Origin of the sequence: Clostridioides sp. ZZV14-6154 (assembly GCF_020657785.1) — a bacterium.
Taxonomy (GTDB): Bacteria; Bacillota; Clostridia; order Peptostreptococcales; family Peptostreptococcaceae; genus Clostridioides.
In genome coordinates this window covers 57,672-155,443 of sequence record NZ_JAGWCY010000007.1, presented here as the reverse complement: position 1 = coordinate 155,443, position 97,772 = coordinate 57,672, and the positions used below count along the sequence as shown (strand labels likewise).

The window sequence follows — 97,772 nt, the reverse complement described above, 5'->3', positions numbered from 1 at the left end:
CGTTAAGACTTATATATAAAAATAAATTTATATTTAAAATAATATTGTATTTAGATAAACTAATTTAATTTACTTCTCTTTATATCATCATTATTAATACATAATAAAATTATCTACTAATGAAAATATTAAATAATTAAAAACATCTTTTTTTTTAATTAATACTATACATCTCCTTTTATCTTAAAATAAATACATAATATAAAAAGGGGGGTGTCTCAAAATGAACTTTTTAGTTCATGAGGCACTCTTTTTGTATGAAATCAGATATATTTTCATCATTTCAACAATGAAAAAGAGGCTTATCTCTATTTTGAGACAGCCCCTTTTGCTTTTAATTTATACCTATGTAGTTGTTGTTAATTCCCTTAATTTTTTTGAAACAAACTTATTTTTTTCAAACTCATTATTGGCTTTTCTAAAACTATATAACTTAATTCAAGTCCTATATACTTATAGTTAATCCTACTCCAACTTCATTTACATTTAACATTTCATTCATCTTAGCCTTTACCTTAAAAGAAACACAGTGACAAGGATACAACATGTTTATTTCTTCTTTTTTCAAATATTGAATAGTACTACTTAGTCTATCATCTAATTCAAAAATATGAAAACCACCCAAGATTCCAACAATTCTATTATCACCACATACTTTTTTGGCATATTCCACTATATTACAAATTCCACTATGAGAACATCCTGTAACAATAAAAATACCTTTATCAGTCTTACATGCTATAGCCGAATCATCTAAAACATAATCATCATCCCATAAATTTTCTGATTTATATTTTCCTATTTTTGCTCTTTTTTCAAAGTTATTTATAGAGGGAATCTCTCCTAAGAATATACAATTTTCACTTATCTTAAAAGGTTTACTCTTTGGTTCATACATAAAAGTATTTCTAGCTTTCTCAATAGAAAATGGTGCTCCTATATTATCACCTCCACATTTTTTAGGTTTAAGACAATTAGGGTGTGCTATAAGCTTAACTTTAGATAAATCATATTTATTTGCTAAAAATTGAATACCCCTTGTATGGTCATTATGTCCATGAGAAAAAATAACATGAGTCAAGTCTCCTAAATCTATATCCATTTTTTCAGCATTTGATATAAATACCTCTGAATAGCCTGCATCAAATAAAATTCTATTTCCATCAATCTCAATATAATAACTAACTGCTGGTTCTCCAACAAAGTACCTATCAATATATGTATTATTATCAACGAGAACTTGTATCTGCATCTTTTCCATAATAATCACTCCTTAAATTGTTGTTTAGTTTAATAGTACGATATTACAATGTATTTTACAATTTAATCTCTTCAATTTCATATTAAAAAAGAGAATTCTATAATATAAAATTCTCTTTTTATTAAATTTATTTTCTTTTATAAACTCGTATTATTAGATAGTTTTAAATTAAAAATTTATACATGTTGTATATTCGTATAATTTGATATCTCAGAGTTAACTGTATATAAATCATCAACGCTCAAATCATGTATATCTTTATGACCAGAAATTCTAGCAAAAGTCTTAAGCTCTTCTAAACTAACATTTAAGAAATTTGCCACTCTATTTGCACTATTTTCCATATGTAATCTTTTTCTTAATTCCTCATCTTGAGTAGCTACTCCTACAGGACACTTACCAGAACCACATATACGATATTGTTGACATGCTGCTGCCATAAGAGCAGAACTAGCAATTGCAATTGCATCAGCTCCCATAGCTATGGCCTTAGCAAAGTCAGTAGATATACGAAGACCACCTGTTATAACTAAGTCTATATCTAATCCATGTGTATCTATGTATTTTCTAGCACGATAAAGAGCAAATATTGTTGGAACTGAAGTTGCATCCTTAAGTAACTTTGGACTTGCTCCAGTAGCTCCACCACGTCCATCAATAGTCATAAAGTCAGGTTTAGCATAAGCTATAAATTCCATATCTCTCTCAATGTGCCCAGCTGAAATTTTAATACCAATTGGACGTCCTTCTGAGACCTCTCTAAGCTCATCTACAAGTTTCTTTAAGTCTTCTTTTGATTGTATTTCTTCAAAACAAGATGGACTTATAACATCTTGTCCTACAGGCTTATTTCTAACTTTGGCAATTTCTTCAGTTACTTTTTCACCTGGAAGATGACCTCCCATACCAGGTTTTGTTCCCTGACCAATTTTTATCTCTATAGCATCAGAATTTTTAAGATTTTCTTCAGTTACACTATACTTATTTGGGACATATTCAAAAATATACTTATATGAAGCTTCCATTTCTTCTGGTAATATACCACCCTCACCACTACACATAGCTGTTTTATTTTTAGCTGCACCTTTTGCTAAAGCTATTTTTAATTCTTTAGACAAAGCGCCAAATGACATATGAGAAATATAAACTGGATTTTCTATTACCATAGGCTTTTTTGCTTTTTTTCCTATTATTGTTGTTGTATTTACTTCATCATGTTCATTTAGAGGTAATGGATTTAATTGAGCTCCCATAATTAAAATATCATCCCAAGAAATTACTGGTAGTTTAGTTTTCATAGGCTCTATTATAGACTTTCCTGTAACAGCCATTTCATGAATTATATCCATATGTTGCTCAACTTCATCATCTCTTCTTAAATATGTATTTAAATAATTTAAATCACCTGTTTTTTCACTATTTACATCAGATTTTTCTTGAACAGATGCTTCTATTTTATTTTCTTTATTTTCTTCACCTTCAAAATACACAGTACTTATTTTTCCAAAATAACTACGACCTTTTGTACATACAGGACATGTCCAGTCTTCACTTAACTCATCCCATGTTTTATCATTTTTAGATTCATCATAAATATATCCACAAACACTACATTTATAAATTGACATATTATTTTCTCCTTATACTCTATTAATCTCAAAACAAATAAAAAAAACAAATTAAGATTTGAAATTATATAAATTTATAGGAGGCTATTTTTATAGAAATAAATTTCTATTTTTTAGCCTCCTTTTTAATTCAGTTTATTTAAATATTACAATTCAGCTTTCCATAATCCATGTAAATTACAATAAGCATATGCAGATACTACTTTATCATCATCATTCAAAGCAAATTTAACTACAGGCTCTCCATCTACTGCTAGACATTTACGTTGACCACCTTGTTCAGTCATAAGATACACCCATGCTATATGATGTTCTTTAGTCATTGGATGAGCAACACTACTTACTTTAACAGTAACATTATTTCCGTCTACTTCAATCACAGGCACATGTTTTTCAACTGCTGCATCTATTGTATTAGGAACAAGCTCTTTCATAGGCTTTCCACAACATAAAACAGGAACACCTGCACTGTGTATCATCCCTATAAGATTACCACAAGTCTCACATATAAAAAATCTTTTTTCACTACACATAAACTCACCTCATTAATTATTTTTAGAATTTGAAAAGTTAACCTACTTGGCTACACTTTCTACAATTATTACAAATCCCTTTAAAACTTATGTTATAAGATGTTATTTTTATGTCTGTTTCTTCTGATATTGATTCTTTTAAATTGCTAAGAATTTCAGATTCTAAATCGTACACCTCTCCACATACTTCACATATAATATGATAGTGATTTTCTGTTCTACCATCAAATCTATCTGGATTTCCTGGAATACTAACTTTTTTTATAAAACCATGTTCTGTTAGCTGAGCTAAATTTCTATACACAGTCCCTAAGCTTAAACTCGGATTATCTTTTTTTAGATTTTCATACAAACAATCAGCAGTAGGATGAACTGGATTATTTAATATTTCATTTAAAATCAGTTCTCTTTGTTTAGAAAATTTCATAGTTAACATTCCTTTTTAATTATAATAATTTTTAATAGTTTTCAGCTTTTATATTGAAATAAGCCTTTGGATGGTCACATACAGGGCATTTTTCTGGTGCTTCAGTACCTACATACACATGACCACAGTTTTGACATTGCCAAACAACTTCTTCTTCTCTTTTAAAGATTTTTCCTTCATTTAGGTTTTCTAAAAGTTTTAAGTATCTTTCTTCATGTTCTTTTTCTATTCTTCCAACAGCTTCAAATAAATAAGCTATTTTGTCAAATCCTTCTTCTCTAGCTTCTTTAGCAAATGTTGCATACATGTCAGTCCACTCATAATTTTCACCTGCTGCTGCATCTTTTAAATTTTCTTCTGTTGAAGGCATTCCATCATGTAAAAGTTTAAACCATAGTTTAGCATGTTCCTTTTCGTTGTTAGCAGTTTCTTCAAATATAGCAGCTATTTGATTGTACCCTTCTTTTTTAGCTTTTGATGCATAGTATGTATATTTATTTCTTGCTTCTGATTCCCCTGCAAATCCTGCCATTAGATTCTTCTCTGTTTTAGTTCCTTTTAAGTTCATAATTAATTCCTCCCTTTTTAATAATAGTAATGATTACTATTTCTATATTTATATAATATATTAATTTCCACTTTTTGTCAACTATATATAATATTATTTTTTTTATTTAAATATTCTCATTTTCTAATATATTATTTAGCATATAATTTTTAGAATTATATGCTGTATGTAACATACTTTCTGCTAAATCAGAAAGTGGACTTCCATAAAATTCTTTATAAACTTGTTTTATATCTAGATTTTCATAGCTAGATTTTATTTTTATAGTATTATCCTTATTATACAGACCAGCTATACGCTTAAACCTAATCATATCTGTGACTTCAAAAGATGTTTTTGGCTGACCTGCCCCACTTATACATCCACCTCTACATGTCATGACCTCTATAAAATCATATTTATGTTTATTATCATTCATACTCTCTATTAGACTTTTAGCATTAGCAGTACCATGTATTACTGCTACATTTATGACTTTATCAGCTACTTTAACTTCTGCCTCCTTTATTCCATCAATTCCTCTAATAGGAGTGAAATTTAGTATATTTTGAGGAGGTTGCTCTCCTGTAATTAGATAATAGGCAGTTCTTATAGCTGCTTCCATAACTCCACCAGTATTGCCAAATATAATTCCTGCTCCACTTCCTCTACCTAGTAAATCATCATATGATGAATGCTCTAGATTTTCAAATGAAATTTCTTCTTCTTTTAACCACTTTGCTAATTCTTTAGTTGTAATCACATAGTCCATATCACGTATGGATTCATCTTTATAGTATTTTCCTGAATCATTCATTTCTGGTCTTAATATTTCATATTTTTTAGCTGTACATGGAGTTACAGCTACATTTACAATTTGTTTTGGATTAAGACCTTTCTTTTTAGCAAAATACGTTTTTATCGTTGGACCTTGCATACCTATTGGACTTTTAGCAGTAGATAAATTTGGTATCAGTTCTGGATAAAATGTTTCTACAAACTTAACCCAAGCTGGACAGCAACTTGTAAATTGAGGTAGTGATTTATCATTCTTTGTTATACGCTCTATTAATTCAGATGCTTCTTCCATAATGGTTAAATCAGCTGAAAATGTAGTATCAAATACATAATCTGCCCCTAATTTTCTTAAAGCAGAAACCATCTTTTCCTCAACATATGTACCAGGTTCCATACCAAATTCTTCACCAAGTGCAACTCTTACAGATGGGGATGTACTGAATATAACTATTTTTTCTGAATCATTAATAGAACTTTTCACTTTTTCATAATCATACACTTGTGTAATTGATTCAACTGGACATACAACTGCACATTGCCCACAATGGATACAGATGGCATTATCTCCTGTCTTATCTAAGTCATACATTTTCCCTACAGCGATTTCTTTCTCACAAACAGTTCTACACTGACCACATTTTACACATTTTGATTCATCCCTAAATATTGCAGGGTTATCCTTTTCAATAGGAATTCTAATTTCAGTAAATGAGTGTTTCATCTAATCTTTCTCCTTATAATTTTGACTTTCTCGTAATTACGCTTTAATTTTCAATATTAATAACGATTACTGTTATTATTTTAGATTATGTACCATATTTTGTCAATTTTGGTTTTTGTTTATTCTCTCTTTAAATATTTTGAAATATTTTCTAGAGCCAAATATAGTTTAATCTTAAACATTAAAATTAGTTGTCTCAAGGTTGACATACCTTTTGAATACATACCAATAAATTAGTTTTCTATTACAGATATGTCATTTCCATAATCTTGGATTAAATGTTTTGATAGTCCTGTTTTATTACACATAAAAATGTGTACCTCCTATTTTGATAATTGGATTAATACCCTGCTTATCACCATTTTTTAGAAGAATACACATTTTATTTTATAGACTCGATTTTACGGACTTGATAAAAATTTTAATTTTTCTATATCAATTATTTTGATACTTCCTCTTGAAAGTTCTACTATTTTATCATTTTCAAACCTCTTAAGCATTCGACTTATAGCTTCTCGGGCGGAGCCTAAATTGTTAGCTATAGTATCATGAGTTATATTAATGTTTATAGAATCATTTAAATAGTATTGGTCTATTAAAAAATTAGCTACTCTACTATCTAAGCTAAAAAATACAACTTGCTCAAGAACCCACATAATTTGAGACAATTTATCTTGAGTTAAAGTAAGAAAGAAGTTTTGTATGCTAAGATTGTTACTAGAAATTTCCTTGAAAAATTTACTATCAATTATAATAACTGAAGAATCTTTTTCGGCTTCTAAATTGATATCATAAGTAATATCTTGATATACACAAGAAGAAGATAACATACAAATATCACGTTCAAATAATTTAAAAAGAGTAATTTCTTTACCTGAATTTGAAGTCATAAAACTTCTAAGCTGACCATTTAAAACTACTACTATTCCAGTACAAGCTGAATTTTTAGAATGAACTAGTTCACCTTTATTATATTTTTGAATATAACTTGCTGAAATTAAATCTTTTACTTCACTTTCAGATAAATCATTGAAAAATGGTAGTTTATCTTTAAAATACGATTCTATATTTATATGACTCATATTAACACCTCCTAATTAATTATTTTTTTATTATAGAATTTGGAAGTAGTAGAGAACCACCCATAAATAAGACTCCAGTTATAAGTAATCCCGTAAATCCTAAATTGAATAATGATGGAAACTCTGGTGATAAATTAAATAATGTTAATTTACTCATATCTAAGCTTGAAATTAATCCAATTGATTTTAGAGAAGCATATGACATCGAAAATGCAAATGCTCCAGTAAGTCCACCTAAAATAGTACTAATTGCTTTTTTTAAGTTATCTCCTGATGCTGCACCAACACAAGTACCAGGACAAGTTCCAGCACTTCCAAAGCCTAACCCAAATATAATCCCTCCAAGTATAACACCAGTGTTCATAGTTTTAATACTTAAATGATCTAAGTTAAATATTCCTATTAAGTTTGCTAAATATAGGAGTACACTTGAAAAACCTATCGCAAATAATATAACTTTAGCTAAATGTAAATCTTCTAATCTTAACATAGATAATAATTTTTTTGGGCTTGTAGCTCCAACTTTATATAAAGCATATCCAAAGAATGCTCCAAGTAATATGGCAAGTAATATTTTCATATTATTTTCTCCTAACTTCTTATTAATATTTGAATTTCTTAACTAAAATAGCAGTTGGTATAGCAACCGCAAATACAACACCTGCAAATACATATCCACTAACACTTGATTGCATCATACCACTCATCATGTGCCCACTAGTACATCCATCAGCTAATCTAGCTCCATATAATAGTAAAAATCCACCTATAAAGCTAGGTAAGTATTTTTGTATAAAGTTTTTATTTGTATTTACCTTACAGATATCCTCTGAATATAGCTTATTTTCTTTTTTATTCCTAGTTGCATGACCTATAAAACTACCCAATGGTATTGCTAGTACAAATATAAAATCATAATTAATAGGATTTTTTATTGATTTAGCTAATTTACCATCTGATTTATCATAATACTCATTTGCACTTTTATATCCAGTTTCTCTTTCATTATCTTCTTGTATTATACCTTGCTCCACAGTACTATGAATTATACCTGATAGAACTGAAAATTGGGTAGATACTCCTATTGGCTTAATTAATAAAACTGATATAAAAAATGATAAACCTAATATAATTGCTCCTTTTAACCATTTTTGATTATTCATGATTACCTCCTAAAATATTGTAATACTATTTTACTTTTTCTTTGATATATAGCTCGATATTCCACCTTTTAAGTTATAAACACTATTAAATCCATTTCTAGATAATATTTTTGCAGCAGAATTACTTCTTGCACCTGATGCACAATAAACAACTATAGTAGAATTCTTATATAAATCTAAAGTGTTTAATTTAGATTTTAATTCATGTACAGGTATATTTTTAGACTTTGGAATATTGAAAGTACTGTATTCTCCTGATGTTCTAACGTCTAATATTAATGTTTTTTTGTTATTTTTTAAAAGTATGTTTAATTCCATACCATCAATATTCTCATGTTTACTGCCTTTGAAAAGTTCTGAAAAAAAACTCATATTAATTTCTCCTTTCTAGTTATAAATTTTGATTGAGGTTTATGTTTTTTATTATAGTTTAAAAAAATAAAAAGTTATGTGATTAAGTTACAGATTAAAATATGGATTTAGAATATGATAAAGATGTGTTAAAAAAATATCAGAAAATTTTACAATATATAAAAAGGAGATACTTTTATGAATAAAAAGATTATTATAGTAGGTGGAGTTGCAGGGGGAGCATCAACTGCGGCTAGATTAAGACGTTTAGATGAAAAGGCTCAAATTATAATGTTTGAAAAAGGTGAATATATATCATTTGCAAATTGTGGTCTTCCATATTATATAGGAGGAAGCATAAATGAAAGAGAAAAGCTAATAGTTCAAACTGTAGAAACAATGAGTTTAAAGTTTAATTTAGATATAAGAAACTTAAGTGAAGTTATAAAAATAGATAAAGAAAATAAAAGTGTAAGTGTAAAAAACCACAAAACAGGCGAAACGTATGAAGAAAGTTATGATGTATTAGTACTTTCTCCAGGAGCCAAGCCTATAAAACCGCCTATTTCAGGTATAAATGAATGCAAAAACTTATTTACACTTAGAAATATACCAGATACAGATAAAATAAAAGCATATGTAGATAATAATAAACCAAAACATGCAGTGGTTATAGGTGGAGGGTTTATTGGTCTTGAAATGGCAGAAAATCTTCATGATAAGGGTATAAAACTTACTTTAGTAGAAGCAAGTGAACAAGTTATGGCACCATTAGATATAGAAATGGTAAGTGTGATACATGATCATTTAATAAGTAAAGATATTGAGTTGATTTTAAAAGACGGAGTTAAATTTTTTTCTGAAAATGGAAATAAAGTAATATTATCCAGTGGAAAAGAAATAAAAACAGATATGATAATACTATCTATTGGAGTTAAGCCAGAAACAACTATAGCGAAAGAAGCAGGACTTAAGTTAAATGAAAGAGGAGCTATAATAGTTGATAATTATATGAAAACCTCTGATGAGAATATATATGCACTTGGAGATGCGGTAGAGATAACTGATTTTATAAATAAAAAACCTACAATGATTCCCCTAGCTTGGCCAGCAAATAGGCAAGGAAGATTGGTAGCTGATAATATATGTGGAAGAGATATCACTTACCAAGGAACATTAGGTTCATCAGTAGCAAAAGTATTTGATTATACAGTTGCTACTACTGGAAATAATGAAAAAACATTAAAAAGAATAGGTCTAGATTATAAAGCTATTCATATACATCCGGGATCTCATGCTGGATATTATCCAGGAGCATTTCCTATATCTCTTAAGATGACTTTCGACCCTAAGACAGGAAAGATTTTTGGAGCTCAAGGAGTTGGAATAGAAGGGGTTGAAAAACGTATAGATGTATTAGCTACAGCAATAAAAGGTGGTCTTACTGTATTTGATTTACCAGATATAGAAACTTGCTACGCTCCACCATATAACTCAGCTAAAGATCCAGTTAATATGTTAGGATATTATGCATCAAATATTATAGAGGATCTGGTTGAGATAGTACAATGGAATGAAGTTGACAATATAATAGCTGATAGTGGTGTAATAATAGATGTAAGAGAAGAGTTTGAATTAGCTACTGGAAAAATTCCAAATTCTATGCACATACCATTAGGTCAGCTAAGAGATAGACTAAATGAAATACCAAAAAATAAAAAGTTATATGCTACTTGCCAAATTGGACTTAGAGGATATGTTGCTTGTAGAATACTTGAACAACATGGGCTTAAGTGTATTAACATAGATGGTGGAGTAAAAACATATTTAGCAGTAAAAAGAGCAGAAGAAAGCATAAATAAACAGAATAAAAGTGAGAAAATAAATACAAATAGTGAGGATTTTGATATGGATATGGAAAACATAGATATAGCAAAAATAGATGCTAATGTTACACTAGATGCATGTGGACTTCAATGCCCAGGACCAATAAGAAGAGTATTTGAAGAAATCAACAAAATGCAAGAAGGTCAAATATTAGAAGTTAGAGCAAGTGATCCAGGATTTAGCAGGGATATACAATCTTGGTGTGAAAAGACAAGAAATACATTAATGAAGGCTGAGTTTGATAAGACAAAGAAAGCATTTGTAGCATATATTAGAAAAGGACTAACTGTATTAAATGTAAATCCATCTTGCAATATAAATCAAAGTGATAAAAATGGAGCAACACTAGTAGTATTTAGTGGAGATTTAGATAAGGCTATAGCGTCATTTATAATTGCAACTGGAGCTGCATCTATGGGTAAAGAGGTAACTATGTTCTTCACATTCTGGGGACTTAATATATTAAAGAGAAAAGATAAGCCGAATGTATCAAAAGATACTATGGAAAAAATGTTCGATATTATGTTACCATCTCATACAGGTAAATTACCATTATCTCAAATGAACATGGCTGGAATGGGACCTAAGATGATAAACCAAATAATGAAAAAGCACAACGTTGATGACTTAGATACTTTAATAAAAAATGCTATGGATATGGGTGTAAAAGTTGTGGCATGTACGATGAGTATGGATTTAATGGGAATAAAGTCAGAAGAGTTTATAGATGGTGTTGATTTAGGAGGAGTAGCTTCATATTTAGGTGCTACTGAAGATGCTGGATTGAATCTATTTGTATAAGTTTAAATTAAAAATATATTTGTGATATTATCACAGATATATTTTTTTATTATCATAAAATATAAACATCTTAGCAAGACAATAAAAATTATGGAGGATATACAAATGGCACAAGCACTTAATAATAGCAATTTAACAAGGATGTAGAAAAAAATGAGGTTGCTGTAGTTGACTTTTTTGCAATAGCGAATTTCTTGTATTTACATAAAAGAGAGTATCTCATTTATGATTTTCAAAAATCATTTTAAGACACTCCCTTTCTATATTTTTAAGATTAATTTAAATCTATTAAAATTTCATTTACTATAGATTTTGCATCACTTATTATATATTTTGGATCAACCTCATAAAACTCCCTATCTATAAATCTATCAATCTTTTCTATACTCTCTATAGAATCACTTGTAACAAATAACACTATAGATGCATCTTCTATATCATATATAGAAAGTTCATTTTTTATACTTCCATCACTTTGAATTTCATAAACTAAGTCAAACCCTAAAATATTTGCAGCTTCTTTAAGAGAATTTGAACTTTTTTCACTTTCACAAACTGCTACTATCTTTTTATTCATATTTCAGATACCTCACTAATTCTACTCCGGTACAATCATCACTATACACTTTGCTTGTTTAACTACACTTGCTGTTACTGAACCTATCATTCTTGTTAGACCTTTTTTAGTAGATTTTGTCATAACTATAATATCTACATTATCTTCTTTTGCTTTTCTAATTATTTCATCTCCTGGATAACCAAAAGTAAAATGAACTTTAACATCATACTCTCCCATTATCTCTGCTGCTCTGTCCAGGATTCGTCTTCCTAAGTTTTCAGAATTCTTTATCTCTTCAGCTAGGGATATGCCATCAATAAATACTAGTTCTTTTACATTCATTATTTCCACTTCGACTTCATCTTTTTTGAATATTCCTTGTATAAATTCCAAAGAATGCATACTTCTTTCTGTTCCATCAATTGGTACTAATATTTTCTTTTTATTCATGTCACATCTTCCTTTCTTACTTTAGAATAATTAAGTAAAATATATATTTTAAGCTATAAAAATATATAATAAATCTTTACTCTAGGAATAAATATTAATAATATATATAATAATTTTAATATTTATTATTGTGTTAATTTTATAATATTTGACTAATAGTGTCAATGAACAAAATTGTAATTAAAAAAATAAAGGGTATTAAACCGTAAAAGCATTTTCTCTCAACAAATCCCTTAAAATTTCCTCTGGAACAGGTTTAGAGAAATAATACCCTTGTAAATATTCACAATTCATAGACTTTAAATCTTTAGCGTATTCAATGGTTTCAACACCTTCTGCTACAGGTTTCATATTTAATTTATTTATAAGCGATATAATAGTTTCAACTGTGAGCTTATGCTTACTATCTTCATTCATAGACCAAATCAGACTCTTATCTAACTTAATTACTGAAAATGGTAAGGAAAGCATATTCGTAACTCCAGAATAACCAATTCCAAAATCGTCAAGTGCAAATTTAACCCCTAAATCAATTAATTTTTCCATGGTCTCTCTAATTGTATTAAATGAACCTGATGCCACAGTTTCTGTAATTTCAAATTTAAATTTAGTTGGTGACACATTGTATTTTTTCATAATATTAAACAAATCATCAGCCAAATTCTTCTGCATACATTGTACTACAGAAAGATTAACAGCTATGGTGTCTAGCTTTAAATCTTCAAAATCATCACTAGCTATAAATTTACATACCTTCTCAAAAACCACTAACCCAATTGAATTAATAAGACCTGTCTGCTCTGCAATTGGTATAAATTCATCTGGTGGTATAAACCCTAGTTCTTTATGTTCTAGCCTAATCAAAGCCTCAGCTAAAGCAAATCTATCTTTACTAGTAGAAAATATAGGCTGATAATATACATCAAAACCATCATTTTCTAGAGCTTCTTTCAAACAATTTTTTATTATATGTTTTTTCTTTATCTTTTCACTTATAGACGCATCTGCATAAATAACTTGTCTTGATTCAGAGCGTTTTGCTTCATGTATAGAGAAGTCAATTGCAACTATAACATCTTCTGTCGTTTCAGCATTTTCTGGAAAAGAAACAGCTGCAATACTAGTTGATAAATTAAAACTTATTTCTTCTATCAGCCATGGTTTTTTAAATCTTTCTCTTATCTCATTGATAATTGTCTCTGGAGATATTCCTAACTGACTATTAACAACAATAGAAAATATATCTCCTCCTATTCTATACACATGATTTACATCATGAATATGAATCAAATATTTACCAACTTCTTTTAATGCGATGTCTCCATTTTTAGTCCCAAAAGTTTCATTCATAAATTTGAAATCATCAAGAGCAATTGTAATAATAAATCCTGATTGTTCAGTATTTATATTTAAATCTAGTTCTTGAATAAAGGATTGTCTATTAAGTACACCAGTAAGGTCATCAATGATAAGACCTCGATTCTGCATAGAAAGATATGTCAAAAGTAAACTACATGCACATGCTGTTCCTGTAAGAAGATACTGTAAAAAAATCGCTTGTAAAATAATTGCTATAACTGAAACTATAAGAAAACCTCTAATAGCCCATATTTTAGATTCATGCATTGCTTTTTTGTATTTAAAAGATAAAAATGCCGAATATATTGCATAAAAGAAAAATGATAAAAAAGTTGCAGTATATCCATAGCCACGAACATAACCTGTTTCTTTTGACAATCCAAATAAAATGTGTGTAAAAGGATTAGTTATAGATAAAATTATGCAAATTATAAGTGGTATAGATAAAAATAAAAGCTTTTTTTTCATATATCTAATATCCTGATAAATAATAGCCATGACATAAAATAATACAAGAGCCGCTGGTATCGGCAATAAAAATAAATATATTTGATTCAATAAACCAGTCAAAAAAATTGGAAGTTTATTTATATTATTTAGACAAAGTGAGCCTAAAACATTTGAAATTATGAATAAAAATGAACAAATTAAAAGTGCACAGTATATTTTATTTTGTAAAGTAGGTATAAATTTACTTTTAAAAAAGTATACCATCAAAAAAACAACTATAATTGCAGAAAAAATTTCATATTCTATATGCCATACCATAAACTTACCTCACTATTATTGTTTAATTTTCACTATTTTATTTAATATAATATGTTTACAATCATATTATAATTCATATTGATAGCATATTGAGTAATTTTATGGAAAATTTTTATTTGTATACAATTTTTACCTTAAATCCTCATTAAAGCATTAAACTTATCTCAAGCATTGTTATGTATATAGAAATTAAGCAAATAATTCTTTTGCTTTTGTAGCAATTCTTTCTCCAAATATTACAGCTTTTTCGTCTTGTATTTCTGGCCCTTCAATTGAATGTACATGTCCTAAATGTATAAATGGTTTTCCTAAAGAACCACCTCCAGAGTACACAAGCATTCCCTTAACCATTAAATGCCCTACTATAGTAAGAATTGCAACATCAGGACCGCCACAGACATAGTCACATGTAGCAAAAACTGCTCCCAACTTGCCAGCTAGATTTATCTTTTTTGAATCCTCATCAAACCATTTTTTTACTTCCCAAGTTGTATTAGCTAAATATGTTGGTGTTCCAAATATTACTGCTTTACTTTCATTTAAATACTCTGTATCAATACTATCAAATCTCATAAGTCTAACTTCTATTCCTTCTACATTTTTAGCACCATCTTCTATTAACTTAGCTACTCTTTCTGTGTTTCCACTTCTTGTTTGATATAATATTGTAATTTTCAATTTCAATCCCTCCTTAATGTGTAATAAAAATAATTTATTATATGTCAAATTATAGCACTTATTTTACTATCCTACAAAGGACTATCCAATTATTTTTTAATTAACTATTTTATATTAAAAAATCCCCAAACTCACCTTTAACTTGTTTATTTCAATCTCAACTATATCTGATATATCTTCAAAAGACATGCCTCTATCATGAAGTTTTCCTGCAATTTTGATTTTTGCATTTTCTTCTCCTTTTTTAATCAAAGCTCTATTTTCTTTTTCTATTACATTTCTAACATATCTTTTTGCAAATGGCTCATTCCCGTCGCATAAATCTTTATATTTTTCTTTATCTCCTTTGACAAAACTAAGTGCTCTTTTATCTTGTTTAACAGCCTCTGTACAAATTTCTTCTGTTTGTTCTTTCACAAATTTTAGAGCCATTCCATATTGTCTCACTGCTTTCAAGCATATTCCAACAGTCTGTTCCTTTACAAATTCTAAAGCCATACCATTTTGTCTTACTGCTCTTAAACATATTGTTTCTGTCTGATTTTTTACAAACTTCAAATCAAGCCCATTTTGTCTTACTGCCTCCATGCATATTTCTTCAGTCTGATTTTCCACCCATTTTAAATTATAACTACATTGTTTAACTGCTTCCATACATATCTTATCTGTTTGATTTTTTACTCTTGCTAATCCAAACTCACTATTTCTAACCGCTTCTATACATATTTCTTCTGTTTGCTCTTTTACAAATGCTAAGGCTGTACCATTTTTTTCAACAGCTCTTAAACATAATTCTTCTGTCTGATTTTCTATATATTTTAATGCTGTTCCATCTTGGCTAAGTGCTAACATACATATTTCTTCTGTTGGCTCTTCCACAAATTCTAACATTCTCCAATCTTGCTTGACTGCTTCCATGCAAATTTTTTCTGTTTGATTATCAACACATTTTATCGCATTACAATTTTGTTTAACAGCCTCCAGACATATCTTTTCTGTTTGATTTTTTATGTATATTAAATTTAACCCATTTTGCTTTACTATTTCTAAATATTCGTCTTCTGTTTTATTGTCAAAGTCATTGTTATCTATTGATTCAAATATATCATTTTTATTCTCTTGCATATCTTGAACTCACTCCTTATAAATTTTATAAAATTCAATAAATTTACTCTTATTTTTATTCTATCAAATAATATAAGAATTTTTCAGTCTTGTTTTTTTTTATAAAATCATTTGTATGTTAAAAAATAAATTAATTGCTTCAATTCCAGTATACAATACCCAAAATATGTGGTATATTTTAACTATAATATATTTTTATATATTACAGTTGAGATATTTAAAGTTAAATTTATATAAAATATCTTTATTTATATATCATTTAGATTGGATATATTTTTTATTTTCTTTTTTAGTTTTTCGGGTTAGTAAGGGGTTAGTAATTTAGATTTTCATAGGAAATTATTTTTAAAATTAGTTTTTATTTATAGCTAATTTATTTATGTTGTAATTAAATAAAACTAAATATAATTTAAATAATTCCTTGAGATAAATTTAATAAAACTTAGAGTCCTTATCTAAGCTTAAAATACTAAAATTATTAGGAGGATATAAATTATGGACCAAATTAAGCGCTTACACGAATTGCAACAAAAGTCATACTTAACTAAAGAAGAGTTTGAGGAGTTAAAAAACAACACATATATTGAAAAATTTGAATTGAGAGATGAATGTGACAACTCTTATATTTATAATTTTTACACTAATGATAAATGTAATGATATAAAGTTTATAAAATCACAATTTATTGTTACTCTTATAAAAAACGGTTTCTTATGTGATTGTGGTGGTGTATTTAGACAAAAGAAAATAGTTGATGAATATGATTACGGATATAATGCTATATATAAATGTGATTCTTGTGGAAAAGAACTTGATAAAGAAGTAGAAAATTATGATTAAATAACAAAAGAACTATTCAAAACAGTTTTTATAAATGTTAGATAAAAGTCACTCTAATTTTGAACGATACCCCTCTTAGGAGACAGTTAAAATATGTAAAACTGTCTAAAACTAGGAGGGTTTTGTTATGTCCAAAATTAATTAATCTTAATTAAAGTCATCTTAATTGTTTAATTCAATTTCATACTTTTTTATTTTCTTATACAAAAGACTTTTGTGTATTCCCATAACCTCTGCTGCCTTAGAACATTTCCAATTGTACTTCCTTAACACATCAATAATTAAACTCTTCTCATAATTTTCAACCATTTCATGAATTGAGCAATTACTATCCACATTACATTGAGCCACTCTGCTGATATTATCCATTTTAGATGGAAGGTCACACATCATAATGACCATATCATCACTTACAGCATAGGCGCTTTTTATTACATTTTGTAGTTCTCTTATATTTCCTGGCCAAATATAGTTAATAAAACAATTTTTAACCTTATCACTTAAAACCTTCAATTCCTTATATTCAACATTTAATTTATTTAATATATAATTTGCTAGCAATAAAATATCATCTTGTCTATCCTTTAATTCCATCATATGAATATTTATTACATTTAACCTATAGTATAAGTCTTCTCTAAATAATCCCTCTTCAACCATTTTACTTAAATTCTTTCTTGTAGCAGAGATTACTCTTACATCTATCTTTATAGTTTTAAGACCTCCAACTGGTTCTATCTCACTTTCCTGAAGAACTCTTAAAAGTTTTGCTTGCATGGTCAAAGGCATGTCACCTATTTCATCTAAGAAGATTGTACCATTATTCGCAACTAAAAATTTACCTTTTTTGCCGCCTTTTTTTGCTCCTGTAAAAGCTCCTTCGTCATACCCAAATAGCTCTGATTCTAATAATTCTTCTGGTATTGCAGCACAGTTTATACTAACCATGGGTTTGTCTGACCTACTGCTATTATTGTGAATTGCTCTAGCAAAAACTTCTTTACCTGTGCCAGTTTCACCTGTTAAAAGAACTGAGAAGTTCGTTTTAGAAGCTTTCACACCTGTTTTCTTAAGTTCTATGAAATCTCTATTTTCACCTATGAGCTTGTCAAAACCACAGTTATCCTTAAACTGTTCTTTATAATATTGGAGCTCCATATATTCTGACATTAACTTTTTAGCTACATCAAAGGATTGCAATCTAAATTTAACTTGAGCTACTCCTGCAACTACTTCTCCATTGTCATTTTCCACATAAGACCTACTTACTATTACACTTTTTTCTTTTGTATTTCCACCTGAGTAATGATGTATAGCTCCTTCTTCACAATACTTATCTCTCATAATGTCTAGCATTTTTGTATTTGGTATAATACTTTGTATATTGTGTCCTATTATATCGTCTCTTTCTTTCCCTAAGAAGTCACAATATTTATCGTTAATATCTATGATTACTCCATCTTTATTTACAACAATAAAACCATCATCAGTCATGGATAACACTCTTGCAAATATATCCTTATACCAGTGCTCTTTCATTGTTTCATCCCTCCACTATAACCTTCAGCAAAAATAATAAGTCTTACAATACAATATTATAAGACTTACCATTCTATGTATTCAATGTTTTCTAGAAGTTACCTATTTAATGATTCTATTATTTCAGGTAGAATTTCATATAAATCTCCTACAATTCCATAGTCACATATACTGAAAATAGGGGCTTTGGAATCTTTATTTATAGCAACTATATATTTAGAATCACTCATACCTGCTAAATGCTGTATTGCTCCAGATATCCCACATGCAATGTATAACTCTGGTCTAACAGTAGTTCCTGTTTGTCCCACTTGATGAGAATGCTCTATCCACCCTGAATCTACTGCCGCTCTTGAAGCACCAATCTCTGCCCCCAATTTATCCGCCAATTCTTTTATTAGTTCAAATCCTTCTGCCTTCTTTAATCCTCTTCCTGCTGATACTATTATTCTAGCATCAGTTAGATTTATGGATTTCTTTTCTTGTGGAAGCATTTCTACTAATCTAGTTCTAATCATTTTTTCATTAAGTTCTGGAGTAATAACCTCTAAAACTCCAGCCTCTGATTCACTTCTTACAGCTTTTGCCATAACCCCTGGACGAACTGTTGACATCTGTGGTCTATTTTTTGGACAAACAATAGTAGCCATTAAATTTCCACCAAAGGCTGGTCTTGTTTGTAATAACTTATTATCCGTTGAATCTATTTCAAGTTTTGTACAGTCAGCAGTTAGACCTGTTCCAACTTTACCTGCAATTCTAGGTGCGATATCTCTTCCTATAGAAGTAGCTCCAACTAGTACAACCTCTGGCTTTTTCTCTTCAATTAAACCTGCTATTGAAATTGCATATCCATCAGTTGTGAAATCTTTAAGAAGAGGGTCGTTGATATAATATGCTTTATCAACACTATAGTGAAGTAACTCCTTTACTTCTTTCTCTACTTCATATCCAGCTATTACAACTGCAAGCTCTTTTCCTAATTGGTCAGCAAGCTTTCTTCCCTCACCAATAAGTTCTATAGTAACAGGATTGATTTTGCCTTCCCTTTGCTCTCCTATTACCCAAACGCCATTATAATCATTTAAATTTATACCTTGATTAACTTTTGCTCTCATCATCTTAACACTCCTATACTAGTTTCAAATCGAATAGTATTTCTACTAATTTCTCAGCTTTTTCCTTTTTATTTATACCTTCGATTATTTCATTATGCTTGTCTTTAACTGGTACAAAAGACTTGTAAACATTTGTAGGTGAACCCTTTAATCCAATTTGAGTTGTATCAACAGCTAAGTCTTCAAGTGTTAACACAGTAATCTTTGCATCTCCATTATTATAAGCTCCTAAGATTCCTTTGACACTTGGATATCTTGGATTATTTAACTCTTTTATAGCAGTTAGTAAAACTGGCATCTTTGCTTCTATTAAATAATCTCCTGTCTCTGTATAACGAGTTACTAGTAATTTATCATCTTGAACCTTTACTTCTTTTGCATAGGTAACCTGTGGTACCCCTAAGAATTCTGCAACCTCTGGTCCAACCTGAGCTGTATCTCCATCTATAGCTTGTCTTCCACAGAATATTACATCATACTTTCCAACCTTCTCTATAGCAGCAGCAATAATTGTAGATGTGGCCCAGGTATCTGAACCACCAAAAGCTCTATCTGAAATTAAGTATGCTTCGTCAGCGCCCATTGCCAAAGCTTCTTTTAAAGCACTTTTAGCCTGAGGAGGTCCCATGCTTATAACCTTAATCACTGCTCCCAGTTCATCTTTTATTTTTAAAGCTTCTTCTAAAGCATTTCTATCATCTGGATTGATTATACTTGGTACACCATCTCTTATTAGGGTACCTGTCTCTTTATTTATTTTAACTTCATTAGTATCTGGAACTTGCTTTAAGCAAACAACTATATTCATGCTCTTCCTCCTATCCTAGTACTGCTCTTGAAATAACAACCTTGTGTATTTCTGAAGTACCTTCATAAATTTCTGTTATCTTGGCATCTCTGTACATTCTCTCTAATGGATAATCCTTCATATATCCATATCCTCCATGGATTTGAAGAGCTAGGTTTGTAACCTCTCTTGCAGTACGTGACGCATTGTATTTTGCCATAGCAGCTTCTTTAGTATGTTTTTCTCCTCTAGCTTTTAAGTCTGCAGCATAATATACCAACAACTTTGCTGATTCCACCATAGTCGCCATATCTGCTATATACCATTGAATACCTTGCAAAGCTGAAATTGGTTTGCCAAACTGAACTCTTTCTTTAGAATATTTGATACTTTCTTCTAAAGCCCCTTCAGCAATTCCTACAGCTTGAGCTCCAACTCCAATTCTTGCTCCATCTAGGCAAGTCATAGCTATGTTAAAGCCTTTTCCTTCTTTTCCTAATAAATTAGACTTTGGAACTCTACAGTTATCAAATATTAACTCTGCAGTTTCTGAACCATGGATACCCATTTTTTCTTCAATTTTTCCTATTGAAAAACCTGGAGTCCCTTTGTCAACGATGATAGCAGACATTCCCTTTATTCCCTTTGATGGCTCTGTCAATGCAAATATTATTAATGATTCTGCTTGACCTCCACCAGAAATAAAGCACTTAGTCCCATTTAAGACATATTCATCAGTTGCTTCATCAATGATTGCAGTTGTTGCAGCTCTTGCGGCATCTGAACCAGCATTAGGCTCAGTTAAAGCAAAAGCACCTACACACCCACCTTCAGCCATCATCGGAAGGTATTTTTTCTTTTGTTCCTCAGTACCAAATTTTAAAATAGCTTGAGCATATATTGTGTGTATTGATAATATTGCTGCAGATGCTGCACATTTTTTGGCAACCTCAGTAACAACAATTACCTTTTCTATATCTGCTCCACCAGAACCACCATACTCTACAGGTGTTCCAATACCATTAAAGCCTATTTTAGCCATTTTGCTAAAAAGCTCTCTTGGAAAAATACCTGTTCTATCAGTTTCAGCAGCTATTGGTGCTATTTCCTTCTCTGCAAATTCTTTTGCTACTCTTTGAAGCATTAATTGTGCTTCTGTTAATCTAAAATCCATAAAATTTCCTCCTATTTATTAACGTACTTCACATGTTTCTTTATTCATTGCTACAATTCCAGACTCAATTAGAACTTCTATATCAGAATCACTGTATCCAAGTTCTCTCAATATCTCATCTGAATGTTCTCCTATAAGTGGAGCATCACAAGTCATGTTAACTTCAATATTTCCAAACTTAACTGGAGTGGATGCAAGCATTGTCTTATTTCCATTTTTACTTGTATGTTCATATATATAGTTATTAGCAATAGCCTGTTCATCAGTTACTACATCATTAACATGTTGAATTCTTTCATGGGCTATATCCGCAGTAGTAAGCTTTTCAACCATCTCATTTTGAGTGAATTTTGCAAATTCACCATCCAAAATATTAATAAGCTCTGTAGCATTTTTCTTACTTTCTACTGAAGATGCAAATTTTTCTTCTTTTATTAAATCTTCTCTTCCAAATAATCTGCAAAGTGCCTCAAAATATCTTTCATGCTCTAGGATACTTAAGAATATCCACTTTCCATCCTTACAACGATAAGAGTTTATTACTGGAGAAATAGCATTTTTTCTAGTTTTTGGATACTCATCGCTAAACTGTGTAGATGCTAATAAAGATGATGCATTCCATATTGCTTGTCCAAATAAAGATGCCATTACTTTTTGTCCTTTTCCAGTCTTAGCTTGTTGATACAAAGCTGCACATATACCTCCAGATAAACTACAAGAAGTTGTGGCATCTCCAAAGGCTATAGGTGGGTTTATTGGGCTTGTATCCTTCTCTGCGATATCAAGCATAGCTCCACTTCTTGCCCAAAAGGCAACTGTATCAAAACCTGCATTATCCTTAGCAGGTCCAAAATCGCCAAAACCATTTATTTGTCCCCAGATAAGATGTGGATGCTTTTTGCTTAATGATTCATAGTCAAGACCTAGTCTTTTTAATGCTCCTGTTCTATAGCTTGAAACAAATACGTTTGCTTCACTTAAAAGCTTATCCATAATTTCAATTCCAGTTTCACTCTTAAGATTTATAGACAAACCTCTTTTATTTGAATTATATGTGCTGTAGAAAGGATTATTATAATCATCTATTGGCATTGTCATTGTTGCCCCTGTCTTTCTTCCTGGGTCTCCAAAGCTTGGCTCTACCTTAATAACATCAGCACCCCAGTCAGCTAATATTTTGGAAGTTCCTGGACCTGCTACAAAATATGTTAAGTCAATGACCTTAACTCCTTCTAATGGTTTATTTAACACTTTCAATTCCTCCTTATACTGTCAACTTGGTATTTTAAATATGGTATTTATGGTATTAAAACATAAAATTTATTGTATATACTTTATATACTTTGAAAATTGATTCTACAATATCAAAATATAATTTATACTTTTTGTCTTTTCTGTTATGGTAATCCTGGGAACATTGTAAACAGAAGAACTGCTACTACGGTTCCAATAATCGGGGTTAAAACAGTTACCCAGAATATTGGCATATAAGCATCCTTATGTGATTCATTACATAGACCATTTGTTACAGTAACGATATATCCATTGTGTGGAAGTGAATCTAATGCTGCTGACGAAATTGCCATAGTTCTAGTTAATGCTGCAGCAGAGACACCCTTAGCTAAAAATACTGGTCCAAGAAGTGGAGCCGCAATTCCAAGTCCACCTGAAGCTGACCCACAGATACCCGCAATAACTGTAGTTCCAACTGCAGCCCCTGCAATAGGAGGTCCAGGAATATTAGTCATAGCATTAACTATGAAGTCAAAACCGACTGCTGATTTTACAACTGAACCAAATGCTACTACAGCACAAGTATTACATATTGCTACTACTGTAGTTTTACATGCATCACCAACATGGCCAACTATTTTTGCATTATCTTGATATTTATTTAACAATAAATATACTAATAAAGCTCCAATAAATACTCCTACCTCAATTGGTACTATTGCTTGTCCATTAATTTTCACATTAATTATTAGGATTGATACTATTAATGGAATTAACGCAATTAGACCATTAGGACCATTTTCTCTCTTAGAATTAGTTGTTGCTACTTCATCAAATGTATCTGATTCATGTGCTATAAAATGCCCACCATTGGCTTTTTCTTTTGAAACCATCTTGTATAAAATGGTGCTTCCAACTATAAACATTACTGCACATGATATAAATCCATTTACTGCTCCAGCCATAATATCTGTCCCTAATGTTGAAGCTGGAATAATATTATGAATCTGAGGTGCCCCTGGTGCAACCATAGCAAAAGTTGAACATCCAAAAGTCAAGGCTGCTGGTATAAATCGTCGTGGCAAATCAGCTTCTTTAAAAATTTCTAAAGCTATCGGAAACACTGCAAAGCTTACAACGAAAACGCTTACTCCTCCATAAGCTAATATTCCACAAGCTATTGGAATAGAAAGTAATGCTTTATCCTTACCAATCCATCTTACAATCATCTTAGCAATAGATTTTGCTCCACCAGTAATCTCCATTATTTTTCCCATTAAGGTACCTGTTAGGAAAATAAAGAAATTTGCCTGAAGAAATTCAACAAATCCTGTCATATAATCCACCTTAAGTGCATCATACACATTTAAATTCCCTGTTATAGCAACTAATAATGAACATACAATTGCTATTATAAAAATATTTACTCCCTTCATAACCATTACAACTAGAAGGGATAGAGCCATGATAATCCCTACTAAACTTATAATTACTCCCGTATTCATAAATTAACTCCTTTTAAAATTAAACTATAAAACTATATGTATTTTTTCACGAAATTTAGATTTTGAATATATTCTATATTTGTTCTAATTTTAGTTATAATAATTACTTATTTTCAAAAATCGGTTTTCTCTTTTCTATAAATGCATCCATGCCTTCTTGCTTATCTCTTGTAGCAAAAGTTAAGCCTGCAATATCTTTCTCTAGTTCAAGAGCATTTTTTAAATCCATATCTATCCCTTTATTAATAGCAACTTTTGCATATCTTATTGCTATTGGTGCTTTTTCAACTATTTGGTTCATCATCTTAATTGTCTCTTCTAAAAGCACATCACTTGGAACCACTTTATTAATAAGACCAATAGATTTAGCTTCTTCTGCGTTTACTTGTCTTCCTGTAAAAATTAATTCCTTGGCTATCCCAGTTCCAACAAGTCTTGATAATCTTTGAGTTCCACCAAAACATGGAATGACTCCTAAATTAACTTCAGGTTGTCCAAATATAGCCTTTTCTGATGCAATTCTAATGTCACAACTCATAGCAAGTTCACATCCACCACCTAATGCATATCCATTGACTGCTGCTATTACTGTTTTCTCAAGAGCTTCAATTTTATCAAAAATTCCTTGGGCATAACCTGCATATTTTCTGCCTTCTTCACTTTTATAGTTTTGCATCTGACGTATATCAGCTCCAGCTACAAAAACTTTACCTTCTCCAGTAATAATAACTCCTAATATTTCCTCCTTTTCTGATACTACATCAATAACTTGAGATAATTCTCTAAGAGTGTCATTGTTAAGAGCATTTAAAGCTTTAGGTCTATTTATAGTAATAACACAGACTTTATCCTTAACTTCCACCTTAAGATTTTTCAAATTTTCCATTACAAATCCCATCATATTCCCCCCATTATGCATTGTTATTTTTTCTACATTTCTTGTTAATATATAATAGCAAGTTCTACGCCAACTTATATTAAATTCCTTTATTTTTGTTAAAAAATTATTTTTTTTGATAAAATAAACAAAATATACATAAATTTCACTTAATTTTTAATCATTTTTAACTTTAGAATTGATTAAATTATAATTCACTAAAGAATTTTTATCCAACAAAACCCATAAAACCATATTTTTGTCTCATTTTCGAGAAAATACTTTAAAAACACAGTCTCATTTTTGAGAATGTAGTCTCATTTTTGATATTTTCATTAAAATAGTTTAAGTTGTATATCCATAAGTTTATTTGCACTAAGTTTATTTGCACTCTAGTAAAAGAGTCTTTATTTAACATATTAGGTAATTTATTTTCTATTAATTTAAATTGTTAATACTTTAGTTTAGTATATCTATGTATATGTTCCAATAGTATAAATTTTTTAACGAAAATAGGAAAAACCACAAAGACTTAATGTCTAAATAGTTTTTCCTATCTTAAATACTCCTGATAATTTTAGATTTGATTTATAATGTTGATTTAATCTTTTATTTGATATTATTCTAAAATTAAATAACTCCACTCTCTTTTAACTCATTTATTTTTCCACCATCAAACCCAAGCCAGCTATTATAAATCTCCTCATTATTTTCTCCTAAAGATGGTGCTGGTACATTAATTTGAGCTTTTGTTGTCATCAACTTAACTGGATTTCCATTGACTTTCATATCTCCTATAATAGGATGTTTAATATCTACAATCATTTCTCTTGCCTTTGCAATATGTTCATTTGTTGTAACATGACCGAGGTCATATATAGGAGCAGCAGGAACTCCTGCTTTCGATATTAAATCAACAGCTTCTTCTATTGTATAGTTGATAGACCATTTTTCTATCTCTGGTTTGAGAGATGCATGGTTTTCACAACGGTTAAGATTTGTATTAAACCTTTCATCTATTAAAAGGTCTTCTCTAAAAAGAACCTTCTTACATAAATTTTCAAAAAGTTTATCATTACCACAACCTATTACAAAATTACCATCGCTTGCTTTAAAAGAATCATAAGGATAAGCCGAGGCATATCTATTTCCCATAAGTTCAGGTTGACCTGAATCAAAATATCTCTGTATACCAGTTTCAAGAGATGATACAACAGAATCAACGAGGGAAACATCTACTCTTTGCCCTTTTCCTATTATCTCTCTAGCATTAAGTGCTGCAAGTATACCAATAGTTAAATTCATTCCACCCAATACATCTCCCATAGCATTACCTACTCTTGTTGGTTCTCCTCCTTCAGTTCCTGTTATACTCATAAGACCACCCATTGCTTGTGCAATAATATCATATCCTGGACGCTCTGAATATGGCCCATAACATCCAAAGCCTGATACAGCTCCATAAATTATTTGATTGTTCACTTTAGCTAGCTCATCGTAACCCAATCCTAGCTTTTCCATAACACCTGGTCTATAATTTTCTACTACAACATCAGCTTGCTTTACCATATCTAAAAATATCTTTTTGCCTTTTTCTGACTTAAGATTTAAAGTTACACCTTTCTTATTTCTATTTATATTTGCATAATATAGACTCTCTCCATTTACAAAAGGTCCAAAACCTCTTGTATCATCACCTTTTTTTGGTACTTCTATTTTTATAACATCAGCCCCAAAATCAGCCAACATCATTGTGCAATATGGCCCTGCAAGAACTCTAGTAAGGTCAAGTACTTTTATATTACTTAATGCTCCCTTTTTCATAACTATACCCCCAATTTATATTATATTACTCAATATTAAAAGTTGAGTTTAATAACAAATTCTCCGATTATCGAAATTAATGCATTATATGTGCTATTCCATTAAAAAATAGAACTGATACTACTGCAATAACCAATAGTCCAACTGCACTCATAATGAAAAGTTGAACAAACACCTTATTTTGTTCTTCTTTATTGAAGTCTTTTTTACTTGACCCCATAGCTGCCAAAATCAATGCACCACCAGTAGAAAGTGGACTTACACCAGCAAGAGAACCTCCCACACCAACTGCTGCAATAAGTGCTAGTGGGTCTACTCCTCCAACTGACTTAGCTATATCAACACACATAGGCATCATGGTTGGATACACTACTGCTAATGCTGAACTAACCATAGACATAAGCCCTGCTGAAATACTCATAATTGGGGTAGCTGTTTTACTATTCATCAATGATGACAATGCATTACTCATTAAATCAATTCCTCCTGCTGCGTCTACGATTGTCATCATTGCACCTACTCCAAGTACCATTACTATCGTGCTCCATGGAATTGCTTTGATACATTCTCCATCTTCAGCAATATTGAAAAGAAGAAGTACAGCTGAAACTGAAAAAGCTGCAAGTCCAACATTCATATCAAAGATTATGATAAAAGCAATCATAACCACTATACTTGTCAGAGAAATTATCTGCTTTACATTAAATTTTTCTATTTCCTTACTATTTATAACATTTATAGGCTTTTTAAGTTTATATCCTTTAAAAATTATAAACAATACTATTGAAAATACGATTGTTGAAAGAGTCTGACAAGCTAAAACAGCAGGCATAACATTTTCAATTCCAACTCCCTCTGCAACAGTTGTTATGATTTGACCTTCTGGAGTAATAGGAGTCATACGTCCTGCCATTAATCCACATTCACCTATAAGTGCAAGCATCACAGGATTATAACCAACAGTTATTGCTACAGGAACAGCCATTGCAGGAATAATTGCAAGTGCTGGGATTGCTCCAGGCCCAACACCAGCAACAACAAACCCTGCTATAAAAACTGCTATAGGTATAAGCCAAACACGTTTACCTGAAGCAGCTACAATTTTTTCTGCAACAAGCTTCAATGCTCCTGTTGAATTCACTATTGCAAAAAGTAATGTTATACCAACAAGCGTAGTAAACATTGAGTTACTTATAGCTCCATAAAGATCTTTATCATCCATACCAAAAATTCTAACAGCTATAACACCAATAGCTAAAGCTAAAATACCTGCATTATTCTTACGTACAAATGCAAGAATAATAACTCCTAAGAATAAAAGTAAAGCTATAACATCCATACTAATCCCCTCAATTCTTTTATTTATTTTATTAACTAATATACTTTATTAATAGATATGTTTCGTTAATCAATAGGACTGACAATTAGAACTCTCAGACTTTATATTTACATGATGACCACTATATACACCATTTACAGAACTCATCTGATACTTTGATAATTCAAGAAGTTTAACAAAATCAACGCCTGTATCATACCCCATGCGTTCGAGCATGTATACTAAATCTTCAGTTGCAGTATTTCCAGATGCTCCAGGAGCAAAAGGACACCCTCCTAATCCCCCAAGTGTAGACTGCACAGTGGTAATTCCGCATTCAATAGCAGCAAGAGTATTAACCATCCCCATATTTCTAGTGTCATGAATATGTACCTGCCATCTGCACTCTGGCAAAGCTTCAACTAGTGCACTAATAGTATCTCTTACTTGTTTAGGGTCGGCAATGCCTATTGTATCTGCTAGGTTTATCTCTCTGATACCGTTTTCCCAAAGACGTTTGGCAAATGCTATGGCATCTTCAATTTTTGGCAAACCTTCAAAGGGACATCCAAATACAGTAGCCATTCCAATACATATATTCATATCTGGATAAGTACTCATTATTTTTTTAAGCTCATCAATAGACTCTTCATGAGTACGATTTATATTTTTCTTGTTATGAGTTTCACTCAAAGAAATAACATAAGATATATCTCTTATACCACACTCCCATGCAACTTTAGCACCATATAAATTTGGAACTAATGCATAAAGTTTCACATCAGGATAATTTTTTACACAGTAAGTTGCTACTTCCTTTGCATCTTTCATCTGAGGTATTGCTTTTGGGCTTACAAATGAACTAATTTCAAGTTGTCTAATCCCAGATGCAATAAGACCATCAATAATCTTAAGTTTTTTATCAGTATCTAAAAATTCCTTCAGATTTTGAAATCCATCTCTAGGACCAACTTCAAATATATTTACCTTACTCATTTCTTTTCCCCCTTTTTACAGTCACATAACAAGCTAGCATTGTATGTTCCTGCTTAACTTCGCTTAATTTAACTTAATTAATAAGCTTATTTAAGCATATTATAATCCTATAAACTAAATTCTGTCAACATAATCTGTCAACATAATAATAAATTTTTTAAAATTTATTTATTCTAGACATGTAAAATATACGCGTTGTAGAATATTGTTCTTTAGTTGAATATATGTTAAGATTATTGATATAAGCAAATTTAAGCAACTACTCAAGGAGGATTTTATCATGGCAACAATCAAAGATATTGCAAAGGACTGTGGCCTTTCTTCAGCAACTGTCTCGTATGTCTTAAGTGGTAAAGGAAATGAGCGTAGAATTCCACTACAGACACAAGAACTTGTATTAAATTCAGCAGATAGGCTTGGATATAAACGCTCTACTCCTATTAAACGCAACAATATACAAATAGCATTTTATTGGCAAGATGAAGGATTTGAGTTGGCATCAACTAATATATTTCAAGCAATAAACCACATAGTTTCTTTAGAACATTTAAATATAAATATCATAATACGCCCTTACAGTGTTGGCCATCTATGTGATGATGAATATCTTTTTTCAAATAATTATTATGATGGAGTTGTTTTAACAGGTATCAATGCTGATGACATAGAATATCTATTAAAAAATAAACCTAAAATTCCTGTAGTTGTTGTAAATCGTGAAATACCTGGTTTTTCAAGTGTCTCTATTGACAATGAAGAAACTGGTCGTATAGCAGCTTTACATGCTATCCAAAATGGTAAAAATGATATTGCAGCTGTATTCAATCCAACGTCTTTCACATGCATGACCTTGCGAGGTAAATCTTTTTTAAAAACATGTAAGGAACATGGAGTACAGTTATCAGACTCTATATATTATTGTTCTAATAAAATAGATAGTGGATACGATATTGCTCAAAAAATGCTTGCAAAAAATTCACTAAAAAAAGTAATTTTCTGTAATCATGACGTGGTAGCTCTTGGTATGATGAATGCATTTAATGAATCGGGAATTGTAATTGGAGAGGATGTTCAAATATTTGCAGCAAGCAATGGTCCTGCACGACTAATGGCAAGAAGTATTCCTCCTTTGACAGTTATAGATTTGAAGATGGAAGAGACAGCAGAACGTAGTCTTAGGATGATTATTGATATAGTAACTGGTCGTATAAGCGGTATTCAGCAACAAGTGATATACCCATCAATTATTTATAGGCAATCAAGTCCTGCTCAGAACTTACTTTAAAATTCTTAACTTATAAATACATTTTTTACAGCTATCTTCCATACACAAAAAAACACCTCTAACCCATGTTCACATATTATTTATGCAGACATAGTTTAGAGGTGTATATGTTCATTTTAATAATTACTTATTTTATAAAATTTATCACATAGTAAAATTAATGTAATAATTACAAATCTCAATGTGATATAATATTTATTCTACTTCCCAGTTATGGTAGATATCTTGAACATCATCATCTTCTTCAAGCATATCAACTAATTTATTCATCATTTTTAGATGAGATTCTTCTGTTAAAACAGTTGTAGTTTGAGGTATCATCTTTACATCAGCAGATATAAATTCATACCCTTTTGCTTTTAATTCATCACGAACACTAGAAAAATCTTCTGGTGTAGTTATTATTTCATAACCATCTTCTTCTGTTATAAAGTCTTCAGCACCTGCTTCTAATGCAACATCCATTAATTCTTCCTCTGAAACGCCATCTCCTGCACCAACTAATATTTGTCCTTTGTTATCAAACATAAAAGACACACATCCAGTAGTTCCTAGGTTTCCTCCGTTTTTATCAAAGTAGTATCTTACATTACCAGCAGTTCTATTTTTATTGTCAGTTAAAGTCTCTACTATAACAGCAACCCCACCAGGTCCATATCCTTCATAAACTATAGTTTCATAGTCTTCTCCAGCACCTGCCCCTGCACCTTTAGCAACAGCTCTATCTATATTATCATTTGGCATATTATCTGCCTTAGCTTTTTCTATAGCTGTTTTTAATGCTGCATTATATTCTGGGTCTGCGCCACCTTCTTTAGCTGCAACGGCTATTGCTCTAGCATGTTTAGTAAATATTTTTGCTCTTTGAGCATCTTGTTTACCTTTTCTATTAATTATATTTCCTATACGTCCCATATTTCCACTCCTTAATACGTACAATTAATTATTCTAATTTTTATCACTTGTAAATTTTATCACAAATCCTGAAAATAGTAAATTAGAACTTAGGAGGTTGTGCAGGCGTTTTTCTCTTGTGTTCACTTATTCTATGAAGTCTTTCTATTATCTCTTGGTCTCTTTGAGGAACTTCATCTAATCTACCTTCTAATACAGCATCTATCATATTGTAAGTAGTTCCCATTTCATTTTCATCTGTTTGTCCTTCCCAAAGACCTGCTGAAGGAGCTTTATTTATTAAATCTTCATGAACACCAAGTTCTTTTGCCCATTCATATACTTCAGCTTTAGTTAAATTTGCAATTGGTAAAATATCAACTCCACCATCACCAAACTTAGTAAAGTATCCAGTGTGTATTTCTGCAGCATTATCTGTACCAACAACTAAGTATCCTAGATTGTTAGCAATTGTGTAAATAGTACTCATTCTTACTCTTGCTCTTAAGTTTGCATCTGTCATTTTTAAATATTCTTCTCTATATAAATGTTTCTCTTTTAAATTTCCTACTACCATGTCTAATATAGCACTTTGTGGTTCTATAAGGTCTAAATCAAGATATTCTATATCACATCCTTCTATAACCTTAAGTGCATCTTCTCTATCTTGAGGATTACTTTTTATGCTCATTATAACTCCCATAGAGTTTTCTGGAAAAGCTTTTTTAATTAAATTAGCAACTACTGCTGAATCAATTCCTCCAGATACACCAACAATTAATCCTTTTGCATTTGCCTCATTAACTTTATTTTTAAGCCATTCTACAGTTTTGTCTATTTGTATTTTTATATTTGACATCATTATCTCCTCTCAATTTACTACTTTGTTTTAATATATTATACCATATATTAATATGTTGTTTTAACATGTTTTTTTTTATGCAAATTTAAGCAAAAATGAAGGATTATATTTAATATTATTTTATATAAATATAATTTGCCTATTTTGGTAAAACTATTTCAGAAGGTGGTTTTTATGAAAAATACTAATAACTTAAAGAAAAAATATTTTGATTTCAATATAAAAAATATGATAATTGGAGTATTTACAGGATTTATAAATGGGGTATTTGGCTCTGGAGGTGGTACTCTTTTAGTACCAATACTAAATGATATTGTGAAGGTAGAAGAACATAAATCTCATGCAACAGCTCTTTCTATAATAATTTTCTTGACAACAGCAAGTTCTGTTTTATATGTTTCTAAAGGAACTTACGATATTAACTTAACAATAAAAGTTGCAGCAGGAAGTATTGTTGGCGGCATTATAGGGGCTAAATTACTAAATAAAGTTACTGGAAAGTTTCTTAGAATTTCTTTTGGATTAATTATGATAATTGCAGCATTAAGGATGGTGTTTTAATGTTATTTGCTTTAATTGGATTTTTTGCAGGAATTATTGGAGGAATGGGAATGGGTGGTGGAACTATTCTTATTCCTGCTCTCGTTTTACTTGCTGGTATAGATACTAAAATAGCACAGAGTGTCAACTTACTTTCATCCATACCTATGACACTTATAGCACTGGCTATACATATAAAAAATAAAAATGTAGTTTTCAAATTAGTTATCCCAATAGCTGTATTTGGAGTGTTAGGAGCTATATTTGGTTCACTATTAGCTAATTATTTATCTTCTGATATATTGAAGAAAATATTTGGAGTGTTTTTACTTTTAGTTGGTTTATTTGAAGTTAAAAAAGGATTCTGTGCAAAGTCTGATAAAAGCCATTAAATTATTTTAATGTAAATTAATGGCTTTTATTTTCTATATAACTATTCTATTTTTATGTTTTTATTTTCTATATTGCTATTCTACTTTTTTACTTTTAGGTTAAATTACAGTAAGATTTTTATATTAAAATTTCTCCATCCTGTTCAGATAAATAAAATTCTTCTCCTAAAACTATCTTCCCTGTTCCACTTGTTATATCAATCATTTTCTCTGATAGTTTTTCCACATCTTCTAACTTTGAATATACTATTATCTCAACATTATCCTCATATATGGTATCTTTTATAAAGTACCCTAAATTCATCAGTTCATTTTGTACCTTTCCAAGTTGAGTATAATCTATCTTAACTTTAACTTCTTGGTACATTACCTTACTAATTATTTTTCCAGACTCTAAGCCTAACTTAGCACCTTTTGTATAAGCTCTAACCAGACCACCTGCACCTAATTTTATACCACCAAAATACCTAGTAACAACTACTACTACGTCTCTCAAGTCCTCTTTTTTTATGACTTCTAATGTTGGTATCCCTGCTGTTCCCTGTGGCTCTCCATCATCACTATACCTTTGTATATTCATATTTTGTCCAACTGTATAAGCCCACACATTATGATTTGCATCTTTGTGTTTTTTCTTTATTTCATTTATAAATTCTACTGCTTCTTCTTCACTTTGTATAGGCTTAGCATATCCAATAAAAACAGATTTTTCAATTGTTATCTCATCTGTTCCAAATTCGTGTAATGTCCTATAATTACTCATTATAACTCCTCCTATTTTTGTCATTTGCTAAAATATATCTTTATTTATAAAAATTACTCCACTTAAAATGTAAATAGAATTTTTAGTATTCATTTTGTTAGCATTATAAGTCAATTATATAATAAAATCACAAGATTTTTAATTTTTATTTTTAATATAATTTATTGAGACATAAATCAATATAATTTATTAATATACAAATCAGATAAACTATAAAGTATACACTTCTAAAACTTGGAATTAAAAAAGGAAGGGTCTAACCCTTCCTCAAAACTCTATAAATTCACTACTAGTTTGCTGGAACATCGTCGCCCTCTGAAACTAATTTCTTTAATTCTTTAAACTTTTTATAAGATACTTCAACTAAAGCTTGCTCTTTATGATGTGACAACATTTCTAAAGCATCTTTTATCTTGTAAAATCCACCTTCTTGAAATTCAGGAGCAAGTACACATTCAGTATTACAAGCTTCCATAACATACCACATTATCGCATTACAAACTTCTTGTTGTCTACTTCTTGAGAAAAATTCATACATAGTATCGCCAGCTACATCTATCATTTTAGCATCTATGCCAGTTTCTACTTTAACTCTTTCAACAGCACTTTCATATGGAAGTCCTCCTCCAAGTATCTTTCCTTTTGGAAGTGTCCATTCACCTCTATCATTTTTTACAATAAGTACTTTATTAGCATAAAACACTACTCCACCTGCACAACGTCTTACTATCATTTGAAACCCCTCCCATTAATTTATTAATTACCTTGTTAAACTCCATAAATAAATCATTAAGTAAACAAATTACTTTAATAAAAAATCACTTTTTCAAATTTGATAATGCTTTAATGGCTTCATCATAAGCTCTAAGCACGTACTCTTTTTCAAAATTCTTATTCTTATCTTTTAACTGCTGTAAAATCTTTAAACTGTTTTCATCTCCTAATTTTGAAAGAGCTTTTGCACAATATTGTCTAGTTTGTGCATTTTTATCGTAGAGACCTTTTTGCAAAACTTCTCTACTACTTGGTGACTCAATCTTTCTTATTGCTGAATAAGTTATTCTTCTAATATCTGAGTGTCTGTGGTTTGTGAGCTGATGGAGTAACTTCAAAAACCTATCATCTCTTAGCTCACCTGTTGCCCAAATTAAAACAATCAAATCTTCAGCATTTTTTTCTACAAGGATTCTTTTGAAAACCTTTCTCTTAAAGTATACCATTTTTTCGTCATCTAAGCTATCCATAAAATCAAGTCTCTTAATTTTATCTAATTCTAAAAATTTATCTAAAATATCCTTAGATGCCTCAAAATCATCTTTTTGCATTTCTTTTATCTTCAACTTTGCCTGTATAAGTTGCTCACTTGCTTCAACATTTGAAATATTTCTAATTTTACTAATTTGAGATACTGTTTTGGATTCTTTGTAAAGAAGATAGGTTATAAAATAATCTTCAAGATTATCTATATTTTCCCAATTTATATCCATATCAAACCTATTTTTCTAATATGTACTCTCTATAGATATTAAAATCTTCTTCATCTAAATTTACATCTAATGTTATACCATTTTCCCCATACTCAAAATTCTCCACATTGTATTTATCTTTTATTCTACTAAATATATCACCTCTTTCATAAGGTAACATCAAACTTACTGAATAAGTATTTTCCATTAAAGCAATTTCTATCATATTTAATAGCTTATCCATATTTATGCCTTGTTTTGCAGATATATACACAATATCTTCTTGACTCTTAGGATATATATCTAACTCTAACTTATCTACTTTATTATATACAAGTATATGTTTTTTATCATTTGCACCAAGTTCTTTTAATACACCCTCAGTTGTACTTTTTTGCAATTCATAACTAGTATTAGTTGTGTCAATTACATGTAAAATTAAATCTGCATACTGTACTTCTTCTAGTGTAGCCTTAAATGCCTCTACTAAATCATGGGGAAGTTTACTGACAAATCCAACAGTATCTACTACTAAAAATTCTTTTTTATTTGGCAAAAGAGCTTTTCTTAAAGTTACATCTAAAGTTGCAAAAAGCATATCTTTTACAAAAACTTCTTTTTCTTGTTCATAATCCTTGTGTGTCTTTATTAATTCGTTTAGTAAGGTCGATTTTCCTGCATTTGTATACCCAACAAGTGCGACAATTGGTATATTTGATTTTAAACGCTTAACTCTTTGTGTCTCTCTATTCTTTTTTACCTCTTTAAGTTCACGTCTTATATCTGCTGCTTTATTAAGTATATGTCTTTTATCTACTTCTAACTTTTGTTCTCCAGGCCCTCTAGTTCCAATTCCTGCACCTGTTCTACTCATCTCACCACCCATTCCATAAAGTCGTGGTAATCTGTATTTTAATTGTGCTAATTCAACCTGTAATTTACCTTCTTTACTAAGTGCTCTTTGAGCAAATATATCTAAAATTAAGGTAGTTCTATCTATTACTTTTTTTCCAACAACATTTTCAATATTCCTAATTTGAGCGCCAGATAATTCGTCATTAAAAATTACTAAAGTAGCATCTAATGATTCACTATATGCTCTTATTTCCTCTACCTTACCTTTTCCTATATAATAAGCTGCATCAACAGCTTGCTTATTTTGAATTAAGCTACCTACAACCTCTGCACCAGCAGCTTTAGCTAATTCTTTTAGCTCTTCCATGGATTCATTAATGTCTATATCATCACTTTTTTTAATTATTGTTGTCAAATTTAGACCTACAAGAAGTGCTCTTTCTTGAATTTCTTTCACTTAATCACCTCATTTTTTGTTATAAAGCATAATATAATTGTATTAAACACTTACATTATTTATCTGTTTACTAATTATACCATTAATAATATGATTAATAATACTATATTATCAACTATTAATAAGAATATTTAGTATAATTATATTATCACCAAAATCTTATATACTTATAAAAGATTTGATATTTTATTTAAATTAGGAGGAAAATATGGGCGAAAATTATAAATTTTTTAATCACAAAGATTGTGAGTTTTTCCCTTGTCATAAAACGAATAAACCAGAAGAATTTAACTGTTTATTTTGCTATTGTCCTTTATATGCTTTAGGAGAAAATTGTGGAGGAAACTTTAAGTACACAGAGAAAGGAATTAAAGATTGCAGTAGCTGTATGCTACCTCATAAAAAAGATAATTATAATTATATTATGGGAAAATTTCAAGACTTAGTTAAAATTACTTGCAAAAAATAATTTTTTATTAAAAATAGCTATGTATAAATATTTATTGACTACTTTTAGTCTAAATAGTATTACATAGCTATTTTTATTGTATAAGTTTTAATTTATATCTTTCTACTTTTAAATAATTTACATAATTTATACATTGCAAAAAGCAACATACTTACTGCAAAAATCAATATCAAAATCATCAGTCCAGCATGAAAGAAAAATTCTTCTGGAAGCATATTTATAACTGGGTCTAAATCAGGATTAAATATCCAATAATCATTTCTAAATAATAATTTATGAAAAATAATAAATGATTTTTCAAAATTCAACAAAATAGGAAATGCCAACACTACTGGCATGATTATCAATGTCATTGATGTAGTTTTTAGTAGTTTTATATTTTTATTTTTTACACTTAATATAATTCCTACCAAAGAAATTATCATTAATAACTTAGATAATTTATTGATATTTTGAAATATATTTCTCACTTCTTCAAAATGTATTTTCCCTTCTGGAGAAGATTCTAATGTTGGTAACTTAAACTCAGATACATCCTTACTTAGGTTGTAATCTATTAAGTAATCATAATTTAATTTTATATTATCTTTAGATAAACCAGATAACTCTGATATGTTTAAATAATCAATATCAAAATAATAAAGTTGTTTAAATCCAACAGTAAAATTAATAGCACTTACTATTATAACTATACTGATACACACTGAAAAAATTATATTTAGAAACTTTTTCATGAAATCCCCCCAGTAATAAATTAAATCACTACACGATTTTAGTTGTAAAATCTTCTATATTCCATACATCATCGACAATATCTGAATAGAATTCTGGTTCATGACATACCAAAAGAACTGTTCCCTTAAATTCTCTGATAGCTTTCTTCAATTCATCTTTTGCCTCAACATCTAAGTGATTTGTAGGCTCGTCTAGTACTAAGAAGTTTATATTTTTTAGCATTACTTTACAAAGTCTAACCTTTGCAGCTTCTCCACCACTTAGTACTCTCATTTGACTAGTTATATGCTCATTTGTAAGTCCACATTTTGCAAGAGACTGTCTAACCTCAAAGTTTGTAAGCCCTGGGAATTCACTCCAAATTTCATCCATAGGTGTATTACTATTTTCTCTTGAACTCTCTTGTTCAAAATATCCAAGCTCCAAATAATCACCTAGCTTAACACTTCCTTCAAATGGTTTTATTATTCCAAGTAAAGTCTTTAATAAAGTAGATTTTCCAATACCATTCATCCCTTTTAAAGCAATCTTCTTTCCTCTTTCTAAATGGAAGTTAAGTGGCTTTGTTAATGCTTCATCATAACCTAAAACTAAGTCTTCCGTTTCAAAAATTATTTTACTTGCTGCTCTGGCATCTTTAAAAGAGAAAGTAGGTTTTATCTTTTCCTTTGGTCTTTCCAGTATTTCCATCTTATCTAGTTGTTTTTGTCTACTATTAGCCATTCCTCTTGTTGCAACTCTAGCTTTATTTCTGGCTACAAAATCTTCTAATCTCTTTCTTTCTTCAACTTGTTTATCATAAGCTTGCTCTTCTTGACGTTTCTTTATATCATTCAGTCTTACAAATTCATCGTAATTACCTTTATATCTATTTAACTCACCATTTTCCATATGATATATTACATTACAAGTATTATTTATAAAGTCAATATCATGTGATACTAGAACAAAACTGTTTTCATATTCCTGAAGATACCTAGTAAGCCATGTTATATGTTCCTCATCTAAATAGTTTGTAGGCTCGTCCAGTATAAGAATAGTTGGATTTTCAAGTAAAAGTTTAGTCAGAAGTACTTTTGTTCTTTGACCTCCACTTAAATCAGTTACATCCTTATCAAGACCAATTTCTCCAAGACCAAGACCATTTGCAACTTCTTGTATCTTTGCATCTATCATATAAAAACCACTATTTTCAAGTATAGTTTGTATCTCTGCTGTTTCTTCAAGAAGCTTACTCATCTCATCATCACTAGCTTCTCCCATTTTGTCATACATAGCAATCATTTCTTGCTCTAAATCAAACATATGCTTAAAAGCTTCTCTAAGCACTTCTCTTATACTTTTACCTTTACTTAATACTGTATGTTGGTCTAAGTAACCTACTGTAGCTCTTGAAGACCATTTTATATTTCCAGCATCAGGCATAAGCTTTTTCGTTATTATATTTAAAAAACTCGATTTTCCTTCTCCATTAGCGCCAACTAGTGCAATATGTTCACCTTTTCTAAGTCTAAAGGATACATTTTCTAATATTGTTCTTGCTCCAAATCCGTGGCTTACGTTTTCTACTACTAGCATTTTAACACCTCTCAAAAAAATTTTACACATTCTATACTATAATATATTCTTTTGAAAGTTAAATCAAGTATTACCAATATTTTTAGTTATATTTACAACAATTTAACCAAAAATAAACTTCATCATTATATTATGTAAAATAAAAAATAGATACTTTCATCAATAATAGAACTTCTTTATCGACTAAAAAAGCACATGCATGCTATAATTTCTTTGTAGACTGTTTAATCTTGAAATTATAAAATGGTTTCTGATATTATTTCATTAATCAAAACTCGTAATAGTAAAAAGTTTTCTTTATTTAGTTTTCTTCCTATAATACACATAATTTTTTTGTTGTTTTCTTCTTTTTTTGGTCTTTTCTTAATAAAGTATATCAACTTTAAATTCTTCCTAAATCTTATCTAACTTTACAAAACCATATAGTTGGGATTTATTGTGAAAATATAGGTCATATGTGTAAATGTCTATCTGTCCATTTAATGTAGATTTGTAGGTTCTTATACAAACAGTTATGTAGCCTTGCAATTTGCTTTTTCACTATTTTTTGAATAAAAAATAGAGATAAAAATCAGGAAAATAATACCAACCTAATTTTTTCTCTATTTACGTTTTATTTAAAATACTCATCTAATCCATCTGCCACACATTGCATCATTTTTCTTTGATATTCTGGATTTGACATCATTTGGTCCTCATTGTAATTGCTCATAAATCCCATCTCTACTAATACAGCTGGCACTTTTGACCAGTTAAATCCAGTCAAATCTCCTCTTTGAACAATTCCATTTATTTGTATTCCAGCTTGTTCCATGTTTGTTTTGATAAATTCTGCACATCTATTACTATCTTCATATATAGGCGCTGTATATTTTCCATCCTTCTCAGGAACTAATATAGATGCACCAGTCTTTGAAGAATTATTTAAACTATCTGCATGTATTCTTACAACCATATCTGCTTTTTTCTCATTAGCAAGTATCGCTCTTTCTGAGTTACTTATATTTACATCATGTGTTTCTCTAGTCATTATTACATTGTAACCTTTAGATTCTAATATATTTTTTAAAACTACAGATGCTTCAAGATTTAAAACATACTCTGCTTTCTTTGTGGCTATACCTTCTGTTCCTGAAGATACTCTTGCTTTTTGAGATGAAGAACCTGGAGCTACTGGCTCTAAATTACTATCTCCTTTTCCTTGATGCCCTGGGTCTATACAAATTAAAAACTTTTTATTTTTTTGAGTTTCTGTTTTACTATCTGATTTATTATCCTCTGACTTATTATCATTTTTGCTTTTTGAATTTGATTTATTTTCATCTTTATCTTTTATATTTTTATTTTCATCTTTATCTTTATCTGTTTTTTCATTTTTAGTAGTACCTGAATTAATTAAATTTGTTGTCTTGTAAAAATTGGTAACTGGATTTGATGTTCCTATAATTATAATTCCCATGGCAATTATACAAGTAACTAACAATCTATATTTTTTCATCTTTTGCTCCTTTCAATGATAGACAGCTATTATCTATTTTAAATTTATATGAATATGTATCTATTTTATCATATACCTTGTTTAATTTATTTATTTTTATGAAAACTAAGGTGTTATTGAGTCAGTTTTCCAAGCATCAAAAACTGATTCTTGAGCAACATAATATTGAGGCAGCAAGAAAATTTCAATTTTATTATTAAAATATTTTAATAAGAAAGAGGTATTCTATGCAATTTAAAAATTTTTATTTTAAAGATAAAGCTTTAAGTAAAAGAAATAACTTAGCTAAGTCTAAATTTACAATTGTTTTAACATTTTTATTTTTATTATATTTTTTCTCAAATAATTTAATTTATGCACAAAATTTACAAAAAAGTGAACCTCAATATTTAATACCTATAGGAAATGTTCTTCAAATTGATGCAGAACTAAAAAATATCATTGTTAGAAGTCCTGGTGAAGCATCTCCATTTAGATTAGGTGATGCTATAATCAAAGTAAACAATATAGAAGTTGATGGATATAGTGATTTTGCTAATACACTAAATGCTTTACCAGAAGAAAAACCAGTTTCTATTTTATTAAATAGAGGTGGTCAACTTCTAACAATGAAAACAACTAAACACATATTAGAAAAAATTAGTTTTAATAACTTACTTTCTGGATTTGCTACTTTGACTTATATCAATCCAGAAACCTCAGAATTCGGTGCTGTAGGTCACCCAATAAGTGTTGGTAATTCAAGAAAAATACCTATAAAATCAGGTTCAATTTCTACAACTAAACATCTTGATATAGAAAAATCTTATCGAGGTAGTGTTGGATGTATAAATGCAAAAAGAGAAAATATTATTGGTAGTTTTACAGAAAACACTGATTTTGGAATAAGAGGTCAAATTAATAATTTTGATATTTCTAGCTTAAAAAAATATAAAGTAGCTTCATTAAATGAAGTTAAACTAGGAAAAGCTCAAATAATTTTACAAAACAACTCTAATGAATGTAAAAAATATAATATTGAAATTGTAGATATAGAAAACCAAAATCATCCTGAGAGTAAAAGTTTTAAAATTAAAATCACTGACAAAAACCTTTTAGCTCAAACTGGTGGTATTGTACAAGGTATGAGTGGTACTCCAATAGTACAAGATGATAAAATAATAGGAGCAGTTTCTCATGCCATTGAAAATGACCCAGCTGTCGGTTATGCTGTATTTATTAAATGGATGTTATAGATAATAAATATTATAAGTAATTTGTAAACTTTAAATCATCATTCAATAAATGTTACTAATATATTTGGTCTGAAGATATATTTCTTCACTCTACAGACCAAATATATTAAATATTTTACATATTTAAAAACATAAATTTTTATTACAATTATACTAATTTTTATTACAACTATTATATTAATTTTTATTACAACCATTTTAATTATTATTTATTACTTATTATTTACAAAATTTTTATTTATAAACTATTATTTCAAATTTATCAAAAAATAAACATCACTATATTACTTGTTAGCATTTTTTCCAGTGTTAGGTAAAACATTCCCAAGGTTCTTTTCAGGTATATTTACATAACTTTCTGGAACATCACCTACTATTATAGTCTCACAAATAGGTATCTGAGCTTTAATTTGTTTTGTTGAAGTTATAAGTGGGATTACAACTTTTACTTGGGTTTGAGCTTCTAAATATATCCTATGTCTTGTTTGATTTATGCCTGAAGACTCAAATTCCGTTTTAAAGTTTACTGATACTGTTCCTATAGGTTCAATAGATACTTCAAGTTTAGGACCGTATTTAGCTAATATAGGACTTCCTAATGCTGTTCCTATAGGTATGTAAGAGTCTGCTGTTTTACCTTTTTTTAATTCATCTTGTATTTCTAAAGCTATTGCAGATGCAATTTCATTCATCATAATAGTATTTGCTTGTATCATAGTTATTTTTCCATTATTATCAAGCTGTATATCCATTAAATCTTCATAATTTATTTTTCCTTCTACCATTTCAGCAACAGCTTTATTTATAGACCTGTTTGCTAATTCAAGAGCTTTTGTTTCTGCTAGAACTGTAATTGTTGGTCTTAAACTTTTATCTATATATATAAAACTGCCTATAAATACAGACAAGAAAAGAATTAACAAGAAAATAGCTACAATTTTTCTAAATTCATTTTTCTTTTTTCTATCTACTATTCTATTCAAATTTATCCCCTCCTATTTATTTATATGTAACTTTGGCATAATTTTTATAATATTTGTCAAAAATAAATAAATAAAAATATAGACTTATTAATACATTTTGTTTATACATATCTACAATGTAAAGAATATTATAGCAAATTCATTTTTTCTATTAATTACAAAATTACTCCTATTTGTGTTATAATATTGCATTAAGTAAGGAGGTTAAAATCTTATGAATAACGATAATGATAAAAATGGAAATAAAATCAGAAGAAAAAAGGTTAGCTCATCTAGTAACTCAAATAAACCAGTTAATAGAAATTCAGCTAACAAAACTCGTTCAACTAAAAACAAGAATAAACCTAAAAAAAGCGATAAATTTAAAAGACTAAGAGTATTTGGTATAGTATTTTTAGTTTTATTAGTTGTTGGTGCAGCAGGTACTGCTGGATTAGTATTTGCATCATTAAGAGATGTCTCTCCAGTTACAGAAGCTGTTTTAGACAAACAAACCAACCAAACAACTACAATTAAATACGCTAATGGAAAAACATTATCTACTGCTCCAAGTGTAAATAAAAAGACACCCGTTCCATTAGATAAAATTTCAACTCATCTTCAACATGCAGTAATTGCAATAGAAGATGAACGTTTTTATGAACACAAGGGTGTTGACATTAAAGGTTTATTTAGATCAGTATTAAAGACTCTTACAGGTACCAAGCAAGGTGGTAGTACTATTCCTATGCAGGTATCTAAGATGCTGTTGACTACTGAGCAACAAACTCTACCTCGTAAAATAAAAGATATTTATTATGCATATGAGATGAGTAAGACAGTAAGTAAAGACAAAATATTAGAAACTTATTTAAATAACTTCTTCGTTGGAAAAGGTCTTGCAGGAGCTGAAGCTGGTGCACGTGGTTATTTTGATAAGTCTGCAGCTGACCTTACTATAGCTGAGTCAGCACTTCTTGCTGGTTCAACTAAAAACCCATCTAGGTTCTCAGCTTACAAAACTTCTAAATTAGATGGAAGTGAAGCTAAGAGTGACTTAGAGAATAAATTATTATTTTTTGTTAATACAACTGATGATGATTTAGATGACCCAACTCAAGTAGACTTTGATATGATTGAGAAATTAAAGACTTGGGAACTTATATCTAGTGATACTTATAGACAACTAAAAGCAGGTACATTAGTTGTCAGAAAAGCTATAAACAATCCTGAAGCTAAGAAAAGACAAGAAATTGTTCTAAAGAAAATGTTAGACCTAGGATATATAAAACAAAAAGAATATGATGAAGCAATTAATGCTAAGATAGAAATAAAATTACCTAAATCAGCAGATAAAGTTTCTTCATCTGTAGAAGACCTTATTGAAAGTGAAGTTATAAATGCCCTAATGGAACAAGGTCATACAAATGATGAAGCTCAAAACTTATTCTACAATGGTGGTCTAATTGTAAATACAACTATAGACCCTAAAATGCAAGATGCTTTAGAAGAAGAATTTGATAAAAATAGCAATTTCCCAGGCCATATGGTTGGACCTGATGGAGTTAGCCAGCCACAGGCTGCAATGGTAATTTTAGATTACAAGAATGGTGAAATAAGAGCACTAGCTGGAGGTAGAAACATAAGTGGCAGAAAAACTTTAAATCGTGCTACTAGCCCTCATCAACCAGGTTCTTCTATAAAACCTCTAGCAATTTATACGCCAGCTATTGATACTTTAAAGATTACACAATCAACTGCTCTAAATGATGTTAGAGGAGGATATAAATTTGAAGAAAATAATAAGTGGAATCCAAGAACTACTACTAGTGGTCATGGTTCTATGAGTTTACGTAAAGCACTTGCTAAATCTTCAAATACAATAGCAGTTAAAACTGCTGAAATGCTTGGAGATTCTTACGATGAATGTATAGATATAATGATGGACTACTTAAAGAACTTTGGTATAACAACTGTTAAAAATAGCCAAACAGGAGCAACTGATAGACAGTTTCCAGCATTAACACTTGGTGGTATGGCAAGTGGTATTACCCCACTTCAGATGGCTGCTGCTTACGGTACATTAGCAAATCAAGGAGTTTATGTAGAACCATCTATTTACACTACTATAACTACTTTTGATGGCCAATTATTAGTTAAAAACGCTCCTGAGGAACATAAAGTTGTAGACCCAGAAGTAGCTTATGTTGTTACAGATATGTTAGAAAGTGTAATTACTGAAGGTACAGGTGGTATTGCATCACTTCCAAAAGAAATGCCTGTTGCAGGTAAAACAGGTACTACAAATAGCGCATATGATGCTTGGTTTGTTGGTTATACACCTTATTATGTAGGAGCAACATACATTGGAGATGATGCTGGTAGAAAAGATGATGCTGGTAACACCATAAAACGTAGAGATGTTCCACATGGAAGTACTAGTACAGCAAAACTTTGGCAAAAAATTATGTCAAAAATACATGCAAATTTAACAGTTACTGAATTTGAAGTTCCTAAAAATGTATATTTTACAAAAATTAATTTAGAAGATGGAGGAAAGCAATCTTCTGGCTCTAAAGCAGCATTTATTGAAGGTACTGCTCCTTCTAGAGTAAGTTCTCAACCATCTCCTGAAGATACAAAGAAACCAGATAATAATCAACAAGAAGAAGAGAATAATAATAACAACAATAATTCAGGTAACAATGGTGGTGGCTCTACTCCTCCTGATAATGGTGGAAATAGTGGTGGAACTACTACTCCTCCTGATAATGGTGGAAATAGCGGTGGTACTACTCCTCCTGATAATGGTGGAAACAGTGGTGGTACTACTCCTCCTGATGATGGTGGAAACAGTGGTGGTACTGTCACCCCTCCTGATGGTGGTGGAAATACAACACCTTAGTTTAATAAAAGATTATATTTAAATATTAATAAATACTTAAAATTCAAACAAAAATATAAGGAGTTGCCTCAGAGTGATTTTTAGAAATCCTCAATGAGACACTCCTTTTTTAGTAATTATAATTAATGTGGGAATTGTTATAATATTTATGTATTACAAATTATATAAATTTTATATTTTTTGCTTATTGTATACCAAAAGTCTGGAATGTATTTAATTTACCATATCTTTTGATAAGTATATCCCATTCTTCCTTATCATAAAAATCACACTTATTTACACCAAATAATTTGGCAACTTCAATTGCAAATCTACCAGCTGACTCTAAATCACTAAAATGAGTTGCACCTGTAGCACATCCAGCAACAGGCATTTCTGTAGTAATTGCTACTCCAACTACTGGAGAATTTGTAGCAACTGCTGGCTGTAAAATACTATTCAAATGATACAAGTCATTTCCATATGGTGTTATATCTTGAATAGATAAAGGAAATACAAATGGAGATTTTCCAGTTACAGTCTGTATAATATCTAAAAGATTATCACTAGTTTTCAATATATACCCTTCTTTTACAGTTGGCGATATTGCAAATCCTCTAGTATTGATTATTCTATTACCTTTAGTAGTATCGATTGAAAGTATTGCATCACAACTACTGTCAACTTCATTTTCATTCATAGTTATCATATCTATTGGTGAATCCATAAAAGGTGTAGGATAGTGCTCTTTAGTTGGAGCATCTGGACAAATATGAGTCGAAATCACAATATCTCCTTCTAATACATCTCCTTTTCGTTGCATATCTAAAAGTTTCGCTGCTACTGAAATTGCTACCAATGCTCCATCACCATCTGAAACAAAACCTATTACCTCTGGTCTTGCCCCAATACCTCCAAGTCTGCCTAAAATACCAAGAGTAGGAGCACTTCCTCCTTTTAATTTACCATTCTTGCCAGCAATTGTAAGCTTAACTAAATCTGTAGAACCTTTACTTGATGAAAGCTTTTTTACTATTATATTTTCTCCACCATAGCTTTGTAAGTATGTCTTTACTTCTTCTCCACTTGCAGTTGATTTGTCTAAAATATCATAAACCTCTAATACTTGTTTTAATACCATATTTAATCTCCTTTCTTTATGTATTTTTTTAATAATACATTATTTACTGTACAAAACATCTACACCACACATTGCTAGTACTTTAATTGCTTTTATAAGTGCTATTTTTCCTTCTTCTCCACCAGCAGCTACAGCAAATTCTTCTGTATGAGTTGCAGTATTTTCTTTTAATTTGATATACGCTTGTATTGCAGGTATTTCATGAGTTAAATTTCCAGTATCAGTTGAGCCAATACCTTGAGTTAAATCTCTTTCAATATAGTCTTCACCTAATACTTCAAAATTTTCTCTAACTATATTTACTAATCTTGAATCATTTTTTATTTCTTTATATATCTCATCTAATTGAATTACTTCTACACTAGTTCCTGTAGAAATTGCAGCTCCCTTAGCACAATTTTTAAGCATATCACAAATTTCATTTAGGTATTCTATGCTTAATGCTCTTACATTAAATATAGCTGTAGATTTTTCGGGAATTATGTTATGTATACTACCTCCATCAGTTATAATTCCATGTACTCTTGCATAATCTTTAAGATGTAATCTCATGCTATTTACACTATTAAACAATGCTATTACTCCACTTAATGCACTTCTTCCTTCCCAAGGATAAGCAGCAGCATGAGAAGCTTTTCCACTAAAATCAAATTTTAAATTAACTTGAGCAAATGATATATCATCAGGTATTGAAGCATCACATGGATGTAAAATTAATGCAGCATCTACATCTTTAAATACTCCTTCTCTAATCATAGTTATCTTTCCACCTACTCTTTCTTCAGCAGGTGTTCCAAACACTTTTACAGTTCCTTCTATATCATATTTTTTTATAACTTCTTTTAAAATAATACCCGCTCCAACAGAACTTGTGCCTATAATATTGTGTCCACAAGCATGTCCCATACCTGGAAGTGCATCATATTCAGCTAAAAAAGCCACTGTCTTTCCACCAGTTCCATTTGAGTAGACTGCCTCAAAAGATGTTTCTAATCCTCCTACACCTTTTGTCACATTGAATCCATTTTCTTCTAATAAATCACATAATGCTTTTTGTGATTTAAATTCTTCAAATGCTAATTCTGGATTTTCAAATAAAGATTTAGATACCTTTTCAAATGATGCTTTTTTCTCATCAGATAACAACTTTATATCTTCTTTGATTTTTAATTTTAATTCTTCCATACTTACTACCTCCTTAAAGCATTCCATTTATTTTTAGAACTGTTTGAGATATAAAAGCAGAACCAAAATAAGTAGATGTCATAACTATAAATGATATAACTACTAGCTTCCAGCTCAAAGTCTTTAATATATCCAATTGGTTACCTACAGAAATTCCTGCAAAAGCTAATAATGGTGTTACTGTAGACATAAAATTTATTTTTCCTATATTACTTGCTATAAAATCTCCAACTGGTGATATTGGAAGTGATAATACAAACGCAACCAAAGTAGCCCATGCAAAACCTGGTAAATTTGGTCTCTTAACAAAATTCTTTATTACAATAGCAATTATTACTAATATAAAACCAAATACACTTCCAATCAATAAATCTTTAGCCTGTGTTTTAAGTGCTATAGCCTGTCCAAAGCAAATAATAATATATATGAACATTACTATTTTTATCTGTTCCATAATAGTCTTCAAAGTTTTTTCCATCTATACACCCTCCATTATAAAACATCTCTTGTTTTTGTTTTTTTTCTACTTCTAAACTTCTCAATAATTGGAGCCACTTTACTATAATAATAATTGGCAACTGGTAATGATAAAAATAATTCTATGTATATTCCAGTAACAGCTGTAATCAATCCGCTGGTTGCTGAATAAGCTAAAATCTGTTCAGACATATTTGGTACAGTATTCATCAATGATGCTGTTGCAGCCCCCATCATAGAACCACTTCCCATTCCTGATGCCATTGCTAAAGCATATGGATGAAAGCCTATAAGAACACCCAGTGGTGCCAAAAATGAAAATAATAATGTTCCAAAGATACTACCACTTATATAAGTTCCTAATGTTCCTATACCTTCTGGTGAATTCAATCCATACTTATCCCCAATAATTCCTAGTGCTGTGTCACGACATAATGAAAAAGTTCCTCCTAATGCACTTCTTCCAAGACCTAACGCTACTCCAACAGGTAATGCTATTAACATTGTACCCATATGACCAAACTCTTGTAATAAAAGTGCTGGTCCTGCTTGAAGTAATATACCAACTTTAGGTCCTGCATTAATTCCAAACATGATTCCCAATGGATATAGAGTTAAGGATAAAAGATATGGAGATACATTTATTTCATTATCTCCTATAAACTTTTTTAAAGCTGGTATAATCCTTCCTAACAAATGAGGGGAAACAGCCATACCTATAAAGATAGCCCATAGTATACTAAGTAAAGTTATATTAATACCCATAACTTTAAATGAAATAGGCCCAATTAATTCAGCCAATACTGTAATTATACAGGCTGCTATCAGAGCATTTCTAATTCCTGTCTTTCCTTTCATTTCTGTACCTCCTTGCAATTTTTATAATTTTCTTACAATATAATTGTTAGTGATTTAATTATATATTCTCTCATCGATAATGTATAATATAAATTTTTCATTATTTTTATATGCTTTTAGTCATAAAGCAAAAGGAGGATTAAACATCATGGATTTATTACAATTAAAATATTTTCAAGTTATAGCTCGTACTGAAAATATGACTAATGCTGCTAAGCAATTGCATGTAACACAGTCAGCACTTAGTAAAAGTATCGCTCTACTTGAAATGGATTTAGGTGTAAAATTATTTGACAGGAAAGGAAGGTCTATTAAATTAAACTATTGCGGAAATATTTTTCTTAAAAGAGTTGATTCAATACTTAATTTATTAGATACATCAACTAAAGAAATAAAAGATTTAGCTTGTAGTGAGTTTGACCAAATCAAATTAATCGTACTTACTGCATCAGGGTTAATTTTAGATGTACTTAGTGAATTTAAAAAATTACATCCAAATATTTCATTCAAATTAATGCAACATGTTCCAAAATCAACATTTGACTACGATTTTGATATATGTATTACTTCATATTGCTTTGAATTTAAATCATCAAATTATGAAGTATTAACTAGTGAAGAAATATTTATAGGTATCCCTTATAACAATCCACTATCAAAGCTTAACAGTATATATTTTAAAGATGTACAAGATGAGAATTTTATATGTTTAGAAGAAGGTACAAATTTCAGAAAAATTACAGATAGATTTTGTAACTATGCTGACTTTGAACCTAATGTATGTTTTGAATGTGATTCTCCTTCAACTGTTTATAATTTGATAAAAGAAGGTCATGGAGTTGGATTTATTCCTGAAAAATCATGGTGTATAGATTATGAATCTTCTATTAAACTATTGCCTATTAATGATATAAGATGTGAGCAATTTATTGAGCTATATTGGACAGATAATAAATTTTTAAACAAGTCAACAAGGATGTTTATTGATTTTATAAAAAACTATCTTAATAAATAGTAAAGCTCAATGTTGCACTGAGACCCAAAAGGTTGGACTTTATACTGGAATGAGTTTTCATTCCAGTATTTTTATTTTTATGCAGGTTTTTATTCATATTAAATTTTATAATCAACTGGACTACTTTTAGTTTTTTATTCTATTAACGCTGTTTCTTATAATTAGTCTTGGATAAAGTTTTCTTGGGATATGTTCTGTACTCTTTTTATTTATTGTATTTACTAAACTATCTACTCCATTTTTTATAACTTGTTCTCTTGGGTCATCTATTGTTGATAAGTGTGACCTAAAGTAAGATATCAATTCAATATTATTATATCCTATTACAGATATGTCTTCTGGTACATTTATACCATAAGTAGTTTTTAATTCTTGTATTATAGAAATAGCTGGTACATCTTGTTGCACAAATATAGCTGAAGCTTTTTTTATTTTATCAATATATTTTTTTAATAGCTCAACTTGAGATTCAAAATCCATTCTAGATTCAATTACATCAGTCTTTAAATTAGCTTCTTCCATAGCATTTAAATACCCTTTTGTTCTATCTTCGTGCATTTTTGAACTCTTATCTTCTGAAGTTATTGTTATTATATTTTTATGACCATGATCTATTAAATGCTTAGTAGCTATATAACCTCCATATACGTTATCATCCCAAAAGAAATTATCTACTTCTCCTACAAAAGATGGCTTAAAATATATGAATACATGTGGAAAATTATTGTCTTTTAAAAACTCATACTCTTCTTTTTTTATTGATTGAGACACTATTACTAATCCATCAACCATTTGTCCATTAACCATTTTATAGACATTACTGTCACCACTAATGTTATTATTAGGCTGTATTATAAAGTCGTACTTATTAGTCTCAATAGAATTTATAGAACTGTCCATTATATCACTAAAAAATTTTCTAGTGTCTTGATGATTAAAATTATTTGAAAAGATTACCCCTATTCTATTTGTTTCTTTTTTTGCTAGATTTCTCGCATTTACATTAAAATGAAACCCTAGCCTGTTAGCCTCTTCCACTACCTTCTTTTTTGTTTTTTCAGATACATTAGGATTATTGTTTAAGCACCTAGAGACAGTTGAATAGCTAATGCCTAGGTTCTTTGCAATATCTTTAATAGTTACCATCTTTATCCCCTACTTCACTTCATTTTATTTTTGCTAATATAATACTACACCATGTTGTAAATAATTGTCAACTTGATTATGTAAACGCTTGTAACTATAAAAAAATAGGTAGAATCTAAAAAGATATCTACCTATTTTAATAAAAAAACTTATCATATATTTAAGTGATTTTATGGTTTTGCTTTTGGTGTAAATACTACTGACATAATATATCCAAAAAATATAGCTGCGGCTATTCCACCAGCTGTAGCAGTTGTTCCACCTAGAAAAATACCTAAAAATCCATCACTTTGTATTGATTTTATCACTCCTGTTGCAAGTGAATATCCAAATCCTATTATAGGAACTGTTGCACCTGCTGCTGCAAACTTAACTAATGGCTCATAAAGTCCTAGAAAAGTTAAAACTACACCAGATGTTACATATGTTACCATAACATATGGAGTTTGCATCTTAAAATAATCCATCATTACTTGGGCTATTAAACATATAATTCCACCTACAATAAATACTCTTACATAGTCCATTAACATATATATCACATCCTACTCATTTACTATTACTACTGCATGTGCAACACATGGTATTGTTTGCTTTTGTAGTGTACTTGTTGGTGATAATAGTGCTCCTGTTGATACGAGCATTACTTTGTTAAATTCTTTTTTTCTTAACTTTTCATATATATATCCTGCAAATACTGTAGCTGAACATCCACATCCACTTCCACCACAGTGAACATCTTGCTCTTTAAGGTTAAACATTTCTATACCACAATCAGTATAACACTTTGAAATATCTACACCTTTTTGTTTTAAAAAGTCTTCTGTTATCTGTTTTCCAAGTGTACCTAAATCGCCAGTGGCAATTATGTCAAAGCTATTTGGGTCATCATTAGTGTCTTCAAAATAAGAATATATAGTATCTATTGCTGCTGGAGCCATGGCTGGTCCCATATTATTACCATCATCAATACCTTTATCTATTACTTTTCCAACTGTAACATATTTTACTTTAGGACCTTCTCCATTAGGAGCTAGTAAAACACTTCCTGCTCCTGTAACTGTCCATTGAGCTGTCATTGGCTTTTGATTTCCTAGCTCTAGTGGAAATCTGAATTGTCTTTCTGCTGTACAATAATGGCTTGATGTACCTGATAGCACTAAATCTGCAAAACCACCATCTACAAGCATAGAACCTATGCAAAGTCCTTCTGCCATTGTAGAACAAGCACCATATATACCCAAAAATGGAATTGCTAATTCTCTTGCAGCAAAAGATGCTGGTACTATTTGATTGATTAAATCTCCACCTAACATGTAATTTACATCTGACAGTTTTTTTCCTGCCTTTTGTATGGCTTTCTGTGATGCAGTCTCTACCATTTTACTTTCAGCTAATTCCCAAGTTTTTTCACCATATAAATCATCGGTCATAATCATATCAAAATAGTCCTTTAGCGGTCCTTCACCTTCTTTAGAACCGACTATAGTGCCAGCTGATATTATTGTTGGTTTATTTTCTAGCTTGACTGTTCTTTTTCCAATTCTTTTATTTTTCATATTTTCACACCTTTTTAATTTTGAATTTTACTATTTAATCCTTTAATATTAATTGAAATTTTCATAGCTATTTTCTAATAGATAATTTTTCTAGCTAATAGTTAATTAATAAAGTTTAAATTAAATAAAAATCATCTAAAACATTTTAAAAATATAATAAATAATTCCACATAAAATAGAAGAACCTATACCATAAACTAAAACTGGTCCTGCAATTTTAAATAGGTTTGCACCTACACCTAATACATATCCTTCTCTTTTATACTCCATTGCAGGAGATACTATTGAGTTAGCAAAACCTGTTATTGGTATTATAGAACCAGCTCCTGCTCTTTTTCCGATTAGGTCATAAACTCCTAATCCAGTTAGAAATGCCCCTATAAATATTAGTGTTATTGATGTAGCAGAACTAGCACCTAATTTATCAAGCCCTCCAACTTTCATGTATAAATCATTTATAGCTTGCCCTATCATACAAATAATTCCACCTACAATAAATGCAAGTGTATAGTTTTTTAAATATGTAGGTTTTGGGCTTATTTGGTCTACATACTTTTTATAATTTTTATCCATACTAAACACCTCTCTAAAGTATTATTTGTTAATTTTAAAAAAATAAACCTATAATTTATTTTAGACACTTAAAGTTTTGTCAAAAAATAAAAAAGATGCCTAATAAAGAAAATAATTTATTTTCTATTATAAAGACACCTTGTTTTTTAATATTTTTTATTTGAACTTATAATTTTTTAATCGAAACTTAAAAACTTAATATATTATAAATATTATCATGATATATATTCTTTTAACTTAGACAATACTTTTTTCTCTATTCTTGATACTTGAACCTGTGATATATTGAGCATTTCTCCTATTTCACTTTGAGTCATATCTTCAAAATATCTGAGAACTATTATTTGACGTTCTCTCTTATCCAGTCTTCCAAGTATGTCCTTTAATAATATATTATCTACAACTTTTTCTTCCTCACTTTCTCCTTTCATGCTTATCTTATCAATAAGACAGATTGGAGAACCTTCTTCTTCATGAATAACACCTTGCAAATACTCTACATTAAAGTTAGCTTCCATAGCCATTACTAAATCTTCTTTTTCTACATCTAATGCTTGAGCTATTTCTTCTATACTTGGCTCTCTACCTAGCTTTTTAGTTAAAGCTTCACTTTCCATCTTGGCCTTTACAGCTATTTGCTTCAATGACCTTGATACTTTTATCATACCATCATCTCTTAAGTATCTCTTTATTTCACCTAGAATCATTGGTACTGCATAAGTAGAGAATTTAACATTAAACTTGGGGTCAAATTTATATATTGATTTTATTAAACCTATAGAACCTAACTGAAATAAATCTTCTCTATCATACCCTATATTTAAAAATCTAGATACAACGCTCCTAACTAGACCTAAATTACTTGATATTAATATTTCTTTTGCCTCTTCATCTCCATTTTGAACTTTATCAATAAGTTCTAGAGTCTCTTCATGACTAAGAAGAGGTTTTTTTTCTTCTCTGGCAACAGTTACTTCCATAATAAAACCTCACTTTTGGACTTTATTTAGGCAAATTTATTTTTTTAGTCATTTCAATTCTAGTGCCATTATCTTTTCTAGAACTTACCTCTACATCGTCCATAAAGCTTTTCATAACTGTGAATCCCATTCCTGATCTATCAAGTTCTGGTTTTGATGTATAAAGTGGTTCCATTGCCTTCTCCACATTTTCTATTCCATACCCTTCATCTTCAACTACAATTTTTATAGTATTTCCTTCTATCTCACATCTCAAAAAAACAAACTTAGAACTGTCTTCTTCATATCCATGTATTATAGCATTTGTAACAGCCTCAGAGACAGCAGTTTTTATATCAACTAATTCATCTACTGTTGGGTCTAATTTTGCTGCAAATGATGCTACTATAACTCTTGCTAAACTTTCATTTTCTGATAGTGCCGAAAATTTAACTTCCATAATATTATTCATCACATACTCCTCCCTACAAAGAACTTAGAGCTTCTTCATACGTATCATAAATGCCAATAATTTTATTTAACCCAGATAAATCAAAAATTTTCTTAACTCGTGAACCTATATTAATTACTGAAACTCGTCCCCCTTCATTAGAAATTTTTTTATATCTACCTATGATGACACCTATACCTGAAGAATCCATAAAATTAATATTTCCAAAATCAAATACAACATTTTTTACTTGATTAACACTTAATAAGTTATCTATTTCTTCCCTTATTTCATTAGCTACATGGTGGTCTAGTTCTGAGCACATAAATTCTATGTATAGATTCTTATGTTCTAAGGAATATTTTACCATCAAAATCCCTCCTTCAATAGTTTTGTAAAAATAGTAACTTTTAATCAATTCTATAATCTTATTTCTATTCCTTCAATGAAATTTAACTAGTTTTGTCGTATTATTTCTACCATCGTTTCATTATATGTTACTTGACCACCAATATCTGATATACCAGTATCTGTTAAACTATTAGGATTGCCATGTTTCTTCCACCATCCAACATACATTTTTACTATATAATCACTTACTCTGTTATCTATATTTATCTGAACATCTATCTTTGTTTTTTTTGACTTTAAATCTACAATCTCTTTATTCTTAACACCTATTTTTTTAGCCATACTTTGATTTATATATGCTTGAGCTATAGATGTCTTATCCATAAAGTGTTGACTAAACAAAGTATCTGCATGGTGATTAGTTAGCAGTCTAAAAATATTTTTTCTATTTTCATATTCAAAGTTTCTAGTTTTGTTACTTATATACACTGGAATTGGACTAATTCCTAAATCTCTTATCCTTTCTGAATAAAGTTCATACTTTCCAGATGGAGTTTCAAACTTCTTATCTTCCCAAGCAATAGGATTATGTATAGTAAAAGAACTATTTTTAAGCTTTTCTATATCTAGGCTTTTATCAAAGCGTTTAAGTGGTTCAATTACTTTTTCTAAGTATTCTTTTTTTGATACAAAAGGATAGTCTCTTAGCCCCATCTTTTTAGCTAACTCCATAAAGAAATAATACTCATCCATCAATTCATGCTTTGGTTTTACTGCTCTTTCATTGTATGTTATATATGGATTAATCATTGAGCTATAAATTATATCTTCACTTTCAAGCGTATTTGTACAAGGTATAAATAAGTCACATAAAGTAGCTGTGTCAGTCATAAACATATCAAAACATACTTTAAATTCAATCTTTGAAAAAACTCTTTCTAGTTCTACTAAATCTGGCAACTGATTTAACATATTACTTTTAGTTATTACTGCCATCTTTATAGGAATATTTCCTTTTAGTGATTTACTTGACATATTATCAAATTCACTCAATATATTATTTGTTTTCTCTAACATATTATTAGCTTCATTTGGTGTATTGTCTTTTAAAGATTCTTCTATAAACTTGCTAATATTACTTACATAAAACTCCCTATCTTCTCCATATGATTGACTATTATAAGGGTCAGCATCTATCACATTTGGATAAACCTTATTAGCATAATTCACTCCTCCACCACTGAATCCTATTTGACCTGTTATAGCTCCTAAGGCATCTATCGCTCTTATTGTATTTCCTCCATTTTTATACTTTTGAAGACCATAACCTACGTTTATACTTGAATATTTATTAGCATATAAATTAACTAACTCTCTTATATCCTTTTCTTTAACACCACATTCATCACTTAAAAAGTTTAAATCTAATGAATCCAAATATTTTTTATACTCCTCAAAACCAACAACATATGAATTTATATATTCTTCATCATGCAAGTTATCTTCTATTATAATTTTTGCCATAGCCATAGCTAATGCTCCATCTGTTCCAGGGCTTACTTGTATGTACTTATCTGCCATTTGAGCAGTCTTTGTATATATAGGGTCAATGACTACTATTTTTATCCCTTTTTCTTTAGCTTTTTTAATTATTTGCATAGTATGAATGGTAGTATATGCTGGATTTTTTCCCCATATAAAGATACTCTTGCTGTTTAGCATATCTTCTATAGCATGTCCCTTAGCTACTCCAAAGTCATACTTTTGGGCATGTATTCCTGCACTCCAACATGGCCCTCCCTTATGTCTACTAACTCCTCCATAAAAATTAAAAAACACATCTCCTATATATTTTAATATAGACCCACTTCCATATTGGTCATAGTGCATAATAGACTTTGATGTATACTGTTCTTTATAATATAGGAGTTTATCTGCCATTATCTCTAATGCTTCATCAAAAGAAATCTTTTTCCATAGACCGTCTACCTTTAACATTGGAGTCTCTATCCTATCTTTATGATTTAATCTATCTAAATGAGCCAACCCTTTTTTACATATAAATCCTTTTGTATAAGGATGATTCCTATCTCCTTCAATTTTTATCACATTATTTCCACTAGTATAAACATTAAATTTACAACAATCATGGCAATCTAGTGTACATCCATGACTTAATTTCTTCATTGTATCCATAAAATATCTTTCTCTCCTTATAAACGCTACCTATTCACTATATTTTTATTAAGATTTGTATACTGAAAATATCCTGCTGAAGACATAAATATATTTTATCAAAATAAATTTAAAAATACCTTATAAATATGATATTCATATAAAATTACTTTCAACAAATCGAATTAAGAAAGCACAATATTAAATTCACACATACTGTTTAATATTAAAATAGCAGTTAGACTGCCTTATAGATTTACTTACTATATTTCTTAGTTAATAAAAAACCTTTCAATTACTTTATCTTTAAGATACAGTAATTGAAAGGTTTTACTAAGTTTAAAAATTAATTTTAAATCCTTAGACATTTTTCATTTTCTCTTTTGTATCACATTAAAAGTTAACTTGATAAGTTAAATTGATTTTTATCTATAACCTACTTATAATATGATTATATTAGTGCTATATTTGAAAGTTATAAACACATTATATTATAATATACTCTTTACACATTTCAATCTAGTTTTCAATGCTTTCCCCTTTGCCAGTATAAACATAAAAATTCTGTTAACCGTATGGATTACAAAGAATTCTAAGCGATTAATTAATTTTTATTTGATTATTTATTTTCTAATGTATTTTTTCTACTTACAGAAATAAAGTACAAACAAAATTTAAAATGTCTTTAATAATACTATTATATAAAACAATAAAAGCCTTATGTTGTTGACTCTTACAGATTACTTATCATCTGTTTTGAAAACACATTAGGCTTTTTAAATATTCAATATACTATTTTATATATCTTTCGATTATATTTTTATATACTATATATTATTTTTTCTTTTTGTTGGCTTTTTCTATATTAATTTTGTTACCTTTTATCTTAATATCTTTCATTTTTTCAATTACTGTTTTTGCATCTTTTTTAGGTATTTCAACAAAAGTATACTTATCATATATATCTATAGTCCCTACCATTTTACCTGGTATTCCAACTTCTCCAGCTATAGCACCAACGATATCTTTAGCTTGTATTCTTTGATTTCTACCAATATTGATAAACAATCTAATCATACCATCTTTAGCTCCAGTAACACCTTTTCTATCTCCACGTTCTCTTCTAGGTTTTTCTTCTATTATTTCTTCTTTCATTTCTTCACCTAGAGATAACTTAACAAGTGCAGCAGCAATATCAACCATTGCATAATCTTCATCATTACAGAAGCTTTCTAACCATTGTAATTGTTTAGTTAAATGACCTTCTTCTATAGTTTGTTTAACTTGTGCAAAGAAAGTACCTACTTTTTTCTCTTCAACATCAGTTATTGTTGGTATATTATGCTTGATTAATTTAGATTTAGTATATCTTTCTATATCTTTCATCTTTCTCATTTCTTTTCCAAATACAAAAGTAAATGACATACCTTCTCTACCAGCACGACCAGTTCTACCAATTCTATGAACATAGTATTCTTCATCTTGTGGTAAATCATAGTTGAATACACATTCAACATCATCAACATCTATACCTCTAGCTGCAACATCAGTAGCAACAAGTATATCTATTGTACCATTTCTAAACTTATCCATTACTATATCTCTTTGTGTTTGCTTTAAATCACCATGTAATGCATCTGCAAAATATCCTCTTGCTTGTAAATCTCCCACTAATTCATCTGCTTTTCTCTTAGTATTGCAGAAAACAACTGACAATTTAGGGTCATACACATCAACTAATCTACATAATACTTCCAATTTATTTGATGATCTAGTTTCTATATAATATTGTTTTGTATTTGAAACTGTAAGTTCTTTTCTAACAACTTTTATATGTTCTGGGTCTTTTTGATATCTCTTAGTCAAATCTAAAATTCCTTTTGGCATAGTTGCTGAAAAGAAAGTTGTTTGTCTTTCCTCAGGAATCTTACTTAAAATCATTTCTATATCTTCTCTAAATCCCATATCTAGCATTTCGTCTGCTTCATCTAGTATAATCATTTTTACATTATCCATCTTTAATGTTTTACGATTAATATGGTCTATTGTACGTCCAGGTGTACCTATTACAACTTGCACACCACTCTTTAGAGATTTTATCTGTCTATCTATTGGTTGACCACCATATATAGGTAATGTCTTTATTCCGTACGAGTATTTAGCTAGTTTTCTTATTTCTGTAGATACTTGTATTGCAAGTTCTCTTGTTGGGCAAAGTACTACAGCTTGTAAACTTCTATTATTTGGGTCTATTGTTTCTAGTATAGGTATACTAAAAGCTGCTGTTTTCCCCGTACCAGTTTGTGCTTGTCCTATAACGTCTTTACCTGACAAAATTGCAGGTATAGACTGTGCTTGTATAGGAGATGGCTCTTCAAACCCCATTTCAGCTATAGCTTTTTTTATTCCCTCATTTATTGGTAAATCTTCAAACTTTGTTATATTCATATATTATTCCTCTCCGTTATCAATTAATCTTAACCTATCCATTATATACTTTTTTAGGATATTCTGCAATTAATATTTTTAACAGTATGATTAAATAATATACATAAAATACAAAATTGATATATATATAAAATATGTAAATAACATTAATATACCTTGTAATCTACTAAGTCTATTTGATTTAAGAGTTGGTACTATTACTAATAACAATAATAATATCATAAATGGTATATCAAGTTTTCTATTTTGAGATAATATTGGTATGTTATTTGGTATTGCTGATACAGCTATTACTGATACTATATTCAATATATTTGCACCTAAAATATTTCCTACAGATATTTCATGATGATTTTTTCTTATGGCAGTAATTGAAGACACTATCTCTGGTAAAGAAGTTCCAAGTGCTATTATAGTCAAACTCACTATACCTTGAGGTATATTAAGAAAACTAGCTATTCTTACACCACTCTCTATAAGAATTTGAGAACCTATTATCATCATTATTAAGCCTGTAGCAAAAATTATTAGTATTTTTATGATTTCTGCTATAGAGAAACCTCTGTACTGTTTACTCTTCTTTGTAGGTATTTCTTTAATAGTATCTTTTTGAACACCTCTATTTTTAGTATGCGATTTCCCTACAACACTCTTATAGTTATTAACCATATAAAAAATCAATATTATTATAAGTAATAATGAATCTCCTCTTGTTATAACTCCATCTAACCCCAATAAAATTAAAACTATAACAGATACTATTAATAGTAAAGACTTAGAAAAAAACATTTTTTTATCTACATTAAATGGACTTATAAAAACAACTAACCCTAATGCTAATCCTGTATTACATATTATAGAACCAATTGCATTTCCTAAACTCATTGTAGTGTGACCATCAATAGAAGCAAGTAATGACACTGTAAATTCAGGCAATGTTGTTGCAAAACTAACAATAGTTGCTCCAAGTATAATTTCTGAAATATTCGTTTTTCTACCTATCTCTACAGTACAATTTATAAAGATATCTGCGCCTTTAGTAATTAATAGGAAACCTACTAAAAATAATATCACTGTGATAAACAATATATCACCTCCCCCTATTAAATAAATATTCAAGTTGTAAAGATGTATGCTTTTTCTTTTTTGTACTGAGATTTATTTATTTCTAATTTATAATTTTTTCAAATATTACCTTATTAATTTAGACATTTATTTGTTTCATTTTATTAATATATGGGTATAATTTCATCACATTACTAACATATAATTTGTTTTATACTTTAAAACGACATTTTTTTATTTTTCATGTATACAGGATACGTATAATATGTTATTATTATATTAGAAAATATATTTTTTAAAAAATATATAAAATAAATTAAGTATATAAAAATTAATTTTAATAACATTATTTATCATTTAAATCTAAGGAGGAAATACTTAATGAATGCATGGCAAGGATTTAAAACAGGAAGATGGACTAAAGAAGTAAATGTCAGAGAGTTTATACAATTAAACTATTCTCCATATGAAGGAAATGACTCTTTCTTAGCTGGTGCTACTGAAAACACTAAAAAATTATGGGACAAAGCAATGGTCTTATTTAAAAAAGAAAGAGAAAATGGTGGTACTTTAGATGTAGATACAAAAACTATTTCTGGAATAGCTGCATATGCTCCAGGATATTTAGATAAAGTATTAGAAACAATAGTTGGATTACAAACGGATGCCCCTTTAAAAAGAGCGGTTATGCCATATGGTGGTATAAAAATGGTTGAAAATTCATGTGATGCTTTTGGATATGAATTAGACCCTGAAATAAAAGAAATATTCACTAAATATAGAAAAACACATAACCAAGGAGTTTTTGACGCATATACTCCAGAAATGAGAGCTGCTAGAAAATCTGGTATAATAACAGGTCTTCCAGATGCTTATGGTAGAGGTAGAATAATAGGTGACTATAGAAGAGTTGCTTTATATGGTGTTGATGCCTTAATAGAAGATAAAATCGAACAAAAGAAATCATTAGAAGTTTCTTGTATGGATGAAGAAGTTATAAGACTAAGAGAAGAAATAACTGAACAAATATCAGCTTTAAACGAACTTAAAAAGATGGCTGAATCTTATGGATTTGATATATCAAAACCAGCAACTAACTCAAAAGAAGCTGTACAATGGTTATACTTTGGTTATTTAGCTGCTGTTAAAGACCAAAATGGTGCTGCAATGTCTTTAGGTAGAACATCTACTTTCCTAGATATATACTTTGAAAGAGATTTAAAAGCTGGAACAGTAACAGAGGAAGAATTACAAGAATATATGGACCATTTTGTTATGAAATTAAGAATGGTTAAATTCTTAAGAACTCCTGATTACAACAACTTATTCTCTGGAGACCCAACTTGGGTAACTGAGTGTATAGGAGGTATGGGAGTAGATGGTAGAACATTAGTTACTAAAAACTCATTTAGAATGTTAAATACTCTATATACATTAGGACCATCACCAGAACCAAACTTAACAGTTTTATGGTCAACTAAATTACCTCAAGGATTCAAAGATTTCTGTTCTAAAGTATCTATAGATACAAGTTCAGTTCAATATGAAAATGATGATTTAATGAGACCATACTGGGGAGATGATTACGGTATAGCTTGTTGTGTATCTGCAATGAAAATAGGTAAACAAATGCAGTTCTTCGGAGCTAGAGTTAACTTAGCAAAAACTTTATTATATGCTATAAATGGTGGTATTGATGAAAAATCTGGTGCTCAAGTTGGGCCAAGATTTGAGCCTATAACTTCTGAGTATTTAGACTTTGATGAAGTTATGAGTAAATTTGAACCATTTACTGATTGGTTAGCAAACTTATATGTAAATACTTTAAATGTAATACACTATATGCATGATAAATACTCTTATGAAGCATTAGAAATGGCATTACATGATAGAGATATATTTAGAACTATGGCTTGTGGTATGGCTGGATTATCAGTTTGTGCGGATTCATTATCTGCTATAAAACATGCTAAAGTTAAGACTATCAGAAATGAACAAGGAATAGCTGTTGATTTCGAAATAGAAGGAGATTATCCAAAATACGGAAACAACGATGATAGAGTTGATAGTATAGCTGTAGAGCTAGTTGAAAGCTTCATGAATAAGATAAGAAAAAATAAAACTTATAGAAATTCTTATCCTACTCAATCTATACTTACAATAACTTCAAATGTTGTTTATGGTAAGAAAACTGGTAATACACCAGATGGTAGAAGAGCTGGTGCTCCATTTGCTCCTGGTGCAAACCCAATGCATGGTAGAGATACTAATGGTGCTTTAGCTTCATTATCTTCAGTTGCTAAATTACCATATGAGCATGCTCAAGATGGTATATCTAATACTTTCTCTATAGTACCTGGTGCTTTAGGAAAAGATATGGCTGAAAGAATAAATAATCTTTCTGCAATGATGGATGGTTACTTCGCTCAAAATGCTCATCACTTAAATGTTAATGTATTTGATAGAGCTACTTTAGAAGATGCTATGGAACATCCAGAAGAATATCCACAATTAACTATAAGAGTTTCTGGATATGCAGTTAACTTCATAAAATTAACTAAAGAACAACAATTAGATGTTATAAACAGAACATTCCACGGTAAAATGGCTTAGTCTTTAAATTTTTATACTTTAGCTAAGATTACTACTGTGTAGAAAATAAAAATAAATGGCTATCTTATATTCGGATTATTTCTGGTATAAGATGGCCTTTTTTAGAGAAATATTATAACTATTAATAAAGTTATCAAAATATATTGTGAGGTGAACTCTATGATTAAGGGAAAAGTACACTCTATAGAAACATTTGGTACTGTAGATGGCCCAGGAATAAGATACATACTATTCTTTCAAGGATGTCCTCTTAGATGTAAATACTGTCATAATAGAGATACATGGGATACCAAATCTGGAAAAGAATATACAGTTGATGAAATAATAACTGATGCTCTTAAGTATACTTCTTTTATGAAGTTTTCTGGTGGAGGTATTACTGCTTCTGGTGGCGAGTCTACTCTTCAACCAGAGTTTTTAAGTGAACTATTTAAAAAAGCTAAAGAAAATAACATACACACTTGTCTAGATACATCTGGATTTGTAGATATAGAAACTATAGACTCAGTTTTAGATAATACTGACTTAGTTTTGCTTGATTTAAAACATATGGTTGAAGAAAAGTCTATTGATTTGACTGGCGTGGGTATGGATAAAGCTTTAAAACTTGCTAAACACTTAGAATCAAGAAATATTCCAGTATGGATAAGACATGTTTTAGTTCCTGGGATTACTGATGATATAGATAACTTAGAAAGATTAGGTAGATTCGTTGCTACATTAAAAAATGTAGAGAGATTCGAATTGCTACCATATCATTCTATGGGAATACACAAATGGGAAAATTTAGGCATCGATTATGAGTTAAAAGATGTTCCTGATGCTACCAAAGAAGATATTAAAAAAGCTAGTGAAATAATCTCTAAGTTTGGAGCAAAAGTATATAATAGCTAATACTCCTTGAGATTAATAACTATCACAATAAAATAAGGTAAAATATACGATTTAAAAAACCTTATATTTTACCTTATTTTTAATATACTTTATCTACACTCATCAATTTGATAATTTAAGTCTATAAAACTCAGATGCACTTACAGGTCTACCAAATAAAAAACCTTGAATAATATCTACACCTAAACTCTTCACTATATTGTATTCTTCATAAGACTCAATACCCTCAACACAAACTTTCAAATTGATAATATGAGCTAATTTAATAATATATTCTAGAAAGGTATGTTCATAACTATTATATGTAATATTCTTAACAAAACTTCTTTCAATCTTTATTATATTAACAGATAACTCTTTAAGATAATTTAAAGATGAATACCCAGTACCAAAATCATCAATTGCAATATGTACTCCAATACTTTTTAAACTGATAAACTTGTCATTCAATAAATTTATATCTGGTATCCAACAATTCTCTGTTAGTTCTAAAATCAAAAATTCAGGTTTTAATTGATATTCTATCAAACATTCTATTATAAAATCTCTAAAAAAATCCTCTTTTAATTGAATATACGATACATTTACAGATATTTTGAAAGCTGGATTTACTTTATGCCATTCTTTACACTGTTTTACGGCCTCTTTTATAATCCATTTTCCTACTGGTATAATCAGATTACTTTGTTCTAGTATTGGTATAAATTCAACAGGAGATACTTCTCCATAAGTATTTGAATGCCATCTCAAAAGTGCCTCTGCTCCTATAACGTTTTTGGTAGATGCATCTACCTGTGGCTGGAAAAATAACTCAAGGTCATTAAAATCATTTTCAATACACTCTCTCAATTTCTGTTGCATTGAAATTACTTTCAACTTATTTTCATAGAGTTCTTTTGAAAAAAACTTCATTCTATTTTTACCACCCATTTTTGCGATATCTAGCGCAATGTCAGCATGTTTAAATAAGTCCAAATAATTATCTCCATCTTCTGGATACATAGCAACCCCCGCAGTTACTGTACAATAATATTTATTTGATTCGATTTCATGCTGAGTATTTGTATACAATTGTATTTTTTCATATAAGTTCTCTATCGTTTCTTTATTGCACATAGGGTAAAAAAATGCAAATTCATCTCCATCTAATCTGTACAATCTAACATCCTTAGGTAAATATTCTAAAACTTCTGTAGCAATTGCACGCAAAACCTTATCACCATAAGAGTGCCCATATTTCTCATTTATATTTTTAAAATTATCAATATCCATGATAAATATAGCTCCACTTGTATAGATTTTCTCTTTTATAATACAATTCATTCTGTATTCAAATTGTTCTCTATTCCATGTTCCTGTGATAGAATCAAATTTATTCTTTTCACCTATATTTTTTATTCTACCAACTATAATTATAGTTTTTTGGTCATCTGATACATAAGCCTTACCTCTACAAGAAATCCATACTACTTCTTCATATTTATTAATTAATCTATATTCTAAATTATGTTCATCTTTTTTTCCATCTACCAACGCTTGTATATCATCTTTCCATACTTTGACATCATCTGGATAAACAATTTTACTCCAACAATTGACTACATCAGAATCCATATCTTTACTTAAGTTAAATTCATCAAAAATTGCTGAAGAAATTTTAAATTTATTCCTATTTATATCCCAAAAAAATATATAATCTTCTGTGCTTTGAGACAAAAGTTCAAAGAAAATTTCTATATGATCTAAATTTAAAGAGTTCGATTCTTCTCTCATCTTTTCCCCCTACAATATAAGTAATATAGTAAGATTATAACCCTACTTATAATAAAAATAAAGTAGGGTTATAATTTATTACTATTGGTGTAGTTTAATCAACAAAATATTCTTATTTAGATTATACTATTTTACTAATCTTTTTATCTCATCAAATGCATCTTCATTTCCATTTCCTCCTACCTTAGTTATCTTATCAAATTTCTTACTTTTAACTAAAGTTTTTTGAGACTCATCAAGTGATTTTTCTACAATCATTACTGGTGATTTATTTTTACCTGCTAAAACACCTACTGTTAAAGCATCTATTAAATCATTTTCTCTTAACATCCCATTTTTTGTTACATAAAGATTTCTTAGTTCTTTATCCTTATAAAACTCTTCTATTACTTTTGAATTTGTTTTATTTCTATCTTCTCCACCTATTCTCTTTGGATTTGGAAACTGTTTTTCTATAGATTTTGGCAAAGAAGTTTCTCCTCCTATAATATAAGATTTTGATATTTCTTCTTCATCTATAAATTTTTTAATAGATGTTATCTCATTTTTTACATTTGTAAGAATTATTGGAGTTTTATTTTGTGCTGAAATGCCACCAACACTTATTGCATCTGCTAATCCGTCATGTCCATTGACTACAGATACTTTTTCTACATCTATTATTTTATCTATTTCTTTAGCAAGTCTTAGAGAAGTTGAATATCTATCTACTCCACCTATTCTTATAATAGTAAGCCCTTTTAATTTTAATTCTTTTTCTAAATCAGAGCTTAATGTATTTTCTCCACCTATTATATAAATATTTTTTGCTTTTAATCTTTTTATCTCTTCTTCTGTATTTGCATTTAATTTATCTTTTTCAGTTAATAAAATAGGTGCATTTTTAGTAGATGAAAATGGAGTTGCTGATAGAGCATCTGGTATTGATGTACTATTTACTAGTATCACATTTTCAGCTGATTCAAAACCTCTTTTACTTATTTTTATAGCAGTTTTGTATCTATCATCACCTGTTAAATTTTCTTCTGATGGACTAGTTGTATTAGTGGATGAACCTCCACTACTTCCTCCGCTGTTTCCACCACTATTTCCACCTGAATTATCATTATCTCCTTGGTTATCAGGTATCTTCTCCCATTGCGCATAAAGTACTATATTATCATCAACATTAATTATATCACTTCCATCACCTTTATATGGAGTTCCACTACCATCTGGTTTTGTATTCCATCCAATAAATTTGTACCCTTCTTTTGTAAGATTTCCTGTATTCGCTTTTACACTTGTATTTGTATTTCCATCATGCAGTTCATCTTCAGGTACATCTCCTTGTCCACCATTATTTTCATATTTAACTCTGTATTTATCTGTCCAAAATGCATAAAGAGTTGTATTTGTATCTTTTATGTTAAACTTTTCTCCTGCTTTATACCTACTGCCTGTATCATCTGCTTTTGTACTCCAATAAAAATTTCCTCCTCTACCAGAAGGTGCTACTAAACCATTATCACCAAGTATAGTAACTTCATCTCCTTTTCCATATATATTATTATCTATTGGCGCTGTACCTGTACTTCCATTTTTATCATATGTTACTCTACATTCTTCTTTCCATTGTGCAAATAAAGTTGTATTTTTTGTAAGGTTAAATTTGTCACCATCTTTGTATGAAGTCCCTTCACCATTATTTTTTGTATTCCATCCCATAAATATTGCTCCAGATTTAGATGGTATCTGACTTGTAACAGTTACTTCAGCGCCTTTTTTATGTTTTTCTTCTGATATACTTCCTGTTCCTCCATTTAAGTTATAATCTAATTTATATCCCCATTGTGCATATATCGTATCTCCTGCGATATTTGGCGGAATAGTGTCACCTTCTTTGAAAGATGTTCCACTTCCATCTGCTTCTGTATTCCACCCTATGAATTCTTCATCACCATTGATAAGTCCACCTGACCCTGGGAATTTGTCAGCCTCTCCTGGCTTTGGTAAGTCTGGCAGTGTACCTGAGCCTCCATTACCATCAAGTTGTAAATCATACTCCCATTGTGCATAAAGATCTACGTTAAAATTGTCATAATCCCTTAATAATACCTCAAAACTTGAGCCTAAATTATAAGATGTTCCTGTACCATCAGCTTTTGTATTCCATTTTGTAAGTTTATAATTTGTTTTTTTAAGGTCACCTTCATTTCCTTTAATTTGCAAAGTAGCATTCTGATGATACTTATTTGAATCTGATGGAACATTACCTGAAGTATTTCCATTTCCGTTATATCTTACTTGTAAAAAGTCTGGAATCCAAATGGCATAAAGTGTTGTATCTCTATCGATATCTGTTCCTATTAGAATTTCTCCGCTTCCATATGGTTGAGTACCACTTGCCAAATGGTCCCTTGAGACACTCCAAGCATCAGTATGATAGTTTGCTCTTGTAAGATTATTACTGAACGCTAAATAAGAATCAAACTTATCAAGGTCATATACTTTTGGACCTGTTATTACTGGTCCAGGAATAACATTTCCCCCATTAAATATAGCTTCATTTATCGTTCCTCCAGTAGCCCCATTATCATCATAAGTTATTGTAATATTATTAACTCGCCTTAAGCTTTTATCTTGAATCTGCTTATTAAATATCTTATTTAAATCATAATCAGCAAAAACATTTGAATAATTTAAAGGAATTATAGCAAATGTAAGTATGCATATAGTTAACTTTTTTAACTTTTTATTCATCAAAACCCTCCCCTTTATATAAAAATTAATTTTATTTTTCATTTTGTAATTTGTAAAATAAAGAAATACTGATAAAATCTATATCAGTATTTCTTATAATTATTAAAATCTTATTCTTATATAAATATTAAATACGATTTTAGATTATAAATTACAATAATAAACAACTTATATTATTAATTTTTTTGCCACACTGCATATAATATAATGTTTCTTTCGTCCATAGTGATTGTACCTGATACTATTGTTGATGAGTCATTTCTAACTGTACTCCATCCTACAAATGTATAAGTATCAGCATTAAGCCCATTAACATTTCCTAAAACAGTCACAGTATCTCCTTTTTTATATTCTGTTGTATCAACAGGAGCCATACCTGAAACAGTTACTCCTGAAGGGAAGTTTGCACTATAAGCTACCCTATAAGTTTTTTCAGCTACAGTAAAATATATTGTATTTGGATTAATTCCAGAAGAATCAAGTGCAACTATTTGAGATTGACTTACTGGGTCTAAGTTGTATCCAGCAGGAACCTTTGTAGAGTCTGGAGTTATTGTATGGTCTCCAAGTACAGCATTAACAATCTCTGTGTACGTATCTCCAACTATATTACCATCCTTATCTTTAAAACCAATTGTTAAAGTACGTTCTGCTTCTGAAGGCATCTTACTTACTGTAAAGTAAATTATATCTGGTACAAGACCACTTGTACTAAGATTTACCATTTCAAATTGGTTGTCTGGATTAAGTACATATCCATTTGGTACCTTTGTAGAATCAGATTCCACTCTATGATTTCCATATTCAGCTGGTAGTGTAACTGTATATGGGTCTCCAATTATTGCTCCACTATCTTTATCTTTAAAGTTAACTGTAACTATACGATTTACAAGTGGAATATCAGGACTTACTGTAAAGTAAACAATACTCTTGTCAAGCCCTGTTGGTTGTAAATTAACAGTCTGAGTTTGATTAGAAGGATCAAGCTTATAACCATTAGGAACTTTTGATGTGTTTGGTGTTACATCATGTGAGCCTAGTATATCTGGAATTTCTTCTATATAAGTACTTCCAACATTACTTCCATCTTTATCCTTAAATCCAACTATAAGAACACGATTTTCTTCTGGCACTCCAGCCTTATCAGGAATTACTGTAAAATTAACTTCATTTGGATTAACTCCATTTTGAGCAAGATTTACCACTTTAGATTGACTTGCTGGATCTAATTTGTATCCAGAAGGAATTTGTGTAGCATCAGGTGTAACTGTGCTATTTCCATACTTAGCTGGAACTCGAGCTGTATATGACCCAACTATAGCTCCTGTTTCTTTATTTTTATAATTGACCTTAATAGAAAGTTTTGCATTTGAAATTTCAGTAGATGCATATGATGTTCTTGTAACGTTTCCATTCCCTGTATTAGGTGATGTATAGCTCCAATTTACTCCAGACATGTCTCGATTTGTCACAAAAGAATAAATTCCTGTCATTTGACTTCCTGTTATCCCTGCAGATGGTATGCCATTAGGGAATCCATAGCTTGTTCCATAAATAGTTGAAACTTTTTCCCCATTAATTTGTAATACCCAACCTTCTTGAGAACCTCCTTTTGGATCAGTCCCCCATACATATTTTACATTTAATGAGTTCCCACCACATGGAACAAATAATGAGAAAAATGTTACATATCCATTTCCCATATTTGCACGAAGGTCAACTTGATATCTTCCATTAATATCATATCTTCGTTCTGTATTTTGTAGTACTTCATTATTAACTTTATCTGGTAAAGTTTGTGCATATGATGGTACTCCTACACCAACAACTAAAGCTAAGGTTGCCACAAAAGATGTTAGTTTACTTAATCTGTGTTTCATTAAAAATCCCCCTCCAATATTTTTTATTTCAAACAGATTTTTCATACTTTATTTTGCATAGTCTTTATCAAAACTATTTATTTAAAGTCTAATTAATCTATTATGAAGTCTATCTTAAAAGTGAAGTTTTTATAGTTTATTTAATTTTTACTTGAAATCTTTTTTATTAAATAAAAAATATATTTAATTTTTACACAAAGATATTAATACTCTATAGACTAGATATTTTGATTTTATTTTTGTAGAATTAAACAGTCTAAAAAAACAATAGAGTAAGATATTTTATATATTTATATTACTTAAAGTAATTAACTTTAATTGTTTTCAATTTCATGAAAATTAGTTGTGATATATGTTCAGAGTATCAAAAATTTTTTAATTAAAATAATTGTTTTAATTAAAATAATTATTTTAATTCTGGTTATTATAGTTTCCATTTGTTATAAAAAAGTCACTATTTATATAATTAATAGTTTTTTTTACATTTATATACATTTTTTAAAAAAATTTATATGTCTATACTATTAAAATTATAATTATTTCTTTATCTTGAAAACAAATGTTATATACTTTTACTGATAATCAATTATTAGAAGTGGGAAAAAATTTTGAATGGCTTTGATATACATTTTTTATAATATCCTTATAGTTTTTTTTACATAAAAAAAAACCCTTTTATAACTAAGGGTCACTTTTTCCTTTATTTTACATTTATTGTATCATGCTTTTTTATTTATTTCAATCTTATACTACTTTTTCCCAAAATATTATTATTATTTTTTTATCTTTTTCGACTTTATATTTTTTATACATAATGCTTAAATTAATTAAACTCATTTTATTATTCTACAAATATAAAATAACAAAAAACAAGACTAAAACAAATAATTTTTTATTTTAAACCTTCACCCTTCTATTTTCAATTACTTGAATTACTCCACCTTAACTACCTTAGGTAACGTTTGAAGGTGGAAATTCTTATTTGATAGTACTTTTATACTAAGCATTCATAGGCTCTAAGGGCTGTTCCATCCCCACTAATCTTAATCCTTCTTTTAATATATTTACACTGGCATTTATATCTCTGTCATGTTGTGTATTGCACTCTTGATAAGTATATTTCATGCTTACATCTCCACCCTACTTACGTTGAGGATGGAGTATTTTGCCTATCTTTGATAAATTTTATAACTGTATCTCACAATACAAATAATCAAATATTCTAAACTCTAGAGACTTTATAAACTACATTTCTAGCTTGTGGTAATTTCCCATCTGGAACACCAACAGCAATACCAAATGGTACATAATATCCTTCTGGTATATTTAATAATTCTCTGTATTTTTTATTTGTATCAAACTTCATCGTTATCGATTCTGATTCTTTTACATCATCTTTATCTAGAACACTCACAAGACCCACAATATCACCTTGTTCAACAGGTGTAAATAGTCCCCTAACCATTCCTATTATGCAACTCCCAAGTCCTAAAGCTTGTGCAGCTGTTGTTATGTTTCCTGTAAGTATTCCCGCGTCATATGGAGCCCATGAACTCTCTTCGTCATAAGAAATAAATAAAACAGTTGGTGCACCATAAAATAATTTAAAATTTTTATTTATTTCAACGTTACTAACTTCATGAATTCTAGAAAGAGTATCATCACTAATCTCTTTTAAAAGTTTTTGGTCTTGTACAACAGTTATGTGCCATGGCTGTTTATTACACCCTGAAGGTGCTGCAAATGCACAATGTAATAATGTATCTAATTGTTCATCTGTAATTTGCTCTGTTGTAAATTTTCGTATACTTCTACGCCCTTGTATTAAATTTATTGTTTGATTGTCTTGTAAATTATTCATTATATCTATTCCCCCTTTTATGTATTTGTTATCTTAAATACCAAATCTTTAGAAAATTAATTTTATAATTAAGTTTCTTTATATTCTTATTATAATTATTTTTAGCTTACATGTGAAGCTTTTATAATATCAAAACATCAATATATCTACTCTACAAATAATCTTCAATAAAAAACTGGTATCACTCAACTATAGAAAATATCATTTTTCTACAGAACGATTAATACCAGTAAAGTTGATAAAATATACTATATTAATTTAAAGGGCCCCAACCAGTTTTGGTATGAATCTCTGTTTTTACAGATTTAGTCTTACCATCAGCTGAATCAACATCCCATGACCTACCTGCAACAGAAATACCATTGTTACCTTTATACCATCTACCTTCATCGTAATCATAAACTAAAGATGTGTACCAATTACCTCCAGTCTTATCATTTGCAAATACAACTACAGTAGCATCAGATTTAGTAGGATTATATGCATATGGTTGTATATATAATGTTGCCTTACTTAAATTATATTTCTTCTTAAATTCATCTGGAATTGTAGGCCAGCCATTTTTATATTTATTATCTAGTAAATAATTTCTAAAAGCATCATTCCCTTTTGAAGGCCCTGGTATTACAGAAGGGTCTACTGCAAAAGATGCAATTAAATCTTTCATACTTTGATGTACATCTCTAGCCATCTCAACACCATCTGGATGTTCTGTACAAGTAACATAAACTCTTGCAATACTTTCTTCTCCAGTTATTCCATCATAACCATCGTCAAACTCTGCTGAATATGTTCCACCTGACTTACACTTTGGCTCTGTTTCAAAATACTTACCATCTGTATTTTTTAATACATCTTTTATAACCTCTTTTTTATCTTTACTAGGTTCCTCAGCTACAGCAATAACAATTTGAGTCTTTATATTTTCTCTATTAGAAAGACATGTTACTGCTTTACTTTTTTCTATATTTTTAAAAAGTGCTGGTAGTGCAACTATAACCAAAATTCCTATTATAGATATAACTACCAATAATTCAATTAGTGTAAAACCCTTTTTATTCATAATAATCATTCCCATTAAATAAAATTATAGTATTTACTTTAACATGCTATATAGCAACAAAGTGTCTACATAAAGCTCTTCCAACAAAAACTCCCAAAATACTTAATGTCAAGTTAAAAAATATGTTTAGTCCAAATAATATATAATTCCCGCTATCAAAAAACTTTACAGTTTCAAAGCCAAAAGTAGAAAATGTAGTTAGTCCTCCCATTAAACCAGTTGTCAAAAACAATTTCAAATTATTAGAAATAGAATTTGTTCTTATACTCATTTCCATCACAAAACCAATTAAAATTCCACCCATAATATTGACCACTAAAGTCCCAAATGGAAACTTAGTTCCTACAAACTTTAGAGATATTAAATATCTTAATATAGCTCCCAAAAATCCACCAATACCAACATATAATACTTGAATCACATGTAACACCTACCCCAAATAACTAAATCACTTACATATTAAAATTCTATGTCTTCAACCTCTATTCCGTCAATTGCATCCTGTACTAATTTTTCTATATCAAGTGACAGCTCAGATTTTTCTATTTTCTCTAGTCTAGGCTTAGTGACAGGTTTTCTAGGAGAAAACACGCTACAGCAATCTTCTTCAGGTATTATAGATGTTTCAAAAGTCCCTATTTTCTTAGCTATATCAACTATGTCTGATTTATCCATAGCTATAAGTGGTCTAAATACTGGTAAATTTACAACAGCATTAGTGCAAGTAAGCCCTTGTATAGTTTGAGATGCAACTTGACCAATACTTTCACCTGTAATCAAAGCATCACAATGTCTTTTTTCAGAAAGTCTTTGTGCTATTCTCATCATAAATCTTCTTGAAAGAATAGTAGCTTCTTCTTCATTACAATTCTCACCAATTGCTTTTTGTATTTCTAGTATATTTACTTTATGAAGTCTTACTCTACCACAATATTTAGCTAATATCTTAGCTAAATCTTTAACTTTTTCTTGTGACCTTTCACTTGTGAATGGATAGCTATGAAAATGTACTGCTTCTACTTCCATACCTCTTTTTGCAACCATCCATGTTGCTACTGGACTATCTATACCACCTGATAAAAGAGACATCGCTCTACCATTAGTTCCAAGTGGCAAACCACCATATCCAGGTATAGTATCACTATAAACCATAGTATGAAATTCTCTGTATTCACATTTTATTTTAACTTCTGGATTTCTTACATCAACATCAATTCTATCTCCTACCTTTGATAATAAGTATCCACCTATATCCATACTCATTTCTTGAGAAGTTAATCTAAAAGACTTATCTCCTCTTCTTGACTCTACCTTAAAAGTTTTATATCCAGCATCTATTTTTTCTTCTAACATCTTTAAAGCTATTTCTTTTAATGTATCATAATCTTTTTTAGCTCTTACTCCAGGACATACACCTACTATACCAAATACTTTTCTAACTTCTTCAATTACTTCTTCATAATCATAATCTTCTAAATCAACATATATTCTTCCATACTCTTTATATACATTAAATTTGCCAATTGGCTTTAACATATTTCTTATATTTCTTATAAGTCTATTCTCAAATATATATCTATTTTTTCCTTTTACTCCAATTTCTCCATACTTTACTATTAATATATTATACACCATTTCACCTCGTAAACTACTTTCCTCTTATTATTTATACAGTATTCTTTATTTCTTTCTCATTATTGACCTTAAATCACAAATTGATTCTTTTAATACTTTCACAGCTTCAGATATTTCATCTTCTGTATTCATATCAGATAGACTAAACCTTATTGTTCCATTGATTTCTTCATTTGTAAGACCTATGGCATTTAAAACATGACTACCTTTTTTCTTGGAAGAGCATGCAGAACCAGTGGACACATAAATTCCTTTTTGCTCTAGGTAATGAAGTAAAACTTCTCCTTTTGTACCTATAAATGATACATTTAATATATGACATACGCCATCTTCTGGAGAATTAATTTTTATATCTTCTATATTCTCAACTATTTTATTTCTAAATATGTTTTTTAAGTTATTTATCTTCAAAATAACAGCATCTAAATCTTTACTTAATATACTTACAGCTTCTCCAAGCCCATATATTCCAGGTACATTTTCTGTTCCAGACCTAATTCCAATTTCTTGTCCTCCTCCTGTTAGCATAGGCTTTAAACGATTGTTTTCCTTAATATACATAAATCCAATTCCCTTTGGACCATGAAATTTATGTGCACTTACACTCATAAAATCTATATTGTATTTAGATGGCCTAAAGTTTATTTTCCCATATGATTGAATAGCATCTACATGAAAATATATCTTCTCTTTTAAAGACTTCAGATATTTTCCAACTTCATCTATTGGCTGTATAGTTCCTATTTCATTGTTAACATGCATCATACTTACTAAACATGTAGTTGATTTTATAGTATTTTTCAAATCTTCTATATTTATCTTTCCATCTTTTCCGACCTCTAAGTAAGTTACTTCGAATCCATCTTCTTCTAAATCTTTTAATGTATTTAAAACAGAAGGATGTTCTATATTTGTAGATATTATATGATTTCTTCTCTTCTTATTTATATTGGCAATACCTCTTATTATAGTATTATTACATTCTGTACCACCTGATGTAAAATAAATCTCTTTATCTTTCGCTCCTAGAGATTTAGCTACAATCTGTCTTACTTCTTTTATACCTTTTTCAACTTCCACACCTTTTCTATGAACAGAAGAAGGATTTCCATAATCCGTACTAAGTGCATATACCATTTTATCTATAACTTCTGGATAAGGTTTTGTAGTCGCACTATTATCTAAGTATATTTCCAACTTAATTACACCTGCCTTTATTTAAAATCTTCAACTCTAATTATTATACCATTAATTACAGTATTTTTTTTGTTAATCTTTATTAAAAAGATAATCTTAAGTTTATAGAATCTTCTTTCATAAAAATCTAGTTTTTTCACTCAACTACAAAATTTTATGTTAAAATATAATATGTTTATACTATACCCTACAAAAATACGTGATAACATACAATATATGATAAAATAATATATTATATAAAATAAATATATTATATTATACATATACTTATTTTTGCTATAAAGTCTATTTTTATAAGCTTACTTGTTATAAAAATAACTTTTACAATTTATATCAAAAAAAATATTGATTTTTGTGTCGCATTTTGTTATAATAAATTAAGGTTATCCCCCTGGTAACCCTAGTTAGTTAATATATCTATTCCCAATACCCTTTCATAAGGATATATTTTATATTTATTAAAAATCGAATTAATATCGGAAACTAATTCGATGGAAAAAAAGAGCTTACCCCGAGCTCTTTTTTTTTCTGCAAAAATATAATATCAAGTTAAAATAAAGTTAATATCAGTATAATTTTAATTTTAAAAATTATATTAATTATCACTAAAAAAGGATGTATTGAATTTCTAATATCAATACATCCTTTTTTTATATATTATAACACTTTTGCTAAGAATGATTTTGTTCTCTCATGTTTTGGATTTCCAAAGACTTCTTCTGGAGTATTATCCTCAAGAACACTTCCTCCATCTATAAAAATAACTCTGTCTGCAACTTCTTTTGCAAATCCCATTTCATGAGTTACAATTGCCATTGTCATTCCTTCTTTAGCAAGCTCTTTTATAACATCCAAAACTTCATTTACCATTTCTGGGTCAAGAGCAGATGTTGGCTCATCAAATAACATCATATCTGGTTCCATAGCAAGAGCTCGTGCTATTGCTATTCTTTGCTTTTGCCCTCCAGATAATTGTGATGGATATGAATCTTTTTTATCTAAAAGACCAACTCTACTTAATAAAACTTCTGCTTTCTTTTCTGCTTCTTCCTTAGTCATTTTTTTTAATTTAATTGGTGCCAATGTTATATTATCTAAAATAGTCTTATGTGGGAATAAATTAAAGTTCTGGAACACCATACCTATATTCTGTCTAACTTCATCAATATTAGTTTTTTTATCAACTAAATTTTTTCCTTCAAATATTATATCTCCACCTGTAGGTATTTCTAATAGATTCATACATCTAAGAAGTGTACTTTTACCAGAACCACTTGGACCTACTATAACCATTATTTCGCCTTTAGCGATTTCTAAGTTTATATTTTTTAATACATTTAAATCTCCAAAAGATTTACTTAAATTTTTTATTGTAATCATATTATCACTTTCCTTTTATACTATTCTATGTTTTCTCTAAATGCCAAATATTCTCTCATCTAATTAGACACAGATAGTTTCTTTTCTAATAATCCAACTAATCTTGATAGAGTAAATGTTATAACAAAGTAAATTGCTGCTGCTACTATTAATGGTTCTAGTGCTTTAAATGCTGCATTTTTTACTATATCAGCAGTACGCATTATCTCAACAACTCCTATTACAGATATTATTGAAGATTCTTTTACAAGTGTAATAAATTCATTTGCTAATGAAGGTAGTATATTTTTTATAGCTTGAGGTATTATTATATATCTCATAGTTGCCCAATAATTCAATCCTAATGATCTACTTGCTTCCATTTGCCCATTATCAACTGATTGTATACCTGATCTAAGTATCTCTGCTACATATGCACCAGAGTTTACTGACAATGCAAATGCACTAGCTATAAATTCACTTGGTATACCAAATAACATAGGGAATCTTATTCCTAACTGAGGTAATCCAAACCATACTATATATATCTGTACTAATAATGGTGTCCCTCTTAAAATTTCAATATATATTGATGATATTGCTCTCAATACTTTATTCTTTGATATTCTTGCCATACATATAACTATACCTATCATAAACCCAAAGAATAATGCTACAAGAGAAATTGCTACTGTCACACCTGTTCCTTCCAAAAAAGAAGTCCCAAATTTACTTAAAAAACTAAAATCTAAACTCATAATTTCATCTCCCACATAACTTTCTTACTAATTTGAAGCAGCTTCAGTAGATGCTTCATTTAAAAATTCTTCTATTTTTTTACCATCTTGTAATTCTTTTATCTTTTTATTTAATAATTCTATAAATTCTTTATTATTATCAGCTTTTTTGATTGCTGCTGCCATACCTTCTGTTACATCTTTACCAACTTCAGTGTTTGCCATTTTTATTCCATCATATTTCTTAACATTGATTAAAGAAACTGCTTCATTAACAACAACTGCATCTATGTTTCCATTTTTTAATTCTGTAATTAAGTCAGGTACTCCTTTTAAAGATTTTGTAGTTGTCATTTTTAGAGTATTAACTACATATTCTTCTTGAATACTTCCTGCCTGTACTCCTACTCTAAGTTTTTTCAAATCGTCTTCAGTTTTTACTTTGTCTATATCTGCATCTTTCACTATAACTGCATTTCTACTTAAATAATATAATTCTGAGAAATCAACACTCTTTTCTCTTTCTGGTGTTGGAGACATACCTGCAAGAACGATATCAACTTGGTCTGCATTTAAAGCACCTATTAATCCATCAAATGACATATCTTTAATTTCAACCTTTACACCAAGTTCCTTTGCAAATTCTTCAGCCAACATTACATCGAATCCTTTTATTGAATCTTTACCATCTACTACTTTATGAAATTCAAATGGTGGGAATTCTGCACTAGTACCTACAACCAATTTTCCACTTTCTTTTATTTGCTCTAATTTTGTTTTTTCTTCTCCACCACTACATCCTACTAGTGATAATGTTAATCCTAATACTAATCCTAAACTTAATAATTTTTTAAATACTTTCATTTTAACTACCCCTCTCTTTTAATTATAATTTTCCCTCAAATTTTTAATACTTTAATGTTTCGAGTTACAAAAAAAGTCCCTCAGTCTTTAATGACTAAGAGACGACTTTACCGCGTTACCACTCTTATTGATAAATACTTATACAACCTTCAAAATTTGTGAATTTTAGCTTTTATAGCTACAGGGATATTTTAATTTTAAAATCAAAAAAGTCCCTTAGCTTTACAGCTAAGAGACGAATTATATCCGCGTTACCACTCTTTTTGATAAGTAAGTACTTATCCTCTCAATCCCTTAAGGCGGGCAAACCAATTATCATACTAACTAAAACTTCTGATAATTTCCTCCAGAGCTCTCTTCACATAGACTTCATTGCTAGGCTTACACCAACCCCTAACTCGCTGTAAATCCGTATATGCTACTTTCTCTATCACTGGATTTGTTTCCTTAAATTGTTAATACAATTGTACTTCCTTCTAATATTTTTGTCAATAAGTTTTTTATTTTTTTAATAATTTTATTTTCTAAAATTTAGATATTGTCTTACATGCTTATTGATATTATCCATATATTTATAAATAATATCTTTCTGTTTATTTCCATTGCTTAAATACTTATAAATAATATTTTTCTGCTTCATTTCCATTGCTTAAATACTTATAAATGATATATCTTATCCTTACTAAATTTTATATACTAAGTTAAATAGTATGGATTATATTCTTCAATAAACACGTTTTCAAATCTAAAGTTCGCTCTCTATCTTTAAACTTTATCGTAAACATGATTCCATCTTTTTTGATTATTTCGCCTTCGTGAAATTTTTTATGGTATACTTTATCACCAACACCAATACTATCAATTTCTTTTTTAGTTGGAGATTTTATATCATCGATAAACAGTGATTTATCAACTTTTTTACCATATTTATTTAAAGTAGAACTTATACATAATTTTTCTTCAGCTCTTGTAATAGCTACATACATAAGTCTTCTTTCTTCTTCTAATTGTTCCTCTTTTTTTTCTTCCTTACAAATATCATATGATTTTTCATGAGGTATTGTTCCTTCATTTGCACCTATAATATAGACATTCCTAAATTCTAATCCTTTTGCACTATGCATAGTTGTAAATATAACACCATCAGTCTGTTTATTCTTGTTATTTTCCATTAACTCTGTCTTTACTCTCTCAATATGTTCTAAAAACTCTGTCACTGTGTTAAAATTTGTAGCAGAACTCTCAAGCTCATTTAATATCTCTACAAGCCCATTAGTCTTTATCTTTCTATTGCTACAGTAATCCAGAACATATCTATCATAATCAAGACTAGTTCTAATATAAGATATTGCGTTTTTAGGATTTAAAGTATTCAAATAACTCAAGTCTATCTCCAAATCTGTTATTGTTTTGACTTGTTTGGGATGAAGGTTACATTTGTTTATTAGTGCTGTTACAAAATCTTTTTCATCTTTAACCATATTTACACTATCTTTAGATATATATCTAAATGGCTTATTTATAATTCTTAACCAATCTTTATTTGATTTTGGATTAATACCTATTCTTAAATATGCTAGTATATCCTGACTTGCCCAGTGGTCATATATTGTAATTACTGAGTCTTTTACTACAAATGGAATTCTCATATCCATAAATACATCTACTAAGGCTCTTGATTGTATATTAGTTCTATAAATTACTGCAAAATCTGAATACTCTACATAATCCTTTTTTATTTCGTCAATTATTTCCTTGGCAATATGTAAAGCTTCTTCCTCTGAATCATATGGAGAAATATAACTCACAATACCTCCCTTGCCTTGACTACATTTAATAACTTTTTCATATCTATTTCTATTTTTTTCTATAAGCCTGTTTGCAGTATTTACTATTTCACTTTTAGACCTATAATTTACATCCAGCACTATTTTTTTAGTATTATTAAAATATTTTTCAAATTCAAGCAAAAAATCTGGTCTAGCTCCTCTAAAACCATATATACTTTGGTCCTCATCTCCAACCGCAAATATATTGTTTAATGGATTACAAATTAACTTTAAAACCTCAAATTGCACTTTATTTATATCTTGGAATTCATCTATCAATATATATTTATATACATTTCTAACCATTTCTAAGGCTGATTTATTATTCAAAAGCAAATAATAAGTCTTTATAAGCATATCATCAAAATCAATCTTATTAACTTTTGATTTTTGCTCTTCATATAAATTATATACTTTTAAAAACTCATCTTTTGTCAACACTTCTGAACTAAATTCATTCTTATCCATAAGTTCATTTTTTACATAAGATATTTCATTTATAACTTGTCCTATATTTTCATCATCATCTGCATTTTCTATATTTAGACTTTTTAATATTGCCTTTATTGTTATCCTCTTTGACTTTTCATCAAATATGCTATCTAAATTGTATCTTTCAAAATACCTCAAAATCTTGAAAAATACAGAATGAAAAGTACCATATGTTACTTTATTGAGTCTTATATCATCACTTAAACTCAATGCTCTATTTTTCATTTCTACTGAGGATGCTTTGGTAAAACTTATTGCCAATATTCTTGCTGGTGCTATATTTTTGTTTACTACCATATTAGCTATTCTATATGTAATTACCCTAGTCTTACCTGAACCAGGCCCTGCAAGTATCATGCAAGGCCCATCTATATGTTCAACTGCTTCTAGTTGATTTTCATTTAACTGTCTTATATCTATATTTGTTGTGATTATTACATCCACCACCTTAATTTATAATCATCTTATTTTCTTTTTTAATTATAAACTAAAAGTATCCTTAAAATACATTTAATTTTTCTTCTATTAAACTATATCATCTCTATTTTCATAACATATCTTGAGTTCCTGTTTAATTTTATCACTTATATCTTGAGGAACAAATTCTGGTTTACCAACGTAATATCCTTGAATATAATCTATTCCAATGGCTACTAATGCCTCCATTTCACTTTTGGTTTCTACACCTTCTGCTATAACTTTAATGTTTCTTTCTTTAGAATATGAAATAAGATTTTTTAGTATTTTTTTCCTGTCTTCATCTTTGTCAATACCTCTTACAATAGACATATCAATCTTCACATAATTTGGCATTATATACAATAATACAGCATCACCATTGTAACCTGTTCCAAAATCATCTAAAGCGATTTCTATATTCCAATTATTTATATATACTTTCTTTTTATCAATAAAATCTTCACTAATCTTATCATTCTCTGTTATTTCTAACACTACCCTATTTAGATAATTACCATATAAATCTTCTATTTCTTCAAAATCAACTTTTGATAAATTATTATTTGGTATAGAGTTTAAGAATAATTTACACACTCCAAATTTTTCCCTATATCTCTTAAAAGATTTAAGTGCTTTGAACCATGTGATACGTTCGATTTGATATAATTTAGACTGTGAACGAGCTAATCTAATAACATCCATTGGAGAACTAAAAGTTTCCATTTTTGGTCTCATAAGTGCTTCATATGCAAATACTTCACCTTTACAATCCACAATAGGCTGAAATGCATATTCAACCAATTGACCATCAATTAATTTATTTAACTCTTCTCTATTATGCAACAAGAATGAATCTTTATTATATATATTAATATCAAATTCACTTACTTCGCCTTTAATTGTATTTTTAATTTGATACATAGCAAAATCTGCATATTTCATTAGTTCATCATAGTTAGTTGAATCGCTAGGATACCAAGAAATTCCTGCTGATGCTCTTATTTTAAATTCTGTTCCATCATGAAGCTTTAATAAGGTATTATTCATCTGTGTCTTAACAGAGTTAATAATAGTTCTTATACTATCTTTACTTTCATACCCATATATGAATACATAAAACTCATCCCCTGAAAGTCTAGAAACTATGCCATTCCATGATATAAACTTTTTAAGTATATCTGCTGCACATCTAATATATTCATCACCAGCATCATGGCCATAGGTGTCATTAATATATTTTAAATTATCTAAATCCCACATTATAAATGCAGCTATTTTAAGCTCTTCTTTGTTTTCAAATTTTTCTCGTACTTGTGAATAAAAAGCTCTCCTGTTTAGAAGATTTGTTAAAATATCAAAATCTCTTTCATACTCAATTTTCATTTTCTCAATAAACTCTTTTGTAACATCAACAACAACACCTAATATCTTTAAATCGTCTTCAACAAGATTTAATCTTATCCACTTAGACTTTTTATCTTTAGACTCAAATTTATATATGTATATATTTTCTGTCTTATAATTTTTCTGTAAATATGTATCCATTTCCTTCATTTTTTTTAAAAATTTACTTTTCGATATATATCCATATTCTTGAAATTCATCTTCCGTAGCAAATATACTAAAAAATCCTTTTGTGCAAAAAACATTATCTCCATTTTTATATAATTCAAAAGCTCCAATTGGCATATCTGCCATTTCAATAATTTGTGATAATTTTGATGAGGAATCTGCAACATTTGCACTAAGTAGCTCTATAGCTGAAGATAATTCATCTATTTCAGATATGTTTATTTTATCAAGATTTACTGGTTTTGATGGATTACTATTTCTAACTTTATTAACCAAAAGAACAATTGGTTTTGTAAACAATCTTGAAGCAATATAAATACCTATAAGCCCTATCACTAAGGAAACTGCAACAGACACTATTACCAAGGTTTCCACTCTTTTTGAAAAACACAATAAACTTTTTTCTTCAATAATTCCCAAAAGAGCCCAACGCTCATTTTCAAATGGAGTATTGGAATTGTATAAATCTAAATATTGTACACTAGCATAAGTACTTTCTTTAATTTTACCATCATCTTCATTTTTGACTTTATATACATTTTTATAAGATTCTTTTTGCTCAAGGTTGGAATGTAAACCATCCCAAAATTTTTCTTTAAATGTATACCCATTTGAAACAACATTTTCAAATGCCAAATCATCATTTCTATCTACACCTAAAATATAATTACCTTTTTTATTCTCATTTATCTCCCCATATGGAAGTAACTCTCTTAAATAATTTATACCTAAATCTATTCCAAGTACTCCATATACAGTTCCATCTTCATAAATAAGAGGAACTGAATATGTTATAACTCTATCTCCTGCACTTGTTAATAAGAACTGACTTCCCCAATATCCTAAATTAGAACTTGATGTATTTGGATTATCAATTGCAGCTCTAAATGGTTTATAAAAGAAATTATCTCCTTTTCGCTCATTTTCACTTTTAAAGGAAAACTTTGGAGCCCAATAACTATCCATAGATATTCCAAAATTTCTTGCTATCTCTGAAGAGCCTCTTTCAATTAGTAAATCAGAATTATCATTGGGATTAAATTTAGGGTCTAAATCTCTTATATACAATCCTGTCCTACTTATTTCATCTTTACTATTTATTGAATCATCTTCAATATCTTTGTTATTTAAAATTATGAAAGAACCTGTAACAGAATTTTTTCTCAAAAGATATATTAAATCTTTTGATATATTTTTTATAATTTCTTTATTAATTTCTTCGTTGATACCCACATCTTTAATTGAGGCATTATTTTCATCTAAAACCTTTTTTACAGATGAGTTAATAGCTAGTTCTGTCTCGCTTGTCTTTGACCATCTTTGTAACATCTCATTTTGTATATAATTTTTACGATTAATTACTCTTTCATTTAAAATGTCAAATGAATTGTCATTTAGTTTTTTAATAGTTCCTCCCCATAAAATTGTGGCACAAAATAAACTTGTTTGAATTAGCATAACAATAATTAGAGGAAATATCATCTTTTTCATTATTGAGTTATTCTTTTTTAGATTATTTTCCATATTTATTCCACCCATACCTTTGTGCATTTTGGTACACGTTGCCAATTCACCTACTCTTTTACAGCATTTTCAAGCTCAGTCTTAAAATTCAAAAACCATTCTGAAAAATTTTCATCATTATTAAATTGTGCTACTGCATTCTCTTTAGAGGTTCCATTTTTTATTAATTCATTTATTTTCTTTAAATCTTCTTTGGCCTTATCAATCATTGAATACTCAAGGATTTGTCTAGCTTTTGTCCCACCATCAAATGCTTTATTAGTGTACAACTTACAACTATTAATTTGTTCAATAGATGAAACAATTGAACTTTCAACTTTACTTGATACCTTTAAATCATCTTTATTCATGACATCCTTTATAACATTCAAATCATTGGTTTTTTTCTTTACTGGTAAGTATCCAGAAGCAATAGAGAATTTTATATTAGACTCTTTATCTGTAAACCATTTTAAAAATTCTACTGATGCATATTCTTCTTCTTTAGTAGATTTTGTTACAGCCATTCCTGCCCCTTGTTGTACAGCATATTTTTCTTTATCTTTAAAACGTGGAGCTTGAAATACAGACGTCTCAATTTTATAACTCTCATTATCATTTAACATTACTTCACCTGGAAAATATGATGCTCCTGAGCTAGACCCAACAAGAGCTAGTATATCTCCTGTTTTTGCATCATCAGAACGGAATTTACCATAAGATGCAAAATATCCATTTATATATGGGACATAAAAATTATCCCATAATTTTTTCATAACCTTTTCATCAAGATTTAGTGTAACTTTTCCATCTTTCACTGAAAAAATTTCTACTCCTAACTGCTTACTTCCTATAATAATATAATTTGCTATAGCATCTCTTCCAAAAAATGCTTTACCATCATTAGGCTCTTTTGTTAAACTATCTGTCCATTCATAGTATTTCTTTGATGTCTCTACTAATCCTTCAATTGTTTGTATATCATTTATATTTGAATTTGTTGCTTTGGCAAACTTATCCCAATCTGTCTTATTTAACATCAAAATCTCAGTAGACTTTGCAATCGGAAAAAGCTTAAATTTGTTATCAGAATTTAGTCTACCCTCATCTACATATTCTTCTATATACTCATTTAATTCATCTTTACTTATGTACTTGCTAATATCTACTAATAGTTCTAATTTATCCATTTCATATGCAGTATCTGAGTATGCTGCAAAAACATTTGGGACCTCTTCAGAACCAACCTTTTTATTAGCAGAATCTAACACCTTTTCAGATAAATCAACTACATTTCCCTGACTAAACGCTTCAACAATAATTCCTTTTTCAGCACCTACAGTGTCATTAAATTCCTTAACTAGCTTATCAAACGCCATTTTTTGCTGTCCATTATAATAATGCCAAATTTCTATTGATGTCGGATTTTCTGGATCTAGTTTATAGCTCTCTTCCTTTTTCAAATCACACCCTGTAAGTAATAAAACAATCATTGATGTGATAATTAATTTTACAAATCCACTCCTATTCATAAAATCGACTCCTTCAAATGTATAAGATTTATTATAGCATTAAAACCGTAACTTAATTACTTATATTAATTATAAAATATTTACTGATATATTTAAATAGGACTAACAGTATATTTAAAAGCAACTAGAAAACAAATGATTACAAATATTGAAAATATACCTTTAGCATAATTCTTCTCTCTAAATGCACCAAATGATACCAAACCTTGTTGAATAGCCACTGTAATTACTAAAAGTGTCATTATTATATTAAGCTGAACTAACTTAAACAGATAAAGTAAAGAAAATATTACTAAAAGAACACATAATACAATACTAGATTTATTAATAATAGCAGTAATCTTGTCTTCTTTTTTATGTTGTTTATTAGATTCTTTTAACTTCTCTTTATTTAAAGTTTCAACCTTTTTATTATACCTTGCCCTTGTTTTATCTTTATATTTTGTATTTTTATTCTTATTACCCATTTATTTACTCACCTTTGATATCAATTTTAAAATTGAGTCCTTTCATAATTTAAATATTATATATTTAAGATACCATATATTCTCACAAAAAGGTAACTTACTAACCATCTATTTTTAATTTTCGCATAAAAAAGCTATCCCTTATTAGAAATAATTCTGTATTGAGATAGCTTATTTAACTATTTATTTTCTCCAACATTTTCTACATCATCAAACTTACTATCAACCAAGACTATATCAACTCTTCTGTTTTTTGATCTGCCATCTGGAGATGAATTATCAGCTATTGGTCTGAATTCACCATATCCTACAGCAGACAACTTATTTGGTGCAATACCTGAACTATCAATAAGAAGTTGGACAACATTGGTTGCTCTCATGACTGATAAATCCCAATTAGATTTAAATTCAGAATTTTTTATAGATAGGTTATCTGTATGACCTTCTACTCTTATATAACTATTCATTTCATTTAACATCTTACCTATTTGAATAATCTTATCTCTAGAATCATTTATTATAACAGCTTTTCCCGTATCAAATAAGATAGTATCTTTAAGACTTATTACTAGTCCTCTATCTTGAGCTTTTAATGATACCGAATTTGCCAATCCACTTTCATTTAAATAATTTTGAATATTTTCAGCAACTTCTTTAAACTCAGGATTTTGTAAACTATCTAGATTATTATTGTTTGGATCAACTACTGGTTCTATTTTACTTTGTCCACCTTCAATAACTCCAGAAGAACCACCAAATGCAGAACTTAAAGATTGAGATAATTGTTTATATTTCTCTGCATCGACATTACTCATAGAATACATTATGACAAAGAAAATCATAAGTAATGTTATGAGGTCGGAATAAGTTAAAAGCCATCGCTCATTATTTTCTTCTTTTTCGTCTTCATCATGTAACATAAATATTCCATCCTTTTATATTATTCAACTCTACCATCAGCTTCTCCAAGTTCAATTAATTCTTTTGAATTTAAAAATATCTTTAATTTTTCTGTCATTAAATTAGAATTATCGCCCTCAAGTATAGATAGTATCGCTTCTATTACTAAAAGTCTTTCATTAGTTTCTTGTTGATTTATAGCTTTAAGCTTTGATGCTATTGGTAACCAAATTAAATTGGCGGAACCAACACCATATAAAGTAGCTAAAAACGCTACAGATATCTGAGGTCCAAGTGCATCTGGATTACTCGAAAGGTTTCCTAAAATATGTACTAATCCCATAACTGTACCTATGATTCCCAGTGTAGGTGCATACCCTCCTGCTGAATCGAATATTGCTATTCCTTCTTTATGTCTTTTTGATGTTATCTGTATCTGAGATTCTAATATATTTCTTATTGTAGCTGCATCAACGCCGTCTACCATAAGTTCAAGACCTTTTCTAATAAATGGGTCCAATTCATCATTTTCGCTTATTTCTTTATCAATACTAAGAAGACCTTCTTTTCTGGCTTTGATTGCAATTTCTTTAAAATAAACTATATTTTCTATATTGTTAGGCTTTTTATTTTTAAAGGCTAACAACATTATCTTTATGGATTTTTTGAACACAGGAAATGGTGTTGAAGCACCAACAGCTCCTATAGTTCCACCAAAAACAACAAGTGCCGATGAGAATACAAATAATGCTCCAATGTGTCCCCCATCAATAACGAAAGCAACCACTAAAGATGCTATTCCCACTATAAAGAAAATTAAAGTTGTCATATATTCCCTCCTTTCTTTAATCATGTCTGCTAGGTTGTTTTTATTAATAGACATTACAAAAAAGACTACCTTCAATAAGAATAGCCTTTGATAATTGGCGGAGAAGGAGGGATTCGAACCCTCGCACCGGTTACCCAGCCTAATCCCTTAGCAGGGGATCCTCTTGAGCCACTTGAGTACTTCTCCGTATTTCTATGCAATTAAATTATATAATAAAATTATATTTTAGTCAATTAATTTATGAAATTTAAGGTATTTTAAGTCATTAAATATCTATTTTCACTTTTTTACTTAAATGTAAGTTTGAAATATGGTAAAATTATCTTGCATAACGCTTATAATATTATTTACTAAATATACACACATTAACATATAGACATAAATCCTTAATTCATCATAAGTTATGCTTAAAACTAAAATAATATTAATCCAAGGAGGATTTTCCATGTTACCACAGGAAAGATATGAGAAAATTTTAAGTATTCTCGAATCAGATAATATAATTAAAATAAATGACATAGTCCAAATGTTTGATATATCAATAGAAACAGCTCGAAGAGACTTAGCACATATGGAAAGTATTGGACTTTTAAAAAGAGTTTATGGTGGTGCTATACCAGTTATAGCAAGTAGCGTAGAACTTAACTATGTTAAAAGAAAAAAGATAAATTCAAATGATAAAAAACAAATTGCTCTTAAATGTAGTGAACTTATAAACACAAATGACACTATTTTCATGGATACTGGAACTACTGTCCTTGAAGTTGCAAAAAATTTAAAAGACAAAAAAAACTTAACTGTAATAACTAACTCAATTTTGGTTGCAAATGAACTTATGAATACTAATATAAAAGTATATGTACTTGGTGGATATCTTAGAGAAACTGAAGGTTCTTTTTCTGGACCACTTACATTAGCAGCAATTGAACAATTTAATGTTGATAAGGCAATTTTAGGTGCTGGAGGTATTACACTTGAAAATGGTATTTCTGACTATCATTTAGAAGAATCACTTGTTCGAAAAAAAATGATTGAAAGGTCTAGAAAGTCAATAGTAGTTGTTGAGCCACCTAAGTTTGGAATAAATTCATTTGCTTCAGTTGCTCCTATAGAACATATAGATACTATTATTACATCTGCTAGTATAGACCACGATATAATTATAGAATTTTCTCAAAAAGGAATACCTTTAGTCATCGCTGATAATTAGTTTGTATTATTGATTTTTAATTCCTTATAAAATATCATTGATTAAAGTTAAGGAGCCAAATAATTATTTATTTAGCTCCATTTGTACCTAAACTATACTATGCCTTTGCTATGTCACTATATCTTTTTTCATTTTACTACTTTGCTCTTCTTCTGCTGTTAAATCTTTTGTCATTACCATAGCAAGTGCAATCGCCAATACCCCACCAACTAGCTTTCCAATTACAACAGGTGTAATCATCTCTGGAACTACTCCTGCTGTAAATCCTAGGTGATCACCTAGTGCTGCTGTTGCACAGACTAACCATGCAGTATTTACTACTTTTCCTTTTGGGCTCATGTCTTTCATCATTTTATACACTGGAATACTATTAGCTAAAGTGAAAACTAATCCTGCTGCACTTGTTGCATCCATACCTAATTTTCCACCTACTGCTGTAAGTGGTTTATTTAAAACTTTAACTAATAAATGTAGTATAGGAAAAGTACCCAACAATACTATTGCAATACTTCCAATTACTTGAATACCTTCTCTTATAGGTGTCATTCCTTTTATAAGTACTATACCTGTTATTTCTTGAAATGCTGCTGCACCTAATCCTATCGTTATCAATATAGATATAATTTTTCCAAAAACTAAAGACCCCTTTATCATAAGTGTTGAATTTACTTTCAAACCTATTGCTAATAGTACTGCTAATATTATTACTGGCACCATATTTATAATCACCATTGATAAATTAAATCCTGCTATCACTCCTCCTACAATCCCTCCAAAAGGTATTGTTATTAACCCTATTAATAACCCTTTTGCAAAAAATGGTCTGTCTTCATATTCTATAAGACCTAATCCTACTGGGATTGAAAATACAAGTGTACATCCAAGCATTGACGATACAACTAATCCTGCAAGCATCCCTGCTTCTTTATTGTGTGCAAGTTCCATCGCTAATGGATACCCTCCCATATCATTTGCTAATATAGTTGCAAACATAGATGGGTCTGCTCCACATAAATTGAATATCGGTATTATTACAGGGCCTAATACATTTGAGATAACTGGAGCTAGACATACTATACCAACCATCCCTAAAGCTAGTGGACCCATTGAATTAAAGCCTTCTTCAAATTGTTCACCAAGCCCAAATTTATTTCCAATTATCCTATCTAATGCTCCTAAAAGCACCCCTACAGCCATTATATATAATATAACTTTATCAAAGGGCATATTTAATTCCTCCTATACATGTAAATACTATGTTGTACTTTAATTAGCACACATCTTTCTGGTATCGTTTTCCCAATTCATAGCTCTTTTTACTGCTTGATTCCATCCAAGCAAAATTTCTTCTCTTTTTTGTTTGGTCATATTTGGAGTGTATTTTTTGCTTATTGTAAACTCATTTCTAATTTCATCAATGCTATTCCAAACACCACAGGAAAGACCTGCCATATATCCTACTCCAAGCACTGTTGTCTCAGGATTTTCTGCAATTTCAATTGGTATATCTAATATATCGGATTGAAACTGCATTGTAAAATTGTTTTTTGTAATTCCGCCATCCACCCTTAGCATTTTTATATCTTTTCCTGAAGCTAAATTCATAGAGTCAACAACATCTTTAACCTGAAGTGCAACAGATTCAAGAGTAGCTCTTACTATATGTTCTTTTTTAGTACTTCCTGTTATACCAACCATTGTACCTCTTGCATATTGGTCCCAATAAGGCGCTGCAATCCCTGCAAATGCTGGAACAAAATATACACCACCAGTACTTGGTATTGAGTTAGCCATATCATCAGTTTCTGAGTAATTTTTTATAACTCCAATTCCATCTCTAAGCCACTGTATTGCAGCACCTGCTATATATACTCCACCATCATAAGCATATGTAATTTTGTTTCCTATTTTCCAGGCAACAGTTGTTAATATACCATTCCCCGCTATATTCAGCTCTTCACCTATATTCATATATAAGAAACATCCTGTTCCATAAGTATTTTTAACCATACCTGGCTCAAAGCATCCATTTCCAAATAGAGCTGCTGGCTGGTCAACCATTGAAGCAGTAATTTTTATTGATACACCACAAAATGCCTCTTTATCTGTGGTCCCAAAATCACCACTTGTAGGCATTATATCTGCTAAAATACTTCTAGGAACTCCTATAATATCAAGTAATTCTCTATCCCAATCCATATCTCTTATATTAAAAAGCATGGTTCTTGCTGCTGTAGAAACATCAGTTAAAAAAAACTTTCCTCCTGTCATTTTCCAAATTAACCAGCTATCTAATGTTCCTGCAAGGACTTCTCCACTTTTGATTTTTTCTTTTACACCTTTTACATTATCTATTATCCACTTAATTTTTGTCCCTGAAAAATAAGGGTCTATGATTAGTCCTGTTTTATCTATTATCTTATTTTCCAATCCTGGTATGTTCTTTAAATTTTCAACATAATCATAGGTTCTTCTGCACTGCCATACTATTGCATTGTATAGTGGCATACCTGTATTTTTATCCCATAGCATTACTGTTTCACCTTGATTATCTATACCGATTCCCTTTATATCACTTTCGTCTATTCCACTTTTAAAAGCTTGTTGTAGTACATTATTACTTACAGTTTTTGTGTTATTCCAAATTTCTATAGGGTCATGTTCGACGTATCCAGATTGTGGGTAGATTTGAGTATGTTCCATATAATCACTAAAAACAAACTCTGATTTTTCATTTATTAATACTGCTCTTGTTCCTGTTGTTCCTTGATCAATTGCTAATACATATTTCACTTTAAACGTCCCCCTTTATTTTCAGAATTAATAGACTTTTTATTATTTTTCGAATATAAAATCTATTTAACTTATTTATATTCTATATCATTTTGGGGATTTATACAATATTTATTACAATATTTTTTGTATTTTTTACTTTTTTTGATTATTAAAGTATTTTAATTAAAATATTGTTGCAATATCATTAATTATATTCTATAATCTAGTTAAATTAACACATAAACTTTTAATATCCACACATAAACAGTCATTCTAAAATTTAAATTAAACTTTAAGGGGGATTTGCAATGAAAAAAACATATCTATTTAGTCCTGGGCCAGTAATGGTTACAGATAGGGTTAGAAATTCACTTCTTCACTATGATATATGTCATAGGGGAAATGAATTCATGAATTTATTTAAAGATACACAGCAAAAAATCAGTAAATTATATAATGCAACTTATGATTATTATTCTCTAGTTGTATCTGGCTCTGGAACATCTGTAAATGAATGTGTATTATCTTCTATATTTGACAAAGAAGATGCTGCTTTATTAGTTAGTAATGGTGTATTTGGAGAAAGGCTAGAAGAAATATTATCTGCTTATAGTGTTAAAACCTACAAGCCAGACTTTAAATGGGCTGAATATCCAGACTTAGATATTTTAGAAAAGTACTTACTTGAAAATCCTGACATAAAAGTAATTGCTATGGTATTTCATGAGACTAGTTCAGGAATGATAAATCCTGTGCCTGAATTAGGAAAACTTGCAAAAAAATATAACAAAATATTTTTTGTTGATGCAATAAGTGCATCTGCTGGTGAATACATTGATGTTGATGAGTTTAATATAGATATAATAACAGGTGTTGGTGGTAAAGCCCTTGGAGCATTTCCAGGCTCTGCATACCTTTGTGCTAAAGAAAGCGTTTTACAAAATATTAAAGAAAGTCAATGTAAAAATGTGTATCTTAGCCTTTACAAACATTATAAGCTTGCAAAATTATCTTCTCAAACACCAAATACACCTAATGTCACTTTAATATTTGCCCTTAATGAAGCTTTAACTGAATTTTTAGAAGATGACAGTAAGATAGAAAGATATAAAGAATGTTCTGCTATTTTAAGAAATGGTATGGAAGAACTAGGTCTAACATTTTTACTTCCAGATAAGTATATGTCTAATACTGTTACGTCTGTATTTCTTCCTAAAGAAATCGATATAAATAGATTTATATTAGAACTAGAAGAAGAAAATGGTTATGTGGTATATCCAGGAAAAGGTAAATTTCTAGATGATAATATGTTCCAAGTTGCAAATATGGGAGAAATTTATCCAGACGATTGTTATAAATTCCTTGATATTTTAAAATCAAAACTAGAAATTAAAAAGGCCATATAAATATCTAAAGACCAGAAATAAAAAAACTATGTAAATATCTAAAGTTAAACTAGATTATAGCCTGTAAATAACAACTATCTATAAATAGTCACTCTATATAAACATATTCAAAAATATACTTGAACATTAAATATAGGCAAATGTTGTTTTATATTTTTTTATAAGGGTGAACTCTAATATGTAAAGTTCACCCCTATATTAAAAATTTATTTTGATACAATTCTTTTTATATTTAACTCTTTTTATATTTGATTCTTTTATATTTTTGATACAATTCGGCTATTTAAATGCACAGATTATTATAAGTTTAAAATCTATACATAATACTATATACTTTTAAATTTAGTTCTTTTTTTATTAAATACTTTAAATATTACTTTTCAAGCTCATCAAAGTAATTATATACAATGACTTCACCTGTTTCTTTATCTGTTGTCTTTATAATCCCTTTAGCTCCATTTACCTCTTCTTTTGTGAATTCATCATCTAGTACAACTTTAAATTTATCTTCCTTTCCATATCCCTGTTGAAACTCAGCTCTTAAAATTGCATTTTTTTCAGCTTTTGGTTTTAATTCAAATTCAATTCCTGATTTCATTTCATCAAAATAATTTAAAACTACAACTTCATTATTCATTTTATTAGTTGTCTTTATAATCCCTTTAGCTCCATTTACTTCTTCTTTTGTAAATTCATCATCTAATACGACTTTGAATTCATCTTCCTTTCCATACTCTTCTTGAAATTCTTTTTTCATTTCACTGTACTTAATCTCAAATTCTTCACTCCTGTTTAATTCCATAGCTGATACATTTATCAATGACGTCCCAATAGCTATTATTGTCAATGCCATGACCATACCAGTTTTTAATTTTTTTAACTTCATATTTTACCTCCTAAATTAAATGTTCTTAGTGAAATTATATAAATAAAAATCTAATTTTTACAGTTTCATTCTTGTAACTAAAATTACTATTATGTAACCAAACTTTTTAATTTAACTCTTCCTTAAAACCTGCCTTTTTGGGGAATAGTTGAATTAAAAAAATAAAATTTTTAAACTTTTTAATTACTCTAATATTGTATTTATTGAACTTAATAAACTTTGTTTTTAATAAAATAAAATTTATCATATGTCTCAAACCTACTTATTTACTAAAAATACTACATTCAAAAAACTAATCTCACTATATATTTCATTGATAGTTTACTTATTTTTGACTTATAAAATCATATAATCAATATCCAAATAAATTAGTTGAAAATTCAAAAAATACATACCCCTATTTAGTATATATTTTTATATATTAAAAAAAAGTTTTAAATAAAGTTATATTTTTTACAACAGTTTTGTAATTAAAAACATGTTGAAGCTAAAATTAAATGTACTATATACTATAAATATGTCGACAAAATAAATTTATAAAGGAGAAAAACAGATGAGAAAAAATTTACTAATAGCAATATTGTCAGTTGTTTTAGTGTTATCAAGCATGCTTACAATCTTTGCATATTCAACTATTAAAGATAATAACAGATTAGTATACTCAAACATGATAGATAAAAAGACACAAAATCAAGTAAAAAATGTATTAGAAGAAAATAGAGTAGATAAGAAAAATATTGATATTTTTATTAAATCAGTTAGGAGCTACAACAAACTTCAAATTAAAATACTTCAAGACAATGTAAATATATCTAAGTCTGGATATAGTTCAATTAACACAAAGCAGGTTCCATATAATTTAGATAAATTACAAGATAACTGGATGGAAAAGTTTCCTAACTATATGGATGTAAATTGCAGAATAACAGCTTTTAGACTTTTTAAAGATTTCATAAACTCAAAAGAGAAGTTTACTGGAGATTCTATCGATTTAAGTATTGATTTAGATACTATAATGAATAATAGAGATGCAAAATTTAGCTCAAAGGATGTAGAAAAATTTATTAACTTTTTTTCTGCAATACCAACTCAATACACAGATGATATAAATAAAAATGCAGAACAAATAAAAAAAGAATGGAAAAAAAGAAAAATATCTTTTAAAGATAATAAAAATATGTCTATTATAAGTGGATTTCTTCGTTATCCAGAAACTAAAAATGTATTTATAGGTCATACAGGTATATGTATCAAGACTGATAAAGATATTTTATTTATAGAAAAATATGGTTCTACATCCCCTTACCAAGTTACTAAGTTCAAAAGTAAAAAAGATGTGAAAAATTATATGTTCAATAGATTAAAGATGTCAGAAGGAGATGTAGAATTACTAGACCCAATAATAATGGAAAATGATAAACTTATGCAGTAATATTTCTAAACATTAAAATTATCTTTATGATTGTTAAGATAAGTAAAAGTAGGCTAATATCAACGAAAAAATATTAATTGTGAAACTCTAATACTGAACAAATCTATAGATATTTTCTAATTTAACAAAAAGACTGTAAGTAGATTTATTTTACATAAATCTACTTACAGTCTTTTAAATAAATACTTTAAAAATATAAATTATCATAACTTTAAGATTATAATATATACATCTT

At 29.3% G+C, this 97,772-nt stretch carries 85 protein-coding genes, 1 tRNA gene and 1 other annotated feature (1 of these 87 only partly in view); of the genes, 14 read left to right on the top strand and 72 right to left on the bottom strand.

Translation table 11 applies throughout. From position 1 onward, the window contains the following. Positions 1-445: 445 nt before the first annotated feature. From KGF45_RS14715 to KGF45_RS14670, 10 genes are all read right to left on the bottom strand, one after another. On the bottom strand, positions 446-1,261 hold the full coding sequence (locus KGF45_RS14715; protein WP_227842806.1) for an MBL fold metallo-hydrolase: 816 nt from the start codon (positions 1,259-1,261) through the stop codon (positions 446-448). Positions 1,262-1,437: 176 nt separating this feature from the next. After that, complete coding sequence (locus KGF45_RS14710) at positions 1,438-2,889, bottom strand: glutamate synthase-related protein (protein WP_227842805.1); 1,452 nt, start codon at positions 2,887-2,889, stop codon at positions 1,438-1,440. A 146-nt stretch (positions 2,890-3,035) separates the two neighbouring features. Further along, complete coding sequence (locus KGF45_RS14705; RefSeq protein WP_227842804.1) at positions 3,036-3,422, bottom strand: desulfoferrodoxin family protein; 387 nt, start codon at positions 3,420-3,422, stop codon at positions 3,036-3,038. A gap of 37 nt (positions 3,423-3,459) precedes the next feature. Further along, on the bottom strand, positions 3,460-3,849 hold the full coding sequence (locus tag KGF45_RS14700; RefSeq protein WP_227829639.1) for a Fur family transcriptional regulator: 390 nt from the start codon (positions 3,847-3,849) through the stop codon (positions 3,460-3,462). Between the two features lie 31 nt (positions 3,850-3,880). After that, positions 3,881-4,417: a rubrerythrin gene (rbr, locus tag KGF45_RS14695; protein ID WP_227433364.1), complete on the bottom strand. Its 537-nt coding sequence runs from the start codon at positions 4,415-4,417 to the stop codon at positions 3,881-3,883. A 106-nt stretch (positions 4,418-4,523) separates the two neighbouring features. Then, the gene (locus tag KGF45_RS14690) at positions 4,524-5,915 is read right to left on the bottom strand and encodes a [FeFe] hydrogenase, group A (RefSeq protein WP_227842803.1); all 1,392 of its coding nucleotides are present in this window, start codon (positions 5,913-5,915) and stop codon (positions 4,524-4,526) included. 401 nt (positions 5,916-6,316) lie between these two features. After that, positions 6,317-6,997, bottom strand: coding sequence for a Crp/Fnr family transcriptional regulator (locus KGF45_RS14685; protein ID WP_227840658.1), 681 nt, complete (start codon positions 6,995-6,997; stop codon positions 6,317-6,319). Between the two features lie 19 nt (positions 6,998-7,016). Further along, positions 7,017-7,577 carry a DUF6691 family protein gene (locus KGF45_RS14680; protein WP_227829642.1) on the bottom strand — a complete coding sequence of 187 codons (561 nt, stop codon included), beginning with the start codon at positions 7,575-7,577 and terminating at the stop codon, positions 7,017-7,019. A 22-nt stretch (positions 7,578-7,599) separates the two neighbouring features. Next, entirely contained in the window at positions 7,600-8,160 is a 561-nt protein-coding gene (locus KGF45_RS14675) for a YeeE/YedE thiosulfate transporter family protein (protein ID WP_227840660.1), read from the bottom strand. A gap of 30 nt (positions 8,161-8,190) precedes the next feature. Further along, positions 8,191-8,532: a rhodanese-like domain-containing protein gene (locus KGF45_RS14670; protein ID WP_227829644.1), complete on the bottom strand. Its 342-nt coding sequence runs from the start codon at positions 8,530-8,532 to the stop codon at positions 8,191-8,193. Between the two features lie 177 nt (positions 8,533-8,709). On the opposite strand from KGF45_RS14670, the gene cdr reads away from it, so the two are divergent. Next, a complete protein-coding gene (cdr, locus tag KGF45_RS14665) occupies positions 8,710-11,199 on the top strand; it encodes a CoA-disulfide reductase (RefSeq protein ID WP_227842802.1) in 2,490 nt (829 codons plus the stop codon). A gap of 274 nt (positions 11,200-11,473) precedes the next feature. Here the strand turns inward: cdr and KGF45_RS14660 are convergent, their stop codons facing one another. From KGF45_RS14660 to KGF45_RS14640, 5 genes are all read right to left on the bottom strand, one after another. Continuing rightward, positions 11,474-11,776 carry a PTS sugar transporter subunit IIBC gene (locus KGF45_RS14660; protein WP_227829646.1) on the bottom strand — a complete coding sequence of 101 codons (303 nt, stop codon included), beginning with the start codon at positions 11,774-11,776 and terminating at the stop codon, positions 11,474-11,476. Positions 11,777-11,797: 21 nt separating this feature from the next. Then, positions 11,798-12,208: a universal stress protein gene (locus tag KGF45_RS14655; RefSeq protein WP_227433366.1), complete on the bottom strand. Its 411-nt coding sequence runs from the start codon at positions 12,206-12,208 to the stop codon at positions 11,798-11,800. Positions 12,209-12,406: 198 nt separating this feature from the next. After that, positions 12,407-14,335 carry an EAL domain-containing protein gene (locus KGF45_RS14650; protein ID WP_227842801.1) on the bottom strand — a complete coding sequence of 643 codons (1,929 nt, stop codon included), beginning with the start codon at positions 14,333-14,335 and terminating at the stop codon, positions 12,407-12,409. Positions 14,336-14,524: 189 nt separating this feature from the next. Beyond that, positions 14,525-15,013 carry a flavodoxin domain-containing protein gene (locus KGF45_RS14645; protein WP_227829648.1) on the bottom strand — a complete coding sequence of 163 codons (489 nt, stop codon included), beginning with the start codon at positions 15,011-15,013 and terminating at the stop codon, positions 14,525-14,527. Between the two features lie 114 nt (positions 15,014-15,127). Continuing rightward, positions 15,128-16,138, bottom strand: a complete 1,011-nt coding sequence (locus tag KGF45_RS14640; RefSeq protein ID WP_227842800.1) for a DUF4116 domain-containing protein — start codon at positions 16,136-16,138, stop codon at positions 15,128-15,130. Between the two features lie 495 nt (positions 16,139-16,633). On the opposite strand from KGF45_RS14640, the gene KGF45_RS14635 reads away from it, so the two are divergent. After that, positions 16,634-16,978, top strand: coding sequence for a hypothetical protein (locus KGF45_RS14635; RefSeq protein WP_227433370.1), 345 nt, complete (start codon positions 16,634-16,636; stop codon positions 16,976-16,978). Positions 16,979-17,140: 162 nt separating this feature from the next. Here KGF45_RS14635 and KGF45_RS14630 read toward each other — a convergent pair whose 3' ends face one another. The 10 genes from KGF45_RS14630 to KGF45_RS14585 all read right to left on the bottom strand — a co-directional run bounded on the left by KGF45_RS14630 (position 17,141) and on the right by KGF45_RS14585 (position 29,349). Continuing rightward, a complete protein-coding gene (locus KGF45_RS14630) occupies positions 17,141-18,517 on the bottom strand; it encodes a sigma-54 interaction domain-containing protein (RefSeq protein WP_227829650.1) in 1,377 nt (458 codons plus the stop codon). 98 nt (positions 18,518-18,615) lie between these two features. Next, the gene (locus KGF45_RS14625) at positions 18,616-19,635 is read right to left on the bottom strand and encodes an electron transfer flavoprotein subunit alpha/FixB family protein (RefSeq protein WP_413841237.1); all 1,020 of its coding nucleotides are present in this window, start codon (positions 19,633-19,635) and stop codon (positions 18,616-18,618) included. Positions 19,636-19,648: 13 nt separating this feature from the next. Then, entirely contained in the window at positions 19,649-20,443 is a 795-nt protein-coding gene (locus KGF45_RS14620; RefSeq protein WP_227829652.1) for an electron transfer flavoprotein subunit beta/FixA family protein, read from the bottom strand. Positions 20,444-20,453: 10 nt separating this feature from the next. Then, a complete protein-coding gene (acrC, locus tag KGF45_RS14615; RefSeq protein ID WP_227829653.1) occupies positions 20,454-21,596 on the bottom strand; it encodes an acryloyl-CoA reductase in 1,143 nt (380 codons plus the stop codon). Between the two features lie 18 nt (positions 21,597-21,614). Further along, positions 21,615-22,847 carry a CaiB/BaiF CoA transferase family protein gene (locus KGF45_RS14610; RefSeq protein WP_227842799.1) on the bottom strand — a complete coding sequence of 411 codons (1,233 nt, stop codon included), beginning with the start codon at positions 22,845-22,847 and terminating at the stop codon, positions 21,615-21,617. Between the two features lie 146 nt (positions 22,848-22,993). Continuing rightward, positions 22,994-24,334 (bottom strand): GntP family permease, encoded by a 1,341-nt coding sequence (locus tag KGF45_RS14605; protein WP_227829655.1) that lies wholly within the window; start codon positions 24,332-24,334, stop codon positions 22,994-22,996. Between the two features lie 103 nt (positions 24,335-24,437). Continuing rightward, complete coding sequence (locus KGF45_RS14600) at positions 24,438-25,232, bottom strand: enoyl-CoA hydratase-related protein (protein ID WP_227842798.1); 795 nt, start codon at positions 25,230-25,232, stop codon at positions 24,438-24,440. Between the two features lie 609 nt (positions 25,233-25,841). Further along, positions 25,842-27,035 (bottom strand): CaiB/BaiF CoA transferase family protein, encoded by a 1,194-nt coding sequence (locus KGF45_RS14595; RefSeq protein WP_227842797.1) that lies wholly within the window; start codon positions 27,033-27,035, stop codon positions 25,842-25,844. A gap of 76 nt (positions 27,036-27,111) precedes the next feature. Beyond that, on the bottom strand, positions 27,112-28,374 hold the full coding sequence (locus tag KGF45_RS14590; RefSeq protein WP_227842796.1) for an SLC13 family permease: 1,263 nt from the start codon (positions 28,372-28,374) through the stop codon (positions 27,112-27,114). Positions 28,375-28,443: 69 nt separating this feature from the next. Then, complete coding sequence (locus KGF45_RS14585) at positions 28,444-29,349, bottom strand: hydroxymethylglutaryl-CoA lyase (RefSeq protein ID WP_227829659.1); 906 nt, start codon at positions 29,347-29,349, stop codon at positions 28,444-28,446. 280 nt (positions 29,350-29,629) lie between these two features. Between KGF45_RS14585 and KGF45_RS14580 the strand changes: the two genes are divergently transcribed. Beyond that, the gene (locus tag KGF45_RS14580; protein ID WP_227829660.1) at positions 29,630-30,634 is read left to right on the top strand and encodes a substrate-binding domain-containing protein; all 1,005 of its coding nucleotides are present in this window, start codon (positions 29,630-29,632) and stop codon (positions 30,632-30,634) included. A gap of 195 nt (positions 30,635-30,829) precedes the next feature. Here the strand turns inward: KGF45_RS14580 and KGF45_RS14575 are convergent, their stop codons facing one another. Both KGF45_RS14575 and nadE read right to left on the bottom strand, forming a co-directional pair. Beyond that, complete coding sequence (locus KGF45_RS14575; protein ID WP_227829661.1) at positions 30,830-31,549, bottom strand: YebC/PmpR family DNA-binding transcriptional regulator; 720 nt, start codon at positions 31,547-31,549, stop codon at positions 30,830-30,832. Between the two features lie 82 nt (positions 31,550-31,631). After that, positions 31,632-32,387, bottom strand: a complete 756-nt coding sequence (nadE, locus tag KGF45_RS14570; RefSeq protein WP_227433380.1) for an NAD(+) synthase — start codon at positions 32,385-32,387, stop codon at positions 31,632-31,634. 177 nt (positions 32,388-32,564) lie between these two features. On the opposite strand from nadE, the gene KGF45_RS14565 reads away from it, so the two are divergent. Both KGF45_RS14565 and KGF45_RS14560 read left to right on the top strand, forming a co-directional pair. Then, entirely contained in the window at positions 32,565-32,951 is a 387-nt protein-coding gene (locus tag KGF45_RS14565) for a sulfite exporter TauE/SafE family protein (RefSeq protein ID WP_227842795.1), read from the top strand. Continuing rightward, entirely contained in the window at positions 32,951-33,322 is a 372-nt protein-coding gene (locus KGF45_RS14560) for a sulfite exporter TauE/SafE family protein (RefSeq protein WP_227829663.1), read from the top strand. Before KGF45_RS14565 ends, KGF45_RS14560 begins: the two co-directional genes overlap by 1 nt. A gap of 118 nt (positions 33,323-33,440) precedes the next feature. Here the strand turns inward: KGF45_RS14560 and KGF45_RS14555 are convergent, their stop codons facing one another. The 4 genes from KGF45_RS14555 to hflX form a co-directional block, all read right to left on the bottom strand. Beyond that, the gene (locus KGF45_RS14555) at positions 33,441-34,085 is read right to left on the bottom strand and encodes a YigZ family protein (protein ID WP_227839487.1); all 645 of its coding nucleotides are present in this window, start codon (positions 34,083-34,085) and stop codon (positions 33,441-33,443) included. A gap of 289 nt (positions 34,086-34,374) precedes the next feature. Further along, positions 34,375-34,818, bottom strand: coding sequence for an NUDIX domain-containing protein (locus tag KGF45_RS14550; RefSeq protein WP_227433384.1), 444 nt, complete (start codon positions 34,816-34,818; stop codon positions 34,375-34,377). 85 nt (positions 34,819-34,903) lie between these two features. Beyond that, a complete protein-coding gene (locus KGF45_RS14545; protein WP_227829665.1) occupies positions 34,904-35,572 on the bottom strand; it encodes a HEAT repeat domain-containing protein in 669 nt (222 codons plus the stop codon). A gap of 7 nt (positions 35,573-35,579) precedes the next feature. Further along, entirely contained in the window at positions 35,580-36,863 is a 1,284-nt protein-coding gene (hflX, locus tag KGF45_RS14540; protein ID WP_227842794.1) for a GTPase HflX, read from the bottom strand. 208 nt (positions 36,864-37,071) lie between these two features. On the opposite strand from hflX, the gene KGF45_RS14535 reads away from it, so the two are divergent. After that, entirely contained in the window at positions 37,072-37,332 is a 261-nt protein-coding gene (locus KGF45_RS14535; RefSeq protein WP_227829667.1) for a cysteine-rich small domain-containing protein, read from the top strand. A gap of 92 nt (positions 37,333-37,424) precedes the next feature. On the opposite strand, the gene KGF45_RS14530 is transcribed toward KGF45_RS14535, so the two are convergent. From KGF45_RS14530 to KGF45_RS14520, 3 genes are all read right to left on the bottom strand, one after another. Further along, complete coding sequence (locus tag KGF45_RS14530) at positions 37,425-38,066, bottom strand: TIGR01906 family membrane protein (RefSeq protein WP_227842793.1); 642 nt, start codon at positions 38,064-38,066, stop codon at positions 37,425-37,427. 28 nt (positions 38,067-38,094) lie between these two features. Next, the gene (locus KGF45_RS14525; RefSeq protein ID WP_227842792.1) at positions 38,095-39,645 is read right to left on the bottom strand and encodes an ABC-F family ATP-binding cassette domain-containing protein; all 1,551 of its coding nucleotides are present in this window, start codon (positions 39,643-39,645) and stop codon (positions 38,095-38,097) included. Between the two features lie 613 nt (positions 39,646-40,258). Then, a complete protein-coding gene (locus tag KGF45_RS14520) occupies positions 40,259-41,143 on the bottom strand; it encodes an N-acetylmuramoyl-L-alanine amidase family protein (RefSeq protein ID WP_227839493.1) in 885 nt (294 codons plus the stop codon). A 227-nt stretch (positions 41,144-41,370) separates the two neighbouring features. Between KGF45_RS14520 and KGF45_RS14515 the strand changes: the two genes are divergently transcribed. Next, on the top strand, positions 41,371-42,378 hold the full coding sequence (locus KGF45_RS14515) for a SpoIVB peptidase S55 domain-containing protein (RefSeq protein WP_227842791.1): 1,008 nt from the start codon (positions 41,371-41,373) through the stop codon (positions 42,376-42,378). Between the two features lie 284 nt (positions 42,379-42,662). Here the strand turns inward: KGF45_RS14515 and yunB are convergent, their stop codons facing one another. Continuing rightward, positions 42,663-43,361, bottom strand: coding sequence for a sporulation protein YunB (gene yunB / locus KGF45_RS14510; protein WP_227433393.1), 699 nt, complete (start codon positions 43,359-43,361; stop codon positions 42,663-42,665). Positions 43,362-43,575: 214 nt separating this feature from the next. On the opposite strand from yunB, the gene KGF45_RS14505 reads away from it, so the two are divergent. Further along, positions 43,576-46,245, top strand: coding sequence for a transglycosylase domain-containing protein (locus KGF45_RS14505; protein WP_227842790.1), 2,670 nt, complete (start codon positions 43,576-43,578; stop codon positions 46,243-46,245). Between the two features lie 184 nt (positions 46,246-46,429). Here KGF45_RS14505 and KGF45_RS14500 read toward each other — a convergent pair whose 3' ends face one another. The 4 genes from KGF45_RS14500 to KGF45_RS14485 are packed head-to-tail and all read right to left on the bottom strand — an operon-like array spanning position 46,430 to position 49,885. Continuing rightward, positions 46,430-47,365: a DUF1177 domain-containing protein gene (locus KGF45_RS14500; protein ID WP_227842789.1), complete on the bottom strand. Its 936-nt coding sequence runs from the start codon at positions 47,363-47,365 to the stop codon at positions 46,430-46,432. 39 nt (positions 47,366-47,404) lie between these two features. Further along, positions 47,405-48,550 carry a M20 family metallopeptidase gene (locus KGF45_RS14495; protein WP_227829674.1) on the bottom strand — a complete coding sequence of 382 codons (1,146 nt, stop codon included), beginning with the start codon at positions 48,548-48,550 and terminating at the stop codon, positions 47,405-47,407. 13 nt (positions 48,551-48,563) lie between these two features. Continuing rightward, entirely contained in the window at positions 48,564-49,028 is a 465-nt protein-coding gene (locus tag KGF45_RS14490; protein ID WP_227829675.1) for a hypothetical protein, read from the bottom strand. A 14-nt stretch (positions 49,029-49,042) separates the two neighbouring features. Then, on the bottom strand, positions 49,043-49,885 hold the full coding sequence (locus KGF45_RS14485; protein WP_227829676.1) for a DUF3100 domain-containing protein: 843 nt from the start codon (positions 49,883-49,885) through the stop codon (positions 49,043-49,045). Between the two features lie 148 nt (positions 49,886-50,033). Between KGF45_RS14485 and KGF45_RS14480 the strand changes: the two genes are divergently transcribed. Continuing rightward, entirely contained in the window at positions 50,034-50,900 is an 867-nt protein-coding gene (locus tag KGF45_RS14480; protein WP_227829677.1) for a LysR family transcriptional regulator, read from the top strand. 126 nt (positions 50,901-51,026) lie between these two features. On the opposite strand, the gene KGF45_RS14475 is transcribed toward KGF45_RS14480, so the two are convergent. From KGF45_RS14475 to KGF45_RS14430, 10 genes are all read right to left on the bottom strand, one after another. Further along, positions 51,027-52,046, bottom strand: a complete 1,020-nt coding sequence (locus KGF45_RS14475) for a LacI family DNA-binding transcriptional regulator (protein WP_227829678.1) — start codon at positions 52,044-52,046, stop codon at positions 51,027-51,029. 170 nt (positions 52,047-52,216) lie between these two features. After that, on the bottom strand, positions 52,217-52,579 hold the full coding sequence (gene spoVAE, locus KGF45_RS14470) for a stage V sporulation protein AE (protein ID WP_169468704.1): 363 nt from the start codon (positions 52,577-52,579) through the stop codon (positions 52,217-52,219). A 12-nt stretch (positions 52,580-52,591) separates the two neighbouring features. Further along, a complete protein-coding gene (gene spoVAD / locus KGF45_RS14465) occupies positions 52,592-53,605 on the bottom strand; it encodes a stage V sporulation protein AD (protein ID WP_227829679.1) in 1,014 nt (337 codons plus the stop codon). 135 nt (positions 53,606-53,740) lie between these two features. Continuing rightward, entirely contained in the window at positions 53,741-54,178 is a 438-nt protein-coding gene (gene spoVAC / locus KGF45_RS14460) for a stage V sporulation protein AC (protein ID WP_003418420.1), read from the bottom strand. A gap of 215 nt (positions 54,179-54,393) precedes the next feature. Next, the gene (sigF, locus tag KGF45_RS14455; RefSeq protein WP_227433403.1) at positions 54,394-55,158 is read right to left on the bottom strand and encodes an RNA polymerase sporulation sigma factor SigF; all 765 of its coding nucleotides are present in this window, start codon (positions 55,156-55,158) and stop codon (positions 54,394-54,396) included. 22 nt (positions 55,159-55,180) lie between these two features. Further along, on the bottom strand, positions 55,181-55,609 hold the full coding sequence (gene spoIIAB / locus KGF45_RS14450; RefSeq protein ID WP_227829680.1) for an anti-sigma F factor: 429 nt from the start codon (positions 55,607-55,609) through the stop codon (positions 55,181-55,183). 13 nt (positions 55,610-55,622) lie between these two features. Next, the gene (spoIIAA, locus tag KGF45_RS14445; RefSeq protein ID WP_227829681.1) at positions 55,623-55,958 is read right to left on the bottom strand and encodes an anti-sigma F factor antagonist; all 336 of its coding nucleotides are present in this window, start codon (positions 55,956-55,958) and stop codon (positions 55,623-55,625) included. Between the two features lie 86 nt (positions 55,959-56,044). Continuing rightward, positions 56,045-58,135, bottom strand: a complete 2,091-nt coding sequence (locus KGF45_RS14440) for a molybdopterin-dependent oxidoreductase (RefSeq protein WP_227842788.1) — start codon at positions 58,133-58,135, stop codon at positions 56,045-56,047. A gap of 813 nt (positions 58,136-58,948) precedes the next feature. Continuing rightward, on the bottom strand, positions 58,949-60,562 hold the full coding sequence (locus KGF45_RS14435; RefSeq protein ID WP_227829683.1) for a DEAD/DEAH box helicase: 1,614 nt from the start codon (positions 60,560-60,562) through the stop codon (positions 58,949-58,951). A 90-nt stretch (positions 60,563-60,652) separates the two neighbouring features. Further along, entirely contained in the window at positions 60,653-61,648 is a 996-nt protein-coding gene (locus tag KGF45_RS14430; protein WP_227829684.1) for a calcium/sodium antiporter, read from the bottom strand. A 360-nt stretch (positions 61,649-62,008) separates the two neighbouring features. Here KGF45_RS14430 and pflB point away from each other — a divergent pair, with 360 nt between their 5' ends. Both pflB and pflA read left to right on the top strand, forming a co-directional pair. Continuing rightward, on the top strand, positions 62,009-64,240 hold the full coding sequence (gene pflB, locus KGF45_RS14425) for a formate C-acetyltransferase (protein WP_227839505.1): 2,232 nt from the start codon (positions 62,009-62,011) through the stop codon (positions 64,238-64,240). Between the two features lie 159 nt (positions 64,241-64,399). Next, positions 64,400-65,134 carry a pyruvate formate-lyase-activating protein gene (gene pflA / locus KGF45_RS14420; RefSeq protein WP_227842787.1) on the top strand — a complete coding sequence of 245 codons (735 nt, stop codon included), beginning with the start codon at positions 64,400-64,402 and terminating at the stop codon, positions 65,132-65,134. A 102-nt stretch (positions 65,135-65,236) separates the two neighbouring features. Here pflA and KGF45_RS14415 read toward each other — a convergent pair whose 3' ends face one another. The 19 genes from KGF45_RS14415 to KGF45_RS14325 all read right to left on the bottom strand — a co-directional run bounded on the left by KGF45_RS14415 (position 65,237) and on the right by KGF45_RS14325 (position 90,014). Next, positions 65,237-66,907, bottom strand: coding sequence for a GGDEF and EAL domain-containing protein (locus tag KGF45_RS14415; protein ID WP_227829687.1), 1,671 nt, complete (start codon positions 66,905-66,907; stop codon positions 65,237-65,239). 126 nt (positions 66,908-67,033) lie between these two features. Then, positions 67,034-69,649 (bottom strand): cell wall-binding repeat-containing protein, encoded by a 2,616-nt coding sequence (locus KGF45_RS14410; protein WP_227842786.1) that lies wholly within the window; start codon positions 69,647-69,649, stop codon positions 67,034-67,036. 176 nt (positions 69,650-69,825) lie between these two features. Then, positions 69,826-71,529 carry an InlB B-repeat-containing protein gene (locus tag KGF45_RS14405; protein WP_227829689.1) on the bottom strand — a complete coding sequence of 568 codons (1,704 nt, stop codon included), beginning with the start codon at positions 71,527-71,529 and terminating at the stop codon, positions 69,826-69,828. A gap of 999 nt (positions 71,530-72,528) precedes the next feature. After that, positions 72,529-72,654, bottom strand: a complete 126-nt coding sequence (locus KGF45_RS20175; RefSeq protein WP_255287812.1) for a hypothetical protein — start codon at positions 72,652-72,654, stop codon at positions 72,529-72,531. 97 nt (positions 72,655-72,751) lie between these two features. Further along, positions 72,752-73,390, bottom strand: a complete 639-nt coding sequence (locus tag KGF45_RS14400; protein ID WP_227842785.1) for a nitroreductase — start codon at positions 73,388-73,390, stop codon at positions 72,752-72,754. Positions 73,391-73,643: 253 nt separating this feature from the next. After that, positions 73,644-74,453 (bottom strand): prepilin-type N-terminal cleavage/methylation domain-containing protein, encoded by an 810-nt coding sequence (locus KGF45_RS20300; RefSeq protein ID WP_285891648.1) that lies wholly within the window; start codon positions 74,451-74,453, stop codon positions 73,644-73,646. A 46-nt stretch (positions 74,454-74,499) separates the two neighbouring features. Then, positions 74,500-74,874 (bottom strand): fluoride efflux transporter CrcB, encoded by a 375-nt coding sequence (gene crcB / locus KGF45_RS14385; RefSeq protein ID WP_227829500.1) that lies wholly within the window; start codon positions 74,872-74,874, stop codon positions 74,500-74,502. A 38-nt stretch (positions 74,875-74,912) separates the two neighbouring features. Continuing rightward, positions 74,913-76,088 (bottom strand): tRNA uracil 4-sulfurtransferase ThiI, encoded by a 1,176-nt coding sequence (gene thiI / locus KGF45_RS14380; RefSeq protein WP_227829499.1) that lies wholly within the window; start codon positions 76,086-76,088, stop codon positions 74,913-74,915. Between the two features lie 45 nt (positions 76,089-76,133). Next, a complete protein-coding gene (locus tag KGF45_RS14375; RefSeq protein ID WP_227829498.1) occupies positions 76,134-77,285 on the bottom strand; it encodes a cysteine desulfurase family protein in 1,152 nt (383 codons plus the stop codon). Between the two features lie 657 nt (positions 77,286-77,942). Next, the gene (locus tag KGF45_RS14370; protein WP_227829497.1) at positions 77,943-78,665 is read right to left on the bottom strand and encodes an amino acid ABC transporter ATP-binding protein; all 723 of its coding nucleotides are present in this window, start codon (positions 78,663-78,665) and stop codon (positions 77,943-77,945) included. Positions 78,666-78,724: 59 nt separating this feature from the next. Then, entirely contained in the window at positions 78,725-79,402 is a 678-nt protein-coding gene (locus KGF45_RS14365; RefSeq protein WP_227829496.1) for an amino acid ABC transporter permease, read from the bottom strand. A 27-nt stretch (positions 79,403-79,429) separates the two neighbouring features. Then, the gene (locus KGF45_RS14360) at positions 79,430-80,245 is read right to left on the bottom strand and encodes a transporter substrate-binding domain-containing protein (RefSeq protein ID WP_227842784.1); all 816 of its coding nucleotides are present in this window, start codon (positions 80,243-80,245) and stop codon (positions 79,430-79,432) included. Between the two features lie 228 nt (positions 80,246-80,473). Continuing rightward, positions 80,474-80,688 (bottom strand) — a binding site (T-box leader). Positions 80,689-80,946: 258 nt separating this feature from the next. Further along, entirely contained in the window at positions 80,947-83,013 is a 2,067-nt protein-coding gene (locus KGF45_RS14355; RefSeq protein WP_227829494.1) for an ATP-dependent helicase, read from the bottom strand. 78 nt (positions 83,014-83,091) lie between these two features. After that, positions 83,092-86,121, bottom strand: coding sequence for an EAL domain-containing protein (locus tag KGF45_RS14350; protein WP_227854706.1), 3,030 nt, complete (start codon positions 86,119-86,121; stop codon positions 83,092-83,094). A 50-nt stretch (positions 86,122-86,171) separates the two neighbouring features. Then, entirely contained in the window at positions 86,172-87,632 is a 1,461-nt protein-coding gene (locus tag KGF45_RS14345; RefSeq protein WP_227829492.1) for an extracellular solute-binding protein, read from the bottom strand. A 92-nt stretch (positions 87,633-87,724) separates the two neighbouring features. After that, the gene (locus KGF45_RS14340; protein ID WP_227829491.1) at positions 87,725-88,099 is read right to left on the bottom strand and encodes a hypothetical protein; all 375 of its coding nucleotides are present in this window, start codon (positions 88,097-88,099) and stop codon (positions 87,725-87,727) included. Between the two features lie 179 nt (positions 88,100-88,278). After that, the gene (locus KGF45_RS14335; RefSeq protein WP_227842783.1) at positions 88,279-89,019 is read right to left on the bottom strand and encodes a flagellar motor protein MotB; all 741 of its coding nucleotides are present in this window, start codon (positions 89,017-89,019) and stop codon (positions 88,279-88,281) included. Between the two features lie 20 nt (positions 89,020-89,039). After that, complete coding sequence (locus KGF45_RS14330) at positions 89,040-89,828, bottom strand: flagellar motor protein (RefSeq protein ID WP_227829489.1); 789 nt, start codon at positions 89,826-89,828, stop codon at positions 89,040-89,042. A gap of 95 nt (positions 89,829-89,923) precedes the next feature. Beyond that, a tRNA-Ser gene (locus tag KGF45_RS14325) sits at positions 89,924-90,014 on the bottom strand. Between the two features lie 259 nt (positions 90,015-90,273). On the opposite strand from KGF45_RS14325, the gene KGF45_RS14320 reads away from it, so the two are divergent. Next, positions 90,274-91,038 carry a DeoR/GlpR family DNA-binding transcription regulator gene (locus tag KGF45_RS14320; RefSeq protein ID WP_227829488.1) on the top strand — a complete coding sequence of 255 codons (765 nt, stop codon included), beginning with the start codon at positions 90,274-90,276 and terminating at the stop codon, positions 91,036-91,038. Positions 91,039-91,146: 108 nt separating this feature from the next. Here the strand turns inward: KGF45_RS14320 and KGF45_RS14315 are convergent, their stop codons facing one another. Both KGF45_RS14315 and glpK read right to left on the bottom strand, forming a co-directional pair. Beyond that, positions 91,147-92,265 (bottom strand): ethanolamine utilization protein EutH, encoded by a 1,119-nt coding sequence (locus tag KGF45_RS14315; RefSeq protein ID WP_227829487.1) that lies wholly within the window; start codon positions 92,263-92,265, stop codon positions 91,147-91,149. A 39-nt stretch (positions 92,266-92,304) separates the two neighbouring features. Then, the gene (gene glpK / locus KGF45_RS14310) at positions 92,305-93,831 is read right to left on the bottom strand and encodes a glycerol kinase GlpK (protein WP_227829486.1); all 1,527 of its coding nucleotides are present in this window, start codon (positions 93,829-93,831) and stop codon (positions 92,305-92,307) included. Between the two features lie 290 nt (positions 93,832-94,121). Between glpK and KGF45_RS14305 the strand changes: the two genes are divergently transcribed. Next, the gene (locus KGF45_RS14305) at positions 94,122-95,219 is read left to right on the top strand and encodes a pyridoxal-phosphate-dependent aminotransferase family protein (RefSeq protein WP_227829485.1); all 1,098 of its coding nucleotides are present in this window, start codon (positions 94,122-94,124) and stop codon (positions 95,217-95,219) included. Positions 95,220-95,592: 373 nt separating this feature from the next. On the opposite strand, the gene KGF45_RS14300 is transcribed toward KGF45_RS14305, so the two are convergent. Beyond that, entirely contained in the window at positions 95,593-96,105 is a 513-nt protein-coding gene (locus KGF45_RS14300; RefSeq protein ID WP_227829484.1) for a hypothetical protein, read from the bottom strand. Between the two features lie 553 nt (positions 96,106-96,658). Here KGF45_RS14300 and KGF45_RS14295 point away from each other — a divergent pair. Next, positions 96,659-97,537: a DUF4300 family protein gene (locus tag KGF45_RS14295; RefSeq protein ID WP_227829483.1), complete on the top strand. Its 879-nt coding sequence runs from the start codon at positions 96,659-96,661 to the stop codon at positions 97,535-97,537. A gap of 234 nt (positions 97,538-97,771) precedes the next feature. Here KGF45_RS14295 and hisJ read toward each other — a convergent pair whose 3' ends face one another. Next, position 97,772: a 1-nt sliver of a histidinol-phosphatase HisJ gene (gene hisJ, locus KGF45_RS14290; protein WP_227842782.1), read on the bottom strand. It continues 779 nt past the right edge of the window; just 1 of its 780 coding nucleotides falls inside the window; its start codon lies beyond the right edge, outside the window — the gene reads right to left on this strand; its stop codon straddles the right edge of the window (only 1 of its three bases is visible, at position 97,772).

Excerpts from the sequence above, each read along its gene's own strand:
- KGF45_RS14715 (WP_227842806.1), bottom strand. The coding sequence starts at position 1,261 with ATGGAAAAGATGCAGATACAAGTTCTCGTTGATAATAATACATATATT.
- KGF45_RS14710 (WP_227842805.1), bottom strand. The coding sequence starts at position 2,889 with ATGTCAATTTATAAATGTAGTGTTTGTGGATATATTTATGATGAATCT.
- KGF45_RS14705 (WP_227842804.1), bottom strand. The coding sequence starts at position 3,422 with ATGTGTAGTGAAAAAAGATTTTTTATATGTGAGACTTGTGGTAATCTT.
- KGF45_RS14700 (WP_227829639.1), bottom strand. The coding sequence starts at position 3,849 with ATGAAATTTTCTAAACAAAGAGAACTGATTTTAAATGAAATATTAAAT.
- rbr (WP_227433364.1), bottom strand. The coding sequence starts at position 4,417 with ATGAACTTAAAAGGAACTAAAACAGAGAAGAATCTAATGGCAGGATTT.
- KGF45_RS14690 (WP_227842803.1), bottom strand. The coding sequence starts at position 5,915 with ATGAAACACTCATTTACTGAAATTAGAATTCCTATTGAAAAGGATAAC.
- KGF45_RS14685 (WP_227840658.1), bottom strand. The coding sequence starts at position 6,997 with ATGAGTCATATAAATATAGAATCGTATTTTAAAGATAAACTACCATTT.
- KGF45_RS14680 (WP_227829642.1), bottom strand. The coding sequence starts at position 7,577 with ATGAAAATATTACTTGCCATATTACTTGGAGCATTCTTTGGATATGCT.
- KGF45_RS14675 (WP_227840660.1), bottom strand. The coding sequence starts at position 8,160 with ATGAATAATCAAAAATGGTTAAAAGGAGCAATTATATTAGGTTTATCA.
- KGF45_RS14670 (WP_227829644.1), bottom strand. The coding sequence starts at position 8,532 with ATGAGTTTTTTTTCAGAACTTTTCAAAGGCAGTAAACATGAGAATATT.
- cdr (WP_227842802.1), top strand. The coding sequence starts at position 8,710 with ATGAATAAAAAGATTATTATAGTAGGTGGAGTTGCAGGGGGAGCATCA.
- KGF45_RS14660 (WP_227829646.1), bottom strand. The coding sequence starts at position 11,776 with ATGAATAAAAAGATAGTAGCAGTTTGTGAAAGTGAAAAAAGTTCAAAT.
- KGF45_RS14655 (WP_227433366.1), bottom strand. The coding sequence starts at position 12,208 with ATGAATAAAAAGAAAATATTAGTACCAATTGATGGAACAGAAAGAAGT.
- KGF45_RS14650 (WP_227842801.1), bottom strand. The coding sequence starts at position 14,335 with ATGGTATGGCATATAGAATATGAAATTTTTTCTGCAATTATAGTTGTT.
- KGF45_RS14640 (WP_227842800.1), bottom strand. The coding sequence starts at position 16,138 with ATGCAAGAGAATAAAAATGATATATTTGAATCAATAGATAACAATGAC.
- KGF45_RS14635 (WP_227433370.1), top strand. The coding sequence starts at position 16,634 with ATGGACCAAATTAAGCGCTTACACGAATTGCAACAAAAGTCATACTTA.
- KGF45_RS14630 (WP_227829650.1), bottom strand. The coding sequence starts at position 18,517 with ATGAAAGAGCACTGGTATAAGGATATATTTGCAAGAGTGTTATCCATG.
- KGF45_RS14625 (WP_413841237.1), bottom strand. The coding sequence starts at position 19,635 with ATGAGAGCAAAAGTTAATCAAGGTATAAATTTAAATGATTATAATGGC.
- KGF45_RS14620 (WP_227829652.1), bottom strand. The coding sequence starts at position 20,443 with ATGAATATAGTTGTTTGCTTAAAGCAAGTTCCAGATACTAATGAAGTT.
- acrC (WP_227829653.1), bottom strand. The coding sequence starts at position 21,596 with ATGGATTTTAGATTAACAGAAGCACAATTAATGCTTCAAAGAGTAGCA.
- KGF45_RS14605 (WP_227829655.1), bottom strand. The coding sequence starts at position 24,334 with ATGAATACGGGAGTAATTATAAGTTTAGTAGGGATTATCATGGCTCTA.
- KGF45_RS14600 (WP_227842798.1), bottom strand. The coding sequence starts at position 25,232 with ATGGGATTTGTAATGGAAAATTTGAAAAATCTTAAGGTGGAAGTTAAG.
- KGF45_RS14595 (WP_227842797.1), bottom strand. The coding sequence starts at position 27,035 with ATGAAAAAGGGAGCATTAAGTAATATAAAAGTACTTGACCTTACTAGA.
- KGF45_RS14590 (WP_227842796.1), bottom strand. The coding sequence starts at position 28,374 with ATGGATGTTATAGCTTTACTTTTATTCTTAGGAGTTATTATTCTTGCA.
- KGF45_RS14585 (WP_227829659.1), bottom strand. The coding sequence starts at position 29,349 with ATGAGTAAGGTAAATATATTTGAAGTTGGTCCTAGAGATGGATTTCAA.
- KGF45_RS14580 (WP_227829660.1), top strand. The coding sequence starts at position 29,630 with ATGGCAACAATCAAAGATATTGCAAAGGACTGTGGCCTTTCTTCAGCA.
- KGF45_RS14575 (WP_227829661.1), bottom strand. The coding sequence starts at position 31,549 with ATGGGACGTATAGGAAATATAATTAATAGAAAAGGTAAACAAGATGCT.
- nadE (WP_227433380.1), bottom strand. The coding sequence starts at position 32,387 with ATGTCAAATATAAAAATACAAATAGACAAAACTGTAGAATGGCTTAAA.
- KGF45_RS14565 (WP_227842795.1), top strand. The coding sequence starts at position 32,565 with ATGAAAAATACTAATAACTTAAAGAAAAAATATTTTGATTTCAATATA.
- KGF45_RS14560 (WP_227829663.1), top strand. The coding sequence starts at position 32,951 with ATGTTATTTGCTTTAATTGGATTTTTTGCAGGAATTATTGGAGGAATG.
- KGF45_RS14555 (WP_227839487.1), bottom strand. The coding sequence starts at position 34,085 with ATGAGTAATTATAGGACATTACACGAATTTGGAACAGATGAGATAACA.
- KGF45_RS14550 (WP_227433384.1), bottom strand. The coding sequence starts at position 34,818 with ATGATAGTAAGACGTTGTGCAGGTGGAGTAGTGTTTTATGCTAATAAA.
- KGF45_RS14545 (WP_227829665.1), bottom strand. The coding sequence starts at position 35,572 with ATGGATATAAATTGGGAAAATATAGATAATCTTGAAGATTATTTTATA.
- KGF45_RS14535 (WP_227829667.1), top strand. The coding sequence starts at position 37,072 with ATGGGCGAAAATTATAAATTTTTTAATCACAAAGATTGTGAGTTTTTC.
- KGF45_RS14530 (WP_227842793.1), bottom strand. The coding sequence starts at position 38,066 with ATGAAAAAGTTTCTAAATATAATTTTTTCAGTGTGTATCAGTATAGTT.
- KGF45_RS14525 (WP_227842792.1), bottom strand. The coding sequence starts at position 39,645 with ATGCTAGTAGTAGAAAACGTAAGCCACGGATTTGGAGCAAGAACAATA.
- KGF45_RS14520 (WP_227839493.1), bottom strand. The coding sequence starts at position 41,143 with ATGAAAAAATATAGATTGTTAGTTACTTGTATAATTGCCATGGGAATT.
- KGF45_RS14515 (WP_227842791.1), top strand. The coding sequence starts at position 41,371 with ATGCAATTTAAAAATTTTTATTTTAAAGATAAAGCTTTAAGTAAAAGA.
- KGF45_RS14505 (WP_227842790.1), top strand. The coding sequence starts at position 43,576 with ATGAATAACGATAATGATAAAAATGGAAATAAAATCAGAAGAAAAAAG.
- KGF45_RS14500 (WP_227842789.1), bottom strand. The coding sequence starts at position 47,365 with ATGGTATTAAAACAAGTATTAGAGGTTTATGATATTTTAGACAAATCA.
- KGF45_RS14495 (WP_227829674.1), bottom strand. The coding sequence starts at position 48,550 with ATGGAAGAATTAAAATTAAAAATCAAAGAAGATATAAAGTTGTTATCT.
- KGF45_RS14490 (WP_227829675.1), bottom strand. The coding sequence starts at position 49,028 with ATGGAAAAAACTTTGAAGACTATTATGGAACAGATAAAAATAGTAATG.
- KGF45_RS14485 (WP_227829676.1), bottom strand. The coding sequence starts at position 49,885 with ATGAAAGGAAAGACAGGAATTAGAAATGCTCTGATAGCAGCCTGTATA.
- KGF45_RS14480 (WP_227829677.1), top strand. The coding sequence starts at position 50,034 with ATGGATTTATTACAATTAAAATATTTTCAAGTTATAGCTCGTACTGAA.
- KGF45_RS14475 (WP_227829678.1), bottom strand. The coding sequence starts at position 52,046 with ATGGTAACTATTAAAGATATTGCAAAGAACCTAGGCATTAGCTATTCA.
- spoVAE (WP_169468704.1), bottom strand. The coding sequence starts at position 52,579 with ATGTTAATGGACTATGTAAGAGTATTTATTGTAGGTGGAATTATATGT.
- spoVAD (WP_227829679.1), bottom strand. The coding sequence starts at position 53,605 with ATGAAAAATAAAAGAATTGGAAAAAGAACAGTCAAGCTAGAAAATAAA.
- spoVAC (WP_003418420.1), bottom strand. The coding sequence starts at position 54,178 with ATGGATAAAAATTATAAAAAGTATGTAGACCAAATAAGCCCAAAACCT.
- sigF (WP_227433403.1), bottom strand. The coding sequence starts at position 55,158 with ATGGAAGTAACTGTTGCCAGAGAAGAAAAAAAACCTCTTCTTAGTCAT.
- spoIIAB (WP_227829680.1), bottom strand. The coding sequence starts at position 55,609 with ATGAATAATATTATGGAAGTTAAATTTTCGGCACTATCAGAAAATGAA.
- spoIIAA (WP_227829681.1), bottom strand. The coding sequence starts at position 55,958 with ATGGTAAAATATTCCTTAGAACATAAGAATCTATACATAGAATTTATG.
- KGF45_RS14440 (WP_227842788.1), bottom strand. The coding sequence starts at position 58,135 with ATGGATACAATGAAGAAATTAAGTCATGGATGTACACTAGATTGCCAT.
- KGF45_RS14435 (WP_227829683.1), bottom strand. The coding sequence starts at position 60,562 with ATGAATATAACAAAGTTTGAAGATTTACCAATAAATGAGGGAATAAAA.
- pflB (WP_227839505.1), top strand. The coding sequence starts at position 62,009 with ATGAATGCATGGCAAGGATTTAAAACAGGAAGATGGACTAAAGAAGTA.
- pflA (WP_227842787.1), top strand. The coding sequence starts at position 64,400 with ATGATTAAGGGAAAAGTACACTCTATAGAAACATTTGGTACTGTAGAT.
- KGF45_RS14415 (WP_227829687.1), bottom strand. The coding sequence starts at position 66,907 with ATGAGAGAAGAATCGAACTCTTTAAATTTAGATCATATAGAAATTTTC.
- KGF45_RS14410 (WP_227842786.1), bottom strand. The coding sequence starts at position 69,649 with ATGAATAAAAAGTTAAAAAAGTTAACTATATGCATACTTACATTTGCT.
- KGF45_RS14405 (WP_227829689.1), bottom strand. The coding sequence starts at position 71,529 with ATGAAACACAGATTAAGTAAACTAACATCTTTTGTGGCAACCTTAGCT.
- KGF45_RS20175 (WP_255287812.1), bottom strand. The coding sequence starts at position 72,654 with ATGAAATATACTTATCAAGAGTGCAATACACAACATGACAGAGATATA.
- KGF45_RS14400 (WP_227842785.1), bottom strand. The coding sequence starts at position 73,390 with ATGAATAATTTACAAGACAATCAAACAATAAATTTAATACAAGGGCGT.
- KGF45_RS20300 (WP_285891648.1), bottom strand. The coding sequence starts at position 74,453 with ATGAATAAAAAGGGTTTTACACTAATTGAATTATTGGTAGTTATATCT.
- thiI (WP_227829499.1), bottom strand. The coding sequence starts at position 76,088 with ATGGTGTATAATATATTAATAGTAAAGTATGGAGAAATTGGAGTAAAA.
- KGF45_RS14370 (WP_227829497.1), bottom strand. The coding sequence starts at position 78,665 with ATGATTACAATAAAAAATTTAAGTAAATCTTTTGGAGATTTAAATGTA.
- KGF45_RS14365 (WP_227829496.1), bottom strand. The coding sequence starts at position 79,402 with ATGAGTTTAGATTTTAGTTTTTTAAGTAAATTTGGGACTTCTTTTTTG.
- KGF45_RS14360 (WP_227842784.1), bottom strand. The coding sequence starts at position 80,245 with ATGAAAGTATTTAAAAAATTATTAAGTTTAGGATTAGTATTAGGATTA.
- KGF45_RS14350 (WP_227854706.1), bottom strand. The coding sequence starts at position 86,121 with ATGGAAAATAATCTAAAAAAGAATAACTCAATAATGAAAAAGATGATA.
- KGF45_RS14345 (WP_227829492.1), bottom strand. The coding sequence starts at position 87,632 with ATGAATAGGAGTGGATTTGTAAAATTAATTATCACATCAATGATTGTT.
- KGF45_RS14340 (WP_227829491.1), bottom strand. The coding sequence starts at position 88,099 with ATGGGTAATAAGAATAAAAATACAAAATATAAAGATAAAACAAGGGCA.
- KGF45_RS14335 (WP_227842783.1), bottom strand. The coding sequence starts at position 89,019 with ATGTTACATGATGAAGACGAAAAAGAAGAAAATAATGAGCGATGGCTT.
- KGF45_RS14330 (WP_227829489.1), bottom strand. The coding sequence starts at position 89,828 with ATGACAACTTTAATTTTCTTTATAGTGGGAATAGCATCTTTAGTGGTT.
- KGF45_RS14320 (WP_227829488.1), top strand. The coding sequence starts at position 90,274 with ATGTTACCACAGGAAAGATATGAGAAAATTTTAAGTATTCTCGAATCA.
- KGF45_RS14315 (WP_227829487.1), bottom strand. The coding sequence starts at position 92,265 with ATGCCCTTTGATAAAGTTATATTATATATAATGGCTGTAGGGGTGCTT.
- KGF45_RS14305 (WP_227829485.1), top strand. The coding sequence starts at position 94,122 with ATGAAAAAAACATATCTATTTAGTCCTGGGCCAGTAATGGTTACAGAT.
- KGF45_RS14300 (WP_227829484.1), bottom strand. The coding sequence starts at position 96,105 with ATGAAGTTAAAAAAATTAAAAACTGGTATGGTCATGGCATTGACAATA.
- KGF45_RS14295 (WP_227829483.1), top strand. The coding sequence starts at position 96,659 with ATGAGAAAAAATTTACTAATAGCAATATTGTCAGTTGTTTTAGTGTTA.